The organism is Metabacillus sp. GQ13, assembly GCF_059758525.1.
In genome coordinates this window covers 57,672-173,014 of record NZ_JCAXET010000010.1, presented here as the reverse complement: position 1 = coordinate 173,014, position 115,343 = coordinate 57,672, and the positions used below count along the sequence as shown (strand labels likewise).

Annotated in this window: 106 protein-coding genes, 1 pseudogene and 1 riboswitch (2 of these 108 cut by a window edge); of the genes and pseudogenes, 76 read left to right on the top strand and 31 right to left on the bottom strand. The window is 35.0% G+C overall.

Going from position 1 to position 115,343, the window contains the following annotated elements; all coding sequences use genetic code 11:
- From AC6CHR_RS14240 to AC6CHR_RS14210, 7 genes are all read left to right on the top strand, one after another.
- Positions 1–404 carry the end of a glycosyltransferase family 2 protein gene (locus AC6CHR_RS14240; protein ID WP_498249615.1) on the top strand. It extends 547 nt beyond the left edge of the window, so 404 of the gene's 951 nt are visible here — the last part of the coding sequence; its start codon lies off the left edge, out of view; it ends in the stop codon at positions 402–404.
- 29 nt (positions 405–433) lie between these two features.
- Entirely contained in the window at positions 434–1,561 is a 1,128-nt protein-coding gene (locus AC6CHR_RS14235; protein ID WP_498249614.1) for a polysaccharide pyruvyl transferase family protein, read from the top strand.
- A gap of 146 nt (positions 1,562–1,707) precedes the next feature.
- Positions 1,708–3,204, top strand: a complete 1,497-nt coding sequence (locus AC6CHR_RS14230; RefSeq protein WP_498249613.1) for an O-antigen polysaccharide polymerase Wzy family protein — start codon at positions 1,708–1,710, stop codon at positions 3,202–3,204.
- Between the two features lie 366 nt (positions 3,205–3,570).
- Positions 3,571–5,094, top strand: coding sequence for an oligosaccharide flippase family protein (locus tag AC6CHR_RS14225; RefSeq protein ID WP_498249612.1), 1,524 nt, complete (start codon positions 3,571–3,573; stop codon positions 5,092–5,094).
- Positions 5,095–5,184: 90 nt separating this feature from the next.
- Positions 5,185–6,618, top strand: a complete 1,434-nt coding sequence (locus AC6CHR_RS14220) for a Coenzyme F420 hydrogenase/dehydrogenase, beta subunit C-terminal domain (protein WP_498249611.1) — start codon at positions 5,185–5,187, stop codon at positions 6,616–6,618.
- Positions 6,619–7,183: 565 nt separating this feature from the next.
- Positions 7,184–7,345, top strand: coding sequence for an ATP-binding protein (locus tag AC6CHR_RS14215; RefSeq protein ID WP_498249610.1), 162 nt, complete (start codon positions 7,184–7,186; stop codon positions 7,343–7,345).
- 1,368 nt (positions 7,346–8,713) lie between these two features.
- Complete coding sequence (locus AC6CHR_RS14210; protein ID WP_498249684.1) at positions 8,714–11,272, top strand: rhamnogalacturonan lyase; 2,559 nt, start codon at positions 8,714–8,716, stop codon at positions 11,270–11,272.
- A gap of 139 nt (positions 11,273–11,411) precedes the next feature.
- Here AC6CHR_RS14210 and AC6CHR_RS14205 read toward each other — a convergent pair whose 3' ends face one another.
- From AC6CHR_RS14205 to AC6CHR_RS14195, 3 genes are all read right to left on the bottom strand, one after another.
- A complete protein-coding gene (locus AC6CHR_RS14205) occupies positions 11,412–11,552 on the bottom strand; it encodes a YvrJ family protein (RefSeq protein ID WP_498249609.1) in 141 nt (46 codons plus the stop codon).
- 77 nt (positions 11,553–11,629) lie between these two features.
- Positions 11,630–11,848 (bottom strand): DUF2922 domain-containing protein, encoded by a 219-nt coding sequence (locus tag AC6CHR_RS14200; RefSeq protein WP_498249607.1) that lies wholly within the window; start codon positions 11,846–11,848, stop codon positions 11,630–11,632.
- Between the two features lie 91 nt (positions 11,849–11,939).
- The gene (locus AC6CHR_RS14195; RefSeq protein WP_498249606.1) at positions 11,940–12,161 is read right to left on the bottom strand and encodes a DUF1659 domain-containing protein; all 222 of its coding nucleotides are present in this window, start codon (positions 12,159–12,161) and stop codon (positions 11,940–11,942) included.
- A 128-nt stretch (positions 12,162–12,289) separates the two neighbouring features.
- Here AC6CHR_RS14195 and AC6CHR_RS14190 point away from each other — a divergent pair, with 128 nt between their 5' ends.
- The 14 genes and pseudogenes from AC6CHR_RS14190 (at position 12,290) to AC6CHR_RS14125 (ending at position 24,177) form a co-directional block, all read left to right on the top strand.
- The gene (locus AC6CHR_RS14190; protein WP_498249605.1) at positions 12,290–12,535 is read left to right on the top strand and encodes a hypothetical protein; all 246 of its coding nucleotides are present in this window, start codon (positions 12,290–12,292) and stop codon (positions 12,533–12,535) included.
- 177 nt (positions 12,536–12,712) lie between these two features.
- Positions 12,713–13,300, top strand: a complete 588-nt coding sequence (locus tag AC6CHR_RS14185) for a CBO0543 family protein (RefSeq protein WP_498249604.1) — start codon at positions 12,713–12,715, stop codon at positions 13,298–13,300.
- 597 nt (positions 13,301–13,897) lie between these two features.
- Positions 13,898–14,707 carry a helix-turn-helix domain-containing protein gene (locus AC6CHR_RS14180; protein WP_498249603.1) on the top strand — a complete coding sequence of 270 codons (810 nt, stop codon included), beginning with the start codon at positions 13,898–13,900 and terminating at the stop codon, positions 14,705–14,707.
- 312 nt (positions 14,708–15,019) lie between these two features.
- Positions 15,020–15,862 (top strand): SGNH/GDSL hydrolase family protein, encoded by an 843-nt coding sequence (locus AC6CHR_RS14175; RefSeq protein WP_498249602.1) that lies wholly within the window; start codon positions 15,020–15,022, stop codon positions 15,860–15,862.
- A gap of 309 nt (positions 15,863–16,171) precedes the next feature.
- Positions 16,172–17,992: a hypothetical protein gene (locus tag AC6CHR_RS14170; protein ID WP_498249600.1), complete on the top strand. Its 1,821-nt coding sequence runs from the start codon at positions 16,172–16,174 to the stop codon at positions 17,990–17,992.
- Positions 17,993–18,006: 14 nt separating this feature from the next.
- Complete coding sequence (locus tag AC6CHR_RS14165; RefSeq protein ID WP_498249599.1) at positions 18,007–18,534, top strand: Imm6 family immunity protein; 528 nt, start codon at positions 18,007–18,009, stop codon at positions 18,532–18,534.
- Between the two features lie 95 nt (positions 18,535–18,629).
- Positions 18,630–19,082: pseudogene (locus tag AC6CHR_RS14160) on the top strand (endonuclease V); the annotation flags it as partial.
- 362 nt (positions 19,083–19,444) lie between these two features.
- Positions 19,445–19,933, top strand: coding sequence for an SMI1/KNR4 family protein (locus AC6CHR_RS14155; protein ID WP_498249598.1), 489 nt, complete (start codon positions 19,445–19,447; stop codon positions 19,931–19,933).
- Positions 19,934–20,259: 326 nt separating this feature from the next.
- A complete protein-coding gene (locus AC6CHR_RS14150; protein WP_498249597.1) occupies positions 20,260–20,775 on the top strand; it encodes an Imm6 family immunity protein in 516 nt (171 codons plus the stop codon).
- 140 nt (positions 20,776–20,915) lie between these two features.
- Positions 20,916–21,371: an immunity protein YezG family protein gene (locus AC6CHR_RS14145; protein ID WP_498249596.1), complete on the top strand. Its 456-nt coding sequence runs from the start codon at positions 20,916–20,918 to the stop codon at positions 21,369–21,371.
- A 262-nt stretch (positions 21,372–21,633) separates the two neighbouring features.
- Positions 21,634–22,059, top strand: a complete 426-nt coding sequence (locus AC6CHR_RS14140; protein WP_498249683.1) for a DUF600 domain-containing protein — start codon at positions 21,634–21,636, stop codon at positions 22,057–22,059.
- A gap of 568 nt (positions 22,060–22,627) precedes the next feature.
- Positions 22,628–23,065, top strand: coding sequence for a YwqJ-related putative deaminase (locus AC6CHR_RS14135; RefSeq protein ID WP_498249595.1), 438 nt, complete (start codon positions 22,628–22,630; stop codon positions 23,063–23,065).
- A gap of 113 nt (positions 23,066–23,178) precedes the next feature.
- A complete protein-coding gene (locus AC6CHR_RS14130) occupies positions 23,179–23,622 on the top strand; it encodes a toxin-antitoxin system YwqK family antitoxin (protein WP_498249594.1) in 444 nt (147 codons plus the stop codon).
- A gap of 66 nt (positions 23,623–23,688) precedes the next feature.
- On the top strand, positions 23,689–24,177 hold the full coding sequence (locus tag AC6CHR_RS14125; RefSeq protein ID WP_498249592.1) for an SMI1/KNR4 family protein: 489 nt from the start codon (positions 23,689–23,691) through the stop codon (positions 24,175–24,177).
- Positions 24,178–25,736: 1,559 nt separating this feature from the next.
- On the opposite strand, the gene AC6CHR_RS14120 is transcribed toward AC6CHR_RS14125, so the two are convergent.
- The 5 genes from AC6CHR_RS14120 to AC6CHR_RS14100 all read right to left on the bottom strand — a co-directional run bounded on the left by AC6CHR_RS14120 (position 25,737) and on the right by AC6CHR_RS14100 (position 29,386).
- Complete coding sequence (locus AC6CHR_RS14120; protein ID WP_498249591.1) at positions 25,737–26,741, bottom strand: N-acetylmuramoyl-L-alanine amidase; 1,005 nt, start codon at positions 26,739–26,741, stop codon at positions 25,737–25,739.
- 288 nt (positions 26,742–27,029) lie between these two features.
- The gene (locus AC6CHR_RS14115) at positions 27,030–27,314 is read right to left on the bottom strand and encodes a hypothetical protein (RefSeq protein ID WP_498249589.1); all 285 of its coding nucleotides are present in this window, start codon (positions 27,312–27,314) and stop codon (positions 27,030–27,032) included.
- A gap of 147 nt (positions 27,315–27,461) precedes the next feature.
- Positions 27,462–27,629, bottom strand: a complete 168-nt coding sequence (locus tag AC6CHR_RS14110) for a hypothetical protein (RefSeq protein ID WP_498249588.1) — start codon at positions 27,627–27,629, stop codon at positions 27,462–27,464.
- A gap of 168 nt (positions 27,630–27,797) precedes the next feature.
- Positions 27,798–28,589 carry a sulfotransferase family 2 domain-containing protein gene (locus AC6CHR_RS14105; protein ID WP_498249586.1) on the bottom strand — a complete coding sequence of 264 codons (792 nt, stop codon included), beginning with the start codon at positions 28,587–28,589 and terminating at the stop codon, positions 27,798–27,800.
- A gap of 329 nt (positions 28,590–28,918) precedes the next feature.
- Positions 28,919–29,386: a methyl-accepting chemotaxis protein gene (locus AC6CHR_RS14100; RefSeq protein WP_498249682.1), complete on the bottom strand. Its 468-nt coding sequence runs from the start codon at positions 29,384–29,386 to the stop codon at positions 28,919–28,921.
- Positions 29,387–29,975: 589 nt separating this feature from the next.
- Between AC6CHR_RS14100 and AC6CHR_RS14095 the strand changes: the two genes are divergently transcribed.
- The 3 genes from AC6CHR_RS14095 (at position 29,976) to AC6CHR_RS14085 (ending at position 31,775) form a co-directional block, all read left to right on the top strand.
- Positions 29,976–30,128, top strand: a complete 153-nt coding sequence (locus tag AC6CHR_RS14095) for a hypothetical protein (RefSeq protein ID WP_498249585.1) — start codon at positions 29,976–29,978, stop codon at positions 30,126–30,128.
- Positions 30,129–30,786: 658 nt separating this feature from the next.
- Positions 30,787–30,975, top strand: a complete 189-nt coding sequence (locus tag AC6CHR_RS14090) for a hypothetical protein (RefSeq protein ID WP_498249583.1) — start codon at positions 30,787–30,789, stop codon at positions 30,973–30,975.
- Positions 30,976–31,190: 215 nt separating this feature from the next.
- Complete coding sequence (locus AC6CHR_RS14085; protein WP_498249582.1) at positions 31,191–31,775, top strand: competence protein ComK; 585 nt, start codon at positions 31,191–31,193, stop codon at positions 31,773–31,775.
- A gap of 127 nt (positions 31,776–31,902) precedes the next feature.
- On the opposite strand, the gene AC6CHR_RS14080 is transcribed toward AC6CHR_RS14085, so the two are convergent.
- The 11 genes from AC6CHR_RS14080 to AC6CHR_RS14030 form a co-directional block, all read right to left on the bottom strand.
- The gene (locus tag AC6CHR_RS14080; protein ID WP_498249581.1) at positions 31,903–32,679 is read right to left on the bottom strand and encodes an SH3 domain-containing protein; all 777 of its coding nucleotides are present in this window, start codon (positions 32,677–32,679) and stop codon (positions 31,903–31,905) included.
- 6 nt (positions 32,680–32,685) lie between these two features.
- Positions 32,686–33,609, bottom strand: coding sequence for a hypothetical protein (locus AC6CHR_RS14075; protein ID WP_498249580.1), 924 nt, complete (start codon positions 33,607–33,609; stop codon positions 32,686–32,688).
- Positions 33,610–34,133: 524 nt separating this feature from the next.
- The gene (locus tag AC6CHR_RS14070; protein ID WP_498249579.1) at positions 34,134–36,386 is read right to left on the bottom strand and encodes an EAL domain-containing protein; all 2,253 of its coding nucleotides are present in this window, start codon (positions 36,384–36,386) and stop codon (positions 34,134–34,136) included.
- A gap of 391 nt (positions 36,387–36,777) precedes the next feature.
- Complete coding sequence (locus tag AC6CHR_RS14065; RefSeq protein ID WP_498249577.1) at positions 36,778–38,328, bottom strand: polyamine aminopropyltransferase; 1,551 nt, start codon at positions 38,326–38,328, stop codon at positions 36,778–36,780.
- A 27-nt stretch (positions 38,329–38,355) separates the two neighbouring features.
- Positions 38,356–38,751, bottom strand: coding sequence for a DUF350 domain-containing protein (locus AC6CHR_RS14060; protein WP_498249576.1), 396 nt, complete (start codon positions 38,749–38,751; stop codon positions 38,356–38,358).
- A gap of 20 nt (positions 38,752–38,771) precedes the next feature.
- Positions 38,772–39,386 (bottom strand): DUF4247 domain-containing protein, encoded by a 615-nt coding sequence (locus AC6CHR_RS14055; protein WP_498249575.1) that lies wholly within the window; start codon positions 39,384–39,386, stop codon positions 38,772–38,774.
- A 206-nt stretch (positions 39,387–39,592) separates the two neighbouring features.
- A complete protein-coding gene (locus tag AC6CHR_RS14050) occupies positions 39,593–40,261 on the bottom strand; it encodes a PspA/IM30 family protein (protein ID WP_498249574.1) in 669 nt (222 codons plus the stop codon).
- A gap of 12 nt (positions 40,262–40,273) precedes the next feature.
- Positions 40,274–40,783, bottom strand: coding sequence for a DUF4178 domain-containing protein (locus AC6CHR_RS14045; RefSeq protein WP_498249573.1), 510 nt, complete (start codon positions 40,781–40,783; stop codon positions 40,274–40,276).
- A gap of 249 nt (positions 40,784–41,032) precedes the next feature.
- Entirely contained in the window at positions 41,033–41,764 is a 732-nt protein-coding gene (locus AC6CHR_RS14040) for an ABC transporter permease (protein ID WP_498249572.1), read from the bottom strand.
- Positions 41,764–42,468, bottom strand: coding sequence for an ABC transporter permease (locus AC6CHR_RS14035; RefSeq protein ID WP_498249571.1), 705 nt, complete (start codon positions 42,466–42,468; stop codon positions 41,764–41,766). The genes AC6CHR_RS14040 and AC6CHR_RS14035 overlap by 1 nt, the downstream gene beginning before the upstream one ends.
- Complete coding sequence (locus AC6CHR_RS14030; protein WP_498249570.1) at positions 42,446–43,381, bottom strand: ABC transporter ATP-binding protein; 936 nt, start codon at positions 43,379–43,381, stop codon at positions 42,446–42,448. Before AC6CHR_RS14030 ends, AC6CHR_RS14035 begins: the two co-directional genes overlap by 23 nt.
- Positions 43,382–43,581: 200 nt before the next feature.
- Between AC6CHR_RS14030 and AC6CHR_RS14025 the strand changes: the two genes are divergently transcribed.
- Positions 43,582–44,367, top strand: coding sequence for a polysaccharide deacetylase family protein (locus AC6CHR_RS14025; protein WP_498249569.1), 786 nt, complete (start codon positions 43,582–43,584; stop codon positions 44,365–44,367).
- Positions 44,368–44,495: 128 nt separating this feature from the next.
- Here the strand turns inward: AC6CHR_RS14025 and AC6CHR_RS14020 are convergent, their stop codons facing one another.
- The 3 genes from AC6CHR_RS14020 to AC6CHR_RS14010 all read right to left on the bottom strand — a co-directional run bounded on the left by AC6CHR_RS14020 (position 44,496) and on the right by AC6CHR_RS14010 (position 49,236).
- Positions 44,496–45,974 (bottom strand): glycoside hydrolase family 5 protein, encoded by a 1,479-nt coding sequence (locus AC6CHR_RS14020; RefSeq protein ID WP_498249568.1) that lies wholly within the window; start codon positions 45,972–45,974, stop codon positions 44,496–44,498.
- 1,241 nt (positions 45,975–47,215) lie between these two features.
- On the bottom strand, positions 47,216–48,571 hold the full coding sequence (locus AC6CHR_RS14015) for a HAMP domain-containing sensor histidine kinase (RefSeq protein ID WP_498249567.1): 1,356 nt from the start codon (positions 48,569–48,571) through the stop codon (positions 47,216–47,218).
- Positions 48,568–49,236, bottom strand: a complete 669-nt coding sequence (locus tag AC6CHR_RS14010) for a response regulator transcription factor (RefSeq protein ID WP_498249566.1) — start codon at positions 49,234–49,236, stop codon at positions 48,568–48,570. Before AC6CHR_RS14010 ends, AC6CHR_RS14015 begins: the two co-directional genes overlap by 4 nt.
- Before the next feature lie 206 nt (positions 49,237–49,442).
- Between AC6CHR_RS14010 and AC6CHR_RS14005 the strand changes: the two genes are divergently transcribed.
- Positions 49,443–50,315: an ATP-grasp fold amidoligase family protein gene (locus AC6CHR_RS14005; RefSeq protein ID WP_498249565.1), complete on the top strand. Its 873-nt coding sequence runs from the start codon at positions 49,443–49,445 to the stop codon at positions 50,313–50,315.
- 46 nt (positions 50,316–50,361) lie between these two features.
- Here the strand turns inward: AC6CHR_RS14005 and AC6CHR_RS14000 are convergent, their stop codons facing one another.
- A complete protein-coding gene (locus tag AC6CHR_RS14000; protein WP_498249564.1) occupies positions 50,362–52,203 on the bottom strand; it encodes an SEC-C domain-containing protein in 1,842 nt (613 codons plus the stop codon).
- Between the two features lie 567 nt (positions 52,204–52,770).
- Here AC6CHR_RS14000 and AC6CHR_RS13995 point away from each other — a divergent pair.
- Positions 52,771–53,391 carry a 5-bromo-4-chloroindolyl phosphate hydrolysis family protein gene (locus AC6CHR_RS13995; protein ID WP_498249563.1) on the top strand — a complete coding sequence of 207 codons (621 nt, stop codon included), beginning with the start codon at positions 52,771–52,773 and terminating at the stop codon, positions 53,389–53,391.
- A gap of 27 nt (positions 53,392–53,418) precedes the next feature.
- Positions 53,419–54,561 (top strand): toxic anion resistance protein, encoded by a 1,143-nt coding sequence (locus AC6CHR_RS13990; protein ID WP_498249562.1) that lies wholly within the window; start codon positions 53,419–53,421, stop codon positions 54,559–54,561.
- A gap of 268 nt (positions 54,562–54,829) precedes the next feature.
- Here AC6CHR_RS13990 and AC6CHR_RS13985 read toward each other — a convergent pair whose 3' ends face one another.
- Positions 54,830–55,027, bottom strand: a complete 198-nt coding sequence (locus AC6CHR_RS13985) for a hypothetical protein (protein WP_498249561.1) — start codon at positions 55,025–55,027, stop codon at positions 54,830–54,832.
- A 299-nt stretch (positions 55,028–55,326) separates the two neighbouring features.
- Between AC6CHR_RS13985 and AC6CHR_RS13980 the strand changes: the two genes are divergently transcribed.
- The 7 genes from AC6CHR_RS13980 to AC6CHR_RS13950 all read left to right on the top strand — a co-directional run bounded on the left by AC6CHR_RS13980 (position 55,327) and on the right by AC6CHR_RS13950 (position 61,533).
- Entirely contained in the window at positions 55,327–56,031 is a 705-nt protein-coding gene (locus AC6CHR_RS13980) for a response regulator transcription factor (protein WP_498249681.1), read from the top strand.
- Entirely contained in the window at positions 56,028–57,380 is a 1,353-nt protein-coding gene (locus tag AC6CHR_RS13975; protein WP_498249560.1) for a sensor histidine kinase, read from the top strand. Before AC6CHR_RS13980 ends, AC6CHR_RS13975 begins: the two co-directional genes overlap by 4 nt.
- A 63-nt stretch (positions 57,381–57,443) precedes the next feature.
- Positions 57,444–58,217 (top strand): PepSY domain-containing protein, encoded by a 774-nt coding sequence (locus AC6CHR_RS13970; RefSeq protein ID WP_498249559.1) that lies wholly within the window; start codon positions 57,444–57,446, stop codon positions 58,215–58,217.
- Positions 58,218–58,322: 105 nt separating this feature from the next.
- Positions 58,323–58,907, top strand: a complete 585-nt coding sequence (locus tag AC6CHR_RS13965) for a PepSY domain-containing protein (protein ID WP_498249558.1) — start codon at positions 58,323–58,325, stop codon at positions 58,905–58,907.
- 246 nt (positions 58,908–59,153) lie between these two features.
- The gene (locus AC6CHR_RS13960) at positions 59,154–59,960 is read left to right on the top strand and encodes a histidinol-phosphatase (protein WP_498249680.1); all 807 of its coding nucleotides are present in this window, start codon (positions 59,154–59,156) and stop codon (positions 59,958–59,960) included.
- Between the two features lie 121 nt (positions 59,961–60,081).
- A riboswitch (cyclic di-GMP riboswitch) is annotated at positions 60,082–60,166 on the top strand.
- A gap of 81 nt (positions 60,167–60,247) precedes the next feature.
- Complete coding sequence (locus tag AC6CHR_RS13955; RefSeq protein ID WP_498249557.1) at positions 60,248–60,955, top strand: EAL domain-containing protein; 708 nt, start codon at positions 60,248–60,250, stop codon at positions 60,953–60,955.
- Positions 60,956–60,975: 20 nt separating this feature from the next.
- Positions 60,976–61,533, top strand: coding sequence for a PilZ domain-containing protein (locus tag AC6CHR_RS13950; RefSeq protein ID WP_498249678.1), 558 nt, complete (start codon positions 60,976–60,978; stop codon positions 61,531–61,533).
- 81 nt (positions 61,534–61,614) lie between these two features.
- Here AC6CHR_RS13950 and AC6CHR_RS13945 read toward each other — a convergent pair whose 3' ends face one another.
- On the bottom strand, positions 61,615–62,055 hold the full coding sequence (locus AC6CHR_RS13945; protein ID WP_498249556.1) for a hypothetical protein: 441 nt from the start codon (positions 62,053–62,055) through the stop codon (positions 61,615–61,617).
- Positions 62,056–62,227: 172 nt separating this feature from the next.
- Here AC6CHR_RS13945 and AC6CHR_RS13940 point away from each other — a divergent pair, with 172 nt between their 5' ends.
- Positions 62,228–62,686, top strand: a complete 459-nt coding sequence (locus tag AC6CHR_RS13940; protein WP_498249555.1) for a nuclear transport factor 2 family protein — start codon at positions 62,228–62,230, stop codon at positions 62,684–62,686.
- Between the two features lie 108 nt (positions 62,687–62,794).
- On the opposite strand, the gene AC6CHR_RS13935 is transcribed toward AC6CHR_RS13940, so the two are convergent.
- On the bottom strand, positions 62,795–63,052 hold the full coding sequence (locus tag AC6CHR_RS13935) for a hypothetical protein (protein WP_498249553.1): 258 nt from the start codon (positions 63,050–63,052) through the stop codon (positions 62,795–62,797).
- Between the two features lie 351 nt (positions 63,053–63,403).
- On the bottom strand, positions 63,404–64,357 hold the full coding sequence (tagU, locus tag AC6CHR_RS13930; RefSeq protein WP_498249551.1) for a polyisoprenyl-teichoic acid--peptidoglycan teichoic acid transferase TagU: 954 nt from the start codon (positions 64,355–64,357) through the stop codon (positions 63,404–63,406).
- Positions 64,358–64,590: 233 nt separating this feature from the next.
- Here tagU and AC6CHR_RS13925 point away from each other — a divergent pair, with 233 nt between their 5' ends.
- The 3 genes from AC6CHR_RS13925 (at position 64,591) to AC6CHR_RS13915 (ending at position 70,421) form a co-directional block, all read left to right on the top strand.
- On the top strand, positions 64,591–68,778 hold the full coding sequence (locus AC6CHR_RS13925) for a leucine-rich repeat domain-containing protein (RefSeq protein ID WP_498249549.1): 4,188 nt from the start codon (positions 64,591–64,593) through the stop codon (positions 68,776–68,778).
- Between the two features lie 500 nt (positions 68,779–69,278).
- Positions 69,279–69,473 carry a hypothetical protein gene (locus AC6CHR_RS13920; protein WP_498249547.1) on the top strand — a complete coding sequence of 65 codons (195 nt, stop codon included), beginning with the start codon at positions 69,279–69,281 and terminating at the stop codon, positions 69,471–69,473.
- A 144-nt stretch (positions 69,474–69,617) separates the two neighbouring features.
- Positions 69,618–70,421 (top strand): SGNH/GDSL hydrolase family protein, encoded by an 804-nt coding sequence (locus AC6CHR_RS13915; RefSeq protein WP_498249545.1) that lies wholly within the window; start codon positions 69,618–69,620, stop codon positions 70,419–70,421.
- Positions 70,422–70,569: 148 nt separating this feature from the next.
- On the opposite strand, the gene AC6CHR_RS13910 is transcribed toward AC6CHR_RS13915, so the two are convergent.
- A complete protein-coding gene (locus AC6CHR_RS13910; protein ID WP_498249543.1) occupies positions 70,570–72,234 on the bottom strand; it encodes an N-acetylmuramoyl-L-alanine amidase in 1,665 nt (554 codons plus the stop codon).
- A 322-nt stretch (positions 72,235–72,556) separates the two neighbouring features.
- Here AC6CHR_RS13910 and galE point away from each other — a divergent pair, with 322 nt between their 5' ends.
- The 4 genes from galE (at position 72,557) to AC6CHR_RS13890 (ending at position 78,400) form a co-directional block, all read left to right on the top strand.
- Positions 72,557–73,567 (top strand): UDP-glucose 4-epimerase GalE, encoded by a 1,011-nt coding sequence (gene galE / locus AC6CHR_RS13905; protein ID WP_498249541.1) that lies wholly within the window; start codon positions 72,557–72,559, stop codon positions 73,565–73,567.
- Between the two features lie 337 nt (positions 73,568–73,904).
- Entirely contained in the window at positions 73,905–75,731 is a 1,827-nt protein-coding gene (locus AC6CHR_RS13900; RefSeq protein WP_498249539.1) for an LTA synthase family protein, read from the top strand.
- Positions 75,732–76,176: 445 nt separating this feature from the next.
- Positions 76,177–77,070 carry a UTP--glucose-1-phosphate uridylyltransferase GalU gene (gene galU, locus AC6CHR_RS13895; protein WP_498249537.1) on the top strand — a complete coding sequence of 298 codons (894 nt, stop codon included), beginning with the start codon at positions 76,177–76,179 and terminating at the stop codon, positions 77,068–77,070.
- Positions 77,071–77,092: 22 nt separating this feature from the next.
- The gene (locus AC6CHR_RS13890; RefSeq protein ID WP_498249535.1) at positions 77,093–78,400 is read left to right on the top strand and encodes a UDP-glucose dehydrogenase family protein; all 1,308 of its coding nucleotides are present in this window, start codon (positions 77,093–77,095) and stop codon (positions 78,398–78,400) included.
- A 97-nt stretch (positions 78,401–78,497) separates the two neighbouring features.
- Here AC6CHR_RS13890 and AC6CHR_RS13885 read toward each other — a convergent pair whose 3' ends face one another.
- Entirely contained in the window at positions 78,498–80,240 is a 1,743-nt protein-coding gene (locus AC6CHR_RS13885) for a S8 family serine peptidase (protein WP_498249533.1), read from the bottom strand.
- A gap of 447 nt (positions 80,241–80,687) precedes the next feature.
- Between AC6CHR_RS13885 and AC6CHR_RS13880 the strand changes: the two genes are divergently transcribed.
- The 15 genes from AC6CHR_RS13880 (at position 80,688) to AC6CHR_RS13810 (ending at position 99,864) form a co-directional block, all read left to right on the top strand.
- Entirely contained in the window at positions 80,688–81,038 is a 351-nt protein-coding gene (locus AC6CHR_RS13880; protein ID WP_498249531.1) for a LytA/YqiH family protein, read from the top strand.
- A 225-nt stretch (positions 81,039–81,263) separates the two neighbouring features.
- Positions 81,264–83,444: a SpoIID/LytB domain-containing protein gene (locus AC6CHR_RS13875; RefSeq protein WP_498249529.1), complete on the top strand. Its 2,181-nt coding sequence runs from the start codon at positions 81,264–81,266 to the stop codon at positions 83,442–83,444.
- A gap of 144 nt (positions 83,445–83,588) precedes the next feature.
- Entirely contained in the window at positions 83,589–85,088 is a 1,500-nt protein-coding gene (locus AC6CHR_RS13870; protein WP_498249527.1) for an N-acetylmuramoyl-L-alanine amidase, read from the top strand.
- A 68-nt stretch (positions 85,089–85,156) separates the two neighbouring features.
- The gene (locus AC6CHR_RS13865) at positions 85,157–86,878 is read left to right on the top strand and encodes a cell wall-binding repeat-containing protein (protein WP_498249525.1); all 1,722 of its coding nucleotides are present in this window, start codon (positions 85,157–85,159) and stop codon (positions 86,876–86,878) included.
- Positions 86,879–87,120: 242 nt separating this feature from the next.
- Complete coding sequence (locus AC6CHR_RS13860) at positions 87,121–88,179, top strand: glycosyltransferase family 4 protein (protein WP_498249523.1); 1,059 nt, start codon at positions 87,121–87,123, stop codon at positions 88,177–88,179.
- Positions 88,180–88,240: 61 nt separating this feature from the next.
- On the top strand, positions 88,241–89,500 hold the full coding sequence (locus AC6CHR_RS13855) for a glycosyltransferase (RefSeq protein WP_498249521.1): 1,260 nt from the start codon (positions 88,241–88,243) through the stop codon (positions 89,498–89,500).
- Positions 89,493–90,830, top strand: a complete 1,338-nt coding sequence (locus AC6CHR_RS13850; protein ID WP_498249519.1) for a flippase — start codon at positions 89,493–89,495, stop codon at positions 90,828–90,830. Before AC6CHR_RS13855 ends, AC6CHR_RS13850 begins: the two co-directional genes overlap by 8 nt.
- Before the next feature lie 169 nt (positions 90,831–90,999).
- Positions 91,000–92,013 (top strand): Gfo/Idh/MocA family protein, encoded by a 1,014-nt coding sequence (locus tag AC6CHR_RS13845; protein WP_498249518.1) that lies wholly within the window; start codon positions 91,000–91,002, stop codon positions 92,011–92,013.
- Positions 92,014–92,062: 49 nt separating this feature from the next.
- Positions 92,063–93,397 (top strand): nucleotide sugar dehydrogenase, encoded by a 1,335-nt coding sequence (locus tag AC6CHR_RS13840; RefSeq protein WP_498249517.1) that lies wholly within the window; start codon positions 92,063–92,065, stop codon positions 93,395–93,397.
- 59 nt (positions 93,398–93,456) lie between these two features.
- On the top strand, positions 93,457–94,599 hold the full coding sequence (locus AC6CHR_RS13835) for a glycosyltransferase family 4 protein (RefSeq protein ID WP_498249516.1): 1,143 nt from the start codon (positions 93,457–93,459) through the stop codon (positions 94,597–94,599).
- Complete coding sequence (locus AC6CHR_RS13830; protein WP_498249515.1) at positions 94,596–95,840, top strand: glycosyltransferase family 4 protein; 1,245 nt, start codon at positions 94,596–94,598, stop codon at positions 95,838–95,840. Before AC6CHR_RS13835 ends, AC6CHR_RS13830 begins: the two co-directional genes overlap by 4 nt.
- Positions 95,840–96,952: a DegT/DnrJ/EryC1/StrS family aminotransferase gene (locus AC6CHR_RS13825; RefSeq protein WP_498249514.1), complete on the top strand. Its 1,113-nt coding sequence runs from the start codon at positions 95,840–95,842 to the stop codon at positions 96,950–96,952. The genes AC6CHR_RS13830 and AC6CHR_RS13825 overlap by 1 nt, the downstream gene beginning before the upstream one ends.
- A 12-nt stretch (positions 96,953–96,964) precedes the next feature.
- Positions 96,965–97,678, top strand: coding sequence for an acyltransferase (locus tag AC6CHR_RS13820; RefSeq protein WP_498249513.1), 714 nt, complete (start codon positions 96,965–96,967; stop codon positions 97,676–97,678).
- Between the two features lie 42 nt (positions 97,679–97,720).
- Positions 97,721–99,190: an O-antigen ligase family protein gene (locus AC6CHR_RS13815; protein WP_498249512.1), complete on the top strand. Its 1,470-nt coding sequence runs from the start codon at positions 97,721–97,723 to the stop codon at positions 99,188–99,190.
- Complete coding sequence (locus AC6CHR_RS13810) at positions 99,187–99,864, top strand: YveK family protein (protein ID WP_498249511.1); 678 nt, start codon at positions 99,187–99,189, stop codon at positions 99,862–99,864. The genes AC6CHR_RS13815 and AC6CHR_RS13810 overlap by 4 nt, the downstream gene beginning before the upstream one ends.
- A 55-nt stretch (positions 99,865–99,919) precedes the next feature.
- Here AC6CHR_RS13810 and AC6CHR_RS13805 read toward each other — a convergent pair whose 3' ends face one another.
- Together AC6CHR_RS13805 and AC6CHR_RS13800 are read right to left on the bottom strand one after the other, a co-directional pair.
- Positions 99,920–100,951, bottom strand: coding sequence for an LCP family protein (locus tag AC6CHR_RS13805; RefSeq protein WP_498249510.1), 1,032 nt, complete (start codon positions 100,949–100,951; stop codon positions 99,920–99,922).
- A gap of 15 nt (positions 100,952–100,966) precedes the next feature.
- A complete protein-coding gene (locus AC6CHR_RS13800) occupies positions 100,967–101,605 on the bottom strand; it encodes a YigZ family protein (RefSeq protein WP_498249509.1) in 639 nt (212 codons plus the stop codon).
- 280 nt (positions 101,606–101,885) lie between these two features.
- Here AC6CHR_RS13800 and degS point away from each other — a divergent pair, with 280 nt between their 5' ends.
- The 18 genes from degS to AC6CHR_RS13710 form a co-directional block, all read left to right on the top strand.
- A complete protein-coding gene (gene degS / locus AC6CHR_RS13795; RefSeq protein ID WP_498249508.1) occupies positions 101,886–103,049 on the top strand; it encodes a two-component sensor histidine kinase DegS in 1,164 nt (387 codons plus the stop codon).
- 91 nt (positions 103,050–103,140) lie between these two features.
- Positions 103,141–103,827 (top strand): response regulator, encoded by a 687-nt coding sequence (locus AC6CHR_RS13790; RefSeq protein WP_498249507.1) that lies wholly within the window; start codon positions 103,141–103,143, stop codon positions 103,825–103,827.
- 285 nt (positions 103,828–104,112) lie between these two features.
- Positions 104,113–104,955 (top strand): DegV family protein, encoded by an 843-nt coding sequence (locus AC6CHR_RS13785; RefSeq protein WP_498249506.1) that lies wholly within the window; start codon positions 104,113–104,115, stop codon positions 104,953–104,955.
- A 153-nt stretch (positions 104,956–105,108) separates the two neighbouring features.
- Positions 105,109–105,294, top strand: coding sequence for an SANT/Myb-like DNA-binding domain-containing protein (locus AC6CHR_RS13780; protein WP_498249505.1), 186 nt, complete (start codon positions 105,109–105,111; stop codon positions 105,292–105,294).
- Between the two features lie 8 nt (positions 105,295–105,302).
- On the top strand, positions 105,303–106,793 hold the full coding sequence (locus tag AC6CHR_RS13775) for an ATP-dependent helicase ComFA (protein ID WP_498249504.1): 1,491 nt from the start codon (positions 105,303–105,305) through the stop codon (positions 106,791–106,793).
- A gap of 78 nt (positions 106,794–106,871) precedes the next feature.
- Positions 106,872–107,153, top strand: a complete 282-nt coding sequence (gene comFB / locus AC6CHR_RS13770; RefSeq protein ID WP_498249503.1) for a late competence protein ComFB — start codon at positions 106,872–106,874, stop codon at positions 107,151–107,153.
- Positions 107,150–107,848, top strand: a complete 699-nt coding sequence (locus AC6CHR_RS13765) for a ComFC family protein (protein ID WP_498249502.1) — start codon at positions 107,150–107,152, stop codon at positions 107,846–107,848. The genes comFB and AC6CHR_RS13765 overlap by 4 nt, the downstream gene beginning before the upstream one ends.
- A gap of 57 nt (positions 107,849–107,905) precedes the next feature.
- On the top strand, positions 107,906–108,325 hold the full coding sequence (locus tag AC6CHR_RS13760) for a TIGR03826 family flagellar region protein (protein ID WP_498249501.1): 420 nt from the start codon (positions 107,906–107,908) through the stop codon (positions 108,323–108,325).
- A gap of 84 nt (positions 108,326–108,409) precedes the next feature.
- Positions 108,410–108,673: a flagellar biosynthesis anti-sigma factor FlgM gene (flgM, locus tag AC6CHR_RS13755; RefSeq protein WP_498249500.1), complete on the top strand. Its 264-nt coding sequence runs from the start codon at positions 108,410–108,412 to the stop codon at positions 108,671–108,673.
- A 31-nt stretch (positions 108,674–108,704) separates the two neighbouring features.
- A complete protein-coding gene (locus AC6CHR_RS13750; protein WP_498249499.1) occupies positions 108,705–109,184 on the top strand; it encodes a flagellar protein FlgN in 480 nt (159 codons plus the stop codon).
- Positions 109,185–109,201: 17 nt separating this feature from the next.
- A complete protein-coding gene (gene flgK, locus AC6CHR_RS13745) occupies positions 109,202–110,776 on the top strand; it encodes a flagellar hook-associated protein FlgK (RefSeq protein ID WP_498249498.1) in 1,575 nt (524 codons plus the stop codon).
- Between the two features lie 23 nt (positions 110,777–110,799).
- Positions 110,800–111,720, top strand: a complete 921-nt coding sequence (gene flgL, locus AC6CHR_RS13740; protein ID WP_498249497.1) for a flagellar hook-associated protein FlgL — start codon at positions 110,800–110,802, stop codon at positions 111,718–111,720.
- 47 nt (positions 111,721–111,767) lie between these two features.
- Positions 111,768–112,337: a DUF6470 family protein gene (locus AC6CHR_RS13735; protein ID WP_498249496.1), complete on the top strand. Its 570-nt coding sequence runs from the start codon at positions 111,768–111,770 to the stop codon at positions 112,335–112,337.
- A gap of 21 nt (positions 112,338–112,358) precedes the next feature.
- On the top strand, positions 112,359–112,796 hold the full coding sequence (gene fliW, locus AC6CHR_RS13730) for a flagellar assembly protein FliW (protein WP_498249495.1): 438 nt from the start codon (positions 112,359–112,361) through the stop codon (positions 112,794–112,796).
- 11 nt (positions 112,797–112,807) lie between these two features.
- Positions 112,808–113,038: a carbon storage regulator CsrA gene (gene csrA, locus AC6CHR_RS13725; protein WP_498249494.1), complete on the top strand. Its 231-nt coding sequence runs from the start codon at positions 112,808–112,810 to the stop codon at positions 113,036–113,038.
- Positions 113,039–113,336: 298 nt separating this feature from the next.
- Positions 113,337–114,473, top strand: coding sequence for a flagellin N-terminal helical domain-containing protein (locus AC6CHR_RS13720; RefSeq protein ID WP_498249493.1), 1,137 nt, complete (start codon positions 113,337–113,339; stop codon positions 114,471–114,473).
- Between the two features lie 71 nt (positions 114,474–114,544).
- Positions 114,545–114,877 (top strand): DUF8042 domain-containing protein, encoded by a 333-nt coding sequence (locus AC6CHR_RS13715; RefSeq protein ID WP_498249492.1) that lies wholly within the window; start codon positions 114,545–114,547, stop codon positions 114,875–114,877.
- A protein-coding gene (locus AC6CHR_RS13710; protein WP_498249491.1) for a glycosyltransferase crosses the window boundary here: on the top strand, positions 114,870–115,343 show its start. 1,437 nt of this gene lie beyond the right edge of the window; the window shows 474 of its 1,911 coding nt (coding positions 1–474); the start codon lies at positions 114,870–114,872; its stop codon lies beyond the right edge, outside the window. Before AC6CHR_RS13715 ends, AC6CHR_RS13710 begins: the two co-directional genes overlap by 8 nt.

Below are 115,343 nucleotides of genomic sequence, written 5' to 3'. Positions count from 1 at the left end.
ATTTATTGTTTTGCTGCCAATATATATTAAGATGTAAAAAAATCATTTATGACCAAACTCCGTTGTACCACTACAGGATACATGAAAACAATATAAGTCAATCATATTATAGTGAAAAAAGAATTACAGCCTTAGTTGCAGTAAGTAGTATAATAAAATTACTTGATGGCTGTGATAGAATTTTAGTGAAAAAGTATATAAATTATTTTATACATTTAAATATTAGTTTATTAATGCATGGTATTTCAGAGCGTAAAATAGATTATCATACAAAGAAGAAGTTAAAGAAGAATTTATATAGTTTTAAGATTCAGGACTTATCAGTAAAATCCGTTAAATTATCTTGTATACTTGCAAGGTTAAATATTAGTTTATATTATACTATTTGGAAGTCACTTAAATAATGAGTTTATACAGAAGAAGGGGTTACTTAATGAAAAAAATTGGAGTATTAACAATAAATGATTACACTAATTATGGTAATAGATTACAAAACTATGCATCACAAGAAGTAATAAAATCAATGGGATTTGAAGTTGAAACTATTATAAATAATACTTATAGAGAATTAGATTCTAATAGAGGAATAAATAAAATAAAGAATTTTCAAATAAGTGAAATACCAAGCAAGATTGATAATAAAATAAAGTCCGTTTTGTATAGGAAGAAATTAGAAAAGAAAAGAAGAGCTATTTTTAAAGAATTTTCAAATCATTATATTTCTGAAACGAACTATTGTATAAATGAAAATAGTTATCCTGATGACTTAGGAACTAAATATGATTATTTTATAACTGGAAGTGATCAAGTTTGGAACCCGACCTTTAGACACTTTTCATCAATTGACTTTCTTACTTTTGCTCCTCATGAAAAGAGGATAGCATATGCACCAAGTTTTGGAGTATCTGTAATCCCTGAAGAATATTTGGATAATTATAAGATTTGGTTATCTGGTATGAATAGTATATCAGTAAGAGAAGATGCAGGAGCTAATATTATAGAAGAATTGATTAATAGAGATGCTGATGTGTTGGTGGATCCGACATTAATGATACCGAAAGAAAAGTGGATATCTATATCTAACGTACATTATAGTAAGCCTTCGATAAAATATTTATTAACCTACTTTTTAGGTGAAATTTCAAAGGAAAAACAGAAAATAATTAATTCAATAGCACAAAAGAATAACTTAGAAATAGTTAACTTGGCTCAAGTTAAAAATAAAAAAACTTATTTAGCTGGTCCAAGTGAGTTTATTGACTATATTAGTACTGCTAGTGTTATGTGTACGGACTCATTTCACGGTGCAGTGTTCTCAATACTGTTAGACACACCATTTATAGTATTCGATAGAAGTGATAATCATCATATATTATCTATGAATTCTAGAATTGATACATTATTATCTAAATTCCAACTAGAATCTAGATTAATTAAAAATATAAAAACTAATGATCAAATCTTTAATATAGATTATTCACATGTTTCTCCGATTCTTAAAGTTGAAAGAGAAAAGGCTTATTCATATTTAATGAATGCTTTGGGGGTAAGTAAAAAATAATCTTTTATAAGATATTATATTGGATTATTTGATTTTCGGAATTTTTTTGAACAGGCTTAAAAATTGGTATATGTTTTATATCTGTCACTATTGAGAACTAAGAGTGTAGTCAATAACTAATTGCCAATTAAAAAGTTACAAGGAGCATGATAATGAATACCTTAATAAGAACTGTATTACTAATTGGCTCACTATTAGTATTTTTGATAGGTCTAATATTTAAAGAGCCCAAGGTTCTTTTGTTTTCAACTCTAATTATTTTTACACACAATATAGTTTTCTCATTTGTGAATTTTTATAGTAGAATAATATTTTTCTGTTTTAACATAACATTTTTTATCTTTTTAATCGGCAGGATGGTTGTAACAGAGTTTTTTGGCTATAAGGATGGATTATTAGGTCTTTTTGGATTAGCCTTTGATAGCATTGAAATAGTAAATATTATTATTTCCTGCTTATATCTAAGCCTACTAGCAATATTCATTGGATATAAAACTATATTAAAAATTGATTTAAGTTTTTTGAAGAGAAAAAAAGAGATAGATATCGGTTATCGTAATTCACTTCGCACATTTAGTTTAATTATGTTTTATATCTGTATGCTATTTCGTTTACCATATTTATATGAAATGCAGCAAACAGCTGTTTCAGAAGGCTATTATGAAAGCTTTATGTCTTTTAAATCGTCTTTGCCTTCTTTTTTAGTAACTATTGGTAGTATGTATACTGTAGCATTTTTTGCTTATTTATCAACCTTTCCAGATAAAAGAAAAAGTATTTTCCCTATAGTTTTGTATTTAGGTGAAGGCCTTTTTTCTGCATTAGCAGGAAGAAGATCAGTTTTAATGTTAAGCTTATTAATTCTGTTCATTTATTTTTGTATTAGAAGTGTTCCTATGGAAAATGAAAAAGCTAAGATAGAAAAAAAATGGTTAGGTAAATCTGAATGGACCTTTGGGATATTAGGACTACCCTTAATTCTAAATTTGATGACAATTATAGGGAGTTTAAGATCTAATTTCAAAGGTGATATTAGATCACTAGACATTAAAAATTCTATATTAGAGTTTTTCTATTCTCAAGGAATTAGTGCGAATTTAATTGGATATTCTAAACTTTACGATAGTCAAATACCAGCCAAGCTATATTCCTTCGGTCCGATAATGGAGTTTTTTAACAATAAAATTATTAGACCTTTAAACGGTCTACCAGAATATTTTGGTCAAACGATGCATAGGGCCTTAAATGGTCACCTATTCGCACATACAATTTCTTTTATAATTATGCCTAGTGCCTATTTATTGGGTTATGGTTACGGTTCGTCATTTGTGGCTGAATTATATAATGACTTCTCTTTTGTAGGAGTATTTATTGGAAGTATTGTTTATGGTGTTATACTTCATGTGTTTTTCTATATTATTAAAAATTCTAATTATTTATTAGTCATTTTCACCTTAATAATGACGAGATCTATTTTATTTGCACCAAGAGGAGCAACTTTATCTTTTATTGTTTCAGCTTTTTCTATGGCAGACTTATTAGCAGTTGCTCTAGTATTAATTGGTTCAAAATTGTTAAATTCTATAGTTGCAAAACGAAGTTATATTACAAATACTTCTGAGTCCTTTATTAGATTAAATTAATAATTGTTTAGTAACCTAAAACTAGGTTTTTAATTATGAGTCAAATTCATTTTGAAAAAAGAGTATTATATTGAAATTTTGAGTTAATTTCGTTACAATAGCTCGCCTTACTAATAGTCGACAGAGACATTTTTTGAGTTAATTTAAATATTAAATGTCAGAATAATATCGAAGCTTATAACCGGATTTTTGAATTTACTTTCCTTCCTAATTAATTTACCTTTTTAATACACGGTACACATATAGCAGAAATTTCAGAATGCGAAATGGCAAAAAATTATTAAGGAAGTATTAAGTATCAAAAACTAAATTATGGTGTGGTATGGAAGACTAAGTAAAATCAGAACATAAAGGAAGTAGTTTAAGTTGAATCAACTGAAATTTGGAGCAATCTTATCGTACTTATCAATTTTCATTACGATTCTAATAGCTCTTTTATATACACCAATTATGATCCGACAGTTGGGACAATCAGAATATGGATTATATTCAATGATAGGTTCTATATCTGCATATCTTAGCATAATGGATATGGGGCTAGGAAATGCAATAGTAAGGTATACGGCTAGAAACAGAGCTATTGGAAATAGAGGAGCGGAGTCAAAGCTTAATGGAATGTTTTTAATATTATACTCCATCATTGGAATCTTGACTATTTTAGTTGGGGTGATTGTTTATAATACTGTAGATAGTGTTTTTGGTAATGGTTTAACTATTTCTGAAATAGAAAAGGCAAAAATAATGGTAGTAATATTAATTATTAATTTTGCCCTATCTTTTCCTTTAGCAATTTTTGGGTCCTTTATGCAAGCATATGAAAGATTTGTAATTGTAAAGTTTGTTTCAATAATTCGTTCTTTAACAGTACCTTTAATTACTATACCATTTTTGTTCTTAGGTTATGGTTCTATTACAATGGTTATAGTTTCTAGCTTAGTGAATATCTCTTGTTTATTGTTTAACGTTTATTACTGTTTTAAAAAGTTAAAAGTAAATTTCCAATTTGGAAAAATGGATAATAAATTACTGAAAGAAATAGTAGGATATACGTTTTTTATCTTTTTGGGAATTATTGTTGACCAAATTAATTGGAACACGGGACAAGTTATTTTAGGTGCTATTGTTGGAACAGCTTCAGTTGCCGTATTTGCAATTGCAATCCAATTTATTAGATTATACTTACAATTTTCTACTTCAATCAGTGGTTTGTTTTTACCAAGAGTATCTATGATGGTAGCTAAAAATGCAAGCTCTGAAGAATTGACAAATATGATGATTAAGTTCGGAAGAATTCAGTATATTATAATGGCTTATATCTTAAGCGGTTTTATTCTGTTTGGGCACCAATTCATCGGTATATGGGCGGGTATAAATTATACGGATGCTTATTATATGGTTTTAATAATTATGATACCTATAACAGTACCTTTAATACAAAATATCGGTTTATCTATCTTGCAAGCAAAAAATCTACAAGGTTTTAGATCTATAGTATTAATTTTAATAGGTGTTTTAAATATTTTTATTTCCATACCATTGACAAAGAGTTATGGTGGTATAGGTGTAGCTTTCGGTACAGGAATTTCATATATTATAGGTAATGTAGTTATAATGAATATTTACTATCATTGTAGAATTGGTATTAATATATTACTTTTCTGGAGAAACATATTACTAATGTCCGTACCAGTTGGTATATCGCTTTTAGTTGGATATGGAATAAATTTTATAATACCTCAGGATAGTCTATTATTCTTAAGTTATAAGATAGTATTATGTTCCATTGGTTATTTCCTATTAATGTGGTTTTATGGATTTAATAAATATGAAAAGGACTTATTTAAATCATTAACTAAAGCATTAAAGAATACTTTGGCGAAACGTAAATGATTACTTAATCTAGAAAAGGAAAATTGCTTAAAAAGTATTTTAACAATTGATAGAGAATTGAAAAAGTAAAGAGTAGGTGTAGGTTCTAATATGAATGACTTTGAAGAGTTTTATAATACTATAATTAAAAATGATTACACTTTTGGTAGTGGAGCATGTGCAGTAGTAAATAAAAAAATAAAAATGGAATTGAATGAATATGGAGAATATAAACCAAATTTTAATGAGTTAAAAGGATATGAAGACATTCTCCTACAAAAGATCTGCCCAAATTCAGATAAAAGTCCAAGTGAAGACGAAATAAGTAAAAACCTATATGGAAAAATTCCAGGAATTAAATATGACAATAGAATCGGTTTTTATAAAGATCTCTACGCTGGGCATGTTGTAGAAGGTGACTATCGTAAAAATGCTAGTTCTGGAGGATTTGGTACGTGGATCTTTAAGGAATTATTTGAAAGAAAGTTGATCGATGGAGTGATACATGTAAAGGAAAATAATGATAAGGAAGATTCATTACTTTTTAAATATGATATTTCTAGATCGGTCGAAGAAATACAAGCTGGTGCAAAAACAAAATATTATCCTGTGGAATTTTCACAAGTAATTAATAAAATAAAAGAGAGTCCTGGTAGATATGCCATAATAGGAATTCCTAGTTTTATAATGTCTATAAGGCTTTTAGCAGAACAGGACCCAATAATTAAAGATAGAATTAAATATACAATAGGTTTAATTTGTGGACATCAAAAAAGCACAAAATTTGCTGAGTGTTTAGCTTGGCAAGTGGGAATAGAACCAGGAAAATTAAAGTCAATTGATTTTAGGAAAAAGATACCAAGTGCTCCTGCGAATCATTATGGTGTAGAAATGATAGGTATTGTAAATGGCAAAGAGGTTAAAATTATCAAAAGCATGAGAGAGCTTCTAGGTCATAATTGGGGACAAGGATTCTTTAAGAGCAATGCTTCTGATTTCACTTCTGATGTTATGAATGAAACTGCTGATATTACACTTGGAGATGCTTGGTTACCTGAATATACTACGGATAGTAAAGGTAACAATGTAGTTCTTGTGCGTAACGAAGTAATAGCAAATATTCTTAAAGAAGGTATTAGAAGTAAAAAGGTGAAACTAGATAATATTAGTTTAGAAACTATGATAAAGTCACAAGCAAGTCACTTTCAACACACAAGAGAAGAGCTTGGTTATAGATTATACAAAAAAGATCAAATAGGGCAGTGGCGTCCCAAAAAAGCTATTCCTGCATCTAATGATTTTCCCTTTTTTAGAAAAAAGATTCAAGATTTGCGTATGGAAATTTCCAAACAAAGCCATTTAAGCTTTAAAAAGGCAGCAGAATTAGGAGATTTAAATTACTTCATTAATCATATGGAAAGTTATGTTAAAAAATACAATAGAATTTATTATATTAAATCTATTGTAGAACAGGGCCCTAAAAGTATTATAATGAAAATACCCAATAAAATAATGAAGAGTATTAAGAAGTCTAGAACGGATTAAAACATTACTAGAAAGCTAGGAGCCTGACCCTGTCTCTTTAAAAAGCACGAAAGTGCTTGAGCATCAGCTGTTCATATAAAAAAGGTTAATAATAAAGAAGAGGAGAGCCAGTCTTTTAGGATTCCCGTGATTGGGCCTCTTTTCCTGAATTTTATTCGATTGTTCGTAGTAAGGCCTAGAAAGGTACTGACTATCCTTATTGATGATTATATATAAACTGAAAGAAAGGTTGATGTATTTGCAAGGGTTGCAAGGAGAAAATTAATATAAAATATACCAATTGTTTAGGAACTAATAGGCAAATGATATATGAAGACCCAGAAGATATGTTCTTACAGATCCGTAAATCTTATAAAGAATAAAGATTATATAAACTATATGGATATTGCCTAATTGGAAATCATATTCAGGAAAGTCAGTCTATATCAATTAGCGAGTTCATCTTATGACTTGTTGGCTCTCACCCCTATCAATCTGATTTAAGAATCTCAATCATCAGAGGTGGAATTAATCCTAAACCAGGATAAGTGTCCTTAGCGCATCACGGGGTTCGAATGCTCAACACTTGAAACGGAAAGGTTACATCACTCGGACACAGTTGACCATCACGTATCCTGCGAACTTCATCATTACCGCTACAATAATCCCTGTGTTTCTGGGCTATACCACTCATTATTGTACCTGTTATCCCAAACAAATCCATGCATATCAGAATCGCGTATCCTAACCCGATTCAAGAATGGTTAGTTAGTTTATTTCCTACAGACATTTCTCTTAAAAATTATCGAAAAGGGCCGACAGCAGTTCAATTTCATCAAGTAAAACCTAACAGTTAGTAGTTCCTTCTTTTAGTCTTTGAATAATATATTCCTTGTAAGGATCCATTTACTTCCTTTCATATGGATCTTCATTTTAGCAGGTTGTCTTTCTTCTATTATATTTTCGTATGGTCTCAGGATGATAAACTCAGTATACTAAGAGATTGCATTAATAGTCCATCTTTCTGATATAATTCTCTATTCATAAAAAAATCACCAATCTTGATCATTAGTTCCTTCACCCAGTTTTATCTAGTGTCGAAACTAATTCTCCGTTATTTTAGGGAGAATTGGAACAGTTGTTATTGGGATTTAACACCGTTGATTACAACACATACCACTCGAAAATTGTTGAAATATTTATATAGCTAAAATAAATAGAGATGCAATCATTGAAGACTTGAACCTCTTTTTGAATTTTATCTGTAAAGTTATTTTTGTCAATAGTAATTTGAACCAGGTTTCACTTTAAAAGCGAACCTAACCTCAAACCTATAATCATGTTTTATAGTCAGTTTAACGGTAAAAGTTCAAGGGGAAATCTTATTTTTCTATAATCTCCTGAAATGTTTCAGAATCTTAATAGGGAAACTGTTTTCAAAAGATGCTTTGTGGTGAATTGTATTGAGGATATCTAAAAAGATTTGATCCTCTAGTACATACAATTTTGAACATACTTGAAAGCGTACTTCATATCACATTTCAACAAATCCTTTCTTTGTTTTAGTTGGTTAAGATGCTGAAATTCCGAAAATCTGTGCCTAGTCTATGGTACAAGTCACCACACCAATTTTTCGAAGATTGATAGACTTTTAAATAAGGGTTAGGTTAGGTTAAGTTTAAGATAAGGTAGAATTGTAAGATATTAAGGGCAGATAGTTGTGAATCTATACTACGGGTAAACAAAATGATGTTCCTTCCATATTAGGAAAAATTATACTATTTTGGTATTATTGAAAAATAAATAGGATTAAGAGATAATTCATGACTCTAAAAATAATCAAATCTATCAATCCAAAAAACAACTCTGTTTTTTAAACAAAGATAACTGTTTATTAAATGTTAAATCCTAAATTTTTAAACTAAACTAAATAAGTACTTCACTATTAACCCTTTTTTGATAGATAGGGTTTCTTTTAGGTGGAATAAACAATTAAGGAAAGGTGGTTAGAGTTCATTATTATGTAAGCGCTACCATTATTTGTCACCTTGAATCAACTTCTCAGAGATGAATGTTCAATCTAAAATAATTGAGTAAAATAATTCGAGGAAGGTGAATACCATTGAAAAAATCATCACTTGCTAAAAAAGTTCTAACTTATGTATTAACGACAAGTATTCTTTTTACCGGGGCTCTCGGTGTATCTGCAGCTAATGGAAAGAATAACAATCAACTACATAAAGACAAGAACATGCAATTAGAATACCTTGATAGAGGATTGGTAGCAGCATCAACATCTGAAGGTGTATTTGTTAGCTGGAGACTATTAGCTAATGAAGTATCTGGTTCATCAGAAAAAGGATTAACAGGAGCAAACTTTAACGTCTATCGAGATGGCAAGAAAATTGCAACTGTTAAAGATAGTACAAACTATTTGGATGAAGCTGGGTCGGCTAATTCAAATTATTATGTAAGCGCTGTAATTGATGGAGAAGAGGTAGATCAAAGCTCTGCTGTTAAGCCTTGGGAGAATTCGTATTATGATTTACAGTTACAAAAACCTGCCGATGGTGTAACACCAGCTGGCGAGGATTATACATACTCTGCTAATGACATGAGTGTTGGCGATGTAGACGGTGATGGTCAATATGAGTTTTTTGTAAAATGGGATCCATCGAACTCGAAGGATGTATCACAAAAAGGATACACGGGAAATACTTATATTGATGCGTATACGTATGATGGAACACTTTTATACAGAATTGACTTAGGGGTAAATATTAGATCAGGTGCTCATTATACACAATTCTTAGTCTATGACTTTGATGGTGATGGGAAAGCGGAATTAATGTTTAAAACAGCACCAGGTACAAAGGTAGTCAAGCTAGATAAGGAAGGTAAAGTAACTTCTGAGGAATTCATTACAATGCCAGAGAAAGATATTGAGGCTGGGTATAGCAATAATGATGACTACCGCATGAGTAGTGAAGATTATTATAACCATGTGGTAGACATGTTTATCGGCTGGCATGAGCATGAAGAGGTCGTAAATGGGAATTGGCCAGCAACTCTTGAAGAAAGCTTTGGGATTGAAAAAGAGTATAACTATCCGCTTTCCAGAGAAGATGCCGAAAGTTTAGCAGACTATTTCATCGATGAATATGCTCCAGGCAGAAGTAGCCGTAATGATCTTAGAGATTTTGAAGGGTTTATTTTAAATGGCCCTGAATATTTAACAGTTTTTAATGGTGAAACGGGTAATGAAATGGAGACCATTCCTTATCAAACGGAGCGCCACGACGATGGTTTGATGTGGGGCGATTATGCGATGTCAAGGATCGAGCCTGGCAACCGTGTTGATCGATTCTTAGCAGGTGTTGCCTATCTTGATGGTGAAAAGCCATCTGCAGTCTTTGCTCGTGGATATTATACGAGAGCTACCCTTGTTACGTATGACTGGGATGGTAAACACTTAAAAGAGAGATGGACAGTTGATAGCGGCTGGACACCGATGACCAATCCATTTAATGATGGACCACATGGTACAAAAGGAACAAATGAGGAATTTGGATTGCTGACAACACAAGGAGCGCATTCATTAAGCACAGCCGATGTTGATGGCGATGGAAAGCAAGAAATTGTCTATGGATCTTCAACGATCGATGATGACGGGTCATTATTGTACAATTCACGCGATATCATGCCTGATGAAAGTGCAACACCAGGTACAGAAGCGGGACTTGGCCATGGTGATGCCCTGCATGTAGCCGATATTGATCCCGACAGACCAGGTCAGGAAATATATATGGTTCACGAAGGTGGGACATGGGCTCCATATGGCTATGCACTACGTGATGCTGCAACAGGAGAAGTGATTTATGGAGGATATACGGGGAAAGATACCGGCCGTGGAATGATTGGTGATGTTGATCCAAACAGTAGAGGCTTGGAAACATGGGCTGTCGGCTTATGGTCTGCCAATGGAGAAAAGCTATCAAATAATGCTCCTGGTACAAATATGAATATTAAATGGTCAGCAGATATGACAACTCAACTCGTTAATGGTTCACGGGAACAGACGCCAACAATTGATGATTGGAAAAATGGCACAGTACTTACGGCAACAGATACAGCTACAAACAATTATACAAAGGGTAACCCAAACTTAGTTGCTGATGTATTTGGTGACTGGAGAGAGGAATTGCTCGTACGAAAAACAGACAGTTCGGCTATTCGAATCTACCTTAGTGATGAAGTAACAGATCGCAAGCTTTATACATTAATGCATGATGCCCAATACAGAACAGGTATTGCTTGGCAAAATACAGGATACAACCAACCAGCATACCCAAGCTTCTATTTTGCATCTGATACAGATTTTACCAAAGTACCATCACCAGACTTCTACACGCCAGGTTTAGTAAATGTGTTAGAGAGTTTAATGGAGGAATACGTGGAAAGTGGTGAACTTAACGGTGCACTAGTTTCACAGTTAACCAACTCCTTAAAACAAGCTAAGCATCACTTGGCAAAGGGATCAGATAAGCAGGCAATTAAGTTTTTAGATAAATATTTATCCAAACTTAATCACAAAACAAAAAAAGCGAATATCTCATCTGAAGCAAAATTGAATCTATCCCATCATGCTCAATTGTTGATTGATACGTTAGAGTAGGAGAATAGTAGGGATTGAGAATAGATTCGCTCCTGTTATTGCCATAATGGGAGAGTTAGATGGATAGTTAAAAAGGACCGTTGCGAATAAAACGATCCTAAATGTAAAATCCAATTAGTAAGAATTTCTTTTTACTGACTTATAGCTTCTGCAACTGTGAAGGCAGCAATTTAATCGAGTGATTCAATGTGTCGAGCTTACTTTCAATCCTGTTTAGTAAATACAACGTGACGACGATAGGAAAGCCGACCTCACTAATCACTGATAACCATTGTTCCATCAGTTAACACCTCATTTAATTTAATAGTTTAGGTAGAAAGGGCTGACACTCGCTACAATGTCAGCCCTTTACTCAGGTTATGCTAGTTCAATGTCTGTTACATTTCTCTCAATGATTCTTGCGCCCTTTTTCGAGACGAATTCGCCGCCATTTGTGATAAAAGTATTGGCAGTGATGATTTCATCCATAGCCGTTGCTAGCGCCTGTGGATCAACTGGATCAATTGGAGAATCAACACTGATTTTGACTGTTTTCCCTTCCATATTTATGAATTGAAGCTCTAATGTTTTAGCCATCTTCTCTCCTCCTTTCTAAAGAGTTTTTGAAGGAAATCGCTGTTAGAATCAAAGCGATACGATCTCAGGTTCCCTTCATTTTGATGCTGCTTTATTCAGCAGTAATCTGACTAGAGTTGTTACGCTCTACTAACGCAAGAGTTTCCGTTTGTAAGCCGGCAATTGCTTGTGCAGCTTGTAGCAATTGATCAGCTGTCGCAGAAGTCTTGACGTTGTTGTAGTTTTTATTTTTGAAAATCGTTTTTCCATTCTCGTCCATTCCCATGTCAAACACGAGTCGTAGTTGAGAATCTAATAATACTTGTTGAGCCATGTTTCTCACCCCCTTTCACCTCTTATATAGAAAAAAGGGTGGAGGTGGGTAGCGTTACGTTTAAATATTTAAAAAAGATGTATTTAGCTATGTATTATAGGAATAGTATCCTTTAGACTTCGAGGTCAATGCCTTTAAGGTTGGTTGTGAGAACGCAAAAGATACCAACAGTAGTGAAGTTTACACATGATGAGGTAGAACTAACTAACGAAGAAATAGTGGCAGCCGATAGATTGGATACTGTTTCTGTTGGGAAATACAACAGATGTCCAAGCATTAATGAAAGAACAAAAACAAAATTAGACCAAGTCATTGTTGCTGGTCGAATATCCATCACGGTAGATCCAGATACCTTTGATGAATTTTCCGAATAGCACCATAGAAAGGAATTAATGCAAGTCAAAATGGATGAGTTATTGAGGAAGAAAAAATGATTGTAGAATATCGAAAGAAGAATCGCTCTGAATAGGGTGGTTTTTTGTATAAAAATATATACATTTTAATTCAACATTGGCAAATACTAACCAAAAAGTTTCTTTGGAGTGTTGTTGATGAGAAAGCCAATGGAAGAAGAACAGTTGGACTTTTATGACAAAATTAGATCATTAACGGAAGATGTAACACAATTAAGGGACGAATATTGGAACACATATTCAGATTTTAGTACATGGCAATTTTGGGTGATTCTTTTATTACTGTTTTTGGCACCATTAATTTTATTATATTTTACAATTGATAGGGAAAAAATTTTCCTTTTAGGTTTCTACGGTTTTAATATTCATGTTTGGTTTGGCTATATAGATTCTTGGGGAAATAAGCAAGGTTTATGGGGTTACCCTTACGAACTTATACCCTATATTCCAGGAAGTATATCTCTAGATTCTGCGTTAATTCCTGTTTTATTTATGTTAGTCTACCAGTGGACACTAAATAATAAGAAAAATTTCTATATTTACACTTTCGGGTTATCGTTAATTTTGTCATTCTTACTTAAACCATTATTAGCTATGCACAATCTATTTTTGTTGCATAAATGGGCAAATTATTTTTATTTGTTTATTGGGTATTGTATTATTTTTCTGTTCTCAAAACTTATTACGACTATATTTATAAAGATGCAAAGAAAGGTAGATTACTAAAAATCTGCATTTTTGTATAACATTATATGTATAAGTCTTTAAATGTACTTATAAATGCTGATTTGTGTCAATGCAAAGACTGTGGATATAAGTGCGGAATTAGGATCATCTCAATAGAGGCGGTCCTTTTTATTTGAACTGAGGTGGAATTCACTTTTCAAAACAATAGATTTACAACGTAATGCAACAGCATATTTAGAATTTGCATAAGGTATTGGTTACAAAAAACAAGCAATAGTATTTTAGCAAGAATCTTTCAACAGGTCTTTCTATTTTGGACACGTAACCTAGTACGCCTAGAACATAACCTTCTGCATGAATAAAAGACAAGTACCAACCAAAAAGATAAAAGACTTAGAAACAGTAGGGAAACCACTGATTATGTTTAATCGTATCTACCGGCTCGTTATTGGCGAAAGTGTTAATTAATTATGAATTGAATTAGTAAAGGCCAATTTCCACTTGAAAAGCTACATCAATTAAATTTTTTTCATTTTAGACGCTACTCTCCTAATATAAAAACCCTATATAACAAGTGAAGGGGAAAAACTCGATATTTCCCATCTTAACTTTATACATATAGAGGGAGAGATAAACATGGAAAAACTAAATTACGAGACAATCCAAAAGTACCAATCGTTTCATACAATAGATGAAATGGATCAATCTGTACGAGGATTTTTGTACAAGCATAAAGCTGAATTATCAGAAGCGACACTTGCTGTTCTTCAAATGATCTGGAGGCATTCTGTGAAGGTTGTTGGTGTTTCTTTTGCAAAATATGAGTACATAGCAGAGCAAGTGAAAGTGAGCCGACGCACAGTCATTCGTGCTGTCAAGGTATTGGTGGAAAATGGGATCATTACGAAGGTTCCAACCGCTCGAATGAACGGAAAACAAGGTGTCAATCTCCTGGTCATTCAAGCATATGAGTCTATTGACTCTTTGTTAAATCATAATGAGTCACCCCAAGATGTCATTCCACCTGTCACACCTAATAAAACAGAGAATAAGCAAAGCTCACTCTGTGAGAATAAAACAAAACCTACTAACGTAAAGGAGGCCACTACGGAGCCGTCACTCGATGAATTAGATGCAAGCTATCTTCCAGAATCGATTCCTGATGCATTCGTTGAAGCAACAAAGCCTTACTTTAACGCAATGAACATTTATAAACTCTGGAACCGTGTCTTAATTGCTTATCAAAAAATGAACCTGCAGCGAACGTTAGATTACTTCTTAGCTGATATCATCCGTTCCTTTAAACAAACGGTGTTTGCTAAAAAACGTGGTAAAATTCGTTCCACCTTCGAAGGATACTTTTATAGCATCGTGTACAGTAACCTACTTGTAGAACGTCGGAGGGAAAATAGGCATAAGTTGTATGACTTTATAAGGGGGGAGTAAGTTCCAGTCATTCATAGTGATACAGCTTACTCGGTTGACTAGTCGAAGGTGCTTCTAGACACACTACTATTCTACTAACAAAGAAGAATCACCCGAAATTTGTCTAATGAAATTGATAGAAAAGACTATAGGGACAACCTATAATGAATGGGTGTGTATTTTACAGTGAATTCCAATTAACAAATGTGAAACAAAACCGTTCTTTAAAATACACATGCAGCCAACAAGAGCTGAACAATTTTATAGAGTTGAATAGTAAGGATAGCCAAACTTTTTTATACCAATCAAACTAGTAAACTGGGGGCTATTTTCATGAAAAAGCTGATGTACTTTTTAGTCCTATTACTTTGTCTAGGATCAATTATTGCTGGAAATATCCACTGGAAAAACAAGCTTTCAGCACAAGGAACTATTCGAACAAATAATCTCGAAACAACTGAACAAGTGATCGAAACCGAGGAAAGTAAGCCCGAAGTAGTAGTATCAGCAGACTTAGACGTAGAGCCAACTAAGCAAGAAAATGACAAGGAACTCATGACTGCTATTCAACACCTGCCAAAAGATATTCAAAAGAAGCTTTTAACCGCATCTAGCACTAGAAAGCCGTTACACTTTATCATCTACGGTTCAGCTAGTACATCTGAAGCGGATCAGGCATGGCCGAAGCTTCTTGCAAAACAATTAGCCGAAACCTATGGTAATGATGTTATAAAAGTAACGATCATTTCAGAGGATGACCAAACCACTATTGATATCATTCGTTCTAAATCCTTTGAGGAAGTCGCAAAGCTAAAGCCTGACATTGTGCTGTTTGAACCTTTCACACTCAATGATAACACCGCTAAAATATCGATGAAAAATCGTTTTGATAGTATTGATAAAATGATCAATTCGTGGAAGAACTCAAACAAAGATGTATCGATTCTCCTGCAACCTCCAAACCCAATTTATAAGGCAACCTATTATCCAGATCAGGTAAATCAAGTGAAAGAGTATGCAACAGAAAACAAGATCACGTTCGTAGACCATTGGGAAAATTGGCCTGATTTAACAGATGGAAAGATGACGGAACTTTTAACAGAGGAAAGTAGACCTAATGATCAAGGGAATAAGGTGTGGGCGGAGTATTTGATTCATTATTTTATTAATAAATAGTCTAGATAATGTTTGAAAATAAGCCTGAGACAATTTTCTTAGGCTTATTTTTATGGGAAAAGCATACATTCAAAATCATCAATAAGGCCTAAGCTTAAAAGGATGAAAAAGTAAAAAATGAGCAAATAGTCATGTGAAAATATAGAGATTTATGAGAAAAGGTTTATGTAAAAATTGGAAGTTACTTTGTATAATAGTAGCTGAGATGTAAATGAAGAGATAATTTTTGACAGGCTAGCGCAACATCCACGGACTACTTTAGAAGTATGAGCGAATAAAAGGCTAAAACGCATGAATAGGAGTTTTTTAATGGATGTAAAATATATCCCTGGAGACTGGGAAAAGATGAAAGACGGAATTGGTGATCTTATTGGTTTAGGTCGCTACGGAAAAGGAATGATCGATGAACTAAAGGAACTCAGTGATCTTTTAGAGGACGTAGAAGATGACATTGCCAAGTATGATAGTGATGGCGTCATTTCCTTTCACCATACAAGTCAAAAGAATAAATACCAAGAACTATTTGAAGATTTCAAAGTACTCCATTCCTTTGCTGGAAAAGTTGGTGATATTGTCGACCGCACGATTGATCAACCATTCTATGAAGATATGGATGCCTTTGTGGCAGAAATACGGGATCTATCAATTTCAAACTATACGACAAAGAACCGGATTGGTGTAACAGAAGTCCAAATTAATTATTCCAGATATGGCCCACAAGAAACATTAGAAGTTCCCAAAACAGAAGTGAATTTAGATGATTTATTCAGTAGCGATAATCGCTATGCGGACCAAATGAAACTAGAATATGAAGCCTGGAAAGAAACCAATCCTGACCAGGACTTTTCACAAAAGGAATACCAACAGGGAATCGTCAATATGCGCGCATTTGAATATGAATCGATTCGAAACCAACAAGAAAACAAAGAATTCTGGGTACAAATTGGTGCATTGGCCGTAGTCGTGGCAGTCACACTGGTTTGCCCCCCAGCTGGCCTTGCCTTAGGAGTAGCCTACGGATCCTTGGAATTGAGTTCAGCCGTATCCGGAAAAGATTGGATATCTGATAGAGAACTAGATACACAGGAACGTTGGGTACGCGGTCTATTAAGCCCAATCGATATCATCCCTGGCGTCGGCGCTCTAGCGAAATTTAGTCGCACCGCCCACCTTGCTCATCTAGGTGGAAATATGGGACAATTAGGATTGAAGACAGGCTTAAAAGAAAGCCTTCAACAAAGCACCACAAAAATAGATACCATGGTAAAAACCGCAGCAAATCAATCCGTTACCCGCTTAAGAAGTGCAGCATCCACAATAAAAGATGCACCAAGAGTGGTTAAAGATAAACTAGTGAATGATACGTTAGAAGCGGCTAGGTTAGTAGATACCGGATTCACAAAAGTGAGAAATATTAATATTAATATTTCTGATGGACTAGTGCCCGCAAATGGTGCTGGAGACGTACGGATCCTTGCGGAGAATAAGCATACGGCTGAGAATATAGTTAATGATATTGTGAGTAAGATGGAAGGGCTTAGTCTTAGTGGTTCGAATAATGCAATAGGTAAAGTAATTGTTGGAAAAGTAGATTTAGAAAACTTACGTAAAAAGTGGAATGTACCTGAAACGCATACTATTGCAGTAGGAAAAACAGATGTAAAAGGACTTGAAGACTTGAGCTTTGTAGGTGGCTCTCCTAAAGTTAGAAAAGAAGCAGGTTTACCAAGTTTGGATGAATTGTTTCCTAGTCGTGAAATTAAAGCGCCTTATAACAGATCTATAAGAGGTCATGCACAGTTCATGGATCATGCAGAAGAAGGTATCATAGCTGAATTTGAAAGTGCTGTTAAAAAAACAGATCTAAAACCAGAAGATATTAATGGAACACTATATATTCATCAATCAAATCCTAATGGAATTTGTAATAAATGTACAAAAGGTTTGTTTGATCCTGTTCCAGATGATGAAAGAGGAATATTTAAGCAATTAACTGACACTTATCCAAATTTGAGAATTAAGGTTTCGTCTCAAATTGATCCAAGTATTCCAGCTCCAAGAGATACATTGTCTTTTGAGGTGAAAAATGGTAAACCGGAAAATGTGATTAAAATAAGAAAAAATAAGTAAGGGGTTAATCAGTGATGGATTTTATTAATAATCTAAATGAAGAGGCTAGGGTTGCTATAGGATTGGTAATAGCCGAAAAAATGTTTAGTTTAATTGGTATGGATGAACATGGGTTTAAAACTGGTAGAAATGCACTAGATGAATGTTGGAAATGGCTTGAAGGTGAAAATATTGATGCAGATGATTTATGTAATTACATAGATAGCGAAGATTATATAGATGTAGCTGAGTTTGCAAATAAAGAAAAGGAGATACAAAAACAATATGCTTGGTATTCAGTTTTAGATGCTGTTTCATATACAACTTATCAAGCGTATAAAAAGGAAAAGAGGAAAATCGTTCCTCAAGTAATAGAAGTGATTGATGAGGAAACTTTAATAATATTAGGTGAAAACGCGGTTGAGTCTGGCCTTTTTAACATTGAAAGTATTAGTAATGTGAAAAGATTCCTATTGGAAAACTACTCATTAGGCGTAATTATGGGGCCAAATAATTACATTAAAAGGGACAGTTTGGAGAAAATTGATAACGATATTTCATAAATTTGTGATTTAGATTATTTGGCTTTTTCTATAATGCTCTACATGCTTAGCTGAACAATGGTTTATTCGCAGGGCTCTAATATTACTTTAGGACATTACAAAGCTTTCTTGCCTTTCGGGAATTACCCTTAGTCATAGAAGCAGTAAAAAAATTAACAAAAAAACCAGATTTATATATCTTTGATGGAAATGGGTATTTACATTATCGTCGCATGGGAATAGCCACACATGCATCCTTTTACTTAAATAAACCGACGATTGGAGTAGCAAAAAGCTATCTTAAAATTAAAGGGATCGATTTTATTATGCCAGAAAACCTTGAAGGTGCTTACACCGATATTATAATAGATAATGATGTTTATGGTAGAACTTTGAGAACGACCCAAAATGTTAAACCCATTTTTGTTTCTTGTGGAAACTGGATTGATATAGATACAAGTATTGAAATTGTTATGAATTGTATCAATAATGAAAGTCGGCTACCCATTCCTGTTAGATTAGCAGACATAGAAACACATAAAATGAGGAAACAATTGTCACGAGGATGAATAGAGAATTAAGTCACCGACTGATTTAACTCTTTTCGGGGTTTTAACCAATTTAAATATTTATTTTATAGTTTGATAAGTAAAGCACTTGATTGTCGATAGGCAACGGGTGCTTTTGCCTTTTTTCAGTGAACTAGCTTTGGTGTTGTAATTTAATTAGCCGTGGTAGAGAAGGTAATACGATACTAGTTAACAATTTAAAAAGCGTTACATTAAATTCTATCCGTTACCCGACTAAGAAGTGTAGTATCCACAATAAAAGATGCCCCAAGAGTGATTAAAAATAAACTAGTCAAGTATACGTTGGAAGCAGCTAGATTAGTAGATTTAGGTGTAAATAAATTATAGGGATATGGTATTAGATGAATAATATAGAGTGGAGATCATGGGATGAACCAGTGACTAAGGAAGAAGTAGAGAATGTTGGAGGAAAATTAGGGGTGAAGTTTCCCTTAGATTACATAGAAGTTGCAATGAATTATAATGGTGCACATGTAAGTCCTGAGCTATTTCAAGTTAAAGGAAAAGAAAGGGTATTCGGAACATTACTGACATATGATAATCAAGATGATGAGCATATACTTGAAGTCTTCAACAACTATAAGGATACACTTCCAAAAAGGATAGTTCCTTTTGCCTTTGACCCATCTGGAAACCTAATATGTTTTGACTATAAAATTCATGAAGATAATCCAATTGTAGTTTTTTGGGAGCATGAGAATGCAGGAGAAAAGGAAATGTTAATGCGAGAAGAGGGGTTAACAGAAGATGAAGTTGAAGACCGTGCTAGAGAAAATGTATATGATATTGCAGAAACATTTACGAGATTTCTATATAAGTTACATTACTAACAATTCTAGAAATAAGGATTAGAATCAAGAATTCATGACGGTTGCACTATTGGATTAATAATGGATTACTTAATATAGCTAATTTTAAAGCACTTGATTGTCTTTTAGGCAACAGGTGTTGTTTTCTTTATGAGATATTTATAATTTGGACGACATGAATAATCCTTTACTGAAATTCATTACTCATGAATGTTGTACCATCATGGAGTATCGTTTTAATACTTTGAGGAACTGAACAAGAACGAGAAAGGCGCGAAATGTCAAAGCTAATGGGTTGTTATCCTTCATATTAAAGAATGGTAGAATAATGGATTAAGAGGTGGCTTATGGAGAAAAAAGTAATATATACATTAGATGACGATGTAAAAGTTGCCTTTGTTTTAGCTATAGGTGAAGAAGTCTTTAATGTAATAGAAAAAAGTGATGAGAGATATGTAGATGGAAGAGATGCTTTGGATAAGTGTTGGGTTTGGGTTGAGAATAAAGATGTATCGGGTGATGAGTTATATGAATTGATAGATAATATAGAGTGTAGAGGGATATCTGAGTTTGCCGAAGAAGAAGACGACTTGAATATTGCAAGATTATGGTCTCTACTCGTTGATATAGTCTCTTATACGGCATGGAAAGCTTATATAAAGGAGAAAACAAAGTATTTACCACAAGCTTTAGAAGTAATTGAAGATGAAAGCTTAGAAATATTAGTAGAAAGTGCAATCGAGACAACCTTTATATCTATTGAACAAATACAGCAAATGAAACAAAACTTATTATATAAACTTCAGGTGAATAATACTAAGATTATGAAAAATGATTTTATGGATAAAATTTCAAACGACTAGAGTTATAGCAATTTCCTTTAGGTGACAGGAAGCAACTGAATATGTAGATCCAGCACGTCCAAAGAAAGTTATAGTTAATTACTTTATTGATGGTAAACCAGGATCTAAAGTTCTTATAAACTAGGGAGAGAAAAATTAGTATGAATGGATTTGAGGATAGGTTTAGTGAATTGCAATCAGATATGATTTCTATTTGTTTAGAATATGTTGAAGATAGAGCCGAAAAAGTGTATGTTTATGCTTCATGCGAAGAAAAAATTATATCGAGCAGATTTTTTTATTTGATTAATAATAAATACTTGGAATGTCATAAAGTGAATGACGCGTTGGAGAATGGGGAAGAAAGTTATGATGTGTCTCCTGAACGAATGCTTGCGGTAATGCGCATAATTAATGAAAATATAGAAGAAATAAAAGCGTTATGTCATGGATATGAAAGAGAAATGCCAACAGAAATGAAATTAATTTATGATGTGAAGAGCGGGAAATTTCAAGCTGAATATAAGTATGATTTAGTATATACTAACCATGAAACTAAAACGGCTGGTCAAATTGCTGATGAGTGGTTTGAGGAGATAAATAGTAAAAACCTTTAATAGTTGATATTTGCCATTAATTTATAGTCACAAAAAGGCTATTGAGGTGATTAATAGATGATTTATTTTAATGAAAAGTACTTGATTGTCAAAAAGGACAACAAGTACTTATTTTGCATGTAAGACTATTGGTTGAACGAAGTAAAGAATACATGCGTGAAAAAGAGAACTCATGGATTGACAGAAGATATGAGGAAAAAAATTAGGAGTGAATGAATTGGGTAAAGTATTTGAGGATTACTTTAGTGAATTGCAGGCAGATATGGTTTCGATATGTTTAGAGTATGTTTTTGATAGAGCTAATAAAATATATATATATTGTTCTTATGAAGAAGGTCTTGTTTCAAATGACTTTTTTTATAATATCAATGGTAAGATTGTAGAGAGACATAAACTCAATGATGCATTAGTTAATGAAGAGAATGATGCCGATTTTTCTTATGATATATCAGTGGATCGTCAAAAAGCAGTTGTTAAAATAATTAATGGTGATATTAAGGAAATGATTAAATTATGTAAAGAATATGATCGTGAAATGCCAACAGAAATTAAGATGGTTTATGACGTGAAAACAAATAAACTAACGGCCGATTATAAATATGAACTTGTACATACTAATGATTCTAATAAAACTGCAAATTCTGTTGCTAGGTTATGGTTTGAACAAGTTGAGAAGGAAAATAATTAATTTAATGATAAAATGACTAAACTAATTACTAATGATCCTTGATTGAGTGTTCGTTACTCGGTCAAGGTTTTCCTTTTACATAAAAAATCAATTCCTGCGCTTTAAAGAAAGGTTAGCTTACCAATGGTGGGATTACACCAGATGTTGGCTCACCTTTTTAACCTACAGAGGATTTGGCAGCTGATAGGTTTGGAGGATCATAGATTAGCATTCCAATTTTTTATAAAGCATAGTATGGAAGGGATGAATTCTCAACCACACTTTGCTTTTTTGTACTCTTATTGATTACGGCCATAAGAATGTACCACTTCTGTCATAATTTTACCAGCTATCGCGACTAGACTTACCACTATCGCCAATGCATTTACCAATGGGTAACGTCAGGAACGCCGTATTTACAACGTTATAGATTTTGGAAGATAAAAAAGCCTATTCCGTCCGTATTTTAGAGAGGAATTAGGCTTTTGATCTTCCACAATTGCGCCCGATTTCTTAATAAGCGTCTATTATTCTTCAAAAAAACTATTGAACTTATTTAAGCGAAAGCCACTGTTACTTCAAGATATATATGATTAAGATGGAAGGGCTTAGTCTTAGGGATAAGGGTGGAGCTACTAAGGGTACGGGTAAAAGTCGAATAGAATTTTTGCGTGATAAATATGGGAAATTTACTGCTGAAGAATTGAACTATAGGATTAATTTGCGTGGTGAAACACTTAATGAATTGCAACAGTTAAAGGCTACAGGGATAAGTAAGAAAAAAATTGGTCCAGCTTTTGCTGGAGTATATGATAAAGTAACTGGTAAAATTTATTATTCGATAAATGATTTTGAAGGAATATTGCCTGATTTCCATCCTATAATACAGTCAAGATATGATTCTATGCCAAAAGAGGTTATAGATTCTTATGAGTTTACGAAAGGTGCGGGTTCACACGCTGAAGTAATTGCATTAAATGAGGCATTAAAGGCTAATCCTAATGCTAGTCTAGATAACTTTGTTTAATGTAATACGTACTGGTTAAAATAGGACGAAACCAGCTGGAATGATGTTTCCGAGGTGTCCACATTGTGCATATCTAACAGATGGATTTAAAATAATCACGGAGGTTTCAAAAAATGTTAAATGATATATTAACGAAAGAGTATATAATACAAAATGGAGTGGAGTTTGAAGAATTTTTAGAATATGGTGGACCTTATGATTTAGGAATAGTAGAGTATACTGAAGATGGCAAAGAAAAACTATTTACTGGATTAGCTTACGACTTATATGAAAATGGAAATATAGAAAGTTACTTTTTGGTAGAAGAAGGTGTAAAACAAGGTGCAAATGTTTCTTTTTATCCAAATGGTAATATAAAAAGATTAGGAAAAATGGAAAAAGGTGCTGCAGAAGGATACCAAGTTGAATATTATGATAATCGAATTAAAAAATATGAATCTGAATGTATTGCTGGTCGTGAAATAACTTTTATAAAATTTGATGAAAATGGGAATATAATAGAACAAAAAAAGGAACCTACCGAATCGGATTTATTATATGCTAAAAGGTTTAAGTAGTAATCCAACAAAAGTTCATGATGTAAATCATCTAGGTGGTAATAAATTATGGAGAGATGGTATTAGATGAGTACAATAGAATGGCAATTTGCTGATGAACCAGTTAGTGAAGATTATGTGGGGAAAGTTGGGGATGACTTAGGTTTTAAATTTCCAAAAGACTATATAAGTTGTGTTGCTATAAATAATGGCGCAAATGTAGAACCTGAACTATTTAATGTGGAAAATAGAGAAAGAGTATTTGGTACACTATTATCATATGATAAAGGTAATGATGAATTTATTATAGATGTTTATAATAGTTACAGTAAAACATTACCGAATGGAGTAGTTCCATTTGCATTTGACCCCACAGGGAACTTAATATGTTTTGATTATAAAGAAAATGGAGAAAATCCAATTGTAGTTTTTTGGGAACATGAAAATGCTTGGGAAATAGACATGTTAATACAAGAAGAGGGTTTAACAGTAGAGCAGGCTGAAGAACGTGCAAGAGAAAATGTATTTTACGTAGCAGCAACATTTACGGAATTTCTAGACAAGTTACATGACTAAGAATTTAAGAAAATAAACATTAATATCAAGAGCTTATGAAGGTTGTACAATCATGGAGTTGGATAACAATATCTTGTTATGTAATAAGTGCGATATGGAGAGATGACAAATTAAACTTAAGAAGTATGTTACAGGGAACAAGCCAAAAACTTATGAAATTAAATAGGTTTAAAGATAGAAATAGGAATGAATTAATTTATATAGCTAACGATAGAGCACTTGATTGTCTTTTAGGCAACAGGTGTTTTTTGTCCCTTTGTGAGAAATTTAAAACAAAAATTGGCGTGACACAATGAAGCAATCCCACAAAATGAGACAAAGAAAAAACACTTCCTGATTTGTTTTTATAGAATACGATTCTAGTGGAGGTGTTTTTCTTGTGGGCATAAGGATCTAACCAAGAATCACAAAAAGCAACAAATTCATAATTTGTGGAGCATCCTTTTTGGGTGCTTTTTATTTTTCATGAATGAAGGTATTTTATAGAAGATAGATCTCTTATTAGCAAAAATCACGAATCTGAATATGATAACAAAAAGGGGCTGAGAACACTTATGCATGGAATTCTAATTTATTTGATGATGGGTTTGTTGTATTCAGTGTATAAAGTCAATGAGGTAAAGCGGCGTGAAATAATCCCAATTTGCCTATTTTGGCCAGTTTATTTGTTGTTAAATTACATCAGGTTGGTCGATAAAGTCAAACAACAAAATAGTAGAAGTTAAGTCCTCATTGAGGGGTTATTAAATACAGTATCCAAAAGACTTGAGTTTCTAAGCTATGATGGAATAACCTCTTATTATTTTTAAAAGAGGATATCCCTGAAAATACTGGGATTTTAAAAGTAGCCAAAAGCCTACTTGATAATGGTATTGCCTATTTGAAGTAGCAAAACATACACCTTATCATGCAGGTGAATTAGAGATACTACTTAAAAGATCTCATTTAATACAATAATCTTCCACCAGTAAACTAGTGGCTTTTTTTACATCATTGTCACTTTTTACGGATAAAAGTACAGCAATTAAAGCAGTTCAGGAGAATTTGCGAAACAATGCAGATGATATAGTACAATGGTTGAATGAATCAGATACAGGAGGAAAGAGCGTAGCTGAAAATATAAAATCCATTAAAATTATTGACAATTGTAAGAATCTCCTTAGAAGCATTTCAATTGTTGGAAGGGCTCCTTGTTGGTGTTTTCTGTATGAGTGCTCTTTATTATCGTTTTTCTTAAAAATAATTCAGTTAAGCTTATCATAATTGATAGTATTATAAATAGAACGAACGATATTAAGAATGAGAAATTATAAACAGTTTATAACATTTTACTATTTATTAAACTGCTTGTCTATTCACTTTTATCTACCTTTTTCTTCCTGGTTATTTGGATTTAAGTTTAAAACTATTCTAGAATTAGGTGGGTCAGCAGAGGTAAATAGGTTAAATGAGGAAGGTCCTACTAATGAAAAATCTTTTAAACATAATCATTAGTAGGGTTTTTTTCAGCTCATTGCATGAAAACTAAAAATAAATAGGCTCTTAATTACCAGTAAAACCTATAACCCAAGCAACGCCCAATTAAACAACGAACCAGGATCTGTTTTTCTCCTGGGCGCATATTCATCGTGACCCACTATATGCACTCTATCCTTAACTATAGAAGAGTTACGCTCTAAAATATCATTTAGCAAGCTTACAAGTGATGTATATTGTGCATCAGTGTAGCCAATATCGTTTGGGCTAATCGATTTATAAACAGAATCATCCAACATCAAACTCATTTCTTCCTCTGTTCCAATTGCCATAAGCTCGATGCCTATTGAATAAGCATTCAATCTATCCTTATATTGCGGGTAGCTTGCGAGATTGCCTTTCCCTGCATGATAGGCCACTCTGTTTTCAGATACTAACTGATGAATTTCCCCATTACGTCCAATTAAATAATGGGCTGATACACCGTAATCAATAAATAACTGACGGATGTCCTGTACTTGATATGGATTCTTGGGATTATTGGCAGCATTGCTAGTAAAATGAGTGACTACATGAGTAATTGATGTTGTCCGCTGTTCTGAATTATTAGTAGGTAGAAGCGCCATACTTAACGGAATACCGGCTTTTACTATTGGACTAGTTGACTTTTCAGCCGTTGGAAGTTTTTCTGATGGTTTTTCCGTTTTTTGGATTGGTTGCGTTTTTACAGGTTCAGCATTTGCAGTCGTTGTTGTCTGCTCTTTAACAATTTTTACTGTAGTTGAGTTTTCGAAGGTTTCCTCTTGTTCATCTTCCTGTTCTACGTTAGGTTCTTTCTTTACTATTTTGGTAGTAGACTTTTCTTCATTATCTGTTCCATCTTGTTTTGGATCTATGATGATTTCTGTCGAGGTGTTTTCTATGTTTTGTTCGGCAGTTTCTTCCCCTACTGGAAATTTAGTTTGTTCGATAACAGTAGTTGAAGCATCATCCTTTTTAAGGACAACATTTTCCGTCGTTCCACATGCCGATAAAGGCAAGATCAATAGTAAAGTTAGTATAGGCAATTGATGTTTTAGAAAATCCATTTTAATCCCCTTTAAAAATAGTTATAAAGTAGTACTTGTAAAGCGTTACTATTTTATCATTTTTTGAAAAGGATTAGAAGGATAGCTGAGTCATTTGGTGGTGTTAATGATAAATTACGCTATTTTCCGCGTGGGAATTACGCCGAATTGTAGGGTGAGGGTGTTGGATGAGTGTTAGTCATACGGAGCTGCAGTTATAATAAAAAGCGATGAGAAATAGATAGGTGATTTATCTATTTCTCATCGCTTTTTATTTTATGTGTATTTAGAAGTACCGTTAGAAACGATCTATTTCTTGTTCATTACGATAAATTGAAAGGAAGGATAGGGATATGCCTCAGAATATAGCTGTTTAAGAGCCTTTTCAGCTGCATTTCGTTCACTATAATAATCGAAGCCTTCTGCGATAAAATCTTTAAAAGGTGGAATCTCTTGGCAAATGGTAGCTACAGTACGGTAGTGATCTTGGTACTGAAAATTCTCTAGTTCAATTTCATCACCTTGTGCATTTACGATTTTCGAAATACTACGTGAAAGGTATTTTGGTAAAGCTTGTTCATCATTCCAGTTCATTTAATCCCCTCCAATACATATGTATATCTATAATCATAATCAATAGTACCTATGATTGACAATGAAATCTGATGGAAAATGTAATTAACCCTAAAAAGAGGGGAACAAACGAATCACTATTTTTCGAAGGTAGAAAAAAAGCACCTGTTAAGATGCTTTCCCTGTACTTATTTGTTCAAGTCTATGTTCATGGTAGTTAAATTTATATTGTAAGTCAGCTTTTATTTTATGATCAAGACAACTATCTAGTAATTCCTCGTGGTAGTTCATCCTTATGTAATGCCACCCATAAATTATTTTAGATATTAAAGACACTATAATCGCCTCCTATCTTAATTACCTTCATTTTACAATAATGAAAGCGTATACAAAAGGGTAGAATGATCTATTTTTTTATGGGTTTCTTTGTCGATACTCAATCGTACTTTTCATATAATCTCTAACGTGGAACAATATTTACTTTGCTTCAGATGTGGTAATTTGTTAAATAGAAAGGTCATTTTGCTTATAATGGTATTTTTCAAAATCTTGCTTAAATAACTCATTTACTAAATCCTTTGTTTCCTGATCATAAAAATTCTTATATTGTGGTAATGGTGCATTAAATATTGTTTCCATAGACATTTTAACGTCAGCTAATGTGTGTTTACCACTGTTGGATACGTTTGGTACATTATGATGAGAAGACTTAATGATCATATCCATAGGTGAATCTAGTAGGTTATATTTTTTTTCAAGAGCTTTAATTTCAGGTATAAACTGTTCTAAGTGTACATGGTTTTCAATAAAGAGTTCTTCTTCTACAACATATTGCTGGGCGATATGAGAATTTATTAATTCTCTTGTCACGCCAATATCCTTAACTTGATATAAGAATTGTTTAAAGGATAAGCCGTTATCGATACCTGTTGGAAAGACCTGAACTGTTATTTCTATATTGGTGAGCGTAGCAAAAAATGAACTGACTGCTCTGCTATAAGGATTACGAACAAGTTTATAGACATCTTTTTTGTTATTTACAAGTTGCTCTGTCATGTTAAGCTTGTAATTTTCTTGTGTTTCATAAATGTCCATTCGATAAAAATGGATCCAAGGGTTATAATCAATTGCTTTTTGAAGTAAATGTATTTGGAAGAAGTACCACTTGATAAGTGAAGTACAACCACTCTTTGGACTCCAAAAGAATAGTAACGGAAAATCCTCTGCAAATAATGGAAGTGGTGGAGTGATTAATTTTTCAGCGAATTTTTCTCGGTTTTTCTTATACATTGACATTCAAATCGCCTCCTTTATAAAAATATATGTAAAGGGAGCTCCCATTGCTTGGACTGGCAACTATTTTTGCCATTTCACTGTACAAAAAAGGCCGTAATTACAACAAAAAAGCCAACTCTGACATTGGCTATAAAGAATAAGGCTCTTTTCTAAATGTTTGTTGTTCTAGTACTAATAAAAATCAGCTTTTGGATTTTTATTATCTAAATAGAAGCGATCTCCATAGGGATATCAGAGTCATTTTGCGAAAAGAGCACGATGATATACTTACTACATGTACATTAGTACTTTGTACGAAAAACAACAATATTTGCGAAAACAGCCAAGAATTATAATTTATTAGCAAATTCGCTTAGGCTTTTTGAAAGTTGCTCTATATCTTCAATTAAAGAAGAGATTTGTTGCATGGAGACAGCTTGGTCATTGCCTACATGAGCTATTTTTTCAATCGATACACCGATATGATTTGTTCCTTTTTTTATTTGTGCAGTAATTTCCGATACCTTTTGGGTGGATGAAACGGTTTCTTTAGAGAACTTTCTAATTTCATTTGCAACAACCTCAAAACCCTTGCCTTTTTCTCCTGCACGAGCGGCTTCAATGGCAGCATTTAAACCAAGCAAGTTTGTTTGATCTGCTACTTTCTTAATCATCGATAGGACGAGGTCAGTCTCTTTCGCATTCTCTCCAGCTTGGTTAGATTGAACGAGGAGTTCCTGTGAGAGATGAGCTAATGAATTCGAACCGTTTGCTACAGTATTTATTTTCTCCTTAGCTTGTGTTAATGCCCCTGTCATTTGCTCGACAATCGCTCGTAATTCACTTTGCCTCCGTATTTGAATCGCAATCCCACCAATGACCTTATTGTTTTCGTCATGGAGAGGAAGAGCTGTTCCAGTGAATTCAAAGCCGTAGAAATCTGAAGGAACCTCAGCTTGTAACCTTTTATTTTTGCGAATGGCAACAGAAAGTGGCTCCTCTAGATTTATTTTTTGGCCGACCTTAATCTGTAAGTCGATCGTTTCACCTGGAAAATAGGCGATGAATTCTTCTAAATTACAGATTGCAATTGATAAATCAGCAGGAATGGCTGACTTTAAAATCGGTATTGTACTTATGAGCTGATCTAAAGATTCAATTTTATTAAACACACGTCTAAACTCCATTCTATAATTCCTGTATTCATACTTAACAATAATATCAGTATTATACATCAATTGGATGAAAAGAAAATCAACAATGCCTTACATAAATAGTCTAATGAATACCGAATGCCATTTATCAAAAAAGTTTATCTCTTTTAATTGTGGGTAAAAAGGTGATAACAACAATCATGATTGCTATGTCATTTTCATAGGATATTAATCAAGGATAGGAGGCGGTATCATGTCGTTAACATCTAAGATTTTGTATTTTTGGCATTATGCAAGAAGGAATTACCATCATGAGTTAGTAGAAAGTTGCCTCGATCATAAATTAAAAGCTAAGTTAAAGGATAAGTTTGAGTATCATAACAATAAAGTAGAACAAATGAGTTAAAGAAGCATCTTGATGGTGCTTTTTTTATTTTAAACTCAAAAATGCTACTTCCTTATATTCCGAGGTTTTGAACAACTACCGAAAAAGAGCTTCAATGCCACCTAATAATAATCAATTGAGCATAATCATCCTTTGTTATAGTGTTTTCATATTAAACCTTTATACCTACACTTATAATGGTGAGTAAGTATTGGTGTGATTTCAATAAAAAATAGTGACAAGAATAATATTGGAAGATGAAGAAGATCTAAAATAGGGAAGTGAATGTTTAATAAAGGTTGTAGGACAAAGGTTTTTTACATGGAATAGAAGGTTATTTAATAACAAGTCCCAATTTATTCAATTTCAGATCATCAAAATAAAAATTCACTCTAAATAGAAATTGACTTTTAAATTGTAAATTTTTCTAAATATTATGGAAATAATGGTTTTATTTTCCTGGGACTAAAGGTATAATGGTCTTTGTAAGTTCCACCATGATTCTACTCAAATCCTCCATGTTTCTACATATACCTACATCTTAGTAAAGACAAATAAGGATGCCTTATTTTAATGAAGAGGTGGTGATAGGTTCCTTCATATATATAATTCCACATAAAGTTAGTCAATTCTTCGAATGAAATGAAAGCGTTTTAAAAATGAATAGGAGTGGATATGTTTGTTAAACATGAGGCACTATTTACTAAGCGAAGTCACACAACTAGTTGAGGATAAGCTTGATGAGATTAGTATTTTTATTGAAATTGGTGAGGATCAATATAGTTTCGTGAAATTTAAGGAAGCTGTGCAGATGTTCGATTTAGTGAATGGTACAGTGGCAGAAGTAAAGGTAAATCTTTTACACTGAAACTTAGTTGGTAAGGGTTGCAAGGTTTTTTATGAATGTTGTATTTACAAAACAGGGCTTTAAATAGTTCTGCAGAATTGAGGGCTCTTTTCGTGGGTATACGTAGTCATTTCTTTATAAGTAGATTTAATTTTGAATGTAAAAATCCAAGTGCCGATTTTTACTAGATTAATTGGTATACATTTTTGAAAAGAGCTTTAATAGAGGAGGAGAAAATGACTAAGAAACATAATAAACAAAATAATCGTAGTAAAAAACCGTATATTATCATGGAGGATACAATGGCGATTCTTCCATGTTTTACAAGTACTGGGCATTTAAATAGCACTGTTCTTGAGGAGTATCAAAAGATTCATGTGGAGACCGATCCATTTGCTCTTGTTGATGGAAGTTGTGATTATTATGGGAGTGATTTAGCTGGTAGGTTAAAATCAGCCCAAACAATTTTAAAGGGTAAACGAATGCTACCGGCCTTAATAAGTGAAAGAAATAAAGTATGTATGGTCCCATCATGCTCGCCATACTCCCCTGAATGTATTTGGCTTTCCTACAAGCATATCTTAGAGGTTGTCAAAAATGGGAACCAATCAATCGTCTTATTTACGAACTATCAAAAGCTAGAATTAGATATTACTAGAGGTACATTGGATACGAAATTAGATATGGCTGCACGACTAATTAGTACCCTTGATATCCGTCAAAGTAGGATAACTGATCTTTATAAAAAACAGGCAGTCGCTGAAACGCCTTGTTTCTATAACATCGGAAATGACGAGTTTCACAATCAATTTGATCAATAATTGATTGGCTTTTATAACGTGAATCAAAGGTATAGAGCAAGATATCTTTAGAACAGAGCTTTATTGATAGAGAAAAGTCCATCAGTGTAATGGATGATGGACTTCTCCTCTCAATAAACAGATCCTACTACTGATCTTCAACAATTCTCTCAGATATCCATCCTTCTTTTCCATTTTCGGTTTCAACCTTTAGCCAAGTAATACCGTTATCATCTATCTCTTCTTCCTCTAGGTGAGTGACGGATTCATCAATTTTAATATCGGCAACAATTTTGCCATTTAATGAAGGCGTTTCGCGGATGTTTCCACCCTCTGAGTATCGTTCGCTAAGAACTAATTTTTTTTCTGGATTGACCGATTGCACTGTTGTAGCGACTTTCCCTTGTAAGTGGTTGAGGTCAAAGCCTAATGAACCTTGCACTTTTTCTTCTGTTGCCCATTTTTCAAACTTATACCATGTTTTTGAATAGGCTTGTGCTGGATTATTGATAATCGCGAGTGGAAGAAGGATGGCAAGAAGAAGGGCAGCTACTCGAAAGGTCTTTTTCAACTGCGCTTTATTTCTTGTCCTTCTCTGAGAAAGACCCTCAGTTTTTCCTAAGCCGATTAACAACAATGCACATGCATCCTCAATGATGTCAATCCAAGTGGGAACTAAATAGTTGCCATTAACTCTTCGTTTTGACAAGTAGCGATGAAACAAAACCATGATTGGATACGTTAGCCATTCAACTACAATTTTCATGATGAAACCTGCCCAAACGACTAATTTAGGTAGGAGTCGAACAACGATTGGTCTGCTCATGATGATGAATAAAAAGGTGAGAATCGCAATTCTTAGCCAAATCGGCAGTAATGACAATGGTACCCATAGCCAAAATAGTTGATTTATGATGGTTTCCACAGTTTCTTACTCTCCTTTAGTTGTTTGATAGGTTTTCTTCAACACATCTATTGGATTCTCGTTATCGCGGTTTATCTGATTCTCGCTTCTTCCGATACTTTCATGAGGGAAGTAGGCTCTCATTTTAGCGATTTGTTCCGCTGCGACTGTATCATCAACATTTGGATCTAGTAACAACCTACGAACCTGATCCTGCACCTCAAGGCGGAAATTCTCTTCATGATGTAATCGAGTTTTCACGATTTCTAGGGCATCTTTATTTTCTTCAGCGATTAGTAGTGCAGTGAGCAGATCGCCTGTTTCAATAGAATCTTTAATTTCTTTCGCCAGCAATCGCGCTTTGTTGAGCCTCTTTTCACGACGATGCTGCTCAAGCTCATGCTCCTGATCAATTTTACGGAATTCAATATCATGTTCCTGGTCATTTGTGCTTTGCTTCACGAGCACATTAATATCTGTTACAGCTACACCGACCTGCTTTAACCCAGCCACCATTGACGAATGTTCATGTAGATCCTCGATGTGGCGCTTAACCCGTTTGGATTCAGAGATTGGGTAATCACTAGTAATCTCCTCAAGCCAATAGGGCAGTTTCTTCTGAATATAATTGACGATTTCACCTGCTCCTTGTTGAATAAGCGAAATCGGGTCAACAACTTTGTAATCGATCGAAAGGTCAACAAAGAACTGGCGGCCACGATCTTCTGAAGGAACCTCATTTTCATAGTGAAAGCTTAACGTCGACATATTAACACTAAACACCTTTGTGTACTTTCCTGCTCGTAGATCACTTCGTGTAATGCGATCACCATTTTTAACAACTAAATAGTTTTGTTCTTCATTCGTATAGACGAATGCCTCTGTCATAGTAGAAGCCGGTGGTTTCTCAAAAAAACTAAATTTGACTGGTTGCACATCGATTAAGTTCATCTATGTTTCCTCCTTTGGATCCATGAATTATTTGTTGTTTAGTATAAAACATTTAACCTCTATTACTAGGAGGCCATTGTTTGTACAGGACTTTTTCAAAAAACAGGCGATATGTAAGAGTCATGCTTTGTACGAAAAACAAAAACCATAACTAAAACAGACTTTGTACAATATATTCCTTAAAATAAGAGGATAGAATAGATAAATTCTGTGATTAGTAGTCTAGAATCTGCTTGGTAATATTATAACAAAGGCTGTTCTCGCAAAGTATGTTGTTTTCCGTACAAAGTATTAATGGACACGTTTTAAGTAGATCTTCGTGCTCTTTTCGCTAAATTACTCTGATATCCCTATGGAGATCGCTTCAATTTGGATCATAGAGCAACAAACTTTTAGAAAAGAGCCATAACAAATAACGATTGTCATAGAGTATTATACAAAACATTGAGAGTAAATGAAAAATTGACTTTGAAAAACCCCTTCATGGTAGAAGGGGTTAGACGATAGTTAGAGATTTCCCTGCTTTATTTAATACCATTTGCTAAAAGCCTTTCGAAAGCTAATGCATCAACAGGCTTTGAAAATAAGTAGCCCTGTCCAAAGCTACACTGGTATTCTTCTAAATACTTTGCCTGTAGTTCATGCTCGATTCCTTCAGCAACAACAGTAAGATTTAAATTCATACCTAAATGGATAATTGTTTTGACCATAGAATGATCCTTGGTAGCCGTGATATCATCGACAAAAGACTTATCAATTTTAAGTGTATCGATTGGTAATTCCTTTAGAATATGTAAAGAGGAATATCCAGTACCAAAATCATCGATTGATGTTTTTACTCCAATTGCTCTCAATGCATTTAATATTTCAGTAGATGTTTCAACATCTTGCATCAAACTTTCTGTAATTTCAATCTCAAGATATTGAGGATCAAGTTCAGTCTGTCGTAAAATCAGATTGACTGTTTTGACGAAATCACTATGTTGGAATTGACGAACAGAGGCATTGACTGAAACGCATAGGTAAGGGTAATTTAAATCCTGCCACATTTTATTTTGTTTGCAAGCCATTTTAAGAACCCACTCACCAATAGCAACAATTTGTCCTGTTTCTTCTGCAATCGGAATAAATTCATCTGGTGAAATAAAGCCTAATTCTGGATGTGGCCAACGTAACAAAGCTTCCATACCTATTATATGCTTTGTCTTTAAATCGACTTTAGGTTGGTAGTAAAGCATTAACTGATTTTTTTCAATCGCCTTCCGTAACTCACTTTCAATTTTCATTTTTCTAGTGATAATATCATTTAATTCTGAGCTGTAAAATTGAAAATTATTTTTGCCGCTCTCCTTAGCATGGTACATGGCGGTGTCTGCATTTTGCAATAATGTATCACAGCTCTTACCATTCTCTGGATACATGCTGATTCCGATACTAGGCGTTACATTGATTTCATAATCTAGAATAATGAAAGGCTTGCTAAACTCCGCCAAGAGCATCTCAGCTGTAGTAAGGCTTTTATCCTTTGTTGCAGTAGGAAGGATGATGACAAATTCATCTCCACCTATTCGGTAGATTCGATCTGAATCACTTAACTTGTTTTTTAAACGTTTAGCTGATTCCTTTAACAATCGATCTCCTATATGATGACCAAGTGTATCGTTTACGTTTTTAAATCGATCCAAATCAATTAAAATAAGCGACAACTGACCAGCTATTAGATTAGCATCACACAGAATGTTATGTAGATCCTTTAATAAAGTTGTTCGATTATTTAGTCCCGTAAGTGGGTCATGATAAGCAAAATACATGTACTCACTCATTAGCCTATGATTTTTATTCATTAGGAAAAACTGGCGAATAATGATTAAAAGAAGCGTAATACTTAAGCCAGTAGTAAGCGCATTATAATAATCTTGATACATATTTATGATTAATACCAATAAAATAATTACACTGAGATAAGGGAATAGTGATTCTTTACCTAAAAAGGAATCGTTGCTAGTCCATTTAGGTTTAGGCTTACGTTCTTGGGCTTTTAACCCGGCTATTCCGATAATCAATACCGCTACAGCCCACAGTGGATCGATAAATCCTCCTACTTGATAACTTTCAGTCACATTTTGGTAGACATAAATAAAGTCTGCTATGATTTGTACGTATAATCCAATGATGATGATAAAGGATGACCTTTTCTCCATACTATAGCGAAACAGTAAATAGAGACTAGATGTAGCGAACAGAATACTCAGAAACACAATCGTATAGGTTATAGCAAAAAGTGTAACCATTAAGGAATTATCTGTAACTGCTAAAATAGGGTTAATTAAATAATGAATACTAATGGAAGTAACGATTGTCATGAAAATAATAATATTAAAAAGATAAGGACTATTAGAAATATCGCGACTCTTTAATTTTAACTTATATACTAAGGCGATTAAGTAGAATAGATACGCTAAAATCCAAATAATACTTGCTGTATCTGGATAATGGAAATCACCCTTTAAAAGAATAAAATATAACCAAATCAAATTGAACATTGTGTAGAAAAATACTCCGAAACTTAATAGCAACCAATAATATCGATGTTGATTGATAATCTTGCGGTACGACTGAATTAACCAAAGAAAACTAATGGCTCCACTAACAATAGAAAAAGTCGAAGCCCCTAATGATCGCATCCAATCGTTTTCAAAGAAAATAATGGACCAACCGAAATAGGCTATAGTGATAACAATTAGGAAAATTAAGCTTAAACGGATTTTAGTTGACATATGTTTTCCTCGCGATGTTTTCAAATTGGTCATCTAGTAAAAAATAATAAATAAATAGAATGGTAGGCATATGACTTTGTGGTCGTGCAAAAGTAGAAGAATCTATGAGTTTGCGGGATTACTTTGACAGTGAGCATTATTTATTAATAGATAAAATTTATCAATTATGTAGTTCTATAGTACCACGAAAGGACTAGCCTTGCTACCTAATTTCATTTATTGATGTCGAAAAAGCGGTTATTTTGTTGGATTCGCAACATTTCGATTTGAATCGTTTTTATGAACTAGTTATAAGAACCAAAGAAAAAGTAGCCTCCCAACCATGTATTCGGTCAGGTGCTACTTTTTTTGTATGCTATATTAGCATTTGTTAAGAATAATGATCCCTAAATCAATAGCTTCGCCAAGCCTTCTCATACTTTTCAATAATCGTCGGACGTGTCAATGTATTTGTATCAAGTGGAACCTTATGACCGTTTTCGTCTACTATCTCTTTATCGATATCTTTTCCAAACGTTGTTAACCCATCTAGAACGTCTTTTGTTAAAAATTTCGTTTCTACTTTGATTTCTGCTTCATCTAGGTTAACTGGTTCTCTTTTTGCTAAGACAAAGCCCCAGTCGCCAAAGCTTGGAACATCAACGTGTAGATTGGCAGTTTGTAAGTCTGCTGCTTGAACAGTTTGGTTAATCGACCAGTAGACATCTGTTGCGAACGTTGGGCTTGTCGCTTGAATCATGATTGAACCACCTGGTGCTATGTGATTCCGTAGCAGCTGATAAAATTCAAGTGTATAGAGCTTGTTTAATGATTCATTATTCGGATCAGGTAAATCAACAAGAATCACATCATAAAAAGTTTTCTTGCTTTTCAAAAATTGGAAGGCATCCTGATTGATGACCTGCACACGTTCATCCATGTAGGAGTCCTCGTTTAGCTTGACGATGTCACGATGTGTTTTACCTAGCTCAACGACCTTTGGATCGAGGTCAACTAAGGTCATTGACTTGACTTCATCGTATTTCCGCAGCTCCCTTAATGCGAGCCCATCACCACCGCCAAGGATTAGAATCTTTTCCTTTTTATCGGCAGTCGCCATTGGTGGGTGGACAAGGGTTTCATGGTAGCGGAATTCGTCACTAGAGCTAAATTGAAGCTGACCATCTAGAAATAGCCGCAAGTCTCCTTGTTCCTTAGTGAGAATAATTTGTTGATAATCCGTTCGTTCTGTATAAATAATCGGATCTCGGTAAAGCTTTTGCTCGAATGTAAAAGCAGTTTCTTCACCGAAAAATACTCCTGCAATAAGTAACAGAAAGATTGATATCCCGGCTACGAAATGGCGCTTAAAGGTTTTGATCTCACGTTTAAAGTAAAGCAATACCCATAGGGCAACTCCCACGTTTATCATCGCCACCACAAAAGCCGTTTTAACCAGTCCAAATTCAGGTCTTAATAAATAAACGAACAGAAGTCCGCCAACTAAGCCACCAGCATAATCGGAAAACAGTACCTTTGCCGTACTTTTTTCGACAGTTACGCCGATCTGATTCGCTTTTCTAATTAAAATTGGAAGTTCGACACCAGTTAAGGCACCAACAATTAAGATAACTGAATAGAGGAAAAAGGCGTCCATTCCTGAACTTAGATAGGCGGAAACCCCGAATAAAAGAAAGGTAGAGAAGCCAGCAATGATGCCAATTAGATATTCAATCCATACAAACGATAACAGTAAATTCTTCGTTACCTTTTCACTGAGCGAAGCCCCGATTCCCATACCTGTTAAAAAAAGAGAAATGGTGAGGGTGTATTGTTTCACACCATCACCAAGTAGATAGGAACCCGCTGCACCAAATAAGACTTCGAAGATAATACCACAAACAGATACAATGCCTGAAGCCCAATAAATTGCTTTGCTTTGTTTTATATTATGTTCTATCACGCAAGCCGGTCTCCTTACTAAATTTCATTACGTAATCGATGCGCCAATAACAAACGCTAAACCGATTGACACACACATAGCGATAATACCAACAGAAATATTCCCTTTTTTGAGTTGTTCTTCAACAGAGAATTTTCTTGTGAATAGTTCAAATAGAAGGTAAGCAATCATTTGCAGAACAATACCAAATGCACCCCAGATAATTGTGTCTAGAACACTAGCACTATGATAAATCGAGAATGCTAGAATAATACAGATCCCAATGATTTTCCCGCCGATTGAAAGTGCGACAGCGTGGTTCCCGCCTAAAACCTCATCCCAATCTTTATATTGTTTCGTCATGATTTCAAAAATGACTAATCCTATTAAAACGATTGCAATGGCAATCACAAAATAGACAGCCGTTAAGATAAATGGTTCCATTTTTCATCATCCCTTCCTACTTATTTTCCTGTACCAGGTCCGCCACCACGAACAGAGGAGGTACCGCCTCTAACAGTAGACGAACTCCCAGTTGATTTTTTAAACAAACCGCCTGAAGTTCCATAGCCACGATAGCAATTTTCATTGTTAACCGAGCATTTTTTTCGTTGCTTTTTACCCCAATCATCTACATCGAGTAGGTCACTTAACAACCACATCACCAGTAACCCATCAAAGAAATCAGGCTGGTAATTGTCACGAACAAATCCGTATGTAGCAATTTCAACCCTTGTATCATCAGGATTATCTTCATGTGTTGTCAATGTTACGAAGGAATCTTGGTAAACAAGGACCTGTTTATCTTCCTTTTTTTCACTAACTTCTTTTGGCTTCTCATGCCCCTGTAATTCAGTGGCTACTTCATCAATCGACTTATTTTCAGCAAGGTAGATTTCGGAAATATCATTCGAACTTGCCTGGCTATTTACAACATCTTCAAGAATATAATTAGTATCAATAAATTCAGCAATGCCATCTTGAAAAAGAGAACCACCAGTAGATCCTTGAACACCATTACCACAGGCTGCTAACAGGAGAATAGAAGACAGCATGATAAAAAGAAGTGGTTTTTTCATTTACTCACCTTCTTTCTAGATAAACGATTTAATGAGGTTGACTAAAAAGAAGGGTCATTCCCTTTTTTAAGTCAGCCTCAAATTTACAAGCTAAAAAAGTATATGTGGTTTTTTAGGAAAAAGACACTATTTTTCCGTTTAGATCATCTTACAAGTTTCAAAAAAGACAAACCTACAATCTATGTTATCTTTCCCAACCTTTTTAGTTATTCTTTACCCATTTTTCTTTTTAGTGCAGCTAGTTCGTCATCGACATCGTTTGTTTCTAGTGCAGCTAAGTCATCATCTAAGCTTCTGTTTGAAGATCTCATGTCTTCACTCGTTTCTGCTTCTGCTTCGAATTGCATTACTTTTTCTTCCATACGATCGAAGCCACGTTTTGAGTCGTCACTGCCAATGCCTGATAGTGTGCGGTTCATTTTCGTTCTTGTTTTCGCAGATTCTGCACGTGCTTTTAGTGAATCCTTCTTCAATTTCATTTCATAGTATTCAGCTTTCATTTCATCTAATTTCTTTCTAACCGTTTCAGAGTCAAGCTTTGCACGCTCATATGATTCTTTTAACGTATCAGCTGTTTGGCTGTGAATCTTTTTATCTTCTAATGCGCGTTTAGCAAGATCATCATTTCCAGCTTCGATCGCTTTGACGGCTTGCTCGTCACGCTTTTCAACCATTTTATTGGCTTCTTCATATTTCTTTTGGAGCATTTTTTCGTTGGCGATTTGTTTTGCAACTGCTGATTCTGCCTCACGGATGTCTGACTCCATGTCTCTCATAAATTGCTCAAGCATTTTTACTGGATCTTCAGCTTTATCCAATAACGAATTTAATTCTGAATCAACAACCGTTTTTACTCGTTTGAAAAATTTAAACATATATAGTTCCTCCTATTTACTTGCAATTATTTTTAATTCGTATTCTTCAATATCATAGCCTGTGCTAACTTCGATTTCGCTACCCCACTTTTCAACGGAGAGGTATTTTTCTTCCTCTTCATCGCAGTAGTCATAGTATCCACAAGTCATCCCGTTTACGTTTTGACTTCGACCAATTGCAGTAACTCTTGCAGATCCGGACTCATCCAGATAATAAACATTTCCATCATACTCGATCTTTTTAGGAATTGGTTCCTGAAGCTTCAGCTTTGCCTTTTTATACATACCGAGATAAAGCTCATCATCCAACTCAACACTTAACCAAATCGTTCCTGATACAGAATCAAGCTGATAAGCATGCCATTTAAAACCATGATCATCATAACTGATCTTCCCGACAACCTTATAATCTTCTAAATCATACGTAACAATATCATCCATTTGAAGGTTAAACATTGTCCGTTCTTCTACAGGTCTAGGAACATTTTCCTTCTTCCCAAACAACTTACTAAAGAAACTCATGTATCCACCTCGACTTTTTGTCCACTAATGTTTTCACATCTATTAATACGATAGATGAAGGGAAAAGTTTCAAAAAGATTTAATTTATTTGGGGCCAGACCCCAATACCTCTGCCTTTTGTTAATTTGTTACATTAATTGTACTAAATATTGGAGAGGATTGAAAGGATGGTTGATGGTGGAGTGGTGATTTTAAAGGTTTTTGTGTTGGGGCCAGACCCCAGTACAAGAGGAGTGGGGCCAGGCCCCACTAAACTGCTTTTCTACGAATATATATCAAGCCACTTACAAAGAAAACAATAAATCCGCCACTGATCGCAAAGATGAGCGATTCAAACGAGAGGAAGAATCCACCCCATGGGCCTTCACCTTTAGGGATCATTGTTAAGAATGGTTGAACCCAAGGGTAATAGGGCGCATAGGTTTCAGAGTTTGCGACTAAAATGTTAGGTAGTGTAAAAACAACATTTAACGCTAGTGGAGCGGCAAAGCTTGACCATGCCATCGACACTAAAAGCATGAGGGCAGCAAGTGGTAGCGTCGCAATCCATCCACCAATTAAACTTTTTACCATTGTTCCAACAGGGAAGGGATCGGTAAATCCACTGATTAATCCGACTAAAACCCAGCCGAGCATAAATAGAATTTGGTTTGATGCGATCATCACCATCACTAGGGAAAACTTCGACATATACACATGAGTTCTTTGAACAGGAAGGCTTAATAGCTGCTTCCATCCACCATCCTTATGTTCATATCGACAAATGAAACTTGTAAATACACCAATGAGTAAAGGCAGAAATAAAATCGTATGGACAGGGGTCATGATGGTTAAAGGTGTTATCCAATCATTTGTTGCTTCATCGAGCTGCACCGAGGCTAATCCAACCACAAATGCAAGCAGTGGGCTAACAAATAACAATAGCCATACATAGGTTTTCCGCATCTTTAGTAGTTCAGACTGTACGAGATTCAAAAACATTATTTCACATCCCTTTTTTGAAAATCAATCATTCCTAAAAGGAGAATAATGATTCCAACAATTAATCCAGCCGTTACGTACCAAATGGGTTCTTGGTCTCCGTATAATAACGGCCATTTCCAGATAAACCAGTCTGGCGCATAGTAGGCAAATAATGAAAACACCGCACCGAAAATCCCGACTGTTAACGGAATGGCTTGGTTCTCAAAAGTGATCGATAACCAAATATGAAGTGCTAAAATTGGCAAACCGGCTAAAAGCGGGTAAAAGCTATTTTTTACGATCGCAATAGTTGGTAAGGCTGCATCAAAGCCTAATCCGAGACCTAATAAAATGGTCCCGATAAATAAAAGCACACATGAAACAAGCAGCATCATAAAGGTGACGAAGAACTTTGATGAAAAGACCACTCGTCGTTTAATCGGTAAGCTTAGCAGCTGTTTCCACGAGCTTTGTTGATGTTCGATCGTGGCAATTTGTGACGCTAATATGGTGATTCCGAGTAGCAAGGAAGGGGTCACAAACATATTTACATTTTGAATCAGACCTTGCCATAGATTGTCTTTTCCTACTACTAAATAGTCATAACGCAGACCATAGTTCACCATTTGGAGGGCAATGACACCAAAAGGTCCAAGGAAAACGAGAAACCAGAACCATTTACGCTTTACTTTTAATAAATCAGCTTGCAGAACCGCCAGCATGCACAGCTCCTCCTTCGCTCGTTAAATCTAAGAAGATGCTCTCTAGTGATTTTCGTTTTTCTTCCACTCGGTAAACAGACAGGCCAGCTTTTACTAACAATGTAATTAAATGAGCAATCTGTTCATCCGCCATATCCTCACATACAAGGTATCCATCTTCAACTTCAACTAGATATCCTTTGGAAAGTAACTGTGCTTTCGCCTTTTTCGCGTCACTAACTTTGATGGTGATCTTAGCTCTTGCTTTATTGCGAAGGACATCAATCGAATCCTGGAAAATCATTTGTCCCTTTGTAATGATGCCGACCTGTGTAGCCATTTGATCGATTTCACTTAGAAGATGACTTGAAATTAAAATTGTAATGCCATACTGCTGTGGCATGCTTTTTATTAGATCACGAATTTCATGGATACCTGAGGGGTCAAGACCATTTGTCGGTTCATCTAAAATGAGTAGTTCAGGGTTGCCGAGGATCGCTGAGGCAATACCGAGTCTCTGCTTCATCCCCAAGGAATACCCCTTAACAGCACGATCGGCATCCTTTGTTAACCGAACGATTGAAAGGACTTCATCGATTCTACTTTTCGGCACCTGAAGAATTTTTCGCAGTGCTTCTAGATTTTCTCTAGCGGTTAAGTGACCGTAATAGGAAGGAGACTCAACCAATGAGCCAATTTTTTTTAACGCTGATAAATGGTCGCCCTTCACATCCTTACCAAATAATTCGATGCTACCACCTGTAGGCTTCATTAAGCCAAGCAGCATTCGAATCGTAGTTGTTTTCCCTGCACCATTAGGTCCTAGAAATCCGTAAATTTCACCTTTCTTAATTGCTAAGTTGATGTTGTCTACTACTGTTTTTCCCTTGAATTTTCTCGTTAAGTTCGTTGTTTTGATCATCATTTTATCCATTATCATCACCTCTTTTATAAGAATAGGTGATTAGAGTTAAAACGAAGTAGGGGTTTTGTTTAAAATTTGTTTAAAAAACGAATTGATGGAAAGTGAAGCGTGGTAGGAATTTGCGAAAAAATTTCAATTTGTTTTGTCCATATATGAATAAAAAGGTGAATGGAAAATAACACTATTTAAATTAAAAAGGAGAGAAGTGAATGAGGAGAAGTAGTTTGAGGTTCCTAGTTATCATTATGTTCATCACTAGTGGTGTTGTTCCATCTGTAAGCTTGCATGCTCACGCTCAACAGGATGATGCAGAGGAGAAGGAGAGGATTCGTTACCCAGTCTCTAATAGTGTATTACAACAAAGATACCCTGAGACAGTTGTTTTAAGAGGGGAACAAACGGAAAATAAAGTATCGTTAACGTTTGATGATGGTCCAGATCCTCGTTTTACGCCCATCATTTTAGACATCTTAAAAGAGTATCATATAAAAGCAACATTCTTTTTAATAGGGTCACGTGCAGAAAAACATCCTGACATAGTTAAACGAATGGTTGATGAGGGACATATTGTGGGGAATCATACATATTCACACCAAAACCTGGTAAAAGAAGCAGATATTGCACTTGAAAGAGAAGTAACAAATACAGAAGAAGCATTAGCGAAACTGATTAACTATCGAACGAAATTGTTCCGTGCTCCATATGGATTTTTAGACAATGAATTAGTCGGGAAGCTAAAAGGATTGGATTATACAGTTGTTGGCTGGTCTGTTGATTCATTGGATTGGCAGGAGTCACCACCAGAGGTGATTGCTCATAATGTGTTAAGTCATCTCCAACCGGGTGCGATTATACTGATGCATGACGGTGCAGAATCGGATGGAGATCGAACAAACACCGTAAAAGCTCTTCGTCAAATTATCCCTGCTCTGAAGGAACAGGAGATCGAATTTGAAACTGTTCCGGCATTATTAAATATGCCTTATCAAAAGTAACCATTTTTGCCTTTACAAACACCTCCGATCAATGTGCTCTACTTGTTTAAAGTATGGCCATTAAGGAGGTGCTTTGTATAGTGTCTTACTAATTTAGGTTCGTCCCCACATAGCTGATCTTTTTCGTTTTATTGTATGGTTACATGATCTAGGAATAATGCAGTTTGACCACTACTATTTGATGCACCGGTGAACTGAACACCGATTTCTTGAACATTACTTAAATCAGGGATAGAGGATAGATTCAGAGATAAAGTTGTACCGCTTGTATTAATTTGAACGGGACCACCATCATACCAAGTCCAACTTGATCCAGTTTTAATATATAATTTTGCAAGGATTCCATTACCAATCGATCCCCAGTTTGCCTGTTTAACAGTTGCTTTTAAAGTTGATTTACCGCTTAAGTTTTGATTGTTTGATCCAGATAAAAAGTGTTGAGAGCCATTTCCTAATTGGACATCTGCTTTAAGTGAATGATTTCCATTAGTAGCCCATTCTGTTACCGACCAAGGCCCAGCAGATACATTTGTACCTGTCCAATTTTGCGTGCTTCCTTCAAAATTATATAGTGTTGTAGCTGTATTTTCAGATCCGCCAGTATCGCCACCTGAGCTATCCCCAAAAACAGCACTAGGTACAGATGTGGCTTTTAAACCATTAGAACCATTTACAATTGTATGTCCCCAAGCTGTTAAATTGTTTCCTTCCCAGTCGCTAGTCAGATCAAGATAACTCCACTCAGAACCATTTCCTTTCCAAGACCACGCTAACCAGCCTACACCTTTTTGTTGTGAGTAGCTCATGATTGTTGCTTCATCTACATCACCATCAGTATGTTTATGCCCAAATTCACCAATAATTAAGGCTAGGTCTTGATTAATCACACCATCGATATTGGATTTAACTGTTGCAGCGTCTCCGCCAGCATACTCATACATGTGAATCGAGAACATCGTGTTTTTAAGTGGATCTGCATTGAATACGGATTTTCCATAATCATGAATTGATGCAGGATATTGTCCCCACCCAGCTGAGTCAACGATTAACGTGTGAGTTAACCCGGCATTTCGCAATTTAGGGATGGCCTGCTTATATCCGTCAGCCCAATTTGCTCCATTCCATGACCCATACCACTCATTAGCAATGTTGATGATGACCTTATCTTCTTTACCGATTAGAGCCTCTTTTATACTAATCCAATAATCTACTGCACTATTTAAAGAGGCAGTATCATCTTTACCTGTAGCATCATGAACCTCTAAAACAGCGATCAGATCATTTTGTTCGGCCAAGGTAATGAGATTTCGTACCGAGTTACTATCATCTTTCGTGTATTGACTACCATCTGAGAGAACGATTCTTACCGTATTAGCTCCTGTTGCTGCAATTGCTGGAATGGCAGTTGTAGAATCACTTTTAAACCAAGAATGTGCATGATTTATTCCGCGCATAACAAATGGTGTACCAGTTGCATCATACAAATCGTTTCCGCTTACATAAAACCCATTAGCAGCTTTTGCTTGACCGGGTGAGAACAGCAAGGATGTAGAAATTAATAATAGAACAGCTAAAAATAATGTTGCACATTTACGTAAATTTGACATTCAATCACCTCATAGAATTAGTTTATTTTGAACTCTCCTAAACTCTGTAGTTAAACCTCCTTTCTAAAAGCTAAGAAGAGACAAAAACGAGAAAGGTAAACGCTTACTTTTTATTTTAACAATCACTAAAAAATTACCTTAACGTTAACCTAACAACTTCATTTTAAATTGTAAACAGAATCGATATATTTAACAATTAAAATATCAGAAAAGTGCAAAAAATGATCGAAAGGTATTATAAGGTTAAATATCGACTAGTCATTTTGTTATAGAAGGATGAAAATAAAGTAGGATAATGTAATGAGAAAGAGTGTGATGATAGGATATTGAAGTTAGCGTTAACTTAATATTGAATCTTTTGTAAATGGTGGGGATTGTTAATGGAAATTTTCTGGTTCACTACGAAGGAAGGGACAGCACAAAATAAGGGAGTGGTTCAATAAATAGTGAGAGTGGTTCAATAAAAGGGAAAAGTGGTTCAATTCCGCCGATTAGTGGTTCGAAAAGGTGAGTAATTGGTTCAATTCGGAGGAGGGTGCAGTTCAAAATAAGGATGTGGTTCAATAAATAGTGAGAGTGGTTCAATAAAAGGGAAAAGTGGTTCAATTCCGCCGATTAGTGGTTCGAAAAGGTGAGTAATTGGTTCAATACGGAGGATGGTGCAGTTCAAAATAAGGATGTGGTTCAATAAATAGTGAGAGTGGTTCAATAAAAGGGAAAAGTGGTTCAATTCCGCCGATTAGGGTTCGAAAAGGTGAGTAATTGGTTCAATACGGAGGAGGGCGCAGCACAAAATAAGGGAGTGGTTCAATAAATAGTGAGAGTGGTTCAATAAAAGGGAAAAGTGGTTCAATTCCGCCGATTAGTGGTTCGAAAAGGTGAGTAATTGGTTCAATTCGGAGGAGGGCGCAGCACAAAATAAGGGAGTGGTTCAATAAATAGTGAGAGTGGTTCAATAAAAGGGAAAAGAGGTTCAATTCCGCCGATTAGTGGTTCGAAAAAGTGAGTAACTGGTTCAATACGGAGGAGGGTGCAGCACAAAATAAGGAAGAGGTTCAATTCCACCGATTAGTGGTTCGAAAAGGTGAGTAACTGGTTCAATACGGAGGAGGGTGCAGCACAAAATAAGGGAGTGGTTCATTACGGAGGAGGGGTGCCCGGTTTCCGCATTTTTTTAAGAGCTTTAACATAATAAGTAGTTTCAATTAGAAAAGGCACCTAAATAGTAGGTGCCAACATGACTAATCCTGGTGACTAATTTTAACAGTCGTCCCATCTCCATCTGACTCAATAAACCAAGCCAGTCCCATTTCCTTCACCATCACATCGACAATGGTCAGGCCAATTCCAGCGCCTTGATGATTGCTTTTTTCTTTAAAGCCTTTTCCTTTATCTGTAATGCGAAGTTGTGTGGCATCATTGGTTTTCGTTATTGCGATCCTTACATATTGGCCATCTTTAGCGTGGCGAATAATATTTTGTAGGAGGTTCTCGATAATTCGCTCCATCCATTGTGGATCAATCGTCCAATAGATTGGTTCAGCATGAGTTTTGATGTCAATTTTAAAGTGATGCTGCTCAAATGCTGGATACCAATCCGCAGAGATTTTTCTGATCAAGCGATTTAGCTCTGTTTTTTCAGGGTGAAATGGGTATTTCTTAGCTGATAGCAGGGTGTACGAAAACAAGTTATCAATCAGCTTGCTAACATAATCAATTTTTTGATCAATAGCAGTCAGTGCGTCATTTCCCTTCATTGACTTTACCTCATCCTTAACAATGGATAACTGGGCTCGAATTGTTGTTAATGGGGTGCGGAGGTCATGAGATAAATTTGCGATCAGATCTTTTCGCAGAGTTTCTTCCTGTTGCTCTCGTTTTCGACTTTTTTCCAATTCGGTAATCATTTGATTAAAGCTTTTTTCGAGTTGACCAATTTCATCTTGCTTAGAGATTCTGATTGTATGAGGGATACCTAGGTCACTTTTGTGTTGCATCGCATTTGATAGCCTTATCAATCGTTTATGAATGCCTCTAAAAAATAACCATGATAGACAAATAAATAGCAGCAGGATAAAAACGACCCCATAAAAGTAAAGATAGCCATAACGTTCGGTCAACAGTTGAATGGGCGCTTCTAAAAGTTGCCGTTCGACTTCGATAACGATAAAGCCATTGCTAGAGTCATTACCAAGGAAAGCAACAACCGTGAAAGGATCTGCATCATAATGATCCTTCATAAACTGGACCGTATAAGAAGGGGTCCACTGATTTGGGAGTGTGCCTTCATAAGCTAATTTATCTCGTGTGGTTCCTGTTTTATCGACCCAGAATATTTGAGAATCTGGGTACTTGTTATGAAGAACGACTAGCCGTTGGTTGATTTCAGCATCTGTCGCATCATTCAAGTCCTTCGCTTCCTGATGCCACATCGTTTCTAATTGCTTAAAGCCTTTATATGTATTTTCTGTTTGGTCAAGAGCTAAGAATGGTAATGAGATGAGTGATGAAACAATCGGAATGGAGAGTGGAAGCAGCATAACAGCGATCAAAAGGATCATTAAATATTTAAACTGTAACGATTTAACCCACTTCATGCTCTTACCCGATAGCCAATTCCGCGAATGGTTTCGATGATTTCAGGCTGTGATGGATTGACTTCTATTTTTTCCCTTAAAAAGCGTATATGAACCATCAGCGTTTTATCACCTTCCATATATGGTTCTTCCCATACACCTTCATATAGTTGTTCCTTCGTTAAAATTTGATTAAGGTGTCTAATGAAATAGCTGAAAATTTGATGTTGTTTTCCTGTTAAGAGGATTTCCTCTTCAGTCATTGTATTGATAATAAGATTACTCGCTAGATCGACCTCTAAATGTTTGATCGTCTTTTTCTCGATAGAACTCCGTTCAAACCTGCGTAGCAAGATTTCCACCCGTTTAGCAAGTTCCTCTGGATGAAAGGGTTTGGTTACGTAATCATCCGCAAATTCTAAGCCCTCTAGTTTATCTTCAATTGATGACCTTGCTGACAGCATAATAACCGGGATATCAGGGTTTGCCTTTTTCACCCTTCTTCCTAATGAAAAACCATCCAATCCAGGTAGCATGACATCTAAAATAACGAGATCAATTTTGTCGTAACTATTGGGTAAGTCTATCCCAGACGTCAGCCATGTGACGGTATATCCCTTTGCTTGCAAGTCAGTTTGGACCCATTCGCCAATTTCTAGATCATCTTCTATGTAAAGAATGTTCATTTGAGATCCCTCCCTCTATTAAATATCTTACATGAGAAAGGAGAATGGGAAAAGGAGGTAGAATATTTAAATCACTAAGACCTTTTTGTCTATTTAAAAATAGGTCTAAAAGTCTACTTTCGTCTTTCAATTTGTAATGTTGAGATTAAAAATAGGGGCTTTAGGCATTAGGTAGTTCTGTTACTACTGTTAAAGGGGGAGCTAGGTTGGAAGTAACGTTAAATGTTAGGGATGCCAATTTTAAAAAACAATATCTAAAGGAATATGGGCTACAACCATATATAGAATTTTACTTTCAACATTATCATGGTTATCCTTGTTCATTAACAAATCCGCAATCATTGTCAGAGAAAATTCAGTGGCTTAAATTACATTCAAGGCTCGAGAAATATGCTTGTTTTGTTGATAAATATGAAGTGAGATCATTCATTAAAAAAACGATTGGGGACGAGTATTTAATCCCTCTTCTAGGTGTCTATTCGTTTGTTGAGGAAATTAATTTTGCAGAGCTGCCCGATCAATTTATCTTGAAGGCCACACATGGTTCTGGTTGGAATGAGTTAGTACTAGATAAAAAGATGCTAGATATTGAGCGAATGAGAGAGAAGTGTCAACAATGGCTCGATACTAATTATTTTGAAATAAGTGGTGAACCTAATTATTTGCCGATGAAAGGGAGATTAATCGTTGAGAAGAATATAGCAGAGGAAGATATAGATCTAAAGGATTATAAATTCTTTTGCTTTAAAGGTGAGCCGATTTTCATACAGGTGGACAGTGAACGAGCTGAGAGCCACAAGAGAAATATCTTCAATGTGGACTGGGAACCGTTAGAATTTCAATTGCTTTATCCAAAATTAGAAGAACCGATATTGAAACCAACGATGCTAAATGAGATGCTTTCGATAGCGAAGAACCTTTCTAAAGACTTTCCGTTTGTTCGTGTTGACCTGTATCAAACGTCTTCGAAGGTTTATTTTGGAGAATTAACATTTACACCTGGGAGTGGGTTTGTTTGTTTCAATCCGGTTGAGTATGATTATCTTTTTGGCTCAATGGTGGATCTATCAGCCTATTAAATGGGCCATCTTGAACAAGACAAGATGGCCCTTAATGCATTATTTATTAGGAACGTACAACTAATGCTGCCATCAATTCCTCTTCAGTCTCTTTCACGACTTTTGTTACCAATTTAGCTAAAGTGGTTTTGTGCTCTTGATCTAACCATTTCACTAGAGCTTTTGTGGTACTAATGAAATCCTTTATGGCTGTTTTAGTCAGTATTTCGTAAAGATCAGTGAAGTCTTTTGTAAAGACTGTGGTCCAGAATACATGGTCACATGCTTCCCAACTAGCTAAGGAGTGCATTTCTAAGATCACTCTTAAATCTGCTAGACTATTTCGATACTTTCGGACTGTGTTTTCTGATTTTCCATCAGTTTTTTCTTTGAAAAAGGCAACAAGATCTTTTGCGTAATAATTGGCTGTTGTATCTGGTGTAAAGCCTAACTGCTCATAGAAGGGAATATCTTCCTCGTTAATAACAGCAGAATGCTCTCCGTTAGGCGTTGAGATCAATGTAAAGGTCGTTTCTCTGTTTTCTCCACCTGTAACAAAAAGGGAAAGAGGAAGACCGAGTTCTTTACGAACAGAGTTAAAGTCTGCTGTGATTTCAACGTTTTTATATTGCTGCTTGACCTGCTGATATAAATTGTATTCGATTTGTTTTAGCCAGTGATCAGCATCGTCTACCCGATTATTGGCAATTAATTCTTTAATCGATAACCCATCAAATTGACGAATTGGCTTATCAAATTCAAAACGAATATCACTTTGTGCATAGAGAGCAAAATATTGCGGTGTATCGTTATCGAAGGCAACCATCATGTCTCTAATTTCTGCACTAGCTGGAATCGAGAATGAATTCGTTTTTTTGTCAATGAATGATAGAGCATTTGTATCAAGTAAGCCTTGAATCAGTTGTTGGAATTCTTCTGAACGACCTTGTTCCAGGCTATTAAAAACCAACAAATCATCATTCACAGTGAACTTCCCATAGACCTCAGCTAAATGAATCGGTCCTTGAAGTTGATTATCTGTATATAAATACCATCTGCCAGCCCAACTGCATTGCTTATTCATGTCATCCCATTCGTCAATCTCGAATGCTTCAACATTTTGAATAAATGCAAGGAGTTCCTGTGCGTCTTCTACCTTATATTCAAGGATATGCTCATCAATGCTTCTGCTTTCACGATCTTCTTTATCATTAACCGTGAGTGCTGCTAAAATCTCTGGATAGTAGTCAAACAAAACCTGCTCATAACATAGATCCGTAGAAGAAACTAGCTCCTGTACCTTTTTCACCGCTCGATTTACACCACTTGGATCTTCGAAGAGTCGAACCCCATTGAAATAATAGGTATCTTTAAATACTTCCAAAAGAGTAATCGTGCCATACCAAGGATTGAAGCTAGGAACATTATCTTTTATCTGTTTTACCTGGTATTGCTCATTTGTAAAGACATCTTCAAAGGTAATAATCCCACTCTCGTTGTTAACAGCTTGGACGACTTTTGGAGTAAGCTTCTGCCAAGTATCTGCCATCTCCTTCACGTCGGTTGCAAGACTATCCTTATTATCTGCATTGAACCACTCAATTCCACGTAGCCCATTTTCAAAACGATGGAAGAAAAACAACCAAAACTCAAAAAAGCCCTTCTCTAGCTTCTCATTAATAGAGTGCTGGGATCTCCTTTTAAATTCTGATTCCAATTGATAATACTCAACACGAGGCAATTTTGTGTTTATAAACTCTCTTAAAGTTAAAACAAACGTTTGTTTTTGCTGAAAGAATTGCTCTTCTTTCACTTCTTGTATATGGTTAATGCTAGCCTTACTCAAGCAGCACTTCTTGTACTTTTTTCCACTACCACAATGGCACGGATCATTTCGTTTTATACTCAACAATATTCACCCAAACTCTTTTCATATTTTATAAAACCCTCTAACCAGTAAAAATCGGCACTAGGATTTTTACGTATCCTTCGTTAGACCGCCATTAAAAGGATCATTTTCATTAATGCGAAAAGAGTCCTTAGTTCAAACGTAAACTTCTCTATAGTTTCCTCATAAAACTCTTTTCAACAGAAAATTTTCCATCTAATACGTACGTAAACTTACCTATGTAATAAATCAAAACTCCACAAAAACCAAAATACATCACCCTAAGTGATTTTAGAGGAATCCATTCAACTATTCAAGCGATTGTTTTTTACCAAGAGTTGCATTCGCAATGGTTGTACCCTTTCGAAATAGCATTTCTATACGTATCCAACCTATCTTCGTGCTCTTTTCGTTAAATGACTCAGCTATTTGCTTCTAAACTAGCTTCAAATTATACGAAAAAATCCAATGACTGATTTTTTTATCTAGAGAAACAGAATTTTTTGAAAAGAGCTTACCAAACTGTGAAACTTTCCTTCTATGTCATCCGTACTAATAGTAGTATGTTAATTATAGGAGTCGATATGAATGAAACAAATATATAATTTCTTCCTTCGTACATCAGTGGCTAGCTTTTCAACAGGTACTGCTTGGCTGATTTGCTTTTTCCCCTTGGGTCAAACATTCTGGCTTTCAAGTGCCTATGCGTTAGGTGGGGGGGCGGTTGCATACCTATCTGTTAAAGGCCTAACAACAAAGAGCTTTTTAAAACAGAATCAGCTTTCAAGAAATGACTATCGATATATCAAAAAGAATTTAAATGAAGCAAGCAAAAAAATCAAACGGCTTAGAAAGTCACTTTTAAACATTCGAACGGTATCAACAATTAAGCAAAACATTGAAATCCTTCGGGTTGTAAATAAAATATATACGATTACAAAAAATGAACCAAAACGATTCTTTTTAGCTGAACGTTTTTATTATTCACATTTAGATTCAATGGTTGAGATCAGTGAAAAATATGCATTTTTAATGTCACAACCAAGGAAAAATGCCGAATTAATGATTTCTTTAAAGGAAACGCGCAGGACAATGTCAAATTTAGCCGAAACAATAGAAAAGGATTTATATGAGGTACTATCAAAGGATATTGACAATCTCAATTTTGAGCTTGATGTTGCAAAGCTCTCAATTAATAAAAATAAATAAAAATGATTAATCTAGGAGGTTACGTGAATGAGTAAAAATAATGAACTAGAGGATTTGCTTTCAAATCCCTTCGGAGAAAATGAGGCAGTTCTTAATCAGACTAATTCAGAAAATCCAGCAACACCAAATCGACTAATTGATGTCTTACCTGAAGAGAATCGTCAAAAGGCGATTGCATTAGCAGAGCAAATTGACCCGAAAAACCAGCAGTCAATTTCTCTATACGGATCTCAGGCGCAAACAAAGCTCCTTAACTTTTCACATACAATGCTCGATCATGTCCAAAAGAAGGATAGCGGCGAAATTGGCGAAATCATTGGTGACCTAATGAAAAAGTTAGAACAAGTAAGTCCAGATGATTTAAGACCAGAAAAACGAAATTTGATTACACGTATGTTTGGGAAGATTTCAAGCTCAGTCCAAGAGGTCCTCTCAAAATATCAAAAAACAGGTGCGCAAATTGACCGGATAAGTGTCAAATTAGACCTTTCTAAAAATGAATTGCTCGGAGACATTAATGTCCTTGAACAGCTATATGAACAAAACAAAGAATATTTCCATGCTTTAAACGTCTACATTGCAGCGGGAGAATTAAAGCTTGAAGAAATCGAGAAAAAGGTTCTTCCAGAGCTACAAAAGAAGGCCGAAGCAACTCAGGACCAAATGGCATTCCAAGAAGTAAATGATCTCATGCAATTTGCTGATCGTTTAGAAAAACGGACCCATGACTTAACATTAAGCAGACAAATCACGATGCAAAGTGCACCACAAATACGCTTAATCCAAAGCGCAAACCAAGCATTGGTTGAGAAAATCCAATCATCAATCACAACAGCCATCCCACTTTGGAAAAACCAACTGGCAATTGCGCTCACATTGCTTCGACAAAAAAATGCCGTCGAAGCACAGAAACTCGTTTCAAAAACAACCAACGAGCTTTTATTAAAAAATGCCGAAATGCTAAAAGTAAACACAATCGACACAGCCAAAGAAAACGAACGAGGACTCGTCGATATCGACACCCTCAAAAAGGTACAAGATCATTTAGTTTCAACCCTTGAAGAAACCCTCCGCATCCAAGCAGAAGGCCGAACAAAACGACTTCAAGCGAAACAGGATCTGGCTTCTATGGAGATGGACTTGAAGAATAAATTAGCGAGATTGAAATAGGGACAAAAGCGCAAGAGCCCGTTCAGCGACGTATGAACTGGAGCACTCCGCAATGAGAAAAAGGAACACGAAGAGCACAAGCGATTCCGATGTAGACTTATCTTATGGAGGAGGGTGAAGTTCACTAGACGTTGGGCATCCGACTTTTTCATAGTCGGACTTCTGGAGCTGGATGTGGAAGCGCATACCCATAGTCCAAAAATTTTATCACATCCTAGACAGAAATAAAATCCCGATAACCTATCCAACAGTTATCGGGATTTTTGCTTTATTCCACCTTATTCTCTTCAGAATCGCCAAACCTTGGTGATGCATCACTAGGTTGTCGTAATTCCCTATCAATCTTTCGCTGAAGGGTATGCTGTTTCCTTGGTTCAGTACGTTCTTCACCGAACGCATAAGTACTGCCGATAGAAAGAATGAAAACGAGGATAAAGCTAAAAATAACCAACTGTTTTTTATTCATACGTCACCTCCGTGGAATAATGGTATTAGTGTTGTCAACTTTGTTGGATATTAAACTATGGATGGGGGCCAGTCCCCAAATAACAGTTGTAGGGGCCAGTCCCCGTTCTTTCAATAGAAAACATTTACAAAATTATGTACTATATAAGAAGAGAACTAGTCAAATAACAAGAAAATAGACATAAAACCAGTATTTTGTGGCACTTGCTTTATCTTTTTAAAGAACGGGGCCAGACCCCAGCAATAAGTTGTAGGGGCCAGACCCCACAACTAAGACCCCACAACTAGGAGGCGATCCAAATCAAAAAAGAATCAATCTTAATCGTTGAAGACGAAGAAAAAATTCTCAGACTACTAGAGCTCGAATTAGAATACGAAGGTTATCAAATCGGCAAAGCAGATGATGGAATCGCAGCACTTGAAGCCTATCGCGAGAATAAATGGGATTTGATTTTATTAGATGTCATGCTGCCAGGGCTAAGTGGGATCGAACTACTCCGTCGCATCCGTGCGAGTGATGTTTACACGCCTGTCATCCTATTAACAGCAAAGGGGTCAGTTGAGGATAAAGTGTCAGGGTTAGACCTTGGCGCAAATGACTATATCACAAAGCCATTCCAGATTGAGGAGCTGCTAGCACGAATTCGTGCGGTTTTAAGAATGAGAACAAGTACACCAACTACTAATAAGGATACTGACGAAGAGTGGTTAACGGCTGGTGATTTAAAACTGAATGAAAAGACGCGAGAGGTCATTAGAGAAGGAAATGAAATCGACTTAACACCTAAGGAATATGATCTTCTGCTTTATTTATTAAAGAATAAGCGTCAAGTGTTGAACCGAGAACAAATTTTAGAAGCGGTATGGGGCTACGATTATTTTGGCGACACAAATGTCGTTGATGTCTATATTCGCTATCTTCGCAAAAAGCTTGACTATACATATGAAAAGCCACTGATTCATACAGTTCGGGGCGTGGGCTACGTCCTAAAGGATCCAAAATGAGACTCCGAAATAAAATAAATTTATATACAACCGCACTGTTTATTGTGCTGTTAATCGTAATGAATGTCTCTATTTACCTTGTTTTCAGTCATTTAATGATGACGAATGAACTCGAACGCTCTAAGGCTGAGACGGAAAAGATCGCCAAAGATATTAAGGTCACTTTGGCTCAAGTAGCCCCAAGTGACCTCCTTCGAGCCTATGTACCAATTGATGGCATGATCGAATTTGTTAATGAAGAAAATAAAAAGCTATCTTCGTTAACTTCTCCATCACAACAGGCGTTAAATGTCCGGAAAAGTAACTTTTATCCTGGAGAGAGAAGTGAAATGATCTCGTTCGAAAAGGAAAAGTATGTATTCACTTCGATTCCGGTGATTTGGACTGATGGTAGTATTGTTAATCTGCAAACGATAAGGAGCATGGAAACAACAGTAGAAATGCTTTCAGTGCTCCGGATTGTTTTACTAGCCGTCACCTTGATTGCGATGATCCCAGCTGTTGTATCTACAGGTTTCCTAAGTAACCTTATCACAAGCCCGATTAAGTCAATGATCCAGACAATGAAGGAAATTCAGTCTAGCGGTCAATTTAAGCGTTTGGATCTTGAGGAGAAATCGAAGGATGAACTTGTTGAAATGGGAACCACCTTTAACCACATGATCGACTTGCTACAAACAAACTATGAAAAACAAGAGCAATTCGTATCCAATGCATCACACGAACTGAAGACGCCGTTAACGATTATTGAAAGCTATGCCGATCTTTTAAAAAGAAGAGGGCTTGAACGTCCCGATTTATTTGAAGAATCAATTGAAGCGATACACTCTGAAGCAATCAGAATGAGAGAGCTGACCGAGCAATTGTTGCTCCTTGCAAAACATCAGGAGCAATGGAATATTCGATTCGAGCAAATAAACATAACAGGCATAATAAAAGAATCTGCAAAAGTGTTCCAGGACGCCTATCAACGGACCATGATGATCAATAGTAACGAAGATATTTTCGTAAAAACCGATGTGCAAAAATTAAAACAGCTTTTGTTTATATTTTTAGATAACGCAAGAAAGTATAGTGACGAATCGATATCAATATTCGCTGAAAAAAACACAACGGAAGTGAAAATTCGCATTGAAGACAAAGGAATTGGGATTCCAAAGGATGACTTGCCAAAAGTTTTTGATCGCTTTTACCGTGTAGACAAAGCAAGAACTCGTAAGCAGGGTGGATCAGGTTTAGGGCTTTCAATGGCAAAGGAAATTGCTGATGCTATTAATGTGAAAATTGAAATCGACAGTCTTGAGAACAGGGGAACAACAGTGACACTTATTTTACCAATTTTCCCTTGATTCTCATCAATTTCTCATTTTACATAGCTATAATAAAGCCAACGAGTTAAGTGAGGTGGCGAAATGAAAAACAGAAAATCAGTCTGGATAGTTGGCGTTATCCTAATAGTGGGTTTGATTATCGTGGGACTTCTATTGTGGGTTCCTTCACTATCTGCGCAAACCTTGACAGAAAAAGAAGCAAACGCCGTAGCATTAAGTAAATATGATGGGGAAATTATCAAGACAACAAAAAAACAAGATGAATATCAGATTGAGATGAAACGGACAACAGGAGTTTATCATCTTACAATTGATGCGAAAAGCGGTGACGTACTCACGATCAACAGAGAAAAAGTAATCAATCCCAAACCAGTTCCAGAAGATCCACCAGCACAAGAAGAACGCCCAAAACAACTTACAGAAAAAGAGATTAAAGCCTTAATCACTTCAAAAGGTGTACTCAAATCAATTGACCTTATCAAAGAAGCAGACAACTCTTACTACAAAGCAGTCGTTACCAACAAAAATCAAGTTATCACACTGAAAATTGAACCTTACACTGGGGAGATCCTTGACTCGGCAAAGGAAACTGAGCGGGTTATTACCGAGGAAGATGCCGGAAAAATTGCCCTACAGTATGTAAGTGAAAAGGTAGGAGTTACCGGTACAGTAGACGACGCCGATTTTAACGAACCATCTGGCCAATCACCTTATTATCTTGTCGAGGTTGAATTAGATGATGGACGTGAGACGATTATCCAAGTAGATGCATACACAAAGACTGCTAGCTCTATAGAGTGGATACCCGATGATGAATCAGACGAAGAATCAGACGACGATGATGAATCTGAGTAAAAACGAAGAGCTTTCTCATGGAATTTTAATCTTACTATCCTTTTCCTCTAATCTTCGCTGTTTATAGTTAAGAAGTAAACAAAATTGATCTAGGAGGAAAAACAAATGAAAAAAATAGTCACAATCACATTAGCAACAGCCCTTGTACTAGGTGGCTCAATTGCAATCAACCATGGTTATGCTCAAGAGGATGATCAAAAGAACTCAGAAACCGTGCAAGCAAAAGAACGTATCGGAATCGAGAAGGCCAAAACAGCAGCACTTAAAGAAGCTGATGGTACAGTTGAAAGTGTTGAGTTAGAAAAGGACAACGGAAACACGTATTACGAAGTGGACATTAATAAGGATAACAAGGAATATGATATTGATGTCGATGCCTATTCAGCTAAAATCTTAAACGTAAAAGAAAGTCAAGATGATGATGACGACGATGACCGTGAAGATCAAGCTTCAACAGTAACAAAAGAAGCAATCATTACAGAAAAAGAAGCAATTGCCATAGCAAAAAAGAACATCACTGGTGAATTGATCGAAATAGAACTAGACGAAGATGACGGAAGATACGAATATGATATGGAATTCAAAACAACTAAAGGCGAAGCAGAAATCACCATCGACGCTCACAACAAAAACGTACTCGAGCTTGAAAATGATGACAACGATGACGATGATGATGATGATGATGAATAAGCGATAAAGGCGATCCCTCACTATGAGATAAGTGGGGGATCTTTTTTTTGGGGCCAGTCCCCATTAGCATATTAGCAAACTAAAGCGAAAAGCTACAAATCATAAATAAATACGAAAGAAGAAGGGAAATCAATCGTTTAGCCAGAAGTTAACTAGATAGAAGTGGGGCCAGTCCCCAGCACTGAGCAGTTGGGGTCAGGCCCCAACCCTCAAAAAGGAGCGTAATCAATGACAAATATAAATAAAGTGAAATTCGATCTACATACACATAACAAACTATGTGGGCATGCAATTGGGACAATTGAGGATTATGTAAAGCAAGCAATTGACTATGGACTGCAATTTATCGGTATCTCAGATCATTCACCTTATTTTTATAGTGAGGAAGACCAGCTCTATCCAACAATCGCAATGGCTAAGAGCCAGTTTGCTTCGTATATTGAGGAAGTTCTTCGATTGAAAAATAAGTATGAGGGTAAAATTTACGTATTGCTAGGAATTGAAAGTGACTTTTTCCCTGATCATCTAGAACTCTATCAGGAACAATACGCCCTACACCCATTTGATTACATAATCGGCTCCGTGCATTATGTTCAAGAGGTTAATATTTTCGAAAGAGGCCGTTGGGAAGGTTTAACATCACAGCAACAGGTGAAAGTAAAAGAAGACTATTATCAATTAATCCAACAGTCAGCAAAAAGCGGTATATTTCAAATTCTTGCACATATCGATGCTATGAAAGGATTTTATCCAGCATTTTCTGCTATTGAAACAGACGCGATTGATAAAACATTAAAAATCATTGGTCAAGAAGATGTTGCGATTGAAATCAATACTTCAGGTAAAACGAAGGATTGTGGAGGCTGGTACCCTGCAGATGACATTTTAGAACGTGCTCTTTTCCATAATGTGACGGTGAGCTTTGGCTCAGATGCACATAAACCGGAACGAATAGGCGATGAGTTTGAATTAGTCCAAAAGCGACTAAAAGAAATAGGCTATAAAGAGTGGGCATATTTTGTTAAACAGCAGCGGATCATGACTTCGCTATAAGAGGGGGCCAGGCCCCAAGATAATGTTGATGGGGACTGGCCCCAGTAAAATAAGTAAAATAAAGTCAATTTTACCCTAGACTTTATTCCTATTTATGCTATAAAATACCAGTAGGGTATTATTTTCGAAACGGCAAACTTATTGAAAGATAAGGACGCAAAGCTACGAACCTAACGTTACACTGCTATGGTAGTCGAGCCACCGAAGAGCGATAAAAAATTGAAATGTGGATGCAACATGATGTACATTTCTCCTTTTCGCTAACTAAAAGATAGGTGGCTAGAAAGATGTCAATTGAAAATTTTATACAAGAAAAAAACTATCATCATTCTTTTCAACCGATTTATGATATTAGCAATTGGATGATTGCTGGTTATGAAGGGTTTTTGAGATCCTCTGATTACGCGAATCCAGAGCTTGCCTTTTCGGATGCGAAAAAAGCAGGTAGACTTTATGAATTAGATTCACAATCCATTCAAAAAGCTATACAAGCTTATCAACAAGCAGGCTATACTCGAAAAGATGGCTTTTTGTTTTTGAATATTTTCCCTTCTACTATTGTAGATGAGGCCTTTCTGCCCTTTGCCAAAGAGTTAATGACAGACCCGCAGCTAATCAATCAACAAATTGTTCTGGAGGTAAGTGGTGTAGAAGAAATTATTTATTTTAACGAATTTAGGTATTGTGTGAAGGTATTAAAAGAACTAGGGTATTTGTTGGCCATTGGTGATGTTGGTGCAGGCTACTCTCAATTGCAATCCATTATAGAGTTAGATCCAGACTATATTAAGCTAAATCGCTATTTTTCCTTTGATCTCTTTACATCTAACAAAAAGCAATCAATCATTCAGTTAATCAATAACTTTTGTAAAGCTACTAGTAGCAAACTTATTTTAGAAGGTCTAGAAACAGAAATAACCTTAGCACTAGCTAAGTCGCTAGATATACAATATGGGCAAGGCTATTTGTTAGGGAATCCCAAAATAATTAGCTGAGGTGATAGGGTTTGGAGTATATGTTAATCATCCAGAGTTTGTTTATTATTTTTTTACTATTTTTGTATTTACGTAGTGAAGTAAAGGTGAATAAGCTTGGTTTGAATCTGACGTCTCTTAAGGAAAGTGCCTCATTCGAGACAATAGACGCTATGTTAACAAACGATAACAAACGAAAGCATTATCGATTAGGTGTAGAGGATCTAATCTGCAAAGTACAATTGATTGGATATGGGAATGCGGAGTTGAAGAGATTAAGAAATAAGGAATTTGAAGGGTACATAGACAACATAAGTACAACCGGTTTAAAATTCACTGCAACAACTGATCTCCCAGTAAAAGAAGGATTAACGATCGAAATGAAATTTGAAATGAAAGACATTGAATTTACAATCCAAGGGGAAATTGTCAGACGGGAAGAATTGCTCGAGAATGAATTTTTTGGTTATGGGGTCGAGTTTCACAACCTGTCCCGAACCACGCTAACCAACCTTACGAATACACTAGTTCAATTAGAGGTAGAAAGTGTTAAAAGGGACGTAAAGAATAACAATGTTGTGCATCTTCCGTTTAATTAATCACCATTTATGAAAACGCTTAAGTTGAAAAAACATCAAAAAACTTCCATAGTCTGAGAACTATGGAAGTGTAGGAAAAGTTTAAGTATCGATATCTTTTCTGTCTGAAAATTTCCTGCCAATTAGTTTTGCAAGAATAATGACTAAGGCAAGGGCTACATATACGAGGAACAAAGCGATGAATCCCCATAAGCCAATAATCGCATCAGCAAACTCCATATTACCTCTGTTCGTAATTGCCTGTTGGATCTCGATCGCAAATACTAAAACAAACATAAATGTCAAAGTATATAGAAAAGAGATAAGTTGAATACCAAAAGGGAATTTTGACAACCATTTAGAAATGATATAAACAGACGCGAATGTAATCATTCCAATAAAGCCCAATATCCAAAAGTGCATATCTTTATCTGTTAACTGAAGCCCTAAGATGTCATTCAGAATAACAATTAATAGATCATGTGCAGTGTTTACAACTTCAACAATAAATGAAATACCATCTTTCATTAATTTCCAACTCATTTCAAAGTGAATTTCAACCTTCATTATACCAAGAATATAACCTATTATGTATTTTTTCCTAAATTTGTTAACTGAATTCAACAAATAAAACCAGGGACCTACAAATCTAGTCTTAGTATATTTGTCCATTTTCGATCATAGTCTGATAGTAGACAGGCAGCGAGGTGTGGACATGAGAAGACGATCATCGAATAAACTACTTATATTGTTCATAGTTGTACTTGTTATTGTATTGGTAATTGGCTTCAGTAACCTTTTTTCAAGCATCGGGGACCAGGAACCAAGTGATGTTGTTGAAGACTTTTATAAGGCTGAGCAGGATGGGGATTTCGGAAGTGCATGGGAGTTATTCCATCCTGTTATGCAGAAGCGCTTTTCGAAAAATGCATTTGTAACCGAGCGCTCGCACATATATATGAGTCATTACGGAGTAAAGACTTTCTCATATACCCTTGGAGAAGAAGAGGAAGTTAAAAATTGGAAGATGGCTAAGGATTCAAAGGCATTCCCTGTTGCACATAGCTTCGCGGTGGAGCAAACCTTTAAAAGTAAATTTGGAACATTCATCATTAAGCAAAAGGTGTATGTTGTCGAGGTGAAAGAGGAATGGAAGATTGTTTGGGAGTATTAGCCTTTCTTAAAAAGTAAAAGGGCTTTCGCTGTAATGCACCTCAAAAGATAGAGTGAAATCTAACTTTGGGTGCACTACACTATGAAAGCCCTTTTGCTATTTAGTCACTTACATATTACTGAAAATAAGTACCATTCCAGCTACTATTAACAAAATCGCAATTAGTATAAGAATAATTGAGAGAATTAACACAATCCACCCAATAACTTTTCGACCGGTAGCGATTAAATAAATACCGAGAGTGATAGGTCCAAATAAGAACCCAAATATTCCCCATAGCCATGGACTACGGTTATGTTTTGGTGCATCAATAGCTAAGAAAATGGCAATGATAATATTGATAACAAATCCAAATGAAAATTCCATACTACATCCCTCCTACAATTCATATATTCTTAAAGAATATGGAATAATGTCAATTTTATTCCAATCTCAATAAATATACCATATTATTTCCTCTTAGTGGTGTTGTTTAGGGGGAGATAGATTCTGAACTAATACACCTAAAGATATTATGTGGTTTTATGGATAAGTAGTTAACTAAGACCCTTTCAATTGTCCTAAAAGGAACATTGCTTTAAAATAGATAACTTGTCGGCTCTTCGTGTGATACTTGTCATTTTCATTGAAACTATATTCTGGTCTACGAGTATGGTTCATAGAAGTTGTTGGAAAAGAGTGCAAAAAGAGACCAACATTTCTGTCAGTCCCCCTTAGTTAATTCGTACTAGCTGTATTAGAAGGAATCTCCAAATGCTCTTTTAGCTGATTAGACAATGCTAAACGATCATCCTCTGAAACAATATAGTAGTAGATTCCATCAATTTTATCCCCGATACCCTTAACTTGGAATTGTTCAAGGTTACTACTAGCAGCTTTATAGTTAGCTTGGATATCCCACATTTCATCAAATGTTAGATTCGTTTTTACATTTTCTCGGACAACACCAAACATATCACCAAATTTAGTAATGGAGGAGATGTTTGCTCCTTTTTTAATAACCCCTTCAATGACCTTACGTTGACGTTCTTGACGACCGAAGTCATTATTTGGATCATCATAACGCATTCTTGTGTAAGCTAATGCCTTTTTACCATCTAATGTAACGGGACCTTCATGAAAGTCATATCCACCATAAGAGAAGTCGAGTGTGTTATTAACTTCAACACCGCCTACTGCATCAACTGTATCTTGAAAGCTTTCCATATTAATTTTTACAAAGTAATCAACAGGAACATCTAGGAAGTTCTCTACAGTGTTTACTGTCATTTCCGTTCCACCGAATGCATAGGCATGGTTGATTTTATCTTGTTTGCCCTTACCGATAATTTCCGTTCTTGTATCACGAGGGATACTAACCATTTGCGTTGAATTTGTCTGTGGGTTAACGGTCATTAGAATTAACGAATCAGAACGACCTTTATCACCTTCACGCTCATCAACACCCATTAGTAAAATAGAAATTGGATCCTTCTCAGTGAAAGTAACTTTTTCATCACGTTTTTCCGATTTGTCTCGACCCAAATCCTCATGAATACTTGCAACCGTATCGGTAGCCGACTTGTATAAGTAAAATGCATATCCACCAGTTCCTAGTACAAGTAGACCAATAATACTAAGAATGATCACTAGTACCTTATTCTTCTTTTTCTTATGTTTTGCTTCACGCATATATTATTCATCCTTTTCTTTTAGGGATTAATTAGCTATAACGATTATAGTTCTCTCCTACTAATATCACAATCATTTTTTGTAAAATATTGTTTCCAGTTATTTGACGAAGCAGCAACATAAAAGGTTTCACATTTTGTAGAAATTTGTCTAAATATTCTTATATCCAGAATTTGAATTAGTAATTATAATAAATTGACAATATGTAGAAATTTATAGGAGGAAAGAAAAATTTGACTAGACGATTTGTTCCAATAATACTAGTTTTCGCATTACTATTGACCCTATTCGCACCATTTTCAACAAAGGTTATTGCTGCAACTGAAAGCATCGCATTACTCTCAGTAGAAAGTCATGCCAAAGGAATTCAACTTCAATGGCAGACAACTTCTTCAGCAGATGAAGAAGAGAGGTTTACGATTCTAAAAAACAATGAAGAACTAGTTCAATCAACAGTTGAACAGTTCGAATCAACAACTGATCAGGACGAAAGTCTACAGAGAAGCTATCAACTTGTTGATCAACAAGTTGTGCAAGGAGAAGCCTATACATACACCGTGAAATCAACGGATAATCTTCAAACACAACCGATTACTGTAACGTTCGAACCGGAAGAAAAGGTAATTGAAACAATTGACCTACAACTATCAAACGTCACAGATGAATCACTCAAAGTGACTTGGACTGAAATAGAAAAGGCAGATGCTTATCAGATTTTAATAGATGGTAAGGTTATAACACAACTGCAGCAAGCTGGTTCATACGACTTAAAGGACCTAAAAAGTCAGACAAGCTATAAAATTAGTGTACGAGCAATCACAGAAGAGTCAATTCTTACAGAAGCGGTAAAGGATGTAACGACAGCAGCTGGGGAAAAACCTGAAAAGGCTGAACTTGGTAACGATGTGGAACCAGTAGAGGAAGGAGGACAACGTTTAGCAACGACAAAATTTGTCGATGAGATCGTCACAATTCCCGACCAAAAATTAAAGCGCGCAATTAAAAAGACGCTAAAATTAGACCGTGATGAATTATACATGTCTGATTTACAAGGACTAACAACACTTGATGCGTCCCATCTTGAAATTAAGGACATTACTGGATTAGAAAAAGCAACAAACTTAACAAATCTTAATTTAGCAGGAAATGAAATCAAAAATGCTACTGCTTTAAAACCATTATCAAAGCTAGAACATCTTGATTTATCATATTTTCAAGGTACTGACATAGGCTTTGTATCTTCTTTAACGAATGTAAAAGCTTTGATTCTAGCAGATTCAATGATTGAGAGTATCGAATCAATTTCCTCACTTTCAAAGCTAGAGGTGCTAAATATTAGTTTCAGTGAAGTTCGAGATCTAGCACCATTATCAAAGCTCAGTTCTTTAAAGGAGCTTGATATCAGCTATTTAGACTTTGCTACTCTAAGACCGATAAAAGAGCTAAAGAATCTTGAAACACTTTCACTTTACGGAGAGCGATATTTTGCCCTAAAAGAAGAGGTAATAGCACTTGAACGTGAAGGGTTAGTTATCAATCATGATGATGCCAACAATATTTATATTACTTCTATAAAGGCAAATGAAGAACGTGCCATCATTAATTGGGAGTATGAAGGGAAGGAAGACGTAGATTATTATCAAGTCACAGTTGCAAATAAGGTAACGAATATTGACCCAGATGAATCAGGAGAGTCATTAACGGTAAATTCCTTAGCGGAAAATACAGAATACAATCTTGAAATAGTGGCCTACAACGAAAGCAACAAGCAAGTTGGAATTGCTACGACGATATTCAAAACTTTACCATCACCAAAAGATAGCGAAAAGGTCATATTTAAAGATGAACGATTAGAAAAGGCGATTAAAGCTGAATTTGGTTTAGATCGTGAGCTCGTTGTCAGTGACATGAAAACTTTAGAATATCTCTACCTTGATAACAAAAAAATAAAAGACTTAACAGGTCTTGAAGAAGCGAGCAATCTTCAAAGCTTAAGTCTATCAGGGAACAACATTTCAGATTTAACACCAATAGCTACCTTGCAAAAGCTAAACTATTTAATGTTGGACGACAATCCAATAACAAAATTTGATGCGATTAAAAACCTGACAAAGCTAGAAATGTTAATGCTAGGCTCAACAGGCTTTCATGATTTATCGGTCTTAGCAAATCTACAAAACCTAACAGATTTGTACCTTGATCAAAATAAAATAACCAGCTTAGAGAAGATACCTGCACTTGAAAAGTTAACATCTTTATCGCTTCATACAAACAATATAGAAACAATTAATGGAGTTGAAAAATTAACTAAACTTCAATTTCTGGATCTAGATAGTAATCCATTAAAAACCATTTCTGGTGTTCAGCAGTTAGGAATGTTAAAGGATCTCTTTATAAGTGGTACATCTTTAGAAAAAATTGATGAATTGCTAGAATTAAAAGAGTTAGAAATGATTTCTTTATATGACAATAGTAAACTCGTGCTAACTGAGGATTCACCAGCACTTCTTGTGATAAAACAGCTTGAGCAACGTGGTGTCTATGTTGACTATGAAGGTGCTGAAGAAGAAGAGTGGTTTGAAGCATATGTAGTTGCTGCAACAGAAAACACTCTTCATTTATCATGGGATTACTATGGAGAGCAAGAAATTGCTAAATATGAAGTGCTACTTGATGGAGAGATGATTCAGACCTTAGCAACTGATGAAAACTACCTAACAATCGATGACCTTGACCCAAGTACAGTATATGAGATAGAAGTAAAAGCCTATAACAATAAAGGTGAAGTCATTTTTACAAGTACGATTGAAGAATCTACATGGGCAAAACCCACTGGGGAAAAGATTGCATTCAATGATGATAATCTGAAACAACTTATTAAAGAACAACTTTTCATTGAACGCGATCCACAAGTGAGTGACATGGAACGCCTAAATTCTTTATATATCAGTGAATCTGAAATTAAAGACTTAACTGGCTTAGAATATGCAATAAATCTCTATGACTTCTATTTATCAAATAATGCTCATACTCTAGACCTTTCACCACTTAAGGATCTTACTGAGCTCTATTACTTAGATATCTCAGAATCGCCAATTAAGGATTATTCAATACTAAAGAGTTTCACACAACTAAATTCTTTAAACATTACCAACAACAACCTTTCTGATCTATCCTTTTTGAGCGGGATGAAACGATTAGAAGAAATTAATTTATCAAACAACGATCTTACAGATATCTCAGTCCTTTCATCATTAAAAAGGCTAAACTCAGTTAATCTAGCAAATAACAAGATTGATGATCTTTCACCACTTAGAGGACATGTAAATCTATTCTCTTTAGATGTAAGCGGCAATCCGATAGATGATATCTCTAGTCTTATAGAATTAGAAAACCTATACGAATTGATCCTAGATGAAACGAAGGTAACAGACCTATCACCATTGCTTGAAATACCAAACTTGGAATATGTCTCGTTATTCAATCTTGATCTTTCCGGAAACCCAAATAACGCGATAGTCATCGCACAATTAATTGAAGATGGCGTTCGAGTTAATACTGAGGTAAATAACGATCCTGAACTTTACATTGATGAGGTGACGGAAGATACGATTTCAATCTCATGGGATCCAATGTTACCAAAAGGAACGGGAACATATCATGTCAATTTATATTCAGCTGATGGAGAAGAGCAAATCGAAGAGATTCAAGTAGATAGTCATGAAACAAGCTATCAATTTACAGGTCTATCACCATATACCGACTATTATTTTGATGTTTATGTAGAAGAAGATGAGTATAATAACTATTTGTCTGGAGAAGCAACCACTTTACCAGTTGAAGGCTCTGTCAAGGACGTAAGCATGTATGTTTATCGAACGAAGGATGTTCCAGAAGTTGATGTCATGTTTGATCTTTATGGAATCGATGAAGCGACAGAGACTATCCATTACTTTGGGGGATCTAATGAGCAAGGTCAATTAATCGACTACTCATCGGAAGAACCACTAAGTACATTTGAATTGCTTGTAGGTTCATATGAAATTTCATTTATGACCGAAGACGAAGAAGAAGTTACCTTCCAATTTGAAATTAATGGAGAAGAAGATTACCTGAAGTATCCACTATCATTTTTGTTAGAAGAAGATGATCAAAGTCCGGTTACTCCTCCAGCTAATGGAGAAGAAAAGGGTGAAGAAGGACCAAAGGATCAGTCACCATCTACTGGGGAAAAACCAACAAATCCAGTGAAGGTAGATGCAAAACCAATAAAGGTAGAAACAGTACCTGCTAAGCAAGCAAATGAACTACCTAAAACAGCAACAGTGATGTATAACCTATTAATGGCAGGGATACTTGTCCTCTTAATGGGTGGAGCGTTTTTAGTCTACACGAAACGTCGTAACAAAAAGACGATATAAGGGATTATCGAAGGAGGGGAGTTTTATTGCCCTTCCTTTTTTTTATGGCCTCCAAGCACACTTCCTAGGAGTCATAAGTTTTTACTCCTTTTGGTCTGGATGCTGATTGCATAATAATTTAATGAACTTCATAATCGCAATCGCTTATCGTGATCGAATAAATTTTATGTTTCACACTAAAACGTTTAATAATAAAGCTAAAAGAATAGTAGAGTTATTGCATTTCCTCATTTAGAACAGAGTTTACATTGATAAATATTCACCTTTTCTCTATGATATATAGGTGGAAAGAACGATAAAACTATTGATGTAATAGTAAAAAGGAGTACGGAAATGAAAGGTCTATTGCAGCCATACAAGCTCCGCTTTCAATAGGACTATACATAATCATTGTGAAGAAACTGAAAGAAGGGACTGCTAAGGAAGTAGGTACTGATCAAAAGGTAAAGAAAGCGTCAATATATGAGCTAGATCAATTATAATTTGAAATTCTGCAAGAGTTGGCGACGTCACCAATTCCCCATAACTATTTCACTCCAACAGCAATAAAGAAGATGCACAATTTTGTTAAAAAGGGCATCTGCAACTCCGTTGAAGGCTGTACAGATCAATTTGATAGGGATACAAATAAAGGCAAGCATCACGAACAGCTAAAAACGATTCAATATTTACAACAATATCCTATTATTGATTAAGATTCTTAGTAGTAATAGTTGTTTATTATACAAGTTTCTGCTAATCCTAGAGAAATTCTCCTGCAAAATAAGGAAATTGTTTATAGTATCAATGTTTTTGTGTATAATTTTAAATAGATAATGTCGAATATTGGGGGTATCATAGTGAATAGGATTTATGTTTTAGTCATATTAATTTTGTGTGGTGCAGCTATTATTTATGGCAATCTTCATTGGAATCATAAAATTTCTGCTCAGAGTGAGGATGTAATTCCGGCTAATGAGATCGAAGAAGTTAACGAAGAGCCTAAAAAGGCGAATAAAAATGTTGATGTCTCAGCCTATACTAGTAATCTATCTGAAGATTTACAAGTGAAAATAAAGAATGCGAAAGATAGCGGAGAACCATTAAAACTCGTTATCTATGGATCTGATGCAACTTCTGAAGAAACGGGTGCTTGGCCAGATCTACTAACGAAGAAATTGATTGATACATACGGTGAAAATCTATTCAAGATTACGGTTATTTCTGAAGGAACTCAAACATCGCGTGATATCGTAAATGATAGATCTTATGAGGAAGTAAGCAACATAAAACCAGATGTCGTTTTATTTGAACCTTTTATGTTGAAGGACAATAACGGTCTAATTGGAATGCCTAATACGATTGAGAATATTGAAATTATAATGGACTCTTGGAAAACAGCTAACAAAGACGTTACGATTGTAATCCAACCGCCAAATCCATTATATAATGCTAATTTTTATCCAAGGCAGGTTAATGAGCTTAAAGAATACGCTGATAACGAAGGAATCACATATTTAAATCACTGGGAGAATTGGCCTGAACTAGACGATGCAAAGATGGAAGACTTTTTAATTAAAGCTGATGATCAGCCTAGTCAGCCTAATGGAAGTGGAAATAAGGTTTGGGCAGAATATTTAATTAATTATTTTATTGCAAGCTAAAAAAGAATGATATAAAGAGTTGTGAAGAGTCGATTATTAATTAATAATCGACTTTTTTATGTTCATAAATATTAGCTCTATAATTCTTTTTATACCCCCTTATTTGTCTCGTTTTTCACCGAATTAAAGTAAGAATTCTTTTTATGATTTAATTAAAGAAATCTGCAATAGTATTTGCCATTGCCTTTGCTCTTTGTTCCTGAACGGAAGAATTCAACAATGTGGATAGCTCTTGACTGTTAGACATAAAACCTAATTCGACGAGAACAGAAGGCATTGTTGTCCAACGAGTGACAAATAAATTATGATCCCTGGTACCTGTGTTTGGTATTCCGTTTGTGGTTAAGACGGAACCCAATAATGGTGCAATTTTTTCACTCTGAATAGCTGCATTACTAGGTGATGGATCATAAGCAATATTATTACCAGTGTAGCTTATTGACTTAGAACCACTGCCATACTTAATTGTGAATGTTTTATTAGTTGTATTCTCACTAATTAAAGGATAATTTTTTCCGTTATACTTTACATATACATCTTCTATTTCTATGGCTGGCCGATAAGAACTATAGTGAATACTTAAACCTCGTACACTTTTACTTACGTTGGAATCATGGTGAATACTAATGAATAAATCTGCATCTTGCTTATTTGCGAAGGAAGCTCTATCTTCAAGCTCAATAAATTGATCTTTGTTTGGATTTCTTGTGTAAATGATGGTTGCTCCCTTAGATGTTAAATGAGAAGCTAATCGTTTTGTAAAGTCCATGTTTAAGTTTTTCTCGTAAACCTTACCATTAACCGCACCAGGATCAGATCCACCATGTCCAGCATCAAGGACGATTTTTCGGCCAACTAATGGTAATTGATTCGTTAATTGTAGATAGATAGTATCTGGTACGGAGGCAGGACCACCGAGAATTGTAATGTTTTTTATGTTTTTATTTTTAATAACTGTTTTAATTGACGTCGGGGCCCACTTTGAACTCGTAAGTAATAATGGTGCATCACTTTTGGCTGCTAATACTGAACCTGTTAATGCATCAGCAAATGTTAACCCTGTCGCTAAATAAATCTTCTCTGTAGATAAATTTAATTGTGTGATTATATTTGAAGCTACCTCATATCGATCCTTCCCACCAACTCTTTGTTTTCCAGGAAGCTTATCAAAAACTGTTTTACTTACACTTCCTTCTCCTCCAACAACGATTGTATTAAGAATACCCTTTTCAGAAAGAGCTTGAGAAGTTTTTGCAGGAAGCTTATCTTTGTGAGTTAAAAGAATTGGATATTCCCTTTTAGAAGCATAGGGAGAGATAGCTAATGCATCAGCAAAGTTTAATCCTAGAGCAACAATAGCTGTTTGAGTATTACCTAGTTGGCTTGCAATATTATAGGCTACTTCAAATCGATCCTGCCCACCAATTCTAGTTACATTTTGGACACTAAGCGATTTAGCTTCGCTGATTACATTTTCAGAAACACTCCCGGGTCCGCCAATTACAATTATATTCTTAGGTTTTAATCTTTGAATCTCTGATTTTGTTATTGGAGTTAGACGATCTTTGTGAGTTAATAGGATTGGTGCGTTTTGTTTAAATGCCAATGGACCTGCTGCTAGAGCATCAGCATAGGCGTTATAATTTGCAATGACAACTGTTTCAGCAATTGGCCAACCCTCTTTTGAAATGTTAACAGCAACTTCAAATCTATCCTTTCCGGTTATACGATCAGGTGATGTGGCATTTACAGTAGTAGAATTTGCTAAAAAAACAACTAGAAAAATAATGATTAACTGGCTAAACTTTTTCATATAAATACCTCCAATAATAATCTATTAATATATACATATAGTATATAATTGCGATATTCTAAATTACTATAAAAATATTAATATTGTTTAATCCCGAGACTATAACCAGTGTCTGTTTATTAACAAAAACTGAGTTGCAGAATTGATAATAGTTGGAAATGAAAAGATAAATAATATATTATAGAATATGTATAATAGGTATATTTAAGATGCGAAGTAATAGTATAAAAAGAAAAAGGGCTTTGAAACAGTTGTATATCATAAACAAAACAATTGATGAAAACTACTATAAAAAACTATAGTTTTTTTAGGAGGACTCTAAATGGCAATACTTGTAACTGGTGGCGCAGGGTACATTGGTAGTCATACATGTGTTGAACTTTTGAATAATGGTTATGAAGTGATAATAGTTGACAACCTTACAAATAGTAACATAGAGGCAGTCAACCGTGTTAGACAGATAACAGGTAAAAAGATAACATTTTATAAAAGGGATCTTCTAGATAGAGAAGGTTTACACAAAATATTTTCTGAGAATAAGATTGATGCAGTCATTCATTTTGCCGGTCTAAAGGCGGTAGGGGAATCAGTGAAGATTCCGCTTCATTACTACTATAATAACTTAACAGGTACCCTTGTGTTATGCGAGATTATGAAGGAATATGGTGTTAAAACACTTGTGTTTAGTTCATCTGCTACCGTTTATGGTATACCTAAAACAGTACCTATCTCAGAGAATGAACAACTTGGATCAACAAATCCATATGGTAGAACTAAATTAATGATTGAAGAGATTCTTAGAGATCTTTATCTATCAGACGATGAATGGAGTATTGCTCTATTGCGATACTTTAATCCATTCGGTGCTCATCCTAGTGGAAAGATTGGTGAAGATCCAAATGGAATCCCCAATAATTTAATGCCATATGTTACACAAGTAGCTATAGGAAAGTTAAATGAGCTAAGTATTTTTGGAAGAGATTACGAAACAATAGATGGAACTGGTGTGAGAGATTATATTCATGTAGTAGATCTAGCTGAAGGTCATTTAAAAGCACTTGAAAAAGTTATGTCCTCTAATAATGTTGATGCTTATAATCTAGGCACTGGAAAAGGATACAGTGTATTAGAAATGGTTAAAGCTTTTGAAAAAGTATCTGGAAGAAAAGTCCCATATAAATTTGCGGATCGTAGACCAGGAGATATTGCAAGCTGCTATGCAGATCCTACTAAGGCTAAAAGTGAACTTGGATGGGTTGCAAGGAGAGGGCTCGAGGAAATGTGTACTGATTCATGGAGATGGCAATTAAATAATCCAGATGGTATGAAATAGAAAATGGCTATTTTGCAAATTGTCTTTTAGCTTAAAGTAGAAATAATGATTTTAATTCAAAGTGTAAAACTATATGGAACATTATCCATGTAGTTTTTTTGTGTGAAAAAAGTTTAAAATCAAAGTTAAAGAAAGGATATATTCCCTATAAAGTTCTTAAGAGTGATTGTTTCCATGTTATAATAGTAACTATCCTTAAATCAGCTATGGGTTTAATTGACTATTTTCCTTTAGGAATTGTGTGTTCTAATGGGGAAAGTTTATAGCTACTTAGGGATCTTTATTTCGCATGTTCAATCATAAATTTGATAGGGAGTGGAAAATAATAAAATTTTTAATGCAATTCATATTAATCCTATTTAAGTTACTTATTCTATCCTATTATTTAACCGGTCACTTCCAAGGTAATATGATAATACGAGAATTACCTTTCTTATTATTTGGATTGACTCTAATAATGCTTTTGTTTAAAAGGTATAACGTGACTGCACTTTTTGTTTATCAAATTTTAATTTCTATGTTGTTTTTAACCTTTGCTGTATATGTTAGGTATTTTGGGACATTGCCAACATATTATGATCTATTCCAAATTAATCAAGTAGGTTCAATCTCAGATACTATCTTTTTATTATTAAGTGCGAAGGATTTTATCTATTTTGTACTTGATCTATTCGTCTTAATCGTGTATTTATTACTATTAAAAAGGTCAGAAAAAAGTGAGTCTATTCTATTAAATAAAGTGATTCTGTTTGGGGCATTCATTATTATCATGATTCAATGTTATAGTGCAAGAAATGAATTAATAATTGATCCTTTACAGACGGCTAGTAAAAAGGGAATATTCACCTATGAATCAATTCAAATTTACCAAGATGTACGATCCGAGCTAACTTCGCAAGAAAGAAAAGAGGTTACAAATAAAGAAATAATGGAGTTAAAAGGAATTCAGGAACTCAAGATGTCTGAACGGAAGTACTTTGGAATTGCCAAAGATAAAAATGTCATTGTAGTTCAATTAGAATCTTTTCAAAACTTTCTTATTGGGGAAAAAATTAATGGGGAAGAAATAACACCAAACCTAAACAGTTTAATTATGGAAAGTTTATATTTTTCAAATGTATATCAACAAATTGGAAAAGGGAATACTTCTGATGCAGAATGGTTAAGTAATACTTCATTGTATCCTGCGGGTGATAAACCAAGTTCGAAAGTATACGAAAATAAAATTGTTCCATCTCTACCACGTATACTTAATAATAAAAATTATGTCACATCAACTTTTCATGCTGATAAAATAGCTTATTGGAATAGGGTAAAGCTATATCCTGCCTTAGGTTTTCTTGAATCATATGATATAGATTACTTTGGGAATGAAGATATCGTAGGAATTGGCCCGTCTGATGAAGTACTCTATAAAAAAACGATTAATAAACTTAAACAATATGAAAAAAACAATCAAAAATTTTACTCTCAGGTGATTAGTTTAACTAGTCATACTCCCTTTGAAATGCCTGCAAGTAAAACCTTACTAGAATTACCTCCAGAATATAAAGGGACACATACAGGTAATTACCTTGTTTCATCTCATTATTCAGATTATGCCTTAGGGGAATTTATTAAGGGGTTAAAGAATGAAGGGTTATGGGAGGATACGTTATTTGTCGTGTACGGTGATCATTCTGGATACCACCCTAGAACGTCTGATACAGATGAACAACACTTATTTAAAGAATTAATGGGTAGAAGATATAATCTTATTGATCGATATAATATTCCTTTAATAATAAAAGCACCAAATGGACCAAATGGAGAAATTGACCATTTAGGAGGGCAAATTGATATTATGCCAACAATTACTAATTTACTGGGGGTTTCTTTAGAGAAGCAAGTTCACTTTGGTCAAGATTTAGTGAACTATGAAGAAAATCTGTTAGGTATGAGGTATTACCAACCAACAGGTAGCTATTTTTACGGAGATATTTTGCTAATCAATAATACTGATAAGGAAAATAGGAAAGTTTATAGCCTTCCAGAGAAAAAACTTATCCTAAATGATGAACAATACCTATCAGATAAGGGCGAGTATGAGGATAGATATCAGAATTTACTTAAACTTCTTTCGTTATCTGATTCATACAATCAAAGCTTACCTGAAAATAAGTAAAAAATTAAAATACCATTAATTATAAAAACCCCAAAAGCTGGTTGTATCCACTTTTGGGGTTTTTGTTTATAAGAAGTTTTATATTTCTAAAAAAATATAAATTCTCTATATTAGTTAATAAAGATTTCAATAAAGGGAAATATTCTTGTTAAAAGTACTTTATATAAAAAGGGTTATAAAATATGATCACGAATAGTATGGTGATCCTATTTATTAACAGGAGTGAGTTCAGGAGCAAAAGAATCATATCTTTTTTAAATTTTTAACATAATGGTCGAAACCCTTTTTAAAATTCCCTAATTTATAGAGAATATTTCTCTTAAATAGCACCTTTGATCATATAAATAAAACAACTTGAATAAAGCTATAAGTAACTATACTTTTTCTCTGATTAATAATCCTAATATTTGTTTTACTATATATTAATTTTGATGAGGTGGATCCTATGCAAATAAAGAAAGCAATAATTCCCGCAGCAGGTTTAGGGACGAGGTTTCTACCTGCAACCAAGGCTCAGCCTAAAGAAATGCTTCCTATAGTTGATAAGCCAACAATTCAATACATAATAGAAGAAGCAGTGGCTTCTGGAATAGAAGATATCCTTATAGTTAGTGGTCGTGGTAAGAGGGCAATAGAGGACCACTTTGATAAATCGTATGAGCTTGAGGAAACGCTGGCTCACAAAGAAAAATGGGACGTGTTAGAAGATGTGAAGCGAATATCAGAATTAGCAAATATTCATTATATAAGGCAAAAGGAACCTAAAGGCCTTGGACATGCCATTTACTGTGCACGTCGCTTTATCAATGACGAACCGTTTGCTGTCATGCTAGGTGATGACATTGTTCAATCGGATACAAAGCCATGCTTAAAACAGTTAATTGATGTATTCTATGAGCATAATAGTACAGTGGTAGGTGTGCAAAGAGTATGCGATAAAGATGTATCGAAGTATGGAATTGTAAGTTATGATAAGAAAGAATTGGCAAGAGGTGTCTATCATGTGGATACCATGATGGAGAAACCAAGTCTAGAATTAGCACCTTCAAATAGTGCAATTATGGGCCGTTATATTTTGACGCCTACTATTTTTGAAATATTAGCAAATCTAAAACCAGGCTCAGGTGGCGAAATTCAGCTAACTGATGCATTAAAAATAATTTCCCAAAAAGAGAGAGTTTTAGCTTACCACTTTTCTGGAAGGCGCTATGATGTAGGTGATAAGTTAGGGTATTTAAAAGCAACAATAGATTTTTCGTTGCAGAGAGAAGATTTAAGAGATGAATTACTCACTTATTTAGAATCTACCATTTCAAAGCAAGAACGTATAGGGTATTAGGTATTTTTCGGGAGGGAAAAGCTTGGATATTACTATAGCTGGAACAGGATACGTTGGATTGGTAACTGGAGTTTCATTAGCAGAAATTGGGCACAAAGTTATTTGTTTTGATATTGATAAGGAAAAAATAAAAGCCTTAACGGCTGGAAGGTTACCTATATATGAACCTGATTTAGAGGAACTAATGATTGGTAATCAAAATGAGGGAAGACTTACGTTTACTTCAGAAGCGATGATTGCTTTTGGGCATCCTGAAGTTATCGTCATAGCGGTCGGTACACCTGAAAAGATAGACGGATCAGCAAATTTGTCATATGTAGAAAGAGTTTCAAGGGATATTTCTGCTTTCTTATCGAGAGATAATGTCATAGTGGTGACGAAAAGCACAGTCCCTGTTGGCACGAATAAAAAGATCAAGCAGTGGATAGAAGGAAATTATCAACGCTCAATTAATATAGATATTGTGTCCAATCCAGAATTTTTACGAGAGGGATCAGCAATTTATGATACCTTTAATGGTGATAGAATAATCATTGGTAGTGAACAGAAGGAAGCCGCTAGAAAGATAGAAAAGATGTATGAGCCCTTCCATATTCCTATTGTTCATACTGATGTGGAAAGTGCGGAAATGATAAAATACGCATCAAATGCTTTCTTAGCGACAAAAATAAGTTTCATTAATGAGATAGCAAACATATGTGAAAAGGTTGGGGCGAACATAGAAGATGTTTCAAGAGGGATTGGAATGGACCAACGAATTGGTTCGAAATTTCTCCAAGCGGGAATTGGTTATGGTGGTTCTTGTTTTCCAAAGGATACAAAGGCCCTTGTACAACTTGCTGGTGATGTTAAGCATCGTTTTCAATTATTAGAGGCAGTCATTGAGGTAAATAATAAACAACCTTTATTACTTTTAAGGAAAGCAAAGGAATTAGTTGGTTCCTTTCAAGGAAAACGTGTTGCAATACTTGGTGTAGCATTTAAATCAAACACAGATGATATTAGAGAGGCAGCCTCTTTAGTTTTAATTAAAGAACTAGTGAACGAAGGGGCACAAATAAATATTTATGATCCAGTAGCATTAAATAATGCGAAAAAGGTATTGAATGATACTGTTAGTTATTATGAATCTATTGATCAGGCAATTATGAAAACAGAATTAGTGATTATTGCAACAGAATGGGAGCAAATTGTTAATTACCCACCAATGCAATATAAGGAGCTAATGAGTCATCCGCAAGTCATAGATGGAAGAAATTGTTACTCGTTAAATGAAATGTCCCGTCTAGGCATTACATATGCTTCAGTTGGAAGAGAAACTACTCGTTGATCTCCTAACTAAACATCTAACTTTTATAAAAGCACCACAAGAATCGTAACTTACAGTAAGAAACGATTCTTGTGGTGCTTTGTATTACCTTATTTAATCATTTTAAAAATATATCATTATTTACTGAAGCATTGCCGCCTAAAATCGTATAAGGGTTATTCTTTATATATAATTTAGTTGAATCTGGTAAAGAGTCTGGTCTAGTTAACAATAAAGCACCTTTACTTTTTGCTATCAGGATTGAACCTGTTAGTGCATCTGCAAACGATAATCCTGTTGCAATATAAAGGTGAGTTTGGTCAGTGAAATGTGTTCGATAAATATTTGCTGCTACTTCATATCTGTCTTTTCCACCAATTCTAGTAGCATTAGGAAGTTGTGATGACAGATTTGAACCTACACTCCCTTCTCCTCCAATTATTTCAGAGTTATTAATGGAGTGAGTTTGTAGCAGTTGATGAATAACATTAGGAATTTTATTGTTTTTAACTAAGAGAATAGGGTATCCATTTAGAGATGCATAGGGTGCTATTGCAAGTGCGTCAGCAAATACTAAACCATTTGCAACAATAACCTTTTCCCAATTATTTAATTCCATAGCAATCTTACCTGAAACCTCAAACCTATCTTTACCACCTATCCGTCTAATTTGAATTCCTTCTTTTTGTAATTGTATCTCTACTTGTTTTGATACACTCCCTTCTCCACCAATTATCACAACTTTTTTTGCGTCTAACCGCTTTATCTCATTAAGTGTGCGATTGTTAATTTCTTCTTTCTGCGTTAACAATATAGGTGAATTATATTTAAAAGCAAGGGGAGAGGCAGAGAGTGCGTCAGCAAATGCTAAGTAGTTCGAAATAAAGACTGTATCAGCTGATATCCATGTTTCTTTTGAAACGTTAACTGCAACGTCAAATCGATCATTACCATCTATACGTTCAGGTAAGTTTGGAGCTTGGACAAGTCCAAATCCATAAAGGGGGTCTCTCCCCTTTGTTCCAAGATCTAAAGCTTGAGAAGTAAGAAGCTGACGTAATTTGCTCGATTCGAGCGTTGGATATGCTTCTTTTAATAGTGCCATTGTACCTGAGACAAAACCTGCAGCCATTGATGTCCCATTCTTTTTAACGTAACTGTTAGTAGGAATGGTACTATATATGTTTTCTCCTGGAGCTACTATTTCAATCTCATCTCCTGTAGCTGAAAAGCTTGATCTTGTTAACATTTCATTTACCGAACCAACCCCAATGACAGAAGGATATTTGGCAGGATAATTTATCGTGTTACCTAAACCGTTCGGTTCACCAGTGTTTCCCACTGCAGCTACAACAATGATTCCCTTCGATTCCGCTCTCTTCAGCATTGCTTGTAGTACATTCGAATGATCAATAGAACCTAGACTTAAATTGATAATATTTACATTTGAATTAATAGCCCAATCTACTCCAGCCGCTAGATCTGAAAGATATCCGTCACCATTTTGATCTAACACCTTGACGCCATAAAGGAATGAATCAGGTGCAATGCCTACTGTCCCATAATTATTGTCTTTTGCTGCGATGATTCCTGCTATATGAGTTCCGTGCCCATTGTCATCTTTATAGGACGTTGTATATGATACGAATGATTTACCGCCTGCTATAGCCAGGTCAGGATGAGAGGAAATTCCAGTATCAACAACCGCTATTTTAATATTGTTACCGGAATAATTTAAAGGGGTATTGTGGGGTGGTAATATCTTCTGGGTTCCCCAACTTATTCTTTGATCAAGGGATTCAATTTTTTGTTCCTTTTCAACTGAGTAAACAGTTGGTTCTTTAAGTAAGGAAGGAATCAATTCCTTTGGTAATCTTACTTTAGCTGCGGAAATACTTTCAAATTTCTCTAAAACTTCACCATTGAATCTTTCAATTACCTCTGAATTAATACTATCATTAAATAAAACTAGAAAATTAGTTGTAGTAGTGTTAGATGCGAATGTAAAGGTACTATGAGTTGGAAAAAAACAGAGTACAATTAATAGAATAATAATCTTTTTTATGGTAGTTCATCCTTTCGGTACAATAATTATAGTTTAGTATAGTCAGATATCATTTCATTATATATAGATAGAGTTAAAAGTAGTAGTTAATTTTACATGTTAAGTTAAAAAATTTATGTTATCTTAATAAACAGAAGGTATTTTTCGCAAAGATTGTGGTTTCTTGTAAATGATCTTTACACGTAAAAGTTTCTATTTGGAAAAGTAATTAAACAATATCAAAGATAAGAAAGGGAGATGAATATGAATAAATTTGTTGCCGTATGTTCTTTGTTTTTAGTTCTAACTGCTTGTGGTACCCAGGATGATACAACTGAGTCTAAGGGAGTGGAAACAAAAACAGTAGAAGAAACAGAGGTTGAAACAGAATCAACGGATGATAAATTCCAAGTTGCGAGTGGCGCTTATATAGGTGAAATAGACGGTCGTACAATTGAAATTGATACTGAATCAGGTGTAAAAGCATTCTTTATTCCTGATGATGAGCAAAGTGATTTACTAACTACTTTAGATGAAGGATCAGAAGTAAAAGTAGAGTATTTTGAAAATGATGAAGGACGTCTTCAAATAAAAAGTATGGAAAAATTAAATTAGTAACAACAAGAAGGTTTGGCTATCTAGCCAAACCTTTTTAATTTGAGAAAAACTATTTTAATATCCACTAATAAACTGAATAATATACCAATCCAATAAAAATATCTTCCATTTATCAACAATTTCTGCAAAAACCATTTACTAGTAACCTATTTTTTGTTAGATTTAAATAGGTTTAATAGACTTAAAGTACGAGATTAATAATATTATGGAGGTTTGTAATGAATGAGAAATAGGTCATTAGTCACAATTGTGTTAATTTGTACTATCCTAATTATATCACCATTCTTTAGTAATTCAGCAAAAGCATCATCATCAATCTCTGTAAAGTTAGCTAACTATATTGGAAATACATCACAGGTGAATTTTAAGACAACAGGTAATTATAAATTAGCTAATAGTAACGTTAGATTGTCAGGTGATAATCGCTTTGAGGTTGCAAATAACGTTGCTTCAAGTGGTTGGGGTAAATCTAAAACAGTTATTGTTGTAAATAATTTAGCTTTTGCTGATGCATTAGCCGCAACACCGTTAGCATATAAATATGATGCTCCAATATTACTCACAAGATCAGAAAGGCTTACCGCTGAAACTAAGACGAAAATAAAGGAATTAGGTGCTAGTGAAGTCATTATTATTGGAGGTACAGGTAGCGTATCAACAAGTGTTGAAAATGAGCTCAGGTCTTTTATAACAACTGTCGGAAGAATTGGTGGGCAAGATCGATATGAAGTTTCACAATTAATTTCAGAGAAAGTTGGGAATCCAACCAACGCTATTATAGCTAATGGGCTAGCATTTGCTGACTCTTTATCGATCGCTCCTTATGCAGCGATAAAAGGAATTCCAATTATCTTAACAAAAAGTAATGAACTTCCGGATTATACTAAGGCTGCTTTAAAAGGAAAACAAAGTGTTCTGGTTGTTGGTGGAGAAGCTAGCGTCAGTCCAACTGTCTATAATCAACTGGCTGGTTCATCTAGAATTGGTGGAAAGGACAGATATGAAGTATCTGCAAATGTGATCCGAAAGCTTAATTTACCAGCAAGTTCAGCATTTATTTCAACTGGTTTAACATTTGCTGATGCATTAACAGGTTCCGTTCTTGCGGCTAAACAGAACTCGCCGTTATTGCTAACAAGACCAGATCGTTTACCCGATCAGATTGCGAATGTGATTAATGATAAAGGAACATCAACTTTTACTATTCTAGGTGGTCCGGCATCAGTTAGTGAAAAAGTCGTAAACAGTTTGCCTAATGAGGTGAATTTGACGTCAGGTACAAACTATGTGGTGAAAGTTTTAGATGGTAGAATCAACCTCTACAAAGGGAATGAAAAAATTAAGGACTTTGGGAGCTCAAGTTTTACACTTGTCCCTTCAGCCTATAACTCAAGCAATACAATTACTATTAATAGTAATGTAAAGTATCTAGGTAAAATGGAGTTTATCATTGAAAGTAATGTAAATGTGAGACCAATAAATAGGGATATACCATTTGAAGATTACCTAAAAGGTGTTGTTCCAATGGAAATGCCAGCAAGCTGGAATATAGAGGCTTTAAAGGCGCAAACAGTTGCTGCGAGAACATATTCAATTGATGATTTAGGGAAATCTGTTTTAGATACTCAAGCTTATCAAGTGTATGGTGGCTACAATTGGCATTCCAATTCAAATCGTGCAGTTGACGAGACGAAAGGGAAGGTTCTTAAATCAAATGGAAAATTAATATCTGCTGTCTTCTCAGCTAGTAACGGTGGATATACAGAGTCTAACGCTAATGCTTGGAACTCTACACAAGTTTCTTACTTACAAGCAAAGGAAGATAAATTCGATAATAATTATATTTGGGATTATTCGATTAAAAAAACACAGCTAGAAGCACTTGACCTTTCTCATCCTGCTAATTGGTGGTGGGTTAAGGACGAAACAGAAGCAAGTAAATTAAACGGAATTAAAAAATGGCTAAAAACAAATGTCCATCCAAATACTGATATAAAAATCTCATCAGTTAATGAAGTGAAAATAGACCCTGCTAAGAATTCTAGCGGACGAAGTTTAAGAGGATCGATAAATGTAGACTATTATATGAGAGACCTAGCTAATATCAATAGCCCAAGTAAAGGTTTTATAGTTGAAAGTGGAGAATTGAAGAAATTTAGCCGAACTATATCAGTCTCTATGGAAGAGATTAGAAGTTTACTAGGTACTACTTCTTTGAAAAGTACACTAGTCCATAATGTTACTTATGTGGATACAACTGATCAAATTAAAATAAGTGGTAGTGGTTTTGGTCACGGAGTTGGCTTAAGTCAATATGGAGCAAATAACAGAGCTAAAGAAGGTCAAAACTATATAGAGATATTGTCATTTTACTATCCGGGAACACAACTAGTAAATTATTAATAAAAAGGGGTCCTTAGACCTCTTTTTATTTTGCGTAATAGTACAGACGATATACCTATATTTAAATAAATTTTTGAAAATATCTAGGTTTTGGTAAGAAAGTTTGATATATTTGTCGAAAAGATACTTTTGGAGGTACGAAATTTGCGAAAAATATTAATCGCCATGATGACTTTACTTATAGTTTTTAGTCTTATAGGACAAAAGACTTATGCTTCTGGACAAACAGATAGACTTGATGGTAGTGATCGTTTTGAGGTTGCTGTCAATATATCTAAGAAAGGATTCTCCAATGCTGAAACAATTGTAATTGCTAATTCAAATGCATATGCAGATGCATTAGCTTCTGCTCCACTTGCATACCAGTATAATGCACCTATTTTGCTTAGTCGAGAAGATCATCTAACCGATCCAACAAGAAACAGAATAAAGGAACTCGACCCTAAACGTGTAATTGTTGTCGGTGGAACAGGTAGTATCAAAGAATCTGTTCTTAAAGAGATTCGTAATCTGGGAGTTTCACAAGTTGATAGAATAGCAGGAAAAGACCGCTATGAAGTTGCTAGTAAAATTGCATCTTATATTAAACCTAATTCAAAGGCAATTGTAACATATAGTTTAACGTTTGCAGATTCCTTATCAATTGCCCCTTTCGCTGCTAGAAATGGAATACCAATACTCCTTACAGATAAGACAAAACTACCACAAGAAACAAAAAATGCCTTGTCTTCTAGAAAGGTAAGTGAATCTATTGTAATTGGTGGAGAAGGAAGTATCGGTAATATTGTAATGAATCAATTACCTGGAGCATGGAGAATAGGTGGTAGTGATCGTTATGAGGTTGCTGCAAATATAGCCAAGAAAATGCCTTATACTTCACAGAAAGCGTATATTGCAACAGGTTTAACATTTGCAGATGCCTTAACAGGTTCGGTCTTAGCTGCAAAGGAAAATGCACCAATGTTATTGACTAGAACAGATCGTATACCAGATCCAATTAACTCTCTTATAAGAGACAAGGGATATGACTCCTTTACCATTTTAGGTGGATTAGGCTCAGTTCAACAAAGGGTTGCATCAAAACTCTCAGGTCCTCTTGCAGGACTTAAAATTGTCGTAGATGCCGGTCATGGAGGAACAGATCCTGGCGCTGTTGGCAATGGAATAAAAGAGAAAGATATTGTATTAGATATTACAAAGAGAGTTAGTAGTAAAATTGATAATGCTGGTGGAGAACCAATTTTACCGAGAACAACTGACACATATGTTGAATTAAAGGATCGAGTAGCAAATGCAAAAAATGAAGGTGCAGATGCATTTGTTAGTATTCACATAAATTCATTCTCAAGCTCTGCACCTAATGGAACTGAAACGTATTGGAATGCGCAATATTCAGGCCCAGAAAGTAAGGAACTTGCTCAGGATATTCAAAGCCAATTAATAGCAAAATTGGGAACCAATGACCGTGGAGTAAAAGAAGCTGGATTCTATGTTATAAAAAACACTCCTATGCCAAGTGTTCTGGTAGAAGTCGCTTTTATATCAAATTCATCTGATGCTGCCAAACTAAAAGATCCAAATTTCAGAGAAAAAGTATCTCAAGCTATTTATAATGGAATAGTTAACTTTTACGAGAGAAGATAAATGTCAGAGTAACAGGTAGGTAATAACTACTTGTTACTTGTTTTATATAGAGGGGAATTAATTGATAAATGAATCACGTATTTAAAATATTTTTATTATTTTCAACCATTTTTATTATTATTTTAACGAATAATAATTCGGTTTCTGCAGATGAAGCATCATCAGAAAGAATATCAGGGAAAGATAGATTTGAAGTAGCTGTGAATATATCAAAGAAATGGCCGAACTCTCAAACGATATTTCTAGCAAATTATAATGCGTTTGCTGATGCGCTTTCTGCCTCGCCTCTTGCATTTAAATACAACTCTCCAATTTTATTAACACATTCAAATAAACTAACTCTAGTAACGAAAAAGGAGATAGTTAGACTTCATGCAAAAGAAGTTGTTTTAGTTGGAGGAGTAGGAAGTATTAATGATACCGTGCTATCAGAACTAAAAGAAATGGGTATTCAGGTAAGGCGCATAGGAGGAAAAGACCGTTTTGAGGTTTCAGCAAATATTGCCAAAGAAATTGGTAATAAAGAAAAAGGTATAGTAGCCCTTGGATTAAATTTTCCTGATGCTTTATCAATCGCCCCTTATGCTGCCATGAATCAAATACCAATATTATTGACAAGGCAGAGATCTATTCCATCTTCCATTAAGGAAGTTGTCACTAAAATGGAATCATTCATTGTTGTAGGTGGTGAAGGAAGTGTTAGTAAAGATGTATATAATCAATTAGCAAATCCAATTAGAATTGGTGGAAAAAATCGCTATGAAGTTTCAGCAAATGTTGTAAGACAATTAAAAATGCCAGTAAATAAAGCTTACATTGCTACAGGTCTCACTTTTGCTGATGCATTAACAGGTTCCGTTTTGGCTGCAAAGGATGGAGCACCGATGCTATTAACAAACTCAACTTCTATACCAAAGGAAATACAAGGGATATATAAACAATACTTGATTGAGAAATTTACTGTATTAGGTGGAACTGCATCAGTTTCAGATAACTTAATGCTATCCATTCAATACCATAAAAAATCAAATTCACCAATTATCTATCTTGTTCCCCATGCCGATGATGAAGTCTTAACATATGGGATTGATATTCGCAATCAACTTACTGAGGGTAGGGAGGTCTATTTAATCTTATTTTCAAGAGGTGACGATTCGGGTGCAAGAGATATAGTGAACGGTGCATATGATGAGGAATCAGCAAAAGCTAGTAAGGTTGGTTCGACGGTCATTTGTTGGCTACATGGTACCATACATGACCCTGAGAAGGAACATTTTATGCATGGCTATATAGATGTTGCTACTTTTGGTGATATAAGGGTAGAAGATTTTTATAAAGCAGGAAAAGCATTAGGAGTTCCAAGAGAACAAATTATATCAGAGGCAATTCCGGAAAAAGAATTTACCGAAGAAAATCTTCAAGCCATTATTAGAAAGTATGTGCAGAGCTTCCCAGATGCAGAGTTTAGGACAATGTCTCCAATTGATGGTCATCTTCCACATGCAAAAATAGGTAGGGCATTAAGTCAAATGGAATCGAATGGTGAAATCAGCTCAAATAAAACAATGTATTTCTTATCTGTATTTACAGACAGAGTCTTAGGGCGAAATATTGCAAATGAGTTTATGATTTTGCTTAACAGTAAATCTGAAGAGGACAACCTAATTCAAGCTGTTAACATTTACAAGAAGTACGATCCGAAAAATGGGTTTTATGCTACAGGATATCACTCAGTATCTAGTCAATTTGAATCCCTATTGAAACATCCGTACGTCCAAGCACATTACTGAAATTCAATTTTCAGTACTTATCTATAGTATGTGATGATCCAGAATAAAACTGTAGTGTATTTATCTCCTTTGAAGGTAAAAACCGGGATTTGGAAATTTGACATGAAAACAAGAGGAAATAGGTTAAAATAATAAATATATAGTGCACTTTACTCATTGTCAAAAAACATCCATTGATTAAAAATAGATATGTGTTAAAATTTTAATCGAATAAGTCCGAATTAATTAAAGGAGACTTTATGATGGTTAATCAATTAGTATTTGCTGGAATAGCATCATTTCTGACTGTATTGTTATTAACACCTTTCGTAATAAAATTAGCAGTCAAAATCGGTGCAGTTGATAATCCAAACAATAGAAAGGTTCATAGTAAAGTTATGCCTAGGTTGGGTGGATTAGCCATTTTTATAGGTGTTGTCGTTGGCTTTTTTGTTGCTGGATTACATGATGAAAAAATTGTCTCAATATCAATTGGGGGTATCCTCATTATTATAATTGGGATATTAGACGATAAATATCAGTTATCAGCAAAAAGTAAATTTTTAGGACAGTTAATTGTGGCAGGAATAATTGTTAATTCTGGGCTTACGGTAGAATTTCTAACTATACCACTGGTCGACAAATTTGATTTAGGGTATTGGTCAATACCTGTAACAATCTTTTGGATTGTAGGAATAACGAATGCGATAAATTTGATAGATGGACTTGATGGTCTTGCAAGTGGAATCTCTGCAATAAGCATTGGAACAATTGCAATAATGGCTGGTATGAATGATAAGGTATTAATTCTGACATTAGCGATTATCATTTTTTCGAGTACAGTAGGATTTTTATTCTTTAATTTCCACCCTGCTAAAATTTTTATGGGAGACACGGGAGCCCTATTCTTAGGGTATAGTATATCAATTCTATCTTTATTAGGACTATATAAAAGTGTTACACTTTTTAGTTTTATTATACCTATCATTATTTTGGGCGTGCCTATTTTTGATACATTATTTGCTATTATTAGGAGGCTTGCAAATAAAAAGCCTATCTCAGCACCTGATAAATCACATCTTCATCATCGTTTGTTAGTAATGGGTTATTCACATCGAACAACAGTATTAATTATTTATGCACTTGGGATTTTATTTAGTGTTGCAGCATTGATCGTGAATACTTCTACAATGTTTGTTACAATACTTATCGTTTTAGGATTACTGATCATTTCACAGGTTATTGCAGAAGTTATTGGTTTAGTAAATGAACGATATAAACCATTTATTAAGTTTTATAAACGTGTTTTTGGAAAACAATAAGAAATGCTGTAGGAGTACCTACAGCTTTTTTTCAATACAGATGAATATGTGGTGAAAAGGAATGAAAAAAAAGGTTCTAGTACTTATGACAAATCGTTATCCCTATCCTCCTGGAGAGGAATTTATTTTTAACGAACTAGAAATGATCCATCAAATGTTTGATGAAATATTGATACTACCTATTAACAGTAATTATTCACCAACCATACCTAAAGAAAGGCTAGTTAAGTCGAATATCAAAGTATGGGAAAAGGAAAATAATAAAGAAAATACTGGTCATATCTCAAATGCCTTACAAACATTAATTAATCCACTCGGATTGAAATGGATTATAAAGGACTTAAGGAGAGCGCTAAAAAAGAATATCAAGGCTCCATTAATACTGATAAATTGGGTCTCAATAGCATTATCCCTACTCCCGGACTTGAAAATAATTCAGAACCAGTACAATACTGAAGAGAATGAACTTTATTATTATTCGTATTGGTTAACACCTTCAGCTCTTGCTCTTTCAATGTTGAAAGGAAAAGAAGAGATAATAGCAATTTCACGTGCTCATGGCGGAGATATATATGAAGAGAGACATAGCTCTAATTATCTTCCGTTACAAAAAGAAATGATCTTAAGTTTAGATAAGGTTTTATCGATATCGGAGAATGGATATAAAACCTTATTGTCTAAGGGTGAAAACCTTGAGGGGAAATTAGATATAAGCCGTCTTGGTACTATAGGAGTGAATCTAGGAAGTAATAAAACCTTTCATGACCAAGAAATACATATTGTTTCATGTTCATATTTGAAACCTGTCAAAAGAATACCTTTACTTGTTGATGCACTAAAAATGTGTAAGCATCAGGTTTATTGGACACATGTAGGAGATGGGGAACAACGCAAAGACATTGAAAAGGCCCTAGAAAACCTACCTGAACATATACATGTTGACTTAATTGGAAACATGTCAAATAAAGATGTATTAAAATTATACAGTGATCAATCATTTGATCTCTTCATTAATGTTTCAGAAAGTGAAGGTATACCAGTTACCATTATGGAGGCATTTAGCTTTTCAATACCTGTAATAGCGACAGATGTTGGTGGAACCTCTGAGTTGGTAAATAATCAAAATGGATTTCTTATTCCAAAGGAGATTTCTCCTAAGGATTTAGCAGAAAAAATTGATGAATTTGCAGCTCTAACTCTTAGAGAGAAACTATTTAAAAGTAAGGAATCGTTTAGAACGTGGAATAAACACTATAATGCGGAGAAAAACTATAAGGAGTTTGCTTCTTCCCTCCTCAGACTAGGTGATTCTGATGAGTAAAAGTAAAAATAGCTTTATATCTAATAGTATTATTACGTTTTCTAGGCAGTTAGGAAGTATAGTTATTGGACTAATCCTTTTAGTTATCTTAACCCGATATTTAGGTACAGATGGCTATGGGGAATACACACTGATAACCTATTTACCATTAATGCTACTAACATTTTTAAATCTCGGACTAAATTCATCAACAATTTATTTTGTTAGCAGGGAAGAGGTAGATCTAAACACAGCATTTAATACAAATGTCTTTTCTGCCCTTTTTCTTGCAGTTATTAGTATAATAATTGGTGGAATAAGTATAATCATACTTGCTAATACCAAATTTCAATCAATAGACCCACTATTAATTATCCTAAGTCTGCTTGCGCTCCCTTTTATGTTGTTAATGACTTTTCTACAAACTATTTTTCAAGGGCTTCAAGACTTCAAAAAATTTAATACGATTTTGTTGATTCAACAGACTGTAACTGTAATTTTCGTAGTTCTGTTTGTTGTTGTATTCAGACTTGACATACTTGGGGCTGTTTTCGGATTTATTTTAGGGTATGTCTTCTCAGTATCTTATGCTTTATATTATCTTTATAAAGTATATAATGTTTCCTTAAATATAAAGGAATACTCTTTTCCATTTCTAAGGAAATCAATAAAATATGGATTAAAAGCACATATTAGTAATATGATGACGTTTCTAAATTATCGTCTTGATATTTTTATGATCGGTTTTTTTCTAAACACAGGTGCAGTTGGCCTCTACTCAGCAGCAGTGAACATAGGTGAAAAACTGTCTATTTTCTCACAAGCTATTTCAAGTGTGTTACTACCAAGGATCGCGTCATTAAATGATGAGGATAGTCGAAATCGGATCACTTCTTTAGTTTCAAGAACGATTGTTATCTTTATTATCTTATTATCAACTGCTGTATACTTTATATCGGATTATCTTTTCCTTCTATTTGATGAATCCTTTAGTGAAAGTTCAAAGGTTTTGAAAATAATGTTAGTTGGTTTAGCTGCATTAGCTGTTGAAAAAATTCTATCTAATGACCTTGCTGCTAGGGGGAAGCCAGAGATCAACATGTACGTCTCAATTTTTAATGTCATTTTCAATGTGTTACTCAATATATACTTAATTCCAAAGTTAGGAATTTATGGAGCGGCTTTAGCTACAACCATTTCTTATACAGTTAGTTTCCTAATAAAAGTTATTATTTTTTCGCATGTGACAAAAATATCCTATAAGGATTTTCTCGTTTTTACAAAAGGTGATTTTCAGCTTTTTAAGAATATTGTTCAGAACACACTATTTAAGAGACTGAAAAAAGGTTAAGATCAAATAATCACCGATTTATAGTAGATTTAAGAAAACGATTATGGAAACTAAATTGAAGTGATTTTAAAAAAGTAATAAAATTGTAAAACAACTGGACTATGTAAATGGATGACAATACGATAAAATGATTATTGTGATACTGAAATAAGAAAGGATAAGATATCCTATGATTAAATTTGGAATTGTTGGATGTGGCCATATTGCTAAAAAGCATGTGGATGCTATTAAAAATGCAGAAGGTGCTGACCTGGTTGCAGTTTGTGACACTGTTGAGGAAAGAATGACTGAGTTTCTTGAAAATGACCGTGTTAAAGGATACACAGATATCGATGAACTTTTACAAGATGATTCTATCGATGTAGTGTGTATTTGTACTCCTAGTGGCTATCATGCAAATCTTGCAGAGAAGGTTGCTAGTTCAAAGAAACATTTAATAGTTGAAAAGCCTATAGCATTAACTTTAGATGATACAGATAGAATTATAAGTGCATGTGAAGAAAATAATGTAAAATTAGCAGTTGTTCACCCAAATAGATTTAGACCAGCCATGATTTTAGTAAAAGAACTGGTGGATGAGGGTAGGTTTGGAAAATTAAGTCATGCAAATGCAACTGTTAGGTGGAACCGAAACCAAGAGTATTACGACCAAGCCCCATGGAGAGGAACCAAGGCACTTGATGGTGGGGTTCTTATGAATCAAGCTATACATAACCTAGACTTGCTAGTATGGCTAATGGGTGATATAGATGAAGTATTTAGTATGGATGCCACTAGACTAAGAAAAATAGAAGCTGAGGATGTATCCACAGGAGTAGTACGTTTTAATAATGGTGCACTGGGTGTAATCGAGGCAGCTACAACAATATACCCGAAGAACTATGAAGAATCGATTAGTATTTTTGGAGAAAAGGGATCAATAAAAATTAGTGGTGCAAATGCTATTTTTATTGAACACCTTGAACTAGAAGGTTTATCACAAGATGAGAAAAATCATCTTATTAAGTCCATTCAAGATAACCCATTTGGTAAAACTGGCCATCAATGCATCATAGAAGATATAGTCCAAGCTATTAATCATGATAGTGAACCAGTTGTAACTGGTGTTGACGGAAGAAAGGCTTTAGAATTGGTTGTTTCATTAAATAAATCAGCAGAAACCAATTTGCCTATTAAATTCTAGTTGATATTAATTATTTAGATCTAACTAAAAGGATAGTGAGGAGATCATCATGAGTAATGTTAAAGATAATAAATTAGCTATTGAATTGTTAAGTAAAATAGAGGATAGATCAGCAACTATTGGTGTTGTAGGTCTTGGTTATGTAGGCCTACCATTAGCTGTTGAGAAAGCAAAGGCAGGCTATCAAGTAATTGGTTTTGATGTTCAACAAAAACGAGTTGATATGGTAAATGAAGGTATCAACTACATTGGAGATGTAGTTGATGAAGAGTTAAAAGAATTAATTGCAGCGAAGAAAATAATTGCTACAACAGATTACTCGAAAATTAGTGAAGTAAATGCTGTTGCCATCTGTGTACCTACACCATTAGATAAATATCAGCAACCGGATACATCATATGTAGAAAGTTCAGGTAAGGAAATATCAAAGTACTTACACTCAGGTATGCTTGTTGTATTGGAAAGTACAACTTATCCTGGAACTACGGAAGAGGTTTTAAGACCGATTTTAGAAGGAAAAGGCTTTAAAACAGGGGAAGATTTCTTTCTTGCATACTCTCCGGAACGAGTAGACCCGGGTAATAAACATTACAATACTAAAAACACACCAAAGGTTGTTGGTGGAGTAACTCCTGCATGTACTGATGTAGCTGGTGCATTATATAGTAGTGTTCTCGATGGTGATGTACATCTAGTATCTAGCCCAGCGGTAGCTGAAATGGAGAAGATATTAGAAAATACTTTCCGTCACATAAATATTGCGTTAGCAAATGAAATGGCTATCTTATGTGATAAAATGGGAATTGATGTATGGGAAGTGATTGATGCAGCTGCATCAAAACCATATGGATTTATGCCATTCTATCCAGGTCCTGGATTAGGAGGACATTGTATTCCGATTGATCCATTCTACTTAACATGGAAAGCTAGGGAATATAATTATCATACAAGATTAATTGAGATTGCAGGTGAAATTAATAACTCTATGCCTGAATTTGTTATTGATCGAACGATGAAAATGTTGAACCAAGACAAGAAATCACTAAATGGATCAAAAGTTGTTGTACTAGGGTTAGCCTACAAAAAGGATATAGATGATGTCCGTGAATCTCCTTCATTGTTGATTATAGAAGAATTGGAGAAATCAGGTGCAGACTGGATACCTGTAGATCCTCATGTTAGTCAGTTTAAATTTAGAGGTAATAATGTAGAAACAGTTGAGCTAACAGAACAATTATTAAAAGAAGCTGACATTGTCCTTGTCACAACTGACCATACTGAGTTTGACTATAAGCTAGTAGCTGAAACAGCTCAATCTATTTTTGATACACGGAATGCAATGAAAGAGTATAAGCATCTTTGTAAAAAATATGATCGGTTATAAAACAAATGAACCAGGCCCTATGGTCTGGTTCTCATTTGAGAATAAAAAGGAAGTTGATTATGTATAAAGTATGCCATTTAACCTCCGTACATCCTTCAAAGGATATTCGGATCTTTTACAAAGAGTGTGCATCATTAAAAAGAGCCGGTTTCGATGTAACACTTATAGTAGCGAACGGTGAAACTGAAGTAGAAAATGGTGTGAAAATAGTTGGCGTTGATGGAAAAGGTAGTAATCGTATAAGCCGAATGATTAAGAGCATTAAGGCTGTATATAAAAAGGCAGTAGAACTAGATGCTGATTTGTATCATTTCCATGATCCAGAGTTAATGTTTGTCGGTCTGCTTCTAAAAAGTAAAGGGAAAAAGGTCATTTATGATGTTCATGAAGATGTGCCTGAACAAGTATTATCAAAGCAATGGATTCCCGGTCCATTACGATCACTGATTTCAAAATTAGTAAAAGCAACAGAGAGGTATTCATCTAAGAGATTTGATGGTGTCGTTACAGCTACACCAACGATAAATAAACGATTTAAAACGTATAATAATCAATCTATTACAGTACATAATTTCCCTATATTGGAAGAGTTAATTGATCCACAATTAGACTTAGACAACAAAGAGTATAATCATACCGCACTCTATATAGGTGGCATTACAGAGCTGAGAGGGATTTATGAAATGGTTGCTGCTGTTGGATATGTAAATGAAAAACAACCATTTGTATTGAAGCTAGCAGGGAAGTATGCCCCAGAGTCACTCGAAGCTGAGGTTAAGAAAAGCGAAAACTATAAATACGTTGACCATTTAGGATGGCTGTCTAGAAAACAAATCAAAACTGAATTAGAAAGTGCCTTAGTAGGTCTCGTTACACTTAGACCAGAACCGAGATATGTCGTTTCTTATCCTATAAAAATGTTTGAATATATGGCTGCAGGTCTTCCAGTTATTGCCTCTAATTTCCCGCTTTGGAATGATATTTTAAAAGGTGAAAACTGTGGAATTAGTGTTGATCCACTACTCCCTGAAGAAATTGGTAAAGCAATTAATTGGTTAGTGGATAATCCCGAAGAAGCTCGATTAATGGGCAAAAATGGTAGAAAGGCAATTATAAACAAGTATAATTGGGAGCATGAGGCAGAAAATCTAGTACAAACTTATAAGAAGCTCCTTCCTACCAATCAAGGTGATAGGCAATGAAGATATGGATATTAAACCACGTAGCTTTAAAGCCAAATGAAAAAGGTATAACAAGACATTATGATTTAGCTAAATATATGGTGAAAAGCGGACATTCAGTTCGGATATTCGCAAGTAGTTTCCTTGCTTATCTATTTAAGTGGAGAGATCCTTTAAATAAGAATTATTCTGAAAATGTAAATGGTATTGAGTTTGATTGGGTTTGGACCTTACCTTACAAAGGAAACGGACCGAAAAGAATATTAAATATGATCAGCTACTTCTTCACTACCATATTTCGTGGTGTTTCTAGTAAGGAAAAGCCAGATGTGATAGTCGGATCGTCGGTTCATTTATTTGCTTGTTTAGCAGCATATGTTTTAAGTAGGGTGAAAAAGAGTAAATTTATTGTAGAAATTAGAGATCTTTGGCCAAAAACATTGATTGATTTTGGTGCTATGAGTAAATATCATCCAGTGGCTATCATGTTTGGGATGATTGAGAAATTCGTTTATAAAAAGGCTGAAAAGATTATTGTTACTCTCCCAGGAGCACATAAATATATTACAAGTTTAGGTATCCCAGAGGACAAAATTCACTTTATACCTAACGGAATTGATTTTGAGAGAATTATTGACCAAAATACGTCTTCTTCGTTAACAGAGGAGATTGAGATAATAAGGAAGAGTTTTCCTAAAATTGCTATGTATGTTGGTGCACATGGTATAGCAAATTCTTTGTCGACAATTATAGAGTCTAATCAGTATAGTAGGAGAAAGGACATTGCTTATATATTTATTGGAGAAGGTCCTGAAAGACCTAATTTAATAGAACAAGCAAAGAAATATAACAATATCTTTTTTCTTGATGCGATACCAAAAGGAGAGGTTCAATCAACTTTAGGGTTGGCTGATGTCTTGATGGTCTCAATGCTAAAAACAAAGTTATATCAGTATGGTATAAGTTTAAATAAGTTAAATGATTACCTATTATCTGGAAAGCCAATACTCTTCGCTGGAGAAGTATACAATGACATTGTGGTTGCGTCAGGAGCCGGGATTACGGTACCACCTGAAGATTCACTTGCATTTGCCGAAGGATTAAATGATTTGCTAGAATTAAGTGTCGAGGAAAAGCAATCTATTTCAATAAAAGGTTACCAATATTTAGACGAGCATCATAATATTGAAAAGTTAGCCAAGAGATTTTTAAATGTTTGTCAAGATAACAATACTTTAAATGAAAAAGTGAGGTCAAAATGATGAAAGTACCTATGTTAGATTTAACAGAACAATATCAAACACTAAAACCTGAGATTACTATAGCTTTGGATGAAGTAATGTCTAGTGCACACTTTATTCTGGGTAAAAATGTAAAAAAGCTAGAGTCGGATGTTGCGGAATTTAGTAGAGTGAAGCATGGTGTAGGTGTTGCAAATGGTAGTGATGCAATACATATATCTCTTTTAGGATGTGGAGTCGGTCCTGGTGATGAAGTAATTGTTCCAGCGTTTACTTTTTTTGCAACAGCAGGGGCTGTAGCTCGAGCTGGCGCGACACCAGTTTTTGTTGATATTGATCCAAAAACATTTAATATTGACCCAGACAAGGTTGAAGAAGCTGTTACAAACAAAACTAAAGCTATCATTCCTGTTCATTTATACGGACAAATGGCAGATATGGATCGCCTAAGTGCTATCGCCAAGAAGCATAATCTTGTTATTATTGAGGATGCAGCTCAAGCTATTGGAGCACAGTACAAAGGGAAAACAGTAGGAGAATTAGGAACAACTGCGGTATATAGTTTTTTCCCTACTAAAAACTTAGGTGCTTACGGTGATGCAGGTATGATTGTTACGAATAACGATGAAATTGCAGAGAAAGTAAGTGTGATTCGAGTACATGGTAGTAAACCTAAGTATTATCACAATGTTTTAGGTTACAATAGCAGATTAGACGAGTTACAGGCAGCAATTTTAAATGTTAAATTCCCACATTTAAATGATTGGAGTAAACAAAGAATTGAAAGAGCAAATAGATATACAAAATTCTTAAATGAGGAACTTAGTGGTATCGTAACGACTCCTTTTGTTGAAGAGCATAATTATCATGTATTCCATCAATATACACTTCGTGTTCCCAACAGAGATGGTCTACAGGAGTATTTAAAAGAGCAAGGTGTTTCAACAATGATCTATTACCCTAAGCCACTGCATTTGCAACCAGTATTTTCTGATCTCGGTTATAAAATGGGAGATCTGTCAATAACAGAAAAGGCAACAGAGGAAGCAATTTCACTACCAATGTTTCCTGAACTAAAGAAAGAACAACAAGAATATGTTGTTGAAAAAATCAAGGCATTCTATAATAAGTGAGTTGATTAAATAATGAAACCTTTAGAAATTGGCCAAAATGTAATAATTAAATCAAATGTTGAATTTGGTGAAAATGTTAGTATAGGAAATAACGTGATCATTTATGATGGTGTCAAAATTGGTAGCAATGTAACAATTCAAGATAATGCGGTAATCGGTAAACAACCTGCAAGAGCAAAGAATTCAATTCTACCAGAAATAAAAACACTGCCACCAACTATCATTGGAAATGGCTGTACAATTGGGACATCTTCTATTATCTATGCTAATGCAGAATTAGCAGACGATGTATTTGTTGCTGATTTAGCAACAATAAGAGAAAGAGTAACAATTGGTCATAAAACGATTGTAGGTAGAGGAGTAGCTGTAGAAAACGACTGTCATGTGGGAATTAAATGTAAATTAGAAACTAACTGTTATATTACGGCTTATTCCGAAATTGGTAATCATGTTTTTATAGCCCCTTGTGTCGTAACAACGAATGATAATTATATGGCTAGATCTAAAGAGCGGTACGGTAAATTCAAAGGCATCACCATTAAAGATGGCGGGAGAATTGGAGCGAACTCAACGATCTTACCTGGAAAGGTAATAGAAGAGGACGGTACGGTAGCAGCGGCAAGTGTAGTGACAAAGGATGTAAAACAAGAAGACTTTGTTCTAGGAGCCCCTGCAAAAGTATTTAAAAAAGTTCCAGATAACCAACTACTTAGAAATCAAGAATAAGGCTGTCTCACTACAGCCTTATTTATTTATGGAGTGAGTTTTATGCAAGTAAAACGACTGGCTACACAATTGCTATGTTCTTTATTAGGTGCTTTTTTGTTGGCATATATATTACATAGTAAAGTGCAATTTTCTGAAATTAATGATAAATTTAAGCTTGCAATTGTTATTACAAGTATTATCGTCTTTTTTATTTTATATAAGAGACTTTTTTGGAATTACAACTTTATGAGAGCATTATCATTTTATTTGCTTATAGCTTCTACTTTTATAGGCCCTGGATTAGTAAGTGTTTCTATTGGTCCTTTAAGCCTTTTTCCTTTTAGAATCCTGCTTGGAATTACCATGCTTTTTATTATTTATGATTTTTTCAAGAAAGAGAAAAGCATTTCAATTATGCAATATCCGGTTTGGCCTATATTTACCTTTCTTGTATTTTGGTTTTTATACGGAATTTTGTCATTAAGTTGGGCGTTTTCTATATCAAATGGAATTAAGGATTATCTATTTCTGGTAAGTGGTTTATTACTTATCTATATCATTGGCATAAATTTTTATAAAGAAAAACAATTTATAATGTTTTATGGCATATGGATCATAATGGGTATCGCTTTAATCCTTTTAGGGTTAGTCAATCATTTCTTACATTTGCATCTACCTATATCAAGAATTAGCACGGTAGCAGCTTATCAAAAACATATACCAACTGCTGTTTTTGTGAATGAAAACGATTATGCAAGCTTCTTATCAATTACTATTTTCTTTATGGTATCGCTATTTTTCTATACGAAATCCTGGCTGCTTAAACTGGTAGGATTGTTTGGGATATTCACTTCGATTTATTTAATAATAATTACTGGATCGCGTGCAAATTTACTAGCTCTAATTTTAGGTTTTATAGTTTGGTTTTTATTGATGATGAATGTAAGACAAAGGCTAGCATCAGTAGCAATGTTTATTCCACTCTTAATCACTTTCATAATCACGCAGAGCCAAAGATTTCAGACATTATTTTACTCTCTATACAATCAAATAGAAAGTTTATTTGTAAAAGGGGATTCTGTTCAAACATCGGTTGATATCAGAGAAAATCTACTAAGAAACGTAAAACATTTTATCGAAAGTACCTTTGGTTTTGGAGTAGGACCTGGTAACGCAGAAGTTTATATGAGAGATCATTTTATCTATTCTACCTCCGGTGATGTTAATATTCATAACTGGTGGGCGGAGATTTTTGTCGAATATGGTGTACTTATATTTATAGGCTATATTTTAATGTTCATCTATCTAATGTGGAATTTAATAAAAATTAAAAGGAATTCAGTAGATCGAAAAACTAGTATGATTTCTAGTGCATTATTAACAAGTTTATCTGTTTTTACTTTAGCCAGTATTAGTCCAAACTCATTTATGACGCTAAATTATAACTGGTTATTGATAGGATTTGCTTTAAGTTATATAAACTATAAAAAGGGTTTTAAAATGGAGCGTTACGGAGGTATGAGGACATGAAAGAATTAGCAAACGATATATTTAAACGAATTAAACGACTTTGGATTTTACTAATAGCCCTTCCTTTGTTAACCGGAGGTATCTCATATTATTTAGAAGCAAAAATACCACCTAGTTACACAGCAGAAGCGAAAGTAAACTTAGGAACTTTTGAGAATGAAAGATTAACTAATGCAAACGAAATGGCTGGGCTTTTAAAAAACAAGAAATATTTAGAAGATAAGATACTACCTCTATCAGATTATGACGGAGATATTGAACCTGGATTAATTCATGTTTCTGTTGATAGTACGGACGTGTTAAAATTCACAGCTACAAGCGGAAATAAAGAGATTGTTGAAAACACAGTAAGTTCTATTGTTAGTGGGTTCCTAGCTAAAAGTGAAGAAGTGTGGAATGAAAAATTTGTATTATTTACTAATTATAAAAAACTAGCAGCAGAAGCGGAGGATGTTAATGGAGCAAACCAAATTGACATAATAACCAAATATGACTCGACACTAACAAACCTTAAGAATGGAAAAACAGAGCTGTTAGAACCAGTATCATCAAATGAAAATTTTAATAACCCATTATCTCGAGCTATTTTTGGTATATTAATTGGGATTATGCTTGATATATTAATTCTCTTTTTGCCAGAACTTTTTAGAAGTAATAGTAGACTAAATAAATAAAAAGCAAATACGCCTCCAGTAGTGATACTGGAGGCGTGTTTGCTTTTTATTAGGATTATTGTGTATTCTGTTGATCTTCTTGATCACTATCTAGACTATTCTCACTCACGTCTTCATCTAAAAGTCCTAAATGAGTTTGCAATTCTTTCTGGAGATCATCTAATGAATCATCATCAGGTTCGAAATAATAGATGTCGTTTATATATTTATCAGCACCGGTTAATGTTAGTGAACTAATATCTGTAGAATTAAAATTCGCATATTTCTGTCTAAATGCTAATGCTTCACTTATTCTAATATTTGTTTCGACATTGTCCCCTATTTCATCTGCGATATCATCAATTTTTAGTATTGTTTTAGGTGTTGAGAGTTTTTCTATAACACCTTTAACAATTTGTTGTTGACGTTCATTTCTCCCAAAATCCCCTCGAGGATCTTTCTTCCTCATCCTTGCATAAACAAGGGCGGCTTCACCTTCTAAGTCCATTTCACCTTCTTCAAAATAAAAGGTATCCCAATCCTTATTTATGTCGTAAAAATCAAAAGGGACGTCTACCTTTACTCCGCCAAGTATATCAACAATATTAATAAAACCATTAAAGTTCACTGATACGAAATAATCAATAGGAATATCAAGGAAGTTTTCAACTGTCTCAATTGTTTGTTCCCTACCACCTAGTGAGTATGCATGGTTGATCTTAGTCTTTGATTCCCTTTGTGGTATAGAGACCCGGGTATCACGAGGTATACTAAGCATTTTCATTGATTGAGTATCAGGATTGAACGTTGCAACCATAATGGTATCAGATCTACCATGGTCATTTTCATCGGTATAGTTTTCGATACCTAATAATAAGATAGATACTGGATCAGATGATATTTGAACGGGTTTATCTCTTAAATTTGACTTGTCTCCTCGATCCATTTTTACATAAGATTCGTCTGCGGCAGTAATGGATTGATACACGAAGTATCCACCAATTCCTATAACTAATACGAACAGTAGAATAAATAAAAATAAGATAAATCTTATTACTTTTTTACCTTTTTTCCTTTTTCGCCTAACCACTCTTTTTTGAGACTGCATCTATAACTCCCCAACTCATTGTAAGATTTTTTCTTCTAAATAAGTAACAATTCCCTCTGATAGTTCGCTTTTCCCATTAGTAAGCTCTGTCATCCACTCAACAAAGGACTCCTTTTTTTCTTCCTCTACATAGGTTTCCACTTCTACGTCATTTAAGTAGTGAATGTCCTTTAATTTATAAGTGGAAGAGCGTAATTCATTTTCCACTTTTCCAAGCCATGTATAATCAATTTTTGTATGCATCACACGCATAAGTTTTCGTTCAACAATTCCGATCGAACCTAGGCCTTCTGAGACCGATTTTCCGTATGCGCGAATCAAACCACTTGCACCTAGTTTGATTCCTCCGAAATATCGTGTGACAACGACGACTGTGTCTTTTAATTTTTTCTTTTTTAACACTTCGAGCATTGGGACTCCAGCGGTTCCAGTTGGTTCACCATCATCATTTGCCTTTTGAATATGGTCATGTTCGCCAATAAGGTAGGCTGAGCAATTATGATTCGCATTATGGTGTTTCTTTTTAATTTGTTGAATAAAGCGTTGAGCCTCTTCTTCGGTTGTTACGCGCTCTGTATAACAAAGAAAACGTGATTTTTGAATAATTAATTCATGCTCTCCATAGCCTTTTACGGTATAATAATGTGAAAGCATGCCTGTACACCTCCTGACAAGCAAGCAAAAATAGAATAGCACATTATCTTATTATAAAACGACATTTTTTTTACTTCAATCGTAAATAATGTGACAAACTAAAAAGAATTGCGGAGATTTTTGTTTATTTATAGGTGAAAGCTAGGCATACCAGGATTTATCTGGTTTTTGGCGATATGTATATGAATAAATAATTTATGCAATTAATAAGTTTTGGAAGAGAATTTTTCAATTTGGCTAAAATTTTCACATTTATTATACATATATCGGAGGGAATAAGGTGAACTCCAACAAAATTGATGGCAAGGTACTAGATGAAGTTTTAGAAAAGATGGTCCATACTGTGGACGGAAGTAAAGACGAGATTTTTCAAATTGGTGAGCAGTCTCGTAAGCAGTATGAATCATTGGTTCAAGAGTTAGCAGATATTAAATTTCAAGTGAGTACTGTGATTGAAGAAGGAGATAACCTTGAGGTCCATGCAAGAATTGCTCGTAATCGACTTGCACAGGTGAGTAAGCATTTTAATGATTTTTCAGAGGAAGAAATTCGTGATGCTTATGAAAAGGCCCACAAGCTGCAAGTAGAGCTTACAATGATGCAGCAGCATGAGAAACAGCTTCGTGACCGTCGCGATGATCTAGAAAGACGTCTGCTAGGTCTGCAAGAGATCATTGAACGTTCGGAATCTCTAGTTAGTCAAATTACCGTTGTTTTAAATTATTTAAACCGGGATTTACGTCAGGTAGGGTTACTTTTAGAGGATGCCCAGCAAAAGCAGGATTTTGGCTTACGCATTATTGAGGCGCAAGAGGAGGAACGTAAGCGGGTTTCAAGAGAAATCCATGACGGTCCTGCGCAAATGCTTGCCAATGTGATGATGCGCTCAGAGTTAATCGAACGAATTTATCGTGAACGTGGTGCAGAAGAAGGGTTTAAGGAAATCCGTAGTCTCCGGCAAAATGTCCGGAACGCTTTATATGAGGTTAGAAGAATTATCTATGACTTAAGACCAATGGCGTTAGATGACTTAGGACTTATCCCGACCCTCAGAAAATACATGAACACGATCGAAGAATATAATGGAAAAACAAAAATTCATTTTGAAAGCGTTGGATGTCTGAACGATCGTAGGCTACCATCGAGATTTGAAGTGGCATTATTTCGTTTAGCACAAGAGGCGGTAACAAATTCATTAAAGCATTCTGAGGCAACAGAAGTATCTGTAAAAGTAGAAGCTGCAAAAGAAATGTTTACGATGTTGATTAAGGATAATGGTAAAGGATTTAATGTCAAAGAATTAAAGGGTAACAAAGACAAGAAATCATTTGGCATAATTGGAATGAAGGAACGAATTGATTTGTTAGAAGGAAAGATGACAATTGATTCTAAGCTTGGATTAGGGACTTTTATCATGATTCAAGTCCCATATCAAATAGGTTAATTTCTGATATAATGGTATTAAAACGTCCTAAAGGCTTATAGACGGTATAGATAGCTAAAGACAAAGATTAAATTGATGGGGAGGCGTAAACATGAAGACGAAAATCGTTATTATTGATGATCATCAGTTATTTCGTGAAGGTGTAAAACGCATTTTAGATTTTGAACCAAGCTTTGAGGTAGTCGCAGAAGGTGATGACGGAGAAGATGCATTAGGGATTGTTGAAGATCATAAGCCTGATGTAGTCATTATGGATATTAACATGCCAAAAATGAATGGTGTCGAAGCAACAAAACAGTTAATTGAAGCGAATCAAGATGCCAAAGTGATTATCTTATCGATCCATGATGATGAAAACTATGTAACACATGCATTAAAAACAGGTGCACGAGGTTACCTATTAAAAGAAATGGATGCAGATACACTGATTGAAGCAGTGAAGGTAGTCGCTGATGGTGGATCATATCTACATCCTAAGGTAACACATAACTTAGTCAATGAATTCAGACGCCTAGCAACTGCAAATGGACAAGATGCCAATTCACGTCCATTACAACCAGAAATACGTAGACCATTACATATCCTAACACGCCGTGAGTGTGAAGTACTGCAAATGCTTGCGGATGGAAAAAGCAACCGTGGAATTGGTGAAGGCTTGTTTATAAGTGAAAAAACAGTTAAAAACCATGTAAGTAACATCCTACAAAAGATGAGTGTAAATGATCGTACTCAAGCTGTTGTCTTTGCAATTAAAAGTGGTTGGGTTGAAGTTAAGTAATTCAGGACGTATACATAGGATCAGGCTCTTTTTAAAGGGTCTGATTTTTTGATGTTTAGTCATAAATCACTATGTTGTGTGAGAATTGTCGACATCCAGCGCCAGCAGGGCATGTCAAAGCCCTCGAGAAAAAGAAGATCGCTTTTTCCTAGATCCAGTCACATCAATTCGCATACGCCTTCGTAACGAATTCGCTCTTTTTAACTTCCTAATGAAATGCAATACATTATCCGTTAAAATGATAGTACACTAATAAGATATTTGTTATAAGGAAGGAATTAAACCATGAAAACGGCTGTTTTAACAGATAGTACCGCCTACATCCCCAAAGAAATACGCGAAAAGCTTGGTATTTATATGATACCACTAAGTATTAACTTCAAAACAGAAAGCTATCAAGAGGAAATAGAAATTACCGCAGAACAGTTTTACGAAGAGATAAGAGTGAAACAAGAGCTTCCAAGGACATCACAGCCTTCAGTTGGTATGTTTACACAATTATTCGAAACACTCGCTAAGGATTATGATGCTGTGATCGCTATTCACCTCTCTAGTGGTGTTAGCGGCACATATAGCGGAGCTGTTTCAGCCGGGGATATGGTTGAAAACATCAAGGTTTACCCATTCGATACAGAAATTAGCTGTATGGTCCAGGGCTTCTATGCACTTGAGGCATCAGAAATGGCCCAAAAAGGAAAATCGCCAGAAGAGATCCTCGCGCGGTTAGAGGAAATAAAGAAAACTGCACGGGCATACTTTATGGTCGATGATCTAACGAATCTCCAACGAGGCGGGCGATTAAATGGAGCACAAGCATTGATTGGAAGCTTGCTCCAAGTTAAACCAATCCTCTATTTTGATGATAAAAAAATTGTTCCATTTGAAAAGATTCGTACTCGTAAAAAGGCACTAAACAGAGTGTTTGACCTTTTTCATGAGGATGCAGAAAAAGGGGTTCCGATTCGAGCGGTAATCATTCATGCCAATCGTCCAGAAGAGGCAGTGAAAACGAAACAAGAGCTAGAAGAAAAATACCCGAATGTTGAATGCTTTATCAGCTATTTTGGTCCAGTTGTTGGAACGCATCTAGGTGAAGGGGCAATCGGTCTGGGGTGGTATAGGAAATAAGTCACAAATTGTACTATAAATTAAGAAATAAAACGAGAGGAAAGTATGGTTGTACTGGTACTTTTCTCCTTTATTTTATTCGATTTATAGACTTGGTATTTTTTATCCCTCATACTTATTTAGAACAATGTAAAGAGAGGTTTGAAGCCATAAATGAGCATAAATCCTGGAAACACGGATGAACAAAAACGAACATATCGTCATTGGACAACCCTTGAAGATCGAAGGCTGTTAGAACTACGAAATGATGGACTGAAATTCAGACAAATAGCCACACATTTATCACGTACCGCCATAAGTGTCGAAAAACGTTATCGAAAAATCCTAAGAGGTGATTGAGGTGACAAATGAGGTTTTCAATTGAAGATAATGGTTTAACTCCAACTTTTTCTTTTAAAGAGGGATTGCCAATTTCAAAGCACGGTAATCTTCCTCAGAACCCACTTAATGTAGGCTTCGAGTATTCTACTGAACTACAGCAATACCTAATTGGTAGGGAATTGCTCTTTACTGAACTTCCATTCTCTATTGAAATATTGCAAGCACATTATCAGCATGGCTACCTTAAACTAAATCATGGTATCTATCGTGATAAGGGACGGTTGCTTTGTAAGCGGTGCAATAATAGCCAGACCTCGCTTTTTGCTCATTTTTCCTGTGCGCGCTGTGGTGAACAGCAGTGTTATTACTGTCGAGGCTGTATGATGATGGGGCGAATTAGTGAGTGCACGCCTTTATATAGTTGGGTGGGACCTATGTTAAATGATCATTCTCCTGCAATGTTAAACTGGGAAGGTGAACTATCTCAAGGACAGGGATATGCATCTGAACAAGTAGTAAACGCGATGGAACAAAGCAATGAGCTGTTAGTTTGGGCAGTTTGTGGGGCTGGAAAAACTGAAGTATTGTTTAACGGAATTGAATACGGCTTACAAAACAGGAAAAAAATCTGTATTGCCACACCACGCACCGATGTTGTCCTAGAATTATCCCCACGACTAAGAAATGTATTCCCAACCACAGCAATCACTGCCTTATATGGTGGAAGTGAAGAAAACAATCAGCCTGCCTCCTTATATCTCTCAACCACACACCAGCTCTTACGATTTAGAGATGCGTTTGATACGATCATTGTCGATGAAGTAGACGCGTTTCCGTACTCGATAGACCACTCGCTGCAATACGCCGTAGAAAAAGCACGAAAACCAGCTAGTTCCCTCATTTACTTAACAGCGACCCCTTCAAAGCAATGGAAAAAAGAAGTAAGGCAAAACAAAAGAAAGGCTGTAAAAATCCCTGCCCGTTACCACGGTTGTCCTTTGCCAAGTCCGAGATTCACTTGGTGTGGGAATTGGCATAAGGGACTTAAGCAAGGCAAGTTTCCAAAAGTTATGACTACTTGGATTTCAAAGCAGCTACAAACGAAGAAACAGGCGTTTCTATTTGTGCCTTCGATCTTGGTGATTGATCAAGTAGTAGAATTATGTAAGCAGTTTGACGAGAGAATTGTCGGTGTCCATTCAGAAGATCCGGATAGGAAGGAGAAGGTGGCTAGTTTCCGTAAAGGTGAGATTCCAATCATTATCACCTCAACGATCTTAGAACGAGGGGTCACGATAGCGAATAGTGATGTCGCTGTGCTTGGTAGTGAGGATGAAATCTTCAACGAAAGTGCCCTTGTTCAAATATCTGGCCGTGTTGGCAGAAGTGCCGACTATCCAACCGGTGAGATCACCTTCTTCCATTATGGAAAAACAGAGGCGATGCTTGATGCGAAACGACACATTCTAGACATGAATGAAACAGCAAGAAATAGTGACAATTTAACCAATAAGTAGGTTATCGCTTCCTGATAAACCCTGTTTATGGCATAATAAAGAAAATTGTTGCTTTTGCAAAGCTGGGAGATCGACTAAATGATCATTAATGCAATGGAACGAATCATGAAAGATTTATTGGACGAGTATAAAAATCGTCTACAGTTAACTTGTACATGTGATGAATGTTTAGACGACATCCTTGCACTTACATTAAATAAAACAAAACCACATTATGTGACGAACGAAGATAAAATCATGTATATTAAAGCACAATTCATAGATAAACAAGAAATGACCTCACTGTTAGTCAAACTTGCTGAATGCGCTAAACTAGTCTCAGACAAACCGTTATGTAAAAATTTTTTGAATAGGGGATGATTGCATTCGCCTGTCTTATTTGTCATCAAGAAATCCCTCCAAAAGTCGCTTGGTCAAGCCTACTATTGTTAAAAGAAGAAAACACTTGTGATGACTGTTACCAATCGTTCAAGAAAGTAACAGGTCCAACATGCCCAAGCTGCTGTCGGCCTCAAGAAACGAATGATCGTTGCAGTGATTGCAAACTCTGGAACGAGAACCAGCTGTGGAAGGACATACTCGATAAAAATATGTCGATTTTCGAATATAATGAAGCGATGAAGGAAGTCTTAGCTACCTTTAAATTTCGTGGCGATGCTGCCATAGTTAATGTTTTCAAAAAAGAGCTAGAGACAATCTATAAAAAACAACTCACATCTATGAAGTTCGACTATTTGATCCCAATCCCCTTAAGTAAAGAACGTTTATATGAAAGAGGCTTTAACCAAGCAAAGCTGCTTGCCGACTTTCTTCCACTACCACAACTAGATATTCTCCAAAGAACCGACCATGAAAAACAATCCAAAAAGTCTCGTCATGAAAGAATAACTGCAACAAATGTGTTTTCTGTCAGTGAACCCATTAAAATAATAGATAAGAATATTTTATTGATCGATGATATCTACACGACAGGAACAACACTTCGTCACGCTGGAAAGCTACTTATGGAATCCGGAGCAGTGAAAATATCCTCGTTAACATTAATTAGAAGTTAAAGATATAGGATGGATGCCGATATAATAGGTAGACAATAAACCGATAGGAGAATGAAAATGGGAGAATTATCAAACTGCCCAAAATGTAATACCTTGTTTGTGCAAACACAATTTCGTTCAGTATGTGATGCTTGTTACAAAAAAGAAGAAACAGCTTATGAAACAGTCTTTAAATTTTTACGTAAACGAGAAAACCGTAAAGCGTTATTGCATGAAGTCGTAGAAGCAACAGGTGTAGCTGAGGAGTTAATTCTGAAATTTATTCGAAATGGGAGAATCCAGCTCTCCAACTTTCCCAACCTTGGCTATCCATGTGAGAAATGTGGTAAGGTGATTAGAGAAGATCGATTATGTGAAAGCTGTAAAACGGATATTCATAAGCAATTGAATCAAATGGATCAGGTAGAAAAGATTAGTGAACGGAATAAAAGTCAAGAAAACCAAGCAACTTTCTACTCCCAAAGTACTAAAAAATAGAATTTCACTAAAAATAAATCAAAACTAGCCGATATAGAGTATATAAAATTGCACACGCAGCTAAACGAAGGTGAGGGATACTTCTTGAAAATCAATAATGTTGGTTCAATGGGTGTAAACCCGTACAAACGTAACGTAGATAAAAATACTGCAACAGAACAAAAACCACAAACGAAAGCAGATAAAGTAGAGATTTCTTCAAAAGCGATTGATCTACAACAAACAAATGATGTTTCAAAAGCAAGACAGGAAAAAGTTCAAGCACTGAAAACACAGTTAGAAAGTGGAAATTATACGATCGATCCGAAGGCGATAGCGACTGGACTGGTTAACTTTTATAAAAAATAAGGTCTCACAAGGTGAACATGGAGGGTTATGAATGTCAGCAGGAAATTTAATTGGAACACTTGAAAAGCTATTACAACTTCATCAAAATCTCCATAATGTAGCCCTTCAGAAAACGGAAGTCTTGAAGAGTGAGAATGTAAATGAATTAAATGAGTTAGTAAAAAAAGAACAAATGTATATAAAAGCAATCAAGCAAGTCGAAGAAGAACGGATTGTCCACACCGTTCAATTTCTTGAAACAGAAGAGGAATTAACATTAACGGCTTGTATTGAAAAAGCTGTTGGAGAAGAGAAGGGAAAATTACAAGTTATTGCAAAAAAATTCTCCGAAACGATGGCTAAGTTAAAGGATGCGAATCAGTTAAACAAAGAACTGACCAAGCAAGCGCTCCAGCTTACAGCGATTACGCTTGATATGATCATGCCTCAAGAAAAGGATTTTAATTATAATAAACCAGCTGAGAATACGAAGGAAATGAAACGCAGATCTTTCTTCGACTCACAAGCTTAAAGTAAGGAGGAAACAAATTGCGCTCAACTTTTATGGGATTAGAAACAGCAAGACGTGGGATGTTCGCACAACAAAGTGCACTTCATACTACAGGTAACAACATTTCAAATGCCAACACACCTGGTTATACACGTCAACGTGTAAACTTTCAGAGTACTGAGTCGTATCCATCTCTAGGACTAAACCGTCCGCAACTCCCGGGACAAATGGGAACAGGAGTCGAGGCAGGAAGTGTCCAACGTATACGTGATAGCTTTCTTGATACGCAATATCGATCAGAAAATAATAAACTAGGATATTGGGAATCAAGAGCTAGTGCTCTTGAGAAGATGGAAGAGATTATGAATGAACCTTCAGAAACAGGTTTATCTAATTCATTAGATCGTTTTTGGCAATCACTTCAGGATTTAGCGTTGGATCCAACAAATTCAGGTGCTCGTTCTGTAGTTCGTGAACGAGGAAAAGCTGTTGCAGAAACATTTAACTATTTATCAACTTCGCTTAAATCAGTGCAAGATGATTTGAAAAATGAATTAGATGTTTCTATTAAAGAAATCAATTCAGTAGCAAACCAACTAAATAACATAAATAAACAAATTTCAGAAATTGAACCTAATGGATATTTACCAAATGACTTATATGATGAACGTGATCGTCTTCTTGATCAATTATCATCGTTAGCAAATATTAAAGTGACGAACAATCCATCTGGAGGAAATGCATTAAAAATTGCAGAAGGAACAGTTTCGGTTGAAATTGTAGATGACAATGGTAAAAGTCTTGGAACACTAGTTGATGCAAAACGACAATGGGTCAATGAATTGAGTGTTAGTTATCAACAGATACAAGGGGAAAATGGTCAGCTAAAGGATGGACTTGTACAAGCTGTTAATATTGGCAGTAAAGAAATTAAAATCATGGATTTTAATAGTGCTGGAAAAATCAGTAGTTTAATTGATTCATATGGTTTTGAAGATGGTACTGATTATGGCGGAGGTTTATATCCAAATATGCTTAAAGACTTGGATACGATGGCATTTAAATTTGCAACAGAGTTTAATGCAGTTCATAGTGCAGGATGGACCCTTAATGATTATGTTGATAATAGTCCTAAAGCTGAAAATGATAAAAGTAAAATTGATTTCTTTTCTATTGGAACTGAATCGAAAGATGCTGCAAGTCTAATAAGTATCTCAGATGAAATCGATGAATCTACTGATAATATAGCAACAGGCTTCAAAGATGGTGATGTATTACCTGAAATCGGTAATGGAAATAATGCAATAAAGTTAGCTGAAGTTAAAAATATGACTTTCAATGACATCGGTGGAGATCAAACAACTTTACAAAATTTTTATGAAGGTGTTATTGGTGGAATGGCTGTAAATGCCCAAGAAGCGGAAAGATTAACTTCAAATAGTAATGTATTACGTGATTCGGTTGACCAAAGAAGACAGTCAGTAAGTGCAGTTTCTCTTGATGAAGAAATGACAAATATGATTCAATTCCAGCATGCATATAATGCATCAGCGAAAATGATCTCTCTGCAAGATGAGCTCTTAGATACGATAATAAATGGAATGGGAATATAACTTAGAAAAGGTAGGTGAAAAATATGCGTGTTACACAAAGTATGTTAGCAAGTAATTCGTTGAGAAACTTAAGTAACAGTTATTCAAATCTAGGGAAATATCAGGAACAATTAGCAACTGGAAAGAAAATCAGTCGCCCTTCTGATGACCCAGTGGTTGCAATTAAAGGGATGTTTTACCGAACCAATTTATCAGAGGTTGAACAATATCAACGGAATTTAAATGAGGCGAATACATGGATGGAGAATTCTGAAGCTGGTATTGAGCATGCTAATCAAATTGTCCAACGTGTTAGGGAACTACTAGTAAAAGGAAATAATGAAACAAATAGTGCGGAGGATTTAAAATCTATAGGTGTAGAAATTGCTGAGTTAAAAGAGGATTTAATGGGTGTTGCTAATACTCAAGTAGCTGGAAAATATATTTATAATGGAACAGAAACGCATACGGCACCAATACAAGATCCGGTTCAATTGGATGCAAATGGGGATTACGAATATACAATGAATAATGCGAAATTTGGAGTTGAAGTTTCAAAAGGAGTACAACTTCAGGTTAATATTGATGCAAATAATGTATTCGGTAAAGACATCATGAATACGATAAAGGATATTGAAGATGCACTGAATGGTGGCTCTCTTCATGTTGATGCTAATGGTGATGAAGTTCGATTAGGCGATGAGCTTCTTGAAAAACTAGATGAACAAATTGGTCACCTTTCAGCAGAACGATCAGGGCTAGGTGCACGATATAACAGACTTGAATTAGTGGAGTCTAGATTAGGAGACCAAGAAGTAATTGCGAATCGAATATTATCTGATAATGAAGATGCTGATATCGAACGTGTTATCACTAACCTCACTATTCAAGAAAGTATTCACCGTGCATCACTTGCTGTTGGTTCAAAAATCATTCAGCCCTCTTTAATAGACTTTTTACGATGAGCTATCTTCCTTTGTGGGATAGCTTTTTTACTAGGAGTGATGAGAACATGCAAATTCCTCAAATTAGACTTGATAGTACAACGGGACAAATCGGAATACAAACAAACAATGCAGTAAATAATATTAAGCAACCTAAAGCGAGTCTTTCAATAGAACAACCTAAAGCAGACATCCAAATAAATACAACCCAATCAAAATTAACAATTGACCAATCTGAGGCTAGAGTTGATATGGATTTAAAATCGATATCAAGAAGAATAGAGGAGTTCGCTCAGAAGGGAAAGAGGGATTGGTTGGCCGGTCTAGCCCGTCGTGCGCAACAAGGAGATCAATTAATGAAAATTGAAAATCCCGGAAATCCAATTGCGACTCAGGCTAAACTAAATAGTCAAAAGCCAATGAAGGAATTTGGCATGGGTTTTATTCCTTCCCCAGGTAGTGTGAAGGTTCATTACCAACCAGCTGAGGTAGAAGTAAATGTAGGTCAAAATAAACCAAACGTTAGTGTTAGAGTAAATAAACCAATTTTCGATTATCAAGCGGGTAATGTTGATATTTATGTGCAAAGAAGAAATAACTTGAATATTGATTTTGAAATGATTGATATTAAGGCATAATAGTGTTAAGGATGGTGACCTATGGAAATACAAACGAAGTATCATGGTCTACTAATGATAGAAGAAGCGGAATTTATTCATTTTGAGAATGGTATCCCAGGGTTTTTAGAAGAAAAAAAGTTTATTCTCTTACCGTTTGATAAGGAATCTCCCTTTATGATTATGCAATCATTGAGCACACCTGAACTTGGTTTTGTTGTTGTTAATCCATTTTTATTCTTTCAAGATTACGAGTTTGAATTACATGACAATGACAAAGAGGTACTTAGAATAACATCAGAAGAGGATATTCAAATTTTAACGATCCTAACAATCAAAGATCCTTTTAGTGAATCAACAGCAAACCTTCAAGCTCCGATTATTGTAAATCAAAATAAAAAAGTGGCCAAACAACTAATCTTAAATAATACGAAGTACACACCAAGACATAAGATCATTCAAAATAGCATTCAAAAGTAGGAGGTGGAAGTATGCTTGTCTTAACACGAAAAGTAGGAGAAACAATTCAAATTGGTCATCAAATTGAATTAACTGTATTATCTGTTCAGGGTGATCAAATCAAACTAGGAATTAATGCTCCAAAGGATATTGAAATACACCGAAAAGAGATTTACTTAACCATACAAGAATCAAATAATGAAGCTGCTTCCATCAGTAAAAATTTACTTGATCAAATGAAAAATAGCAATTTTAGACCTTAGGTTGACGCTTAGGGTCTTTATTTATTTATATGTAAGAGGAAATAGCAATTCTTATATTTTACATTCAATAGTAATCAGATTAAACAAAGACTATTTAATAGAAATAAAGCCCTTCATAAATTTTCCTGTAAACTATTTTAATATTTCTTTAAAAAACTATTAAACATCTCTTAATTGAGTCGATAATAATAGTGTAAGGAAGAAACACAAAATGGCGGCCGACAATGCGTGTTCCTTTCATAAAAAACTTTCATTCACATGGATGTGAATGAGCCTAAATTCAAGGAGGAAAACAAAAATGAGAATTAATCACAATATCGCGGCGTTAAACACACACCGTCAATTAACGAGTGCTTCAAATGCACAATCTAAATCAATGGAGAAACTATCTTCAGGTCTTCGTATCAACCGTGCTGGTGACGATGCTGCTGGATTAGCAATCTCTGAAAAAATGCGTGGACAAATCCGTGGGTTAGAAATGGGTTCGAAAAACGCACAAGATGGTATCTCTTTAATTCAAACTGCTGAAGGTGCACTAAACGAGACACACTCAATCCTTCAACGTATGCGTGAACTAGCAGTTCAATCTTCAAATGATACTAACACTGATACTGATCGTACAGAGCTTCAAAAAGAAATGGATCAGTTAGTGGAAGAAATTGATCGTATTGCAAATACAACTGAGTTTAACACTAAGAAATTGTTGAATGGTGAATTGAGTGGGGTAAATTCTGAAGTTCAATCCACTACGTTCAATGAAGTTTCTGATAGTGCTGTATTTAGTGGTATTTCTGCTGCTGTTACAACTATTACAGAAGATAATACTTATAACGTAAAAATCACATCAGCTAATACAGGCGCTGCAACATTCACAGTTAATGTTGTGGATGCAAGTGGTGTTGCAACTAATATCGAAGTGGCTGCTGCTGGTGGTGCAGTTACGATCGGTGAAGCAAGTGTTACTTTCGGCGCTTTGACTAGTGACTCAATTGGCGAAGAAGCAACATTTACAACACGTGCAGCAGTTGCTGATTTAGAGGATGCTTCACTAACGTATCAAATTGGTGCAAACTCTTCTCAAACAATGAAAGTATCAATTGAGAATATGAGTTCATCTGCATTACATGTTGACGGTGTTAATGTAAGTAGTTCACAAGCTGCAGAAGCATCTATTTCTTCTATTAACAAAGCTATTGAGGATGTATCTTCACAACGTTCTAAATTAGGTGCATTCCAAAACCGTTTAGATCACACTATTAACAACTTAGGTACATCTGCTGAAAACTTAACAGCTGCTGAATCTCGTGTACGTGACGTTGACATGGCTAAAGAAATGATGGAGTCTACTAAAAATGGTATTCTTTCTCAAGCTGCACAAGCTATGCTTGCTCAAGCTAACCAACAACCACAAGGTGTTCTTCAATTACTTCAATAATTGAATGTTTAGTAAATTTATATAAGGACCGGCTAATTAAATTAGCTGGTCTTTTTTAAGAAGGGGATAATATGGATACAAAGTTAATTGAACTGAAAACTTCACTAAAAGATTTATTACAGAATTTAGTTTCTCGAATTGGTTATATCTGTATTGATTTAGAAAATGAAGAAGAATCTGAACGTTTAAAATTCTGGCTTGAGGATCTCTCTATATTAACAGAGACTATTATTCTATTGTCTCAAAAAAAGATAATTGATTTTGATATAGACTTGTTTAATGAAAAAGCTGATATGCTTCTTGATAAGGTTGAGGAAGGTGACTATTTATTTGTTTGTGACTTTTTACAATTTGAAATAAAACCTTTACTTTCCTATTGGGATGAGATGGTTACAAATGACTAAAATATTAAGTGTTTGTATGATTGTCAAGGATGAGGCAGAGAATTTAAGAAGGTGTTTAGACAGTTTAAAACCATTATTACTTCAAGATTATGTTGAACTTATCATTGTAGACACAGGCTCAACTGATTGTACTATTGAGATTGCAAAAGAGTATACAGAAAAGGTTTATTTCCATCAATGGAACGGTAATTTTTCTGACATGAGAAATGTTTCTATTTCTTTTGCTACAGGTGATTGGATTTTTATAATTGATGCAGATGAGGAACTTGAATCACCGCATGAGCTTATCTCGTTAATAATGAATCCAAAGCTGAATCGCTTTAACACCGTTAGAATTAGAGAGAAAAATTTATTATCATTAAAAACGAATAAATACGTTTATCATGTTCAAGAACGATTGTTTCGGAATGATGGAACGTTTCAATATAGAGGAACCATTCATAATCAACCAATTTTTAAGCATCCA

Coding starts and splice junctions, on each gene's coding strand:
- galE (WP_498249541.1), top strand. CDS start 72,557: ATGGCAATACTTGTAACTGGTGGCGCAGGGTACATTGGTAGTCATACA.
- AC6CHR_RS13800 (WP_498249509.1), bottom strand. CDS start 101,605: ATGCTTTCACATTATTATACCGTAAAAGGCTATGGAGAGCATGAATTA.
- comFB (WP_498249503.1), top strand. CDS start 106,872: ATGATCATTAATGCAATGGAACGAATCATGAAAGATTTATTGGACGAG.
- AC6CHR_RS13765 (WP_498249502.1), top strand. CDS start 107,150: ATGATTGCATTCGCCTGTCTTATTTGTCATCAAGAAATCCCTCCAAAA.
- AC6CHR_RS14125 (WP_498249592.1), top strand. CDS start 23,689: ATGAGTACAATAGAATGGCAATTTGCTGATGAACCAGTTAGTGAAGAT.
- AC6CHR_RS14055 (WP_498249575.1), bottom strand. CDS start 39,386: ATGAAAAAACCACTTCTTTTTATCATGCTGTCTTCTATTCTCCTGTTA.
- AC6CHR_RS13935 (WP_498249553.1), bottom strand. CDS start 63,052: ATGGAATTTTCATTTGGATTTGTTATCAATATTATCATTGCCATTTTC.
- AC6CHR_RS13910 (WP_498249543.1), bottom strand. CDS start 72,234: ATGAAAAAGTTTAGCCAGTTAATCATTATTTTTCTAGTTGTTTTTTTA.
- AC6CHR_RS13790 (WP_498249507.1), top strand. CDS start 103,141: ATGAAGACGAAAATCGTTATTATTGATGATCATCAGTTATTTCGTGAA.
- csrA (WP_498249494.1), top strand. CDS start 112,808: ATGCTTGTCTTAACACGAAAAGTAGGAGAAACAATTCAAATTGGTCAT.
- AC6CHR_RS14145 (WP_498249596.1), top strand. CDS start 20,916: ATGAATGGATTTGAGGATAGGTTTAGTGAATTGCAATCAGATATGATT.
- AC6CHR_RS14180 (WP_498249603.1), top strand. CDS start 13,898: ATGGAAAAACTAAATTACGAGACAATCCAAAAGTACCAATCGTTTCAT.
- AC6CHR_RS14150 (WP_498249597.1), top strand. CDS start 20,260: ATGGAGAAAAAAGTAATATATACATTAGATGACGATGTAAAAGTTGCC.
- AC6CHR_RS14085 (WP_498249582.1), top strand. CDS start 31,191: ATGACTAAGAAACATAATAAACAAAATAATCGTAGTAAAAAACCGTAT.
- tagU (WP_498249551.1), bottom strand. CDS start 64,357: ATGCGTGAAGCAAAACATAAGAAAAAGAAGAATAAGGTACTAGTGATC.
- AC6CHR_RS13775 (WP_498249504.1), top strand. CDS start 105,303: ATGAGGTTTTCAATTGAAGATAATGGTTTAACTCCAACTTTTTCTTTT.
- AC6CHR_RS13995 (WP_498249563.1), top strand. CDS start 52,771: ATGAAACAAATATATAATTTCTTCCTTCGTACATCAGTGGCTAGCTTT.
- flgL (WP_498249497.1), top strand. CDS start 110,800: ATGCGTGTTACACAAAGTATGTTAGCAAGTAATTCGTTGAGAAACTTA.
- AC6CHR_RS14040 (WP_498249572.1), bottom strand. CDS start 41,764: ATGTTTTTGAATCTCGTACAGTCTGAACTACTAAAGATGCGGAAAACC.
- AC6CHR_RS13780 (WP_498249505.1), top strand. CDS start 105,109: ATGAGCATAAATCCTGGAAACACGGATGAACAAAAACGAACATATCGT.
- AC6CHR_RS14220 (WP_498249611.1), top strand. CDS start 5,185: ATGAATGACTTTGAAGAGTTTTATAATACTATAATTAAAAATGATTAC.
- AC6CHR_RS13965 (WP_498249558.1), top strand. CDS start 58,323: ATGAAAAAAATAGTCACAATCACATTAGCAACAGCCCTTGTACTAGGT.
- AC6CHR_RS13855 (WP_498249521.1), top strand. CDS start 88,241: ATGAAAAAAAAGGTTCTAGTACTTATGACAAATCGTTATCCCTATCCT.
- AC6CHR_RS13955 (WP_498249557.1), top strand. CDS start 60,248: ATGTCAATTGAAAATTTTATACAAGAAAAAAACTATCATCATTCTTTT.
- AC6CHR_RS14140 (WP_498249683.1), top strand. CDS start 21,634: ATGGTTTCGATATGTTTAGAGTATGTTTTTGATAGAGCTAATAAAATA.
- AC6CHR_RS13950 (WP_498249678.1), top strand. CDS start 60,976: ATGTTAATCATCCAGAGTTTGTTTATTATTTTTTTACTATTTTTGTAT.
- galU (WP_498249537.1), top strand. CDS start 76,177: ATGCAAATAAAGAAAGCAATAATTCCCGCAGCAGGTTTAGGGACGAGG.
- AC6CHR_RS13975 (WP_498249560.1), top strand. CDS start 56,028: ATGAGACTCCGAAATAAAATAAATTTATATACAACCGCACTGTTTATT.
- AC6CHR_RS13820 (WP_498249513.1), top strand. CDS start 96,965: ATGAAACCTTTAGAAATTGGCCAAAATGTAATAATTAAATCAAATGTT.
- AC6CHR_RS14195 (WP_498249606.1), bottom strand. CDS start 12,161: ATGGCTCAACAAGTATTATTAGATTCTCAACTACGACTCGTGTTTGAC.
- AC6CHR_RS13945 (WP_498249556.1), bottom strand. CDS start 62,055: ATGAGTTGGAAATTAATGAAAGATGGTATTTCATTTATTGTTGAAGTT.
- AC6CHR_RS13970 (WP_498249559.1), top strand. CDS start 57,444: ATGAAAAACAGAAAATCAGTCTGGATAGTTGGCGTTATCCTAATAGTG.
- AC6CHR_RS13875 (WP_498249529.1), top strand. CDS start 81,264: ATGAGAAATAGGTCATTAGTCACAATTGTGTTAATTTGTACTATCCTA.
- AC6CHR_RS14165 (WP_498249599.1), top strand. CDS start 18,007: ATGGATTTTATTAATAATCTAAATGAAGAGGCTAGGGTTGCTATAGGA.
- AC6CHR_RS14070 (WP_498249579.1), bottom strand. CDS start 36,386: ATGTCAACTAAAATCCGTTTAAGCTTAATTTTCCTAATTGTTATCACT.
- AC6CHR_RS14115 (WP_498249589.1), bottom strand. CDS start 27,314: ATGAACTGGAATGATGAACAAGCTTTACCAAAATACCTTTCACGTAGT.
- AC6CHR_RS14045 (WP_498249573.1), bottom strand. CDS start 40,783: ATGAGTTTCTTTAGTAAGTTGTTTGGGAAGAAGGAAAATGTTCCTAGA.
- AC6CHR_RS14230 (WP_498249613.1), top strand. CDS start 1,708: ATGATAATGAATACCTTAATAAGAACTGTATTACTAATTGGCTCACTA.
- AC6CHR_RS13760 (WP_498249501.1), top strand. CDS start 107,906: ATGGGAGAATTATCAAACTGCCCAAAATGTAATACCTTGTTTGTGCAA.
- AC6CHR_RS14190 (WP_498249605.1), top strand. CDS start 12,290: ATGCCTTTAAGGTTGGTTGTGAGAACGCAAAAGATACCAACAGTAGTG.
- AC6CHR_RS13815 (WP_498249512.1), top strand. CDS start 97,721: ATGCAAGTAAAACGACTGGCTACACAATTGCTATGTTCTTTATTAGGT.
- AC6CHR_RS14015 (WP_498249567.1), bottom strand. CDS start 48,571: ATGAAGTGGGTTAAATCGTTACAGTTTAAATATTTAATGATCCTTTTG.
- AC6CHR_RS13750 (WP_498249499.1), top strand. CDS start 108,705: ATGTCAGCAGGAAATTTAATTGGAACACTTGAAAAGCTATTACAACTT.
- AC6CHR_RS13900 (WP_498249539.1), top strand. CDS start 73,905: ATGCAATTCATATTAATCCTATTTAAGTTACTTATTCTATCCTATTAT.
- AC6CHR_RS13805 (WP_498249510.1), bottom strand. CDS start 100,951: ATGCAGTCTCAAAAAAGAGTGGTTAGGCGAAAAAGGAAAAAAGGTAAA.
- AC6CHR_RS13990 (WP_498249562.1), top strand. CDS start 53,419: ATGAGTAAAAATAATGAACTAGAGGATTTGCTTTCAAATCCCTTCGGA.
- AC6CHR_RS13865 (WP_498249525.1), top strand. CDS start 85,157: ATGAATCACGTATTTAAAATATTTTTATTATTTTCAACCATTTTTATT.
- AC6CHR_RS14105 (WP_498249586.1), bottom strand. CDS start 28,589: ATGTCAATGTATAAGAAAAACCGAGAAAAATTCGCTGAAAAATTAATC.
- AC6CHR_RS14075 (WP_498249580.1), bottom strand. CDS start 33,609: ATGAACTTAATCGATGTGCAACCAGTCAAATTTAGTTTTTTTGAGAAA.
- AC6CHR_RS14175 (WP_498249602.1), top strand. CDS start 15,020: ATGAAAAAGCTGATGTACTTTTTAGTCCTATTACTTTGTCTAGGATCA.
- AC6CHR_RS13860 (WP_498249523.1), top strand. CDS start 87,121: ATGGTTAATCAATTAGTATTTGCTGGAATAGCATCATTTCTGACTGTA.
- AC6CHR_RS14050 (WP_498249574.1), bottom strand. CDS start 40,261: ATGTTTAAATTTTTCAAACGAGTAAAAACGGTTGTTGATTCAGAATTA.
- AC6CHR_RS14060 (WP_498249576.1), bottom strand. CDS start 38,751: ATGGAACCATTTATCTTAACGGCTGTCTATTTTGTGATTGCCATTGCA.
- AC6CHR_RS14200 (WP_498249607.1), bottom strand. CDS start 11,848: ATGGCTAAAACATTAGAGCTTCAATTCATAAATATGGAAGGGAAAACA.
- AC6CHR_RS13835 (WP_498249516.1), top strand. CDS start 93,457: ATGTATAAAGTATGCCATTTAACCTCCGTACATCCTTCAAAGGATATT.
- AC6CHR_RS13940 (WP_498249555.1), top strand. CDS start 62,228: ATGAGAAGACGATCATCGAATAAACTACTTATATTGTTCATAGTTGTA.
- AC6CHR_RS13825 (WP_498249514.1), top strand. CDS start 95,840: ATGAAAGTACCTATGTTAGATTTAACAGAACAATATCAAACACTAAAA.
- AC6CHR_RS13850 (WP_498249519.1), top strand. CDS start 89,493: ATGAGTAAAAGTAAAAATAGCTTTATATCTAATAGTATTATTACGTTT.
- AC6CHR_RS14170 (WP_498249600.1), top strand. CDS start 16,172: ATGGATGTAAAATATATCCCTGGAGACTGGGAAAAGATGAAAGACGGA.
- AC6CHR_RS13880 (WP_498249531.1), top strand. CDS start 80,688: ATGAATAAATTTGTTGCCGTATGTTCTTTGTTTTTAGTTCTAACTGCT.
- AC6CHR_RS13720 (WP_498249493.1), top strand. CDS start 113,337: ATGAGAATTAATCACAATATCGCGGCGTTAAACACACACCGTCAATTA.
- AC6CHR_RS14010 (WP_498249566.1), bottom strand. CDS start 49,236: ATGAACATTCTTTACATAGAAGATGATCTAGAAATTGGCGAATGGGTC.
- AC6CHR_RS13715 (WP_498249492.1), top strand. CDS start 114,545: ATGGATACAAAGTTAATTGAACTGAAAACTTCACTAAAAGATTTATTA.
- AC6CHR_RS14035 (WP_498249571.1), bottom strand. CDS start 42,468: ATGCTGGCGGTTCTGCAAGCTGATTTATTAAAAGTAAAGCGTAAATGG.
- AC6CHR_RS13830 (WP_498249515.1), top strand. CDS start 94,596: ATGAAGATATGGATATTAAACCACGTAGCTTTAAAGCCAAATGAAAAA.
- AC6CHR_RS14205 (WP_498249609.1), bottom strand. CDS start 11,552: ATGGAACAATGGTTATCAGTGATTAGTGAGGTCGGCTTTCCTATCGTC.
- AC6CHR_RS14030 (WP_498249570.1), bottom strand. CDS start 43,381: ATGGATAAAATGATGATCAAAACAACGAACTTAACGAGAAAATTCAAG.
- AC6CHR_RS14155 (WP_498249598.1), top strand. CDS start 19,445: ATGAATAATATAGAGTGGAGATCATGGGATGAACCAGTGACTAAGGAA.
- AC6CHR_RS13845 (WP_498249518.1), top strand. CDS start 91,000: ATGATTAAATTTGGAATTGTTGGATGTGGCCATATTGCTAAAAAGCAT.
- AC6CHR_RS14100 (WP_498249682.1), bottom strand. CDS start 29,386: ATGACAGGGGCATTAACACAAGCTAAGGAGAAAATAAATACTGTAGCA.
- AC6CHR_RS14130 (WP_498249594.1), top strand. CDS start 23,179: ATGTTAAATGATATATTAACGAAAGAGTATATAATACAAAATGGAGTG.
- AC6CHR_RS13840 (WP_498249517.1), top strand. CDS start 92,063: ATGAGTAATGTTAAAGATAATAAATTAGCTATTGAATTGTTAAGTAAA.
- AC6CHR_RS14235 (WP_498249614.1), top strand. CDS start 434: ATGAAAAAAATTGGAGTATTAACAATAAATGATTACACTAATTATGGT.
- AC6CHR_RS13785 (WP_498249506.1), top strand. CDS start 104,113: ATGAAAACGGCTGTTTTAACAGATAGTACCGCCTACATCCCCAAAGAA.
- AC6CHR_RS14135 (WP_498249595.1), top strand. CDS start 22,628: ATGATTAAGATGGAAGGGCTTAGTCTTAGGGATAAGGGTGGAGCTACT.
- AC6CHR_RS14120 (WP_498249591.1), bottom strand. CDS start 26,741: ATGGATTTTCTAAAACATCAATTGCCTATACTAACTTTACTATTGATC.
- AC6CHR_RS13985 (WP_498249561.1), bottom strand. CDS start 55,027: ATGAATAAAAAACAGTTGGTTATTTTTAGCTTTATCCTCGTTTTCATT.
- AC6CHR_RS13810 (WP_498249511.1), top strand. CDS start 99,187: ATGAAAGAATTAGCAAACGATATATTTAAACGAATTAAACGACTTTGG.
- AC6CHR_RS14095 (WP_498249585.1), top strand. CDS start 29,976: ATGTCGTTAACATCTAAGATTTTGTATTTTTGGCATTATGCAAGAAGG.
- AC6CHR_RS14185 (WP_498249604.1), top strand. CDS start 12,713: ATGAGAAAGCCAATGGAAGAAGAACAGTTGGACTTTTATGACAAAATT.
- AC6CHR_RS13735 (WP_498249496.1), top strand. CDS start 111,768: ATGCAAATTCCTCAAATTAGACTTGATAGTACAACGGGACAAATCGGA.
- AC6CHR_RS14025 (WP_498249569.1), top strand. CDS start 43,582: ATGAGGAGAAGTAGTTTGAGGTTCCTAGTTATCATTATGTTCATCACT.
- fliW (WP_498249495.1), top strand. CDS start 112,359: ATGGAAATACAAACGAAGTATCATGGTCTACTAATGATAGAAGAAGCG.
- AC6CHR_RS14020 (WP_498249568.1), bottom strand. CDS start 45,974: ATGTCAAATTTACGTAAATGTGCAACATTATTTTTAGCTGTTCTATTA.